Source organism: Terrabacter sp. NPDC000476 (assembly GCF_040300125.1).
Taxonomy (GTDB): Bacteria; Actinomycetota; Actinomycetes; order Actinomycetales; family Dermatophilaceae; genus Terrabacter.
Map to the genome: position 1 here is coordinate 1,456,531 of NZ_JBEPDF010000001.1, position 114,348 is coordinate 1,570,878.

A 114,348-nucleotide genomic window follows, 5' to 3' on the forward strand; every position below is an offset into this window, starting at 1 on the left:
CGACCACGCGCGTCGCGCCGCCTCGATCTGCGCCTCGCGGTCGCCGCCCGCCGAGCGCGCCTGCTCGAGCAGCCGCTCCAGCGTGTCGGCCCACGCCGGGTTCGTGACGAGCGACCCCGGCACCGGGGGCCGGCCGTCACGGAGCCAGAGGTCGGCGGACGTCGTCCAGTCGTCGGTGAACAGGTCCTGCACCAGGCCGATCGTGGTGCAGACGCGCTCGAGCACGGGGTGCCCGTGCCGGGCGTAGCCGATCGCCGGCTCGAGCACCTCCGCGAGCGTCCGGGTGCCGTGGTCGCGCAGCATGAGCAGCCACGCGTCGACCGCGCCCGGCACGGCGGCCGCGAGGGGGCCCGACCCCGGCACGAGCTCGAACCCCTCCGACCGGTAGTGCTCGATCGTCGCGCCCGCCGGCGCCGGCCCCTGCCCGCAGAGCACGCGGGGCGTGGGGTCGTCCGCCGTGGCGATGACGGCCGGCATGTCGCCGCCCGGCCCGTTGAGGTGCGGTTCGACGACGTGCAGCACGAAGCCGGCGGCGACCGCGGCGTCGAAGGCGTTCCCCCCGAGCTCGAGCACCCGCATCGCCGACTGCGAGGCGATCCAGTGCGTCGTCGACACCATCCCGAAGGTCCCCTCGAGGGTGGGTCGGGTCGTGAACGTCATTCGCTGCTCCTCGGGTCGGGCGCGTCGGTGGTCGTCGCGTCGGTGGTCCGGGCGTCGGTGGTCGCGTCGGTGCGCACGTCGGGACCGGTGCCGTCGTCGGCGACGAGGTGGCAGGCCACCTCGCCGGCGCCCACGCTACGCAGCGCCGGCACCTCCGACGAGCAGCGGGCCACCGCCACCGGGCACCGGGTGTGGAACCGGCACCCGGACGGCGGGTCGATGGCCGAGGGCAGGTCGTCGCCGAGCAGCACCCGGGTGCGTGAGCGCTGCACCACGGGGTCGGCGACGGGCGCGGCGGCGAGGAGAGCCTGCGTGTAGGGGTGCTTGGGGTTCGCGAAGACCTCTGCGCGGGAACCGTGCTCGACGATCTGACCGAGGTACATGACGGCGATGTCGTCCGCGAGGTACTCGACCGCCGCGAGGTCGTGGGTGATGAAGAGGCAGGCGAAGCCGATGTCGCGCTGGAGGTCGGCGAGCAGGTTGAGCACCGACGCCTGCACCGAGACGTCGAGCGCGCTCGTGGGCTCGTCGGCGACGAGCAGGGCCGGCTGCGACATGAGGGCGCGCGCGATGCTGACCCGCTGTCGCTGGCCGCCCGACAGCTCGTGCGGGTAGCGGCGGGCGACCTCGGGGCGCAGGCCGACCCGCTCGAGACCCTCCGCGACCCGGGCCTCGCGTTCCTGCCGCCGCAACCGGCCGGCCGAGAGCCGGAGCGGCTCGGCGACGACGTCACCGACGAGCATCCGCGGGTCGAGCGAACCCGCCGGGTCCTGGAAGACGATCGACACGGTGCGCCGGTGCTCGCGGAGGCGACGGCGCGACAGGCTCGTCACGTCGACCCCGGCGAGCCGCACGGTGCCCGAGGTCGGTTCGAGCAACCGCACCACGCAGCGACCGACGGTCGACTTGCCCGACCCGCTCTCCCCCACGAGCGCCGTGACGGCCCCCGCACGGATCGCGAGCGACACCCCGTCGACGGCCCGCACCGGCCCGAAGTGCATGACGAGGTCGTCGAGCCGGAGCACCGGCTCGCCCGACGGGTCCGCCACCGGGCGGTCCCCCGCCGTGCCCGTCGCGCCGGCCGTCCCAGCCGTCCCGGTCGTCGGTGTCGTGGTCATGCGATCTCCTCCTGGGCGGGCCGCCCCTGCTCACCCCGGGGGTGCCAGCACGCGACCGCGTGCGAGGCGGGGCGACCGGGAGCGGTGGCGAGGGGCGGCGCCGACGTCCGGCACCGCTCGTCGGCGGCCGGGCAGCGGTCTGCGAACGTGCAGGCGTCCGGCTGCTCGCGCAGCACCGGCACGAGACCCGGAATCTCCTTGAGGCGGTGGGTCCCTGCGTGCCGACCGGCCGTCGGTGTGGCGGTGAGCAGGCCTGCGGTGTAGTGGTGCTGCGGACGCTCGAAGAGCTCGCCGACGCCGGCGCGCTCGACGACGCGGCCGGCATACATGACGACGACGCGGTCGGCGACGTCGGCGATGACGCCGAGGTCGTGCGTGATGATGAGGATGCTCGTGCCGAGCCGGTCGCGCAGGCCCCGGAGCACGTCGAGGATGCCGGCCTGCACGGTGACGTCGAGCGCCGTCGTCGGCTCGTCGGCGACGAGCACCTTCGGCTCGCACGCGACGGCCATGGCGATCATGACGCGCTGGCGCATGCCACCCGAGAGCTGGTGCGGGTAGGCACCGACGCGCTCGCGCGGGGACGGGATGCCGACGAGGGCGAGCAGCTCGACCGCACGCTCCCGGGCCTCGCGGCGGCTCAGCCGCTCGTGCACCTGCAGCACCTCGCCGATCTGCCGCCCGACCGTCAGCACCGGGTTCAGCGACGTCATCGGCTCCTGGAAGATGTAGGCGATCTCCTGACCCCGGGCAGCGCGCAGGCGCCGCGCATCGGCACCGACGAGCTCCTGGCCCTCGAGACGCACGGACCCCGTCACGGTGGCGCTCCGGGGCAGCAGACCCGCGAGGCTCATCGCCGTCACGCTCTTGCCACAGCCGGACTCGCCGACGATGCCGACGATCTCGCCGCGGCCGAGGCTGAGGTCGACGCCGTCGACGGCGCTGACGTCGCCGCCCTCGCCGCGGAACCGGACCGAGAGGTCGGCCACCTCGAGCACGGGCGCGGCCTGTTCGTGGCCGAGCACCGGCTCGGCTCTCGTCGCCGTCATGATCGGCTCCCCTTCGGGTCGAGGGCATCGCGCAGGCTGTCGCCGAACACGTTGAAGGCCAGGGCGAGCAGCATGATGGCGACGCCGGGCAGGACGGCCGCCCACGGCGCGCGGGCCGCGAACTGCTGCGCGTTGGCGAGCATGGTGCCGAGGCTCGGGTCGGGCGGCTGGATGCCGAGGCCGAGGAACGAGAGCACCGCCTCGCCGAGGATCGCGGCCGGGATCGCGACCGTGGCCTGCACGAGCACGACGGAGGTCGCGTTCGGCAGCACGTGGCGCCAGAGCACCCACAGGTCACCCGCGCCGTCGACGACGGAGGCGGCGACGAAGTCGAGCGAGGAGATGCGCAGGGCGTCGGAGCGCACGACGCGGATGACGCCGGGGATCTGCGCGATGCCGATGGCGATCGCCGCGTTGCCGAGGCTCGCTCCGCGGATCGCCGCCAGGCCGACGGCGAGGATGAGGAACGGGAAGGCCAGCATGAGGTCGGTGAGGCGCGAGATGACGCCGTCGACCGCGCGGAAGTAGCCCGACGCGAGCCCGAGCGGTACGCCGACCACGAGCGCCGTCGCCACGGCGAGCAGCGCCACGACGAGCGAGGCGCGCACGCCGAGCATGATCCGCGAGAGCACGTCGCGGCCGAGGTCGTCGGTGCCGAGGAGGTGGCCGGCCGTGCCCGGGGGCGCCAGGGTGTTGGCGAAGTCGGTCTGCTCGGGGGCATACGGCGCGATGACGGGGGCGAGCGCGGCCACGACGACGGCCACGAGGAGCACGACGGCGCTCGTGACGGCCAGCGGGTTGTGCACGAGGCGGCGCAGCACCCGCGCGCGGGGGGCGTCCGAGCGGCCCCGCGTCGTGGCTGGTGCGTCGGCGAGGGCGTCGACACTCATGAGGCCTCCCCGGCCACGCGGACGCGTGGGTCGATGACGGAGTAGAGCAGGTCCACCGCGAAGTTGATCGCGATGTAGGCCGTCGCCGTCACGAGCACGACCGCCTGGATGACGGGGTAGTCGCGCTGGAACACGGCGTCGATCGTCATCTTGCCGAAGCCCGGCAGCCCGAAGATCTGCTCGGTGACGACGGCCCCCGAGATGAGGCCGCCCAGCTGGAGCCCGACGATGGTGACGACGACGATGAGGCTGTTGCGCAGGGCGTGCCGCGTGACGATGGTCCGCGGCCGCAGGCCCTTGGCCCGCGCCGTCCGCACGAAGTCGGTCGAGAGCGCGTCGAGCATCGACGACCGCGTCTGGCGCATGATGACCGCCGCGAGCCCGGTCCCGAGGATGAGCGAGGGCAGGATGACGTGGTGGAGGTTGTCGAGCACGTCCTCCGAGAGCGGCACGAAGCCGGATGCCGGGAAGAGCCCGGTCGCGACCGAGAGGTAGAGGATCGCGACGAGCCCGAGCCAGAAGTGCGGCACCGAGAGCCCGAGGAGCGCGAAGACGTTGGCCACCCACTCCTCCGGGCGGCCGCGGCGCACGGCGGCGACGACGCCGGCACCGACGCCGAGCAGCGTCGCGACGACGATGGCGATGAGCGAGAGCTCGACGGTGACGGGCAGCGCCGTGGCGAGCATCTCGCTGACCGGCTGCCCGGTGCGGATCGAGGTGCCGAGGTCGCCGCGGACCGCGCTCGAGACGTACTTGCCGAACTGGACGAGCCACGACTCGTCGAGGCCGTACTTCTCACGGATGGCGGCGAGCGCCGCCGGGCTGCGGTCCTCACCCGCAAGGGCGAGGGCCGGGTCGCCCGGCAGGGCCCGGACGCCGACGAACACCACCACGGTCGCGAGGACCAGGGTGAGCGCCGACTGCCAGGCCCTGCTGAGGAGGTAGCGACGCATGGGTCAGGACGCCAGCCCGGCGAAGGCGACGCGGATGACCCCGTCCGGGAAGACCTGCACGCCCTTGACCGTGTTCGAGACACCCGTGAGGTTGCGCTGCCGGTAGAGGTAGATGATCGGCTCGTCCTTCTGGATCTGCGCCACGGCCTTGCCGTAGAGCTCGCGCCGCTGGGCCGGGTCCTGCTCCTCGCGGGCCTGGTCGAGCAGGTCGTCGAGCGCGGTGCTGCTGTAGCCGGAGACGTTCTGGCTGCCGCCCGTCCGCAGGAAGTTCGTGATGTTGGCGTCCGGGTCGATGCGCCCCGACCACCCGAGCTGGAGCACGGAGAAGTCACCGCGGTCCTGCTGGTCGAGCAGGGTGGCGTACTCCACCGGCTTGATCTGCAGGTCGAAGCCGCCCTCCTTCACCATGGCCTGCAGGGCCTGGGCGAGGCGCAGGCTGTCGGGGTTGTTCGACGTGATCATCTCGATCTTGACGGGGGTGCTGACGCCGGCGTCCTGCAGCATCTGCTTGGCCTTGGCCGGGTCGTGCGGGGCGCACGTCTGGGCGGCCTCGGACGTGAACTCGGTCGTGGGCGAGATGGGCGAGCAGGCGACGGTGTTGAGGTCGTTGAAGATCACCTTGACGAGGCCCGGGCGGTCGATCGACAGCTCGAGGGCCTGGCGCACCATGGCGTTCTTGGCCTCGGGGCGGTCGATCGGCTTCGGAGGAGTGCCCACCCCGTCGACGTTGCCGAGGTTGATCGTCAGGCCCTGGTAGCCGAGCGACTGCGACTGGAGCACCGTCAGCGCGTCCTCGCCCTGCAGTGCCGGCACGTCCTGGGCGGACAGCGAGTCGGCCACCTGGACGTCACCGGAGCGGAGGTTGGCCGACCGGATGCTGGAGTCGGTGATGATCCGGTAGGTGATCTTGTCGAGGTGCACCTTGGCGGCGTCGTAGTAGTTCGGGTCCTTGACGACCTCGATGGAGTTCTGCGGCACGCGCTTGGAGAACTTGAACGGCCCGACGCAGACCGGGGCGCTCGCGAAGTCGTCACCGAGCTTCTTCGCCTGGGTGGGGCTCACGATCATGCCGGCCCGGTCGGTGAGCGCCGCGGTGAGGGGCGCGAAGGGCTTGGACAGCGTGATGACGACCGTCTTCGCGTCGGGGGCCTCCACCTTGTCGATCGGGCCGAGCTCGCTCTTGCGGGCGCTGGCCTCGAGCGTCAGCTCGCGCTCGAGGCTCGCCTTGACGGCGGCCGCGTCGAAGGCGGTGCCGTCGGCGAACTTCGCCCCCTCACGCACCGGCACCGTGACGGTCAGCCCGTCGTCGCTCGTCGTCGGCAGGGCCGTCGCGAGCTGCGGCACGATCTGCGCCTTCTCGTCGACGTCGTAGAGCTTCTGGCACATGGTGTGGAAGACGTAGCGCGAGTAGAGGCTGCGCGACAGCGCGGGGTCGAGCTGGTCGGGCTCGGCCGACAGCGCCATGACGAGGTCGCCACCCTGCTTGACCTGGCCGTCCTGCGCGGGCTCGCCGAAGGTGTCGGCGGCCTGCGCGGCGCCACCGCCGGCCGCGCCCGTGCCGCCGGCCGTGCTGCCGGAGCCCGACGTCGCCGGGGTGACGGCCGAGCAGCCGGCGAGGGCGAGGGCCACCGCGGGCACGGCGAGCGCCGCCAGGGGCCGCACGCCGCGGCGCCGGGAGCGCACCGGGCTCGGGTCGAGCGCGTCGAGCCGGTCGCGCTCGTCGGTGCCGTGGAGACGGTCCGGCACGGGGGCTGAGGGGGTGCTGCGGTCGGTCGACATGGTTCTCCTCCGGGGAAAGGGGGCCGATCTGCAGGACCGTATCCTGTATACAGTCGACAATGTGGCTTAGGACCGCCCCAATCCACGGCACCGGCTCGACCGTGCTCGTAGGGTGTCGGGCATGACGACGCCCCTGTTCACCCACATCGACCACGTCGGCATCGCCGTGCCCGACCTCGACGCGGCCATCGCCTTCTACGCGCAGGCGTACGGCATGACGCTGCTCCACGAGGAGACGAACGAGGAGCAGGGCGTGCGCGAGGCGATGATGGCCGTCGGCGACTCCGGCTCCTGCATCCAGCTGCTCGCACCCCTCTCCCCTGAGTCGACGATCGCGAAGTTCCTGGACCGCAGCGGCCCCGGCATCCAGCAGCTCGCCTACCGCGTCGCCGACATCGATGCCGTGTGCGCGACCCTGCGCGAGCGCGGCCTGCGCCTGCTCTACGACACACCGAAGCGCGGCACGAGCGACAGCCGGGTCAACTTCATCCACCCCAAGGACGCCGGCGGCGTCCTCGTCGAGCTCGTCGAGCCTTCACCCCCATTGGTGCTGTAGACGGGACGGGCGGCCAAGGCTAAGAACGCGGAACTTTCATATATTCTGCAATTTTGGACTCCAGATCCTTGCGGAATTGCATGAACCCCCATGCTCTGGATTCTCGCGCATCTCGATTCCAGTAGTTGAAAAGACTGTCCACCCTTCGCGCCAAGGAACCGGACTGCGGGCTCAATTTTTGAGCCCGTGTCAAATAGGTGAAAGCAGTGACGTACGGATGCTCAGTGACCCTATCAATCGAGGCAGCACGCGCCGCATCGACCGTTTGCATTCCTTCGAAAAACAGGGCTTCATCCAAGACCTCGCCTGCGCACGACTGCCGCAACAAAACCGTCGCCAGCGTATTTAAGCTAAAAGCATCCGCATGCTTATGAACTGCCAGCCTAGCCCATGATTCGGCACTACCAAAGCGTGGCGGCCACGCAGCGAGTTCAGTCAATGCGCGCTGTTCCCAGTAACGAGCATTCCACTCATAATGGTCGTGCAGTTCATCGTAAAATCCAACGGCGCGATCCACACCTAACGAGTCAACAACTCGAGCGGAGTCCATTAACCGGCCACACAGTCGGGCTTCCTCCGTGCGAGCCGCGATGGCTGTCGGGTGAATGTACGGCGACAACGCGGTAGCCAACGAGAGTGCCGACTGGAACCGATCTTCAGGCTGAAGCATTCGCCGTGATACTCGAGACGCCAGTCCGCGATGACGTGCGGAGAACTTGTCACCAGCGCTCGTAAGCACGCGCGTCAGCGATTCACCCGCAACAATTCTCTTGACGTCGTTGACGGGCATTCCAAGAGCCCGAGCGCAGATAGCGAACTTCAAGGAGTGGCCAAGTTCGGCTGCCAGAAGAGCCAAGTCCAGGACCTGCTTCTCCTCTGCAGCCACACTCCGAAGGGACGACTCATACCGATATTCGAAGGCGGCACCCCTGGAAATGGCCGAAAGCGCGTCCAACATGTCACCCCGGTGTTCCTTCGCCACGAAGTCGTATCGGCCCTTGGCGTTACGATCTACCAGTGTATTGAGTCGAGCATGCACCTCCAACGTTTTAAGCATCCCTTTAATTTCTTCAGGATCCAGCCTGTCCTTAATATGCGTGGTCACCAAGTCACACTCGGGCCAGGACACGCCAGGGACTCGGGCAGTACGCATAGCAGTTGAAATGACTATCGGCGTGCCCGACGACTTGGCTACTTCGGCTAGAGTTTTAAGGGCACCGGGATACTCCTCGAGGTACGGAATTCTCAAGATTTTGCGCATTCCACCGAGCGCCACAGCTTGGATCGCAGCAGGAGAAAATGCCGAATCGGAGACATACTCGAGAACCTCATATCCCGAATCTATGCATTTCTGCAGGAAGCGCAGTTCGGCAGTGGTGGTTCCGGATAGATCTCCATGGAATAGGTAGACCCGAACGCCTTTGAAAGAGAAAAGCTCTCCATCCGAAGTTGGAGCGGCTGTGCGCGGAAAATCCAGATTCTCTCGAATGTCCCCCCACGCTGGCTCGTCACCAGAAAAGAAGTCATGCTCCTTATCGACACGATAAGAGGGTGTTATAAATGTCTTCAGAAACAAGAGATCGTTCGGACTAATGCCTTTGGAAACCTCCACCGCGTCACTAGGAATGGCGTGCAGGGCATCCTCCCATCGCTCTTGCACCTCTTCGAAGAACGACTCAGCAGACATCGCTACAGGAATCAGTCCAGCCTTCTCAAATCTAAACTTCTCTACATCATTAAAGCTTGGTTTTACCACGAGGCTTGGCGCGCCAGTAGAAGAGGGCCTCCGCGACATTAGAGGCAGTGCGATGTCAAATTCGTCGACAAGGCCAGCCCCTACGACTATGAACGGCTTACCGTCGGCCCACTCGTCCATGAAAACATGGTGAGAAGCTCCTGCATCCCTAACTGCATTGAGGTATTCCAGAGTACCAAAAACCAAATCACCCTTCGCTGCTCGTCCATGCAAGTGCACCATTTGGACGTGCTCAAAGGGTTGCCGATGCACAGTCCAAGCATCTCGCCACGAGGAGACGTGCAGATCTTGAGCCGCGAGACCGTCGAACGTCTTCTGATAAGCATTCACGACGACATCGTCGATGTTCAAGTTCCAAATAGTGCGCCAAGGGACTCGCACCAGGTCGGCGTACCAGTGAGGGACGGAGCAGTCTTGATAAAGGGACTGTACTAGATTCTGAGGATTGTCAGACGCACTGTTGTCCTCATACGCTCTTTGAGCGTAGTCGTACATCTCGCGAAGGCTGGAAATCTCCTCAGGAAGACCGTAGACCTTTGCCAGCTTCAGCCTTAGGCCGTCACCGGACAGCAGACGTTCACCGGCAGCGTTGGTTGAACCCATACTTGCCCCGGCGCCGAGCAACAACGAGTACGATCCCAGCACCAGCGACTCAAGCACGTCATCCCATGGCACGCTGCTCACAAACATCACTCCAAGTCGCCGTCGGTCTTCGCACGACAGAGACTACTGAACAAGCAGACGTTCAGAGGCACAAGGACCCATAGAAACTCGAATCGCGCCTGGTCAATAGATCTTGACTTGCCTTTCTGCATCGCGCTCTCAAACCTCTGATGATTCGCCGGCTTGCCCGGCTGCGATGAGGTCCTGCACCGGCACCCCGCGGAGGCCGTCCCGGCGCAGCTGCTCGAGCAGCCGCGGCAGCGCCTCGACCGTGCGCGACCGGTCGATCTCCTGCGGGTTCGGGCCGGCGATGCGGCCACCGTCGTGGGCGAGCACGACGTCACCGGGGCGGAGCCGGGCCGCCACCTCCTCACCGGCCCTGGTGGGCCCGTCGGCCAGGGCCGACTCGAGGCAGGCGCTCCAGAAGACCGACCGCAGGCCGAGGTCGCGGGTGCGCGCGGCGACGACCCGGCTCGTCCACCCCCGCGGCGGCCGCACGAGCCGGGCGCCGTCCGGGTCGTGCGCGGCCACGGCCGCGCCGCCGCGCCGCAGCTGGTCGGTCACCGTCGCGCCGTCGACGCGGTCGAGCCACAGGTGGTCGTGGGTGTGGTTCGCGAGCCGGTGCCCCTCGGCGACGACCCGTGCCGCGAGGTCAGGATGCGCCTCGACGTTGCTGCCGACTGCGAAGAAGGTTGCGCGGCAACCGAACTCGCGCAGGATGTCGAGCACGGCAGGCGTGTAGCACGGGTCTGGCCCGTCGTCGAAGGTCAGGGCCACCCACCGCTCCGCCGTGCGGACCCTCGTCACGCCGGCCGGGTCGGCGTCGTGCCGCAGGGCCGGGCTGTCCGTCTCGCGCCCGGGGCCGCCGGGGTGCAACGCCTCGTCGACCCGGGGCCACGCGACGAGCGCGCACAGGCCGAGGCCGCCTGTCACGACCGACCGTCGCGACACGGCCGCGAAGACGTCCCCTGGCTGCACGGCGTCAGTGTGGCGCAGCAGCTCCCCGCGCGTGGCCGTTTCGGCCGTGACCGACCCGAAGCAGCCCCACCGCGACGACGGCCAGCCACGGGTAGGCCGGCCACAGGGCCAGGCGCTCCAGACCTCCGACCCACGTCGCGCCACCGAGGCGCAGGCCGAACCCGGCCGCCGCGGCCAGCGTCACCGAGCCCACGACCCAGCCCGCCACGACGACCCCGCGAGCCACCGCGCCCGAGCGGCGCAGCGCCTCGGCGGTCACGAGGACGGCGAGCGGCTGCAGCACGAAGACGGGCAGCGCCGCCACGACGTGCAGGCCCGGTTGCTGGTCGACCGGAACGAGACCGACCGCCGCCGCCGCGAGCGCCGAGACGACCCACAGGCCGACCGCCACCGTCGCCCGCCGCCCCGCACCGAGCGCCGGCCGCAGCAGCACGGCCCCGGCCGCCCGGAGCACGCCGAAGACGACGAAGGCCGCGTTCATGCCGACGTGCCACGGCGAGCACACCTCGATTGGGCTGCCGCCGTGGCCCGGTGCGCACGAGAGCATCCCGAGCGCGCTGATCGTGTCGTCGCGCAGGGAGTAGGTCACCGACGCCGCGGCCGCGACGAGGAGCTCGACGAGCAGGTATGCCGGCTGCACGAGCCAGCACCCGAGCCCCGCCTGTCTGCCGCGCACCCCCAGAACCTACCCGCCCCCTCCCCGCCGGTCCCTCCACCCGCACCGACGGACCGCCACGAGCACGCCGGGGCGGCGCGGTCCACGTGTCGCGGCCACACGGCATACGGCGTCGTGGCGGTCGGTCGGCACACCGAGCACCCCGCGCACCGGCTCGTGACCCAGGTCACCTGTGGTGGCCGTCATACAACCGGCTACCCGTCGGTCACGTCTCGCTACGTTCGGTGGCAACACGCACTGCCTCGACCGACCAATGACGCTGCGACGTAAGGACCTTCAATGCAGGCCATCCGCGACGCCATCCTCTCCGGCGACCGCACCCCGGAGACCTACGCGACCATCGAGATCCCCGCGACGTATCGCGGCGCGACCGTCCACAAGGACGAGGTCGGCATGTTCGAGGGCCTGCCGACGCGGGAGAAGGACCCGCGCCGCTCGCTGCACATCGACGAGGTGCCGGTGCCCGAGCTCGCCCCGGGCGAGGCCCTCGTGGCGGTCATGGCGAGCGCCATCAACTACAACACGGTCTGGACCTCGATCTTCGAGCCCGTCTCGACGTTCGGCTTCCTCGAGCGCTACGGCCGCACCTCCGAGTTCGCCAGGCGCCACGACCTGCCCTACCACGTGGTCGGCTCCGACCTCGCCGGCGTCATCCTGCGCACCGGACCCGGCGTCACCAAGTGGAAGCCGGGCACCGAGGTCGTCGCGCACTGCCTCTCGGTCGAGCTCGAGGACGCCGAGGGCCACAACGACACGATGCTCGACCCGCAGCAGCGCATCTGGGGCTTCGAGACGAACTTCGGCGGCCTCGCCGAGCTCGCCGTCGTCAAGGCGAACCAGCTGATGCCCAAGCCCCGGCACCTGACCTGGGAGGAGGCCGCGTCGCCCGGTCTCGTCAACAGCACCGCCTACCGCCAGCTCGTCTCCAAGAACGGCGCCGCGATGAAGCTCGGCGACCGGGTGCTCATCTGGGGCGCCTCGGGCGGCCTCGGCTCCTACGCGACGCAGATGGCCCTCGCGGGCGGGGCGACGCCGATCTGCGTCGTCTCCTCCCCGGAGAAGGCCGAGATCTGCCGCGCCATGGGCGCCGAGCTCATCATCGACCGCAACGCCGAGGGCTACCGCTTCTGGAACGACGAGGGCACCGCGCAGGACCCCAAGGAGTGGCAGCGCCTCGGCAAGAGGATCCGCGAGCTGACCGGCGGCTACGACGTCGACATCGTCTTCGAGCACCCGGGCCGCGAGACCTTCGGGGCGAGCGTCTACGTCGCGCGCAAGGGCGGCACCATCGTCACCTGCGCCTCGACCTCGGGCTACCTGCACGAGTACGACAACCGCTACCTCTGGATGAACCTCAAGCGCATCGTCAGCTCGCACTTCGCCAACTACCGCGAGGCGTGGGAGGCCAACGAGCTGATCAACCGCGGGCTCATCCAGCCCACCCTGAGCAAAACCTACCCGCTCGACGAGGTCGGCCAGGCCGCGCTCGACGTCCACCGCAACGCCCACCAGGGCAAGGTCGGCGTGCTCACGCTCGCGCCCGAGGCGGGTCTCGGCGTCACCGACCCCGACAAGCGGGCCGCCCTGGAGGGCGCGATCAACCGGTTCCGCAACCAGTAGCCGGCGTGCCCCCGCCGCCGGTGGGCGACGGGGGCACGCGGGCACGCGGGCACGCGGCGTGCGGGCGCAGCGGCGCCGCCGGGCCCAGGTCAGCGGGACTCGAGGGCGCGGGTCAGCTGCTCCTCCGTGTCGGACGCGAGCTTCTCGAAGACCAGCTTCATCGCCGGCGCCGCCAGCTTGGCCGCGCCGTGCATCTCGAGGTCGGCGACGTAGGTGATCTCGCTGCCGGTGCCCGAGGGCACCACGGTGATCGTGTCGGTCGAGGTGGCGCTGTCGTTGCGCCCGACGAGCACCACCTTCGAGTCGGTCAGCTCGACGAGCTCGTACTCCAGCTCGGTCGTCACGCCGGCGATCTTCGAGACGTTGTGCCACTTCGCGCCCACGGCGACGGGCCCGTCGCCGATGCGCGTGCAGGACTCCGTGCCCGGGTCCCACTCCTCGGCGTTGGCGAAGTCCTTGAGGTAGTCGACGACGGCGGCCGGGGCCGGTCGGACGGTGAAGGTGCGCGAGACGCTGGGCATGGTGCTCTCCTCGGTGGTCGGGCGCCCACGGGCGACGCGGGCGTCGTGCTGCCGCTTGTCGTACCCGTCTGCCACCCCGCCGTATGCCGGAGGTGCCGAGCGACCGAAACGTGACCGTCCTCGTCGCCCACCGTCCGCCCACCCGTCCGCCCACCCGTCGCCGACACGCGGCCACCGCGCCCCGCCCGCCCGGGCGGCTGCCGTAGGCTCCCCGGGGTGAGCATCTGGGGACGGTGGACGCGCTACCGCCGCACCCAGCGCGCGCGGATCGCGGCGCTGCGGGCGCGCGACCTCGGCTTCGACGAGGAGGCCCTGCACGCGGCCTACGGGCGAGCACCACGCCGCGGCGAGGCACCGCCCACCAGCTCGACCGGGCCGACCGGTCCGACCGGGGACGACGCGTCCCCCACGACGCCGGCGGCGCCCGCGCCGGCCGGTCCCCCGGCCGAGGCCGCGGAGCCGCACCCGTTGGCCACCGCGCTGCCGCTCGAGCCCGCCCTGACGGCGGGCACCGACGACACCGGCACCGACGACACCGGCACCGACGACGTCCGCACCGACGACATCGGCACCGGCGACGAGACCGGGTCCGACGACCCCGAGCGGGGCGGCGGCAAGGCCGCCCGGCGCGACTTCGGGCAGAGCGGCACACCGTTCAACCGCCAGTCACCCTTCTACATCGGCTTCGTCGGCGCCATCGGCGTGCTGACGGCCTACGCCGTCGTGCAGGCGATCGGCCAGCTGAGCACCGTCATCACCCTGCTCGTGATCTCGCTCTTCCTCACCCTGGCGCTCAACCCGCTCGTCGAGGCCCTCACCCGGCGCAACGTCCGCCGTGGGTGGGCCGTCACCATCGTCTTCATCGGCCTGCTCGGGGTCTTCACGCTCGTCGGGTGGGTCGTCATCCCGCCCGTCGCCCAGCAGGCCGGCGAGCTCACGTCCAACGCCCCACGCATGCTCGACGACCTCCTGCGCAACCAGTGGGTGCAGGACGTCGACCACCGCTACCAGCTCGTCCAGCGGATCTCCGAGGAGGTCAACAAGCGGGTCGCCGACGGCAACCTCTGGGCGGGGGTCTTCGGCGGGGTGCTCGACGCGGGCAAGCTCATCGCCTCCGGGGTCTTCAGCGTGCTGACGGTGCTCGTGCTCACCCTCTACTTCGTCAGCTCGCTGCCGGCCGTCAAGCAGGCCGCCTACGCGCTGGTGCCCGCGAGCCGCCGGCCCCGCACGCGCTCGCTCGCCGAGGAGGTCATGCGGCGGGTCGGCTCCTACGCGATCGGCCAGGTGGCCGTCGCGGCCATCAACGCGTGCTTCGCGTGGATCATGATGAGCCTCATCGGCCTGAAGTTCGCCGCCGTGCTCGCCGTCGCCGTCGGCTTCCTCGGCCTCGTGCCGATGGTCGGAGCGACGCTCGGGGCCACCGTCGTGGCCGTCGTGGCCTTCTTCGACGAGCCCAAGAAGGCGCTCATCGTCATCATCTACTTCGTCGTCTACCAGCAGCTCGAGAACTACGCCGTGATGCCCCGCGTCATGCAGCGCACCGTGGCGGTGCCGGGCGCCGTCACCGTCGTGGCCGCGCTCGCCGGCGGCACCCTCCTCGGCATGCTCGGTGCGCTCCTCGCCATCCCGTTCGCGGCGGGCGCGCTGCTGCTCTACGAGGAGGTCCTCGTCCCCCGCCAGCGTCGGCACTAGCGACCCGTCACCGAGCAGGTACGCCGTCCGCGCGTCGCGCGCGCACGCACCCCTCGTGGGTGGCAGGCTCTGCGTCCATGACGCAGCCACCCAGCGCCGAGGACGTCGTCTCGGCCCCGGCCCACCTCCAGGTCGAGGCCTTCATCGACGAGCACCGCGCGGCCCTGCGCGAGGCGCTCGAGGGCCTGTCCGAGGATGAGGCGCGACGCTCGCTCGTGCCCTCGGCCACGACCCTGCTCGGCCTCGTCAAGCACGCGACGTTCGTCGAGAAGGTGTGGTTCGACGAGGCGGTCACCGGTCGCTCCCGCGCCGAGATCGGCATCCCCGCGACGCCCGACGAGTCGTTCGTCCTCGACGCGGACGACACCATCGCGTCGATCTCTCGCGCGCACGAGCAGGCCTGCGCGGCCTCGCGGTCGGCGACGGACCGCCTGGGTCCCGACGACGTCCTGACGGGAAACCGGCGCGGACCGCTGCCGCTGCGTTGGGTGCGCCTGCACGTGCTGCGCGAGCTCGCCCAGCACTGCGGGCACGCCGAGATCCTGCGCGAGCAGGTGCTCGCCGCGCGCGGGCCGGCTCAGCGGTAGGCGTTGCCCGGGGGCCGGGCGTCGCGGCGCTGCCAGCAGCCGGTGTGCCAGTGCCGGCGGTCACCGAGCCCGCCGACGCCCTCGGCCGGCCACACGACGACGTGGGGAACGCCCGGCGGCACGTCTTGGGAGCACCCCGGGCACAGATACGCCCGGGTGGCCGACGCCCCGCTCACCGAGCGCACGGTCCAGCGGCTGCCGGCATACGTCTCCTCTTGGGTGCTGCCGCCCTGGATGCGCGTCACGTCGAGCGGCACGTGCTCGCGCGCGTGCTTGCTGGGCTTGCGGCGCGAGGGCATGCACCCAGCGTAGGCGTCAGGCGTAGGTGCGGAACCCGCGGCCCGTCTTGCGCCCGAGGTAGCCGGCGGTGACGAGGTGCTCGAGGAGCGGCGCCGGGGCGTAGCCGCGCTCGCGGAACTCGAGGTAGAGCTCGCGCTCGATGGCGAGCGAGACGTCGAGGCCGACGACGTCGAGCAGCTCGAAGGGACCCATCGGCAGGCCGCAGCCGGTCTTCATCGCGGTGTCGATGTCGTCGGCCGTCGAGTAGTTGGCCTCGAGCATCTTGACGGCGTCGTTGAGGTAGGGGAAGAGCAGCGCGTTGACGATGAAGCCGGAGCGGTCGCCGCACGTCACGGCGTGCTTGCCCACCGCCGCGCACAGCTGCTGCACGGTGGCGACGACGTCGTCGGCCGTCGAGACCGTGTGCACGACCTCGACGAGGCGCATGACCTGGGCAGGGTTGAAGAAGTGCATGCCGATGACGTCCTGCGGCCGCTTCGTCGCGGCCGCGCACTCGACGACGGGCAGCGAGCTCGTCGTCGTGGCGAGGATGGCGCCCGGGCGGCAGATCTCGTCGAGGTTCTCGAAGAGGGCCCGCTTGACGGCGAGGTCCTCGACGACGGCCTCGACGACGAGGTCGACGTCGGCGAGGTCCTCGAGCCGGGTCGTGCCCCGGACGCGGCCGAGCGCGGCGTCGCGGTCGGCCTCCTCGATCTTGCCGCGCTGCACGCCCTTCTCGAGGCTCGTCGCCAGCGCGCTGTTCACGGCCGCCACCTTGGCGTCACCGCGCGCTACGAAGACGACGTCGAGCCCGGCCTTGGCGAAGACCTCGACCATGCCGGTCGCCATGGTGCCGGAGCCGACGACCCCGACGGTGCGCACCGCGCGCACGGCGACGTGGGCGCCGTCCTGGTCGCGTGGCGTCAGCGCGTCGTCGACGACCTGCGAGCTGCCCGGGGCGGCATACGTGTAGAAGCCGCGGCCGCTCTTGCGGCCCTTGAGCCCCGCGCTCACCATCTGCTTGATGACCGGGCTCGGCGCGTGCAGGCGGTCACGACCCTGCTTGTACATCGTGTCGAGGATCTCGTAGGCGGTGTCGAGGCCGATGAGGTCCATCAGGGCGAGCGGTCCCATGGGGTAGCCGCAGCCGAGCTTCATGGCGGCGTCGATGTCCTCGCGCGTGGCGTACTTGCTCTCGTACATCGCGACGGCGTGGTTGAGGTAGCCGAAGAGCAGGGCGTTGGCGATGAAGCCGGCCTTGTCGCCGACGACGACGGGCTTCTTGCCGAGCCGCTCGGCGAGCGCCTTGACGTCCTCGAAGGTCTCGTCGCTCGTGATGACGGTCTTGATGACCTCGACGAACTGGAGCACGGGCGCCGGGTTGAAGAAGTGCATGCCGACGACGCGCTTGGGGTTGATCGTCGCGACGGCGATCTCGGTGACGGGCAGCGAGCTCGTGTTCGTCGCGAGGATCGCGTCGTCGCCGACGATGGCGTCGAGCCGCCCGAAGATCTCCTTCTTGAGGTCGAGGTGCTCGGGCACGGCCTCGATGACGAGCTGGCACTCCTTGAGGTCGGCCATGTCGCTCGTGAACTGCACGCGGGCGTGGAGCGCCGCCTGGTCCTCGGGCGCCAGCTTGCCGCGGGAGACCGCACGGTCGGTCGAGTGCGCGAGCACGCCGCGGCCCTTCTCGACCGCCTCGTCGGTGACCTCCACCGCGACGACGTCGATGCCGTTGCGGGCGAAGACCTCCACGATGCCGGCACCCATGGTGCCGAGTCCGATGACGCCGACCTTGGTGAACTCACGAGCCATGGGGGTGAGTCTCGCAGAGCGCACCCGCCCCCCACACCCGCCCGCGGCGTGACGCTGCCCACGCGACCTCCCTTAGGGTGGTGCGGTGCGTCTCGTCATTGCCCGCTGCAGCGTCGACTACGACGGTCGGCTCACCGCCCACCTCCCCCTCGCGACCCGGCTGCTCGTCGTCAAGGCCGACGGCTCCGTGCTCGTGCACAGCGACGGCGGCTCCTACAAGCCGCTCAACTGGATGTCGCCGCCGTGCACCATGGCCGAGGTCGAGCCCGACGAGACCCAGTCCGGCGACGGCGTGGTCGCCGTGTGGCGCGTGCAGCACGCCAAGAGCGAGGACCGCCTCACGGTGCTCATCCACGAGGTGCTACACGACTCCGCCCACGAGCTCGGCGTCGACCCGGGCCTCGTCAAGGACGGTGTCGAGGCGCACCTGCAGCGGCTGCTCGCCGAGCACATCCACACCCTCGGCCACGGCTGGTCGCTCGTGCGGCGCGAGTACATGACGGCCATCGGGCCGGTCGACATCCTCGCCAAGGACGCCGGCGGCACGAGCGTGGCCGTCGAGATCAAGCGCCGCGGCGAGATCGACGGCGTCGAGCAGCTGACCCGCTACCTCGAGCTGATGAACCGCGACCCGCACCTCGCGCCGGTCACCGGCGTCTTCGCCGCGCAGCAGATCAAGCCGCAGGCGCGCACCCTCGCCGAGGACCGCGGCATCCGCTGCGTCGTGCTCGACTACGACGCCCTCAAGGGCATCGACGACGCGGAGTCACGCCTCTTCTGAGCCGCGTCGGGTCGACCACTCGGCCGACGGGCCGGCCTCGAGGGGCTCGACGCGCGCGCCCTCCGAGTCGACGAGCAGCAGCACCGGCTCGGCCGCGTCACCGGCGCGGACGACGACGACGGTCTCGCCCCGGTGCAGGTCGACGACGGCGCCGAGGTCGGCCGAGCCGTCGCCGAGGTCGCCGTGGGCGAGGTGCGAGGGCACCCCGAGGTCGTCGGCCAGCGCCTCGACCGGGCCGGTGTCGGGCACGTCGTCGGCCGCGTAGACGGCCTGCACGCGCTCGAGGTGCACCTCGGCCGCGAGCCAGGCGACGTCGGCGAGCGCCGGCGGGTTGACGACGACGACCCGAGCGGGGCACTGGAGGTCGCTCATGGCACCGACGCTACGCCTTCAGGCGGGTGCGAGGGTCAGTGGTGGCAGACCTCGCGCGGCCCGCACCACGCCGACCATCTCGGCCATGATCTCGTTGAGCCCGAAGTCCTTCGGGGTGAAGACCATCGCCACCCCGGCCGCACGGAGGGCCGCTGCGTCGGACTCGGGGATGATGCCGCCGACGATGACGGGCACGTCGCCGGCGCCCGCCTCCTGCAGCCCGCGGATCACCTCGGGCACGAGCTCCATGTGCGAGCCGCTGAGGATGGAGAGCCCGACGAGGTGCACGTCCTCGGCGACGGCGGCCGCGACGATCTGCTCGGGGGTCAGCCGGATGCCCTGGTAGACGACCTCGAACCCGGCGTCGCGGGCTCGCACCGCCACCTGCTCCGCCCCGTTGCTGTGCCCGTCGAGCCCGGGCTTGCCGACGAGCACCCGGAGCTTCTCGCCGAGCTCCTCACCGGTGCGGGCGACGAGGCCGCGCACCCGGGCGAGCGCGTCACCCGGCTCGCTCGCGCCGACGCCCACCGAGCCGGAGACACCGGTGGGGGCGCGGTACTCGCCGAACTGCTCGCGCAGGACGGCCGCCCACTCCCCCGTCGTCAGCCCGGCCCGGGCCGCCTCGATCGAGGCGCCCATCAGGTTGTTCCCGTCGCGCGCGTCCGACGACAGGCGCTCGCGCGCGGCCTCGGCCCGGGCCCTGCGCCCGGGGTCGGCGTCTCGTGACTCGCGCCAGGCCCGCACGGCGGCCGCCGCCCGGCGCTCGACGTCGGCGTCGACGGTCTGGATCGCGGCGTCGAGGTCGGCCGTGAGCGGGTTGGGCTCGGTCGTCTCGAAGCGGTTGAGGCCGACGACGACCGACTCCCCCGCCTCGATGCGCCGGCGCCGCTCGGAGTGCGAGGCCACGAGGGCCGACTTCATGTAACCGGACTCGACGGCCGCCACCGCGCCACCGAGCTGCTCGACGCGGGCCATCTCGGCCCGGGCCCCGGCGACGAGCTCGGCCACCTTCGCCTCGACGACGACGGAGCCGGTGAAGAGGTCGTCGTACTCGAGCAGGTCGGACTCGTAGGCGAGCACCTGCTGCATGCGCAGGCTCCACTGCTGGTCCCACGGCCGGGGCAGGCCGAGCGCCTCGTTCCAGGCGGGCAGCTGGATCGCGCGGGCCCGGGCGTCGCGCGACAGGGTGACGGCGAGCATCTCGAGGACGATGCGCTGGACGTTGTTCTCCGGCTGGGCCTCGGTCAGGCCCAGGCTGTTGACCTGCACCCCGTAGCGGAAGCGGCGGGCCTTGGCGTCCGTGACCCCGTAGCGCTCGCGGGTCAGCTCGTCCCAGAGCTCGACGAAGGCGCGCATCTTGCACATCTCCTCGACGAAGCGCACCCCGGCGTTGACGAAGAAGGAGATCCGCGCGACGACGGCGTCGAACTCCTCCGGCGGCACCTGCCCCGAGTCCCGCACCGCGTCGAGCACGGCCACCGCCGTCGAGAGGGCGTAGGCGATCTCCTGCACCGGCGTCGCGCCGGCCTCCTGCAGGTGGTAGCTGCAGATGTTGATGGGGTTCCACCGCGGCATCTCGCGCACCGTGTAGGCCACCATGTCGGTGATGAGCCGGAGCGAGGGCCCGGGCGGGAACACGTAGGTCCCGCGCGAGAGGTACTCCTTGATGATGTCGTTCTGCGTGGTGCCCGCGAGCTCGCGCACCCACGCGGCCGGGTCGTCGCCCGCGTCCTTCGCCTGCTGCTCGGCCACGACCTGGTAGAGCGCGAGCAGCCACATCGCCGTCGCGTTGATCGTCATCGACGTGTTCATCCCGCGCAGCGGGATGCCGTCGAAGAGCGCGGCCATGTCGCCGACGTGGCTGACCGGCACGCCGACCTTGCCGACCTCGCCGCGCGCGAGGGCGTGGTCGGGGTCGTAGCCGGTCTGGGTGGGCAGGTCGAAGGCGACCGACAGGCCCGTCTGGCCCTTGGCGAGGTTGCGGCGGTAGAGCGCGTTGCTCGCAGCGGCACTCGAGTGGCCGGCATACGTCCGCATCACCCACGGACGGTCGGGAGTCACCCGGGCAGCGGGCGGCGGTGCGCTCTCCGTCGAAGACATGGCTCGACGGTAGCGGCGCCCCGAGAGACTGGGGAGGCGCTCAGGCGGTGAGAGGCGCCACAGTGACCGCGGCGTGGCGGGGGGCGAGGATGCGGTCGAGGCGGCAGCCCCGCAGCAGCCGCGTCGTGCGGTCGCTCGCGTCGACGAGGAGCAGCCGCCGCTCGGCACGCGTGGCCCTCCGGTGCAGGTGGACGATCACGCCGAGCCCCGTGGCGTCGCCGATCTCCGCCGCGCCGAGGTGCAGCCGCAGCTCGCCGGGGCCGAGGTCGATGACCTCGTGGATCGCGTCCCGGATGTCGGGGACGGTGTGGACGTCGAGCCGCCCCTCGATGATGACGTCGTGGCCGTCAGGTGCGTCGAGCACCTGGATCGGACCCCTTCGCTGGGTGTGCAGCGTCATCCAGGACCCCTCTCAACGCTGTGCCGTCACCATGATGACGCGTCAGCCGACGAATACGTTGCCCCTCGGAGTCAAGAAAGGGTCAAGAAATACGTTCGTCACGAAAACCGACCGTTTGCCCCCACGGGCGCACCGGGGCGGAGCGGCCCGCCCGGAACGGCGACCGACGTGCTGCCGGGCCCGTCAGATCTGCTCGAAGGGCGCGTCGTCGGGCTCGCGCGTGACGTCGGCGCCGAGGGCCCGCATGGCCTCCTCGAAGCGCGGGTAGCCGCGGTCGATGTGGTGCACGCCGCTGACGAGCGTGTCACCCTCCGCCACGAGCCCGGCGATGACGAGCGCCGCGCCGGAGCGGATGTCGCTGCTCTCGACCGGGGCCCCGGAGAGCAGCGGCACCCCGTGCGTCATGACGTGGTGGCCGTCGATCTGCGCGTCCGCACCGAGCCGCGCGAGCTCCTGCACGGTGCGGAACCGGGCCTCGAAGAGGTTCTCGGTCACCATCGCGGAGCCCTCCGCGACGGCGTTGTAGGTCAGGGCGAAGGGCTGCAGGTCGGTCGGGAAGCCCGGGTAGGGCAGCGTCGCGACGTCGAAGGCCCGCGGCCGCCGGTCGGTCGCCGAGACGCGGAACCCGCGCGCCGTGACCTCGACCCGGCAGCCGGCGTCCTCGAGGGCCGCGAGCGGCGCGCGCAGGTGCTCGGCCACGCCGCCGACGACCTCGATGTCGCCCCGGGTCGCGGCGGCCGCGAAGGCCCACGTGCCGGCCGCGATGCGGTCGGAGACGACGGCGTGCTCGGTCGGGGTCAGCGCGTCGACGCCGTGCACGGTGATCCGCGACGTGCCCGCCCCCTCGATGCGGGCCCCCATGGAGACGAGCATGTCGGCGATGTCGACGATCTCCGGCTCCTTGGCGACGTTGTCGATCGTCGTCGTGCCACGGGCGAGCACGGATGCCGTCAGCACGTTCTCGGTGGCCCCGACGCTCGGGAAGTCGAGCCGGATGTCGGCGCCGCGCAGCCCGGAGGGGGCCGTCGCGACGAGGTAGCCGTGGGTCACGTGCACCTGGGCGCCGAGCGCCTCGAGCCCGGCTGCGTGCAGGTCGAGGCCACGCGACCCGATGGCGTCACCGCCGGGCACCGCGACGTCGGCCTCGCCGACCCGCGCCACGAGCGGCCCGAGCACCGAGATCGAGGCCCGCAGGGCCCGCACGAGCTCGTAGTCGGCGCGGTGCCCGATGCGCTCGGGCACGTCGAGCACGACGGTGCCGAGCCGGGCGTCGTAGACGACGTCGACCCCGAGGCGGCGCAGCAGCTCGGCCATGATCGTGACGTCGGCGATGGCCGGCACGTTCGTCAGGGTCGTGCGGCCGACCGCGAGCAGCGCGACCGCCATGAGCTTGAGCGCACTGTTCTTGGCGCCCACGACGGCGGCCTCGCCCCGCAGGTGCGCGCCGCCGACGACCCGGAATCGCTCTCTCACCCAAGGCACCCTATCGGGGGCCGCGCCGGAGTCGTGACCGCGCCGACGGGCCGGCATCCACCGGGTGAGAGAGTGGCCCCATGGTCAACCTGACGCGGATCTACACCCGCACCGGAGACGACGGCACGACGAGCCTCGGGGACTTCTCCCGGGTCGGCAAGAACGACGCGCGGCTGCATGCGTACGCCGACTCCAACGAGGCGAACGCGGCGATCGGCATCGCCGTCGCCTGCGGCGACCTGCCGGACGAGGTGCGGGCCACGCTCCAGCGCGTGCAGAACGAGCTCTTCGACGTCGGCGCCGACCTCTCCACGCCGCTGCGCACGAGCTACGACTACCCGCCGCTCCGCGTCGAGCAGCCGTGGATCGACGACCTCGAGCGCGACTGCGACCACTACCTCGAGCAGGTCGAGAAGCTGCGCTCCTTCATCCTCCCCGGCGGCACCCCGGGCTCGGCGCACCTGCACCTCGCGACGACGATCGTGCGCCGCGCCGAGCGATCCGCCTGGGCGGCCGTCGAGCACCACGGCACCGAGCCGGCGCCGGACGGCGACAGCCGTGGGGCGGGCGGCGTCAACGTCCTCACCGCGAAGTACCTCAACCGGCTCTCGGACCTGCTCTTCATCCTCGCGCGGATCGCGAACAAGCCGATCGGCGGGGACGTGCTGTGGCAGCCGGGCGGCGGTCGGGTCGAGAAGCCCGAGCGAGCCAGGAAGCACTGACGCAGCCCCGGCCCGTGGCAAGCGCCCGCACCCGCCCCCACACCCGGCACGAAAGCGCGCCGTGGCGCACTTCCAGCCGCGATCCGGGCCCCGAGCGGCACCAAAGCGCGCCGTGGCGCAGTTGCAGCCGACTTCCGGCCCGGATCCCGGCGGCAAAGTGCGCCGTGGCGCAGTTGCAGCCACGAACCAGTCGGGATCCGGCGCCCAAGTGCGCCGCGGCGCAGTTGCAGCCGTATGCCGCTCGCTCGAGCCCCGGGCGAAAGTGCGCCGTGGCGCACTTCCAGCCGGTGCGGTTGCGGTTGCGGTTGCGCTCAGGCGACGTTGACGTTGTAGCCGGGCGGGGCGGCTTCCTGCCACGAGCGCAGCGCGGTGTACGCCGGCCCCTGCAGGGCGAGCTCGAAGCGGGTCTCGCCGTCGCTGCACGGCACGCGGCTCGCGTCGGGCAGCAGTGGGATGGAGTCGCTCCCCTCGAGCCGCTCCGGAGCCTCGAGGAGCAGCCGCTGGCGCAGCCACCGGTGCCGCGGGCGCACGGAGACGCCCCCGAGCGTGTACCACTCGAGGGCGTTGTCGCCGAACCGGATGAGCCCGAGGCGCCAGCGGTCGGTGCCGGCCGCGCGCAGACCGCAGAGGGTCAGCGGCAGGCCCTTGGCGATGTAGCGCCGGCGCAGGTAGGTCGTGGCGAGCACGACCACCGCGACGACGAGCAGCGTGCCGATCACGATCTCGGTGGAGACGAGGACCGGCGGCACGCGGTGGCCTCAGTTGCTCTGCAGCGAGGACGCGTCGACGTGCTCGGCGACGATCGTCACCACGTCGGAGTCGACGGAGAGGAAGCCGCCGTCGACCGTCACGGTGCGGCGCTCACCCTCGAGCGACTCGATGGCGACCTCGCCCTCGACGAGGACACCGAGCAACGGGGTGTGGCCGGGCAGGATGCCCAGCTCGCCCGAGATGGACCGGGCGCGTACGAACTTGGCCTCGCCCTCCCAGACCTTTCGGTCGGCGGCAACCATCTCAACCTTGAGCGAACTCACGTTTCCTCCGGATCGTGGGGGTGTGCTGGCAAGTTTAGTGCCTCTGCGAGGATGCTCCGTACGCGAGGGGCCCGGCCCGCGCCAGCCACCTCGCGACCGCTCGTCGACCATCCCACCGAGCACCCCACCGAACACCCCACCGAACACCAGGAGTCCTGCCCATGAGCACCGCCGTGTCCGACGCCCTCCTCGCGCCCGCCCGCCGTCCCGTCGCGGTGACGACGCTGACCGACGTCATCGACGCCGAGGTCGCGGCCAAGTCGGGCTTCGGTGGGGCTGCGGTCAAGGCCGGCTACGCCGCGGTGCGCAAGCTGGGGGGCAACCTCGTGGCCAACGCGACCGACCGCCTGCTCCCCCAGTTCGCCGCTGCCCTCGACCCGTTCTGGGCCGGCAAGGGCGAGCAGCCGTTCGGGGCGCACCTGCTCGCGCACCAGGACGCTGCGGCCGACGCGCTGCTCGCCGTGACGGACGCCAAGGCCGCGAGCACGCGGCACGCGTCGGCGGCCAAGGTCTACGGCTCGCTGCGCGGCAAGGCGAAGTCGCACGTCGTCGCCGCGCTCCCCCGCCTCGGCGCGGCCGTGGAGTCGCTCGTGCCCTGACCGGCTCGTGCCCTGACCGGCTCGCGCCGGCCGTCACGCCCTCACTCGTGGTCGGGGCGCCCGTCGGCCACCGGCGGCAGCTCCGGGCTGAACTGCGGCCCGAGGTCGCTGATCGCCTGGCGGGCGAAGACCTGCTGCTCGGTGACGACGCGCTCCGCACGCCCACGGCCGAGGAAGCTGACCGTCCAGTGCAGCAGCGTCGTGATGCGGTGCTTGAAGCCGATGATGTAGACGAGGTGCACGGCCAGCCAGAGCACCCACGCGAAGAAGCCGCTGAACTGGGCCTTGCCCACCGACGCGACCGCCGAGAAGCGGGAGATCGTGGCCATGCTGCCCTTGTCGAAGTACTCGAACGGGCCCTTCGGCTCGCGGCCGGCGAGCCGGCGCTGGATCTGGTCGGCGGCGTAGCGCCCGCCCTGGATCGCGACCTGCGCGACACCGGGCAGCCCCTTGAGGGCCATCATGTCGCCGACGACGAAGACCTCCGGGTGGCCCGGCAGCGTCAGGTCGTCGTTCACCTCGATGCGCCCGGCCCGGTCGAGGCCGGCCCCGGACTGCTCGGCGAGCTGCCGCCCCAGCGGTGAGGCGCTGACGCCCGCGGCCCAGACCTTGCAGACCGACTCGATGCGCTCCCGGCGGCCGTCACCGTGCTCGACCTCGATGCCGGTCGAGTCGACGTCGACGACCTTGGCTCCGAGGCGCACCTCGACGCCCATCTCGGTGAGCCGCTTCACGGCGCGGTCGCCCAGCTTCTCGCCGAACGAGCCGAGCACCGCGGGCGCGGCGTCGAGCAGGATGACCCGCGCCGTGGTGGGGTCGATGTGCCGGAAGTCGCGCTTGAGCGTGCGGCGGGCGAGCTCGGAGATCTGGCCCGCCATCTCGACGCCGGTGGGCCCGGCGCCCACGACGACGAACGTCATGAGCCGCTCGGCCTCGGCCGGGGTGGACGCGAGCTCGGCGAGCTCGAACGAGCCGAAGATGCGACCGCGCAGCTCGAGGGCGTCGTCGATCGACTTCATGCCCGGCGCGTGGCGGGCGAACTCGTCGTTGCCGAAGTAGGACTGGCCCGCCCCCGCCGCGACGATGAGCGAGTCGTAGGGCGTCACGGTCTGGTGCCCGAGCGTGCTGTGGGTGACCGTGCGCGCCTCGAGGTCGATGTCGGACACGTCGCCGAGCAGGACCCGGGCGTTGCGCTGGCGCTTCAGCACCTCGCGCGTCGAGGGGGCGATCTCGCCCTCGGACAGGATGCCCGTCGCGACCTGGTAGAGCAGCGGCTGGAAGAGGTGGTGCGTCGTGCGCGCGACGAGGGTGACGTCGACGTCGGCGTGCTTCAGCTCCTGCGTGCTGAACAACCCACCGAACCCCGAACCGATCACGACGACCTGGTGTCGCGCTGGGGTGGTCTGGCTCATGGGGTGGCTCCTTGCTGGTCGGCGAACACGTCATCTCCTACAACGACACAGCGCCGGCATCCCTTTCGGGACACCGGCGCTGGCGCGTGTCTGCTCGGTCACACGTGGAGGCCACGGCTGCGCCCGAGCGGTGCGGATCTCAGAGGTTCTTCTGGATGTCCGCCCACTGGCGCTCGACGTCGTCGAGGCCACCGCACATGAAGAACGCCTGCTCGGCGACGTGGTCGTACTCGCCGTCCGCGATCTTCGTGAACGCCTCGATGGTGTCCTTGAGCGGGACCGTCGAACCCTCGATGCCGGTGAACTGCTTGGCGACGTAGGTGTTCTGCGACAGGAACCGCTGGATGCGACGGGCCCGGTTGACGAGGATCTTGTCCTCTTCGGAGAGCTCGTCGATGCCGAGGATCGCGATGATGTCCTGCAGCTCCTTGTTGCGCTGCAGGATCGAGCGGATCCGGACGGCCGTGCTGTAGTGGTCCTGGGCCACGTAGCGCGGGTCGAGGATGCGCGAGGTCGACGTCAGCGGGTCGACGGCCGGGTAGATGCCCATCGACGCGATGTCGCGCGAGAGCTCGGTCGTCGCGTCGAGGTGCGCGAACGTCGTGGCCGGGGCCGGGTCGGTGTAGTCGTCGGCCGGCACGTAGATCGCCTGCATCGAGGTGATCGAGTGACCACGCGTCGAGGTGATGCGCTCCTGGAGCGTGCCCATCTCGTCGGCGAGGGTGGGCTGGTAGCCCACGGCGGACGGCATGCGGCCGAGGAGGGTGGAGACCTCGGAACCGGCCTGCGTGAAGCGGAAGATGTTGTCGATGAAGAGGAGCACGTCCTGCTTCTGGACGTCGCGGAAGTACTCCGCCATCGTCAGCGCCGACAGGGCGACGCGCAGGCGCGTGCCCGGCGGCTCGTCCATCTGGCCGAAGACGAGCGAGGTCTGGCCGAGGACGCCGGCCTCCTCCATCTCGACCATGAGGTCGTTGCCCTCACGGGTGCGCTCGCCGACACCGGCGAACACCGACACACCACCGTGGTCGCGGGCCACACGGGCGATCATCTCCTGGATGAGCACCGTCTTGCCGACGCCGGCACCACCGAAGAGGCCGATCTTTCCACCCTGGACGTACGGGGTGAGCAGGTCGATGACCTTGATGCCGGTCTCGAACATCGTCGTCTTGGACTCGAGCTGGTCGAAGGCCGGGGCCTTGCGGTGGATGCCCCACCGCTCCTTGACCTCGAGGGTCTGGCCCTCCTCGAGGTTGAGGCACTCGCCGGTCGCGTTGAAGACCTTGCCGAGGGTGACGTCGCCCACCGGCACGGTGATCGGGCCGCCGGTGTCCTGCACGGCCGAGCCGCGCACGAGGCCGTCGGTCGGCTGGAGCGAGATGGCGCGGACCATGTTGTCGCCGATGTGCTGGGCGACCTCGAGGTTGAGGTTCTTCGTCTCGCCGGACAGCGTCACCTCGGCCGTGAGCAGGTTGTACTGCTCGGGCATCGCGTCCGAGGGGAACTCGACGTCGACGACGGGGCCGATGATGCGCGAGATGCGTCCGATGCCGCCCGCGGCCGGAGCCGTCCAGGCGGTGTCGCTGACAGTTGCAGTCATGGTGGTCTGCTTCCTTACCTGTGGGCGTTACTTGGCGTCGGCGAGGGCGTCTGCGCCGCCCACGATTTCGCTGATCTCTTGGGTGATGCCGGCCTGGCGGGCCTGGTTGGCGAGACGCTCGTACTTCCTGATGAGCTCGCCGGCGTTGTCGGTGGCCGACTTCATCGCGCGCTGGCGGGCTGCCAGCTCGGAGGCCGCCGAGCTGAGCAGCGCGGTGTAGATGCGGTTGCGCACGTACTTCGGCAGCAGCAGGTCGAGGACCTCCGACGCGCTGGGCTCGAAGGAGTACTCGGGCGGGATCTGCCCGTCCTCGTAGCGGTTGACGCTGAGGTCGACGCTGTCGTCCTCACCGCCCTCGTCGGCCTCGACGACCTCGAGGGGCAGCAGGCGCAGCACGTGCGGGTCCTGGCGGACCATCGAGCGGAAGCGGGTGAAGACGACGTGGATCTCGTCGTGCCCGCCCTCCTCGGTGGGCTTGAGGAAGTCGGCCGTGATGCGGTCGGCGATCTCCTTGGCGTTCTCGAACGTCGGCGCGTCGGAGAAGCCGGTCCACTCGGCGGCGTAGTCGCGCTTGCGGAACTTGTAGTAGCTCACGGCCTTGCGGCCGACGAGGTAGGGCACGACCTCCTTGCCCTCGGCGGTCAGCTTGGAGATCAGCTCCGCGCTCTCCTTGATCGCCGCGACGGAGTAGGCACCGGCAAGTCCGCGGTCCGCCGTGATGATGACGACACCGGCCCGCTTCGCGGTCTCCTTGGCCGTCGTCAACGGGTGGTCCTCGTTGGTGTTCGTCGCCACCGCCGACACGGCACGCGTCAGCGCGGTCGTGTACGGCATCGCCTCGGTCGCCCGCTGGCGGGCCTTGACGACGCGTGCGGCCGCGATCAGCTCCATCGCGTTGGTGATCTTCTTGATGGAGTTGACGGACTTGATGCGCTGGCGGTAGATCCGCATCTGCGCTCCCATGTGCTCCGCCTCTCTTGGTGTCGAAAAGTCTGTGGTTGCCTGCGGGGTGGGCTCACGCCCGGTCCCGTATGCCGCCCGGCGGGCCGGGCGGCATACGGGACGTGGTCACTTCTGCTTGACGATCTTCGCCTGGGTGATCTGGTCGTCGGCGATCTCGTCGAACTGCTCGCTGCCGGCCTCGAGGCCGTCCTTGCCTGAACCCCGGAAGCTGAGCTTGACGTCGTCGACGACCTTGGTCAGGGCTGCCTCGGTGTCGTCGTCGAGCTTGAGCGTCTCGCGGATCGTCTGGAGGATCTTGCCCTCGCGGCGCAGCGTCTCGAGCAGCTCCTGCTCGAAGCCGCGCACGTCCTCGACGGCGACGTCGTCGAGCTTGCCGGTCGTGCCGGTCCAGATCGAGACGACCTGCTCCTCGACGGGGTACGGCGAGCTCTGCGGCTGCTTGAGCAGCTCGACGAGGCGCGCACCACGGGCGAGCTGGGCCCGCGAGGCCGGGTCGAGGTCGGAGGCGAACATCGCGAACGCCTCCATGGCGCGGAACTGCGCGAGGTCGAGCTTGAGTCGACCGGCGACCGACTTCATCGCCTTGATCTGCGCGGCGCCACCGACTCGCGACACCGACACACCCACGTCGATGGCCGGGCGGACGTTGGCGTTGAACAGGTCGGCCTGCAGGTAGATCTGGCCGTCCGTGATCGAGATGACGTTGGTCGGGATGTACGCCGAGACGTCACCGGCCTTCGTCTCGATGATCGGCAGACCCGTCATCGAGCCGTGGCCGAGGTCGTCGGAGAGCTTCGCGCAACGCTCGAGGAGCCGCGAGTGCAGGTAGAAGACGTCACCCGGGTAGGCCTCGCGGCCCGGCGGACGGCGCAGCAGCAGCGACACGGCGCGGTAGGCCTCGGCCTGCTTGGACAGGTCGTCGAAGACGATGAGGACGTGCTTGCCCTGGTACATCCAGTGCTGGCCGATGGCCGAGCCGGTGTAGGGGGCGAGGTACTTGAAGCCCGCCGAGTCGGACGCCGGGGCGGCGACGATCGTCGTGTACTCGAGGGCGCCGGCCTCCTCGAGCGTGCCGCGGACCGACGCGATGGTCGAGCCCTTCTGGCCGATGGCGACGTAGATGCAGCGGACCTGCGCGTCGGGGTCGCCCGACTCCCAGTTGCGCTTCTGGTTGATGATCGTGTCGATCGCGACCGTCGTCTTGCCGGTCTGGCGGTCGCCGATGATGAGCTGGCGCTGGCCACGGCCGACCGGCGTCATGGCGTCGATCGACTTGATGCCGGTCTGGAGCGGCTCGTGCACCGACTTGCGCTGGACGACCGTCGGCGCCTGCAGCTCGAGCGCACGGCGCTCCTCGGAGGCGATGTCGCCGAGGCCGTCGATCGGGTTGCCGAGCGGGTCGACGACGCGACCGAGGAAGGCGTCGCCCACCGGGACCGAGAGGACCTCGCCCGTGCGCTTGACGGCCTGGCCCTCCTCGATGCCGGCGAAGTCACCGAGGACGACGACACCGATCTCGTGCACGTCGAGGTTCAGGGCGAGGCCGAGCGTGCCGTCCTCGAACTGGAGCAGCTCGTTGGTCATGGCCGAGGGCAGACCCTCGACGTGAGCGATGCCGTCACCGGCGTCGGTGACGCGGCCGACCTCTTCGCGGGAGGCCGCGCCGGGCTCGTAGGACTGGACGAACGAGTCCAGTGCGTCCCGGATCTCCTCCGGACGGATCGAAAGCTCCGTCATGTCAGATCTTCTCCTCGGTTTCGACCCGCGGGGCGGGCCGGTGGTTGATCACAGCTGGTGGCAGGTGCCTCAGGCACCCATGGCGCGGCGCGCCGCGTCGAGCTTGCGGATGACGGTCCCGTCGATGAGCTCGTCACCGATCTCGACCTTGACCCCGCCCATGACCCGGGGGTCGACGACGGTGTTGATGTGGACCGTGCCGCCGTAGACGGTGGCGAGCCCGGCGGCGAGCCGGGCACGGTCCTCGTCGGTGAGCGGGACGGCCGACGTGACGGTGGCCGTCTGCTGCTCGCGGCGACGCGCGGCGATGTCGAGGTAGCGCTCGATGGTCCGGTCGAACCGGCGGCCCCGGGGGGCGCGGACGGCCTGTCGGACGAGCCCGAGGGCCTCGGGCGCGACCTTGTCGCCGAGCAGCGACTCGACGAGCGCGAGCCGGCGCTCGCCCGACGCCTGGGCGTCGGTGAGCGCGGTGCGCAGGCCACCGTCGGAGGCGACGATCCGCTCGAAGCGGAAGAGCTCGTCCTCGACGCGGTCGGCACGACCCTCGCCCTCGGCCTGGGCGATGACGGACTCGACGGCATACGCCTCGAGCGTGTCCGTGAGGTCACGCTCGTCGGTCCAGCGCTGGCCGAAGACGCCGCGCAGCACGGCGAGCGTCTCGTCGCCCACCTTGCCGGCGAAGAGGCGGTCGGCGAGCGCCACCTTGTCCGAGCCCTCGCGCGAGGTGTCGGCGACGGCACGGCGCAGGCTCGTGCTGCCGTCGAGCAGCCCGACGACCGCGAAGAGCTCCTCGGCCAGCCGCGAGCGGTCGGCGCCGCCCGCGAGCGCACCGGTGAGCGCGTCGCGGCTCGCCGCCGCTGCTGCGCGTGAGGATCCCTGCATCAGCGGTCCCCGACCTTCTCACGGACGACGTCGCCCGACTCGAGCTCGGCGAGGAAGCGCTCGACGATGCCCTTCTGACGGGTCTCCTCGTGCAGCGACTCGCCGACGATGCGGCTGGCGAGGTCGGTCGAGATGCGGCCCACGTCGTTGCGGAGCGAGACGACCGCCTGCTGGCGCTCGGCCTCGATCTGCTTGTGCGCCGTCTCGGTGATCCGCGCCGCCTCGGAGGCCGCGTGCTCACGCATCTCGGCGATGATCTGCGCACCCTGGGCCTTCGCGTCCTCACGGATGCGAGCGGCCTCGGAACGCGCCTCGACGAGCTGGGCCTGGTACTGCTCGAGCGCGGCCTGGGCCTGGGCCTGGGCCTCCTCGGCCTTGTTCATGCCGCCCTCGATCGCCGCGGTGCGCTCGGCGTAGATCTGCTCGAGGCGCGGGACGACCTTGTTCTTCACGACGAAATACAGGATCGCGAAGGTGGCAAGGCCGAAGAAGAACTCCAGCGGGTGCGGGATGATCGGTGCCGCGGTGGCCCAGAAGCCCTCTTCGCCGCCTTCGGCGAACACGAACGATGCTTGCATGCAGGTCTCCTAGAGAGAACGGGTGCGTCGGGTCGGCCCGGTGGGGCCGTCAGCCCTTGAAGACGAACGCGAGCGCGATACCGAAGATGGCGAGCGCCTCGGTGATGGCCATGCCCAGGAAGGCGATCGGCTGCAGCATGCCGCGGGCCTCGGGCTGACGCGCGACGCCGTTGATGTAGGCGGCGAAGATCAGACCGACACCGATACCGGGGCCGATGGCGGAGAGGCCGTAACCGAGGATGGCGATGTTGCCAGTCATGTGTTTTCCATTCCTTCTTGTCTTGTCCGACTGGCGGTTTGCCAGACGGGCGGGGGCGAAGCTGGTGTGGTGCTCGTGCGGTGGTGCAGTTCGTGGTGCGCCGGGGCGGCGCGGGGTGGTGCGCTCAGTGCTCGTCGGCGACGGCGCCGGCGATGTAGAGCGCGGCCAGCAGCGTGAAGACGTAGGCCTGCAGGAACTCGACCAGCAGCTCGAAGAGCGTCATCACGAGGGCGAAGACCCAGGTGACGCCACCGGCGACCACGAGGACGCCGCCGGAGGTCAGCATGTACCAGCCACCGGTGATGAACAGGACGAGCAGGATGTGGCCGGCGAACATGTTGCCGAAGAGTCGCAGGGCGAGGGTGACCGGGCGCGTGAAGAGGTCGGTGATCAGCTCGAGGAAGAAGATCGGCAGGATCATGCCCTTGGGCAGCCCCGAGGGGACGAGCGACTTCCAGTAGCCGATGAAGCCGTGCTTCTTCATGCCGACGACGTGGAAGACGACCCAGACGATGAGGGCCAGCGCGATCGGGAAGCCGATGCGGCTCATCGTCGGGTAGCTGAACGGCGGGACGACGCCGAAGAAGTTGTTGACGAGGATCAGCACGAACATCGAGAACAGCAGCGGCACGAACCGCATGAAGTCCTTGCTGCCGATGAGGTCCTTGGCCACGCCGTTGCGGACCAGGCCGTAGACGGCCTCGGTGCCCATCTGGCCCTTGCTCGGCACGATGGCCTTCTTGCGGGTCGTGGCGAGCAGCCACCACACGATGAGGCCGACGGAGACGGCCATGAGGAACATCGGGCGCGTGATGGCCCAGGCCCCGTCACCGATGAGGGGCTGCCAGAACTCCTCGACACCGGGGGCGGTGTAGTCCGTCGGGGCGGCGGCCACGATGCTCACGGGTTGCTCCTTCGTACGTTCTGGGCGTTGGCGCTGACGCCGTGCGTCAGCAGTGCGGGGTCGGTGGGGGGTGGCGCGTGGTGGGGCGCTCCCCCGTCGGGACCCGATGTCGGTGGGCCGGCGAGCGACACGTGGTCAGGCTGCGCGGGGGCTGCGAGGCTCGCTGGGCTCAATGGGTACCGTATCGGAACCAGATCAGGTAGAGCGACATGGCCATCCCACCCACGATCCCGGCCCCGACGAGCCACGACGTGCCCAGCCAGTGGTCCACGAGCGCCCCGAGGCCGCCGTAGATCAGCGGGCCGGTCAGCAGGTAGGCCACGGCCCGCCAGGCCGAGTCCTGCTCGCGGACGTTGAACGAGCGCAGCTGCTCGGCCTCGTCCTCCGCGCTCGGCGAGGACGGCAGCGGGGGCTGCGTCGGCTCGACCGGCTCGGGGTTCGGTGGTGTGGTCATGTCGACCTCCGCGGTCACGGCTCATCACGCGGCTCCCGGTCGGTGGGAGCGGCGTCGGTGTGCGGGGCGGGCGCCTCGAGCGAGGCGGCGCCGTCGGGGTCGTAGGCGAAGATCCGCAGCCGCTTGTAGGCGCGCATCTCGAAGAACAGCCAGACGACGGCGCACACGGTGATCGACACGCCGATGGCGTAGCCGGACGCCCAGGAGACGTCGCGCAGCGCGAACATCGCGACCCCCAGCACCAGCACCTTGACGGTGTAGGTGGCCATGACGACCATCATCGTCGTCGTGGGCGCGAGGTCGGCCGTCCGCTTCATGACGAGCAGCGTCAGGCTGAAGAAGAACAGCACGATGGCGGCACCGAGCGCGGCGGACCACGCGGCCTTGGGGCTCGAGAAGAGACCGACGACGACGCACCCCAGACCCACGACGGCCGTCGGCAGGAGCGAGCCCCGGAGGAGCTGCGCGAACGCATCGGACTGTGATGCGTTCGGGGCCGGTGTGGCGCTCAAGGAAGACCTGCCTGGCTGCGTCTGGGTGGCTCGTGGAGGCGGTGCTGCGGTGCGGGGCGTCGGACCGGTTCGGTCGCGATCCCCTGCACCGGGAAGGCCTTTCGGCGCCGTGGAGGCATCCTCTCAGACTCCCCTCAGGTGCTTGTGAATGCTATCACAAGCGCTTCGCCGGCCTCCACCGCGGCAGCCACACGGTGAGCACGACACCGACCGCGGCGGCGGCCCCCACGACGGCCAGCGGACGGAGTCCGTCCCAGATGACGAAGGACACGGAGCCGAGCGCCACGATGGCGGCCCAGAGGTAGAGGATGAGCACGGCGCGGCGGTGGCCGTGCCCGATGCCGAGCATCCGGTGGTGCAGGTGCATCGCGTCCGGCTGCCAGGGCCGCTGCCCCGCCCGGGTGCGGCGCACGACGGCGAGCAGCATGTCGAGGAAGGGCAGCAGCAGCACGGCGAGCGGCACGAGGATGGGCAGGAACGCCGCCGAGACGGCGTTGCCGCTCACCTGCCCCGGGTCGACGTTGCCGGTCAGCGTGATCGTCGCCGCCGAGAGCAGCAGGCCGAGCGTCAGGGCCCCGGAGTCGCCCATGAAGAGGCGGGCCGGGTGGAAGTTGTGCGGCAGGAAGCCCGCGCAGCACCCCACCAGGGCCGCGGAGATGAGCGTCGCGGTCGAGAAGACGTTGGCCGGCTGGAACGAGCGCGACACGAGGTAGCTGTAGATGAAGAACGCGAGCGCCGCGATGCCGACGACGCCGGCGGCGAGGCCGTCGAGCCCGTCGATGAAGTTCACCGCGTTCGTCGAGGCGATGACGACGACGATGGTGAACAGCACGAGCACCGGCGTCGGCAGGATCGTCGTGCCGAAGATCGGCAGCGAGAGCAGCTGCACGCCGGTGTAGGCCATCAGGCCGGCCGCGAGCATCTGCCCGGCGAGCTTGGTGACCCAGTCGAGCTCACGGATGTCGTCGAAGGCGCCGACGAGGCAGACGATGCCGCCCGCGACGAGCACGCCCCAGAGCTGCCGGGTCGCGAAGAGCCCGCCGAGGTAGGGCAGCGCCCGCGCGACGAGCACCGCCGCGACGAACCCGAGGTAGATGCCCACTCCCCCGAGCCGCGGGATCGGCGTCGTGTGCACGTCGCGCTCGCGCACCGCCGTGAACGCCCCGGTCGCCACGGCGATGCTGCGGATGAACGGCGTCGCGAGGTACGTGACCGCGGCGGCCACGACGAGGACGAGGACGTACTCGTGCACCTACCGACCTCCGCTCGCTCCGGGACGTCCGGTGGGTGCCGGACTCAGCGAGGGTATGCCGGGAAGCGCGTCACGAGGTCGGTGACCCCCGCGCGCACCTCCTTGCTGACGGCGTGGTCGGGGTCGGCGTCGCCACGCGTGACGGCCTGGTGGATGAGCGCGGCGATCTGCTCCATCTCGGGCAGGCCCATGCCCTGCGTCGTCACCGACGGGGTGCCGACGCGGATGCCGGAGGCGATGTTCGGCTTCTGCGGGTCGAAGGGGATCGCGTTCTTGTTGAGCACGATGCCGGCCGCGTCGGCGCGCTCCTCGGCCTCCTTCCCGGTGACCCCGACGCCCTGCAGGTCGAGGAGCGACAGGTGGGTGTCGGTGCCGCCCGTCGTGGGCCGGATGCCGAGCTCGAGCAGGCTCGCCGCGAGCTGCTGGCTGTTGGCGATGACGTCCTTCGCGTACTGCGCGTACTCCGGGCTCGCGGCCTCCTTGAAGTTGACCGCCTTGGCCGCGATGGTGTGCATCTGCGGGCCACCCTGCATCATCGGGAAGATCGCCTTGTCGAGGGCGGCCGCGTGCTCGGCCGTGCAGACGAGGGCGCCGGAGCGCGGACCGCGCAGCACCTTGTGCGTCGTGAACGTCACGACGTCGGCATACGGCACCGGCGACGGGATGGCCTTGCCGGCCACGAGACCGATGAAGTGGGCAGCGTCGACCCAGAGGATCGCGCCGACCTCGTCGGCGATGGCGCGGAACCGGGCGAAGTCGATGAGGCGCGGGATGGCCGAGCCGCCGGCGCAGATGACCTTGGGACGGTGCTCCTTGGCGAGCGCCTCGACCTGGTCGTAGTCGATGTCCTCGGTCGTCGCGTCGACGCCGTAGTGCACGGCGTTGAACCACTTGCCGGAGAAGGAGACCTTCGTGCCGTGCGTCAGGTGCCCGCCCATCGGCAGGGCCATCGCGAGGATCGTGTCGCCGGGCGACATGAACGCGCCGTAGACGGCCTGGTTGGCGCTGGCGCCCGAGTGGGCCTGCACGTTGGCGTGGTCGGCCCCGAAGAGGGCCTTGGCGCGCTCGATGGCGATCGACTCGGCCTTGTCGACCTCCGCGCAGCCGCCGTAGTAGCGGCGGCCGGGGTAGCCCTCGGCGTACTTGTTCGACAGCGTCGACCCGAGCGCCGTGAGCACGGCCGGGGAGCTGATGTTCTCGCTCGCGATGAGCTGCAGACCGCCACGGATGCGGTCGAGCTCCGACAGGAGCACCCCCGCGATGTCGGGGTCGAAGGACTGCAGGGCACCGAAGTCGGAGCCGTAGAACGTCGTGTCGTCAGCCATGGGTGGTCTCCGGGTGGGTCGGGAGTGGGGCGCGAGCGCGAGCCAACTCTATTGCGTGGGGCCCGAGGCGTCGGCGGGGCGCTCCGTGGTGGACAGCTCGTGCGGCTCCTGAGGCGCCTCGTCCTCGGTCGGGGCGTCCGTCGCGTCGGTCGCGTCGTCCGCGTCGTCGGCGTCGTCCGCGTCGTCGGCGTCGTGCGCGTCGTCGGCGGGCTCGGGGGCGGCGCCCGGCTCCGGGGCCTCGAGGACGGGCTCCGGCTCGAGGGCGGCGTCGAGCTCGTCCTGGCCGAGGGCGCCGAGGCGCAGCGTGACCGGGGTCTCGCCCGTGCAGTCGACGATCGTCGAGGGGTCGCCCTCGCCGGCGGGACCGCCGTCGAGGTAGACGGCGACGGCCGCGCCGAGCATGGCCTCCGCCTCGTCGGCCGTGCGCGCGGCCGGGTCGCCCGTCGTGTTGGCGCTCGTGACGGCCATCGGGCCGATGTCGCCGAGCAGCTCGAGGGCCACCTCGTTCGCGGGCACGCGCAGGGCCACGGTGCCGTTCGTCTCGCCGAGGTCCCAGTGCAGCGACGTCTGGGCCTTGAGCACGAGCGTCAGCGGACCGGGCCAGAAGCGCTCCATGAGCCGCTGGGCGTAGTCGGGCACCTGCGTGGCGAGGCCCTGGGCGGTGCGCGCCGTCGGGATGAGCACCGGGGGCGGCATGTCGCGCCCGCGGCCCTTGGCCGCCAGCACCGACGCGACCGCGGTGGCGTCGAAGGCGTCGGCGCCGATGCCGTAGACGGTGTCGGTCGGCAGCACGACGATGTCGCCCCGGCGCACGGCCGCCGCTGCGGCCGAGATGCCCTCGGCGCGGCCGTCGGGATCGGTGCAGTCGTAGCGCTCGCTCACGCGCCCGAGCCTACTGGCCCGCGCCGGGCCGGCCGCCGGGCCCCCTGTCAGCGGGCGCGGCGGGCGGCCGTGACGCGCGGGCGTCCGGAGAGGTCCGGGTGGTCGGTCACGTCGGTCCACTCCCCCGTGCGTCCCAGCCGGCCCGGCAGGCTCTCGCCCTGGGAGTCGGCGTGCTCGAGCAGCACCAGACCGCCGGGGCGCAGCAGTCCGGCCGCGACCCGCGCCGTGGCGAGCGGGATGGCGAGCCCGTCCTCGCTGCCGCCGTAGAGCGCCAGCTCGGGGTCGTGGTCGCGCACCTCGGGGTCGAGCGGCACGGCGCCCGTCGGGATGTAGGGCGGGTTGACGGTCACCACGTCGACCGTGCCGGACCAGTCGGGGAAGCAGGGCCGGGTGGCGTCGCCGGCCACGAGCTCGACGTCGAGGCCGAGCCGGTCGCGGTTCGCGACGGCCCAGGCGAGGGCATCGGTCGACAGCTCGATCCCCCGCACGACGGCCTCGGGCCGCTCGTGCCGGATCGCGAGCGGGATCGCCCCGGAGCCCGAGCACAGGTCGACGACCCGCACGGGCGCGTCGGGGCGCGCGGCCGCCACGCGGTCGACCTCGGCGAGCGCGAGGTCGACGAGCACCTCGGTCTCGGGGCGCGGCACGAAGACGCCCGGGCCCACCGACAGCGTGAGGTGGCGGAAGTGTGCCCGGCCGGTGAGGTGCTGGAGCGGCACGCGACGCGCGCGCTCGTCGACGAGCCCGGCATACCGGCTCGGGAGCGTGCGGCCGCCGAGCACGAGCAGCCGGCGCACCTCGCCCACCTCGACGCCGAGCACGAACGCGGCGAGCTCCACCGCGTCGACGTCGGCGGAGGCGACCCCGGCCTCGCGCAGGCGCGCCGTCGCCGCCCAGATGCCGTCACGCAGGTCGGTCGCGGACGGTTCGCTCACGCGGGGGACCCGCCGGCGAGCGCCGCGAGCTTGGCCGCCTCGTCCGCGTCGAGCGCCGACCGGACCACGGGGTCGAGGTCGCCGTCGAGCACGGCGTCGAGGTTGTAGGACTTGTAGCCCGTGCGGTGGTCGGAGATCCGGTTCTCCGGGAAGTTGTAGGTGCGGATGCGCTCGGAGCGGTCGACCGTGCGCACCTGCGAGCGGCGTGCCGCGCTGGCCTCGGCGTCGGCCTCGTCCTGGGCCATCTGGTGCAGCCGCGCGCGCAGCACGCGCATCGCCGCCTCCTTGTTCTGCAGCTGCGACTTCTCGTTCTGGCACGACACGACGAGCCCCGTCGGCACGTGCGTGATGCGCACGGCCGAGTCGGTCGTGTTGACGCTCTGGCCACCCGGCCCGCTCGAGCGGTAGACGTCGATGCGCAGGTCGTTGGGGTCGATCGTCACCTCGACCTCCTCGGCCTCGGGCATGACGAGCACGCCGGCGGCCGAGGTGTGGATGCGGCCCTGGCTCTCCGTGACGGGCACCCGCTGCACGCGGTGCACGCCACCCTCGTACTTGAGGCGCGCCCACGGGGCCTCGCCGAGGCCGGGGGTGCCCTTGGCCCTGATCGAGACGCGCACGTCCTTGTAGCCGCCGAGGTCGCTCTCGGTGGCGTCCTCGATCGCGGTGCGCCACCCGCGCTGCTCGGCGTAGCGCAGGTACATCCGCAGCAGGTCGCCGGCGAAGAGGGCCGACTCGTCGCCGCCCTCGCCCGCCTTCACCTCGAGGATGACGTCGCGGTCGTCCTCCGGGTCGCGGGGCACGAGCATCCGGCGCAGGTGCTCCTCGGCCTGCGCGAGGCGGGCCTCGAGCGCCGGCACCTCCTCGGCGAACGCCGCGTCCTCGAGGGCCAGCTCGCGCGCGGCCGCGAGGTCGTCGCCGGCCGCCGTCCACTCGCGCGCGGCGGCGACGGTGGGCGCGAGCGCGGCATACCTCTTGTTGAGGGTGCGCACGAGGTCCTGGTCGCCGTGGACGGCGGGGTCGGCCAGCCGGGTCTCGAGGTCGGCGTACTCGTCGAGGATGGACTGCACGGATTCGAGCACGGGTGGCCCTTCGCTGGTGGGGCGGTACGCGGGAGCGTCGCGATACGACGAACGCCGGCCCCCTCGACCGAAGTCGTGGGGGCCGGCGTGCGGGAGACCTACTTGGCGGCCTTCTTGCCGTACCGGGCCTCGAACCGGGCCACGCGGCCACCGGTGTCGAGGATCTTCTGCTTGCCGGTGTAGAACGGGTGGCACTGCGAGCACACGTCGGCAGAGATCTTGCCGGACGTCTCGGTGCTGCGAGTGGTGAACGTCGAGCCACAGGTGCAGGTGACCGTGGTCTCGACGTAGGCGGGGTGAAGGTCCTTCTTCAACGTCGTCTCCTTGAGGTGGTGTGGCCGGGTCGGAGTCGTCGCTGCTCGTGCGTGCGAGCTGCTCAGCCGTGAACCGGTCCGAAGGAAGAGTGTGCCAGAGAGGCGCACCTCCTCCCAAACGCACGCCGGGGGCCCCGCATTCCCCGCGGCCGGGGCGCCGCCGCCGGATGCCGTCCGGTGGCCGTGGGTGCCGTCAGGCCGACACCATGGCGGGCTGCGCGACGGGGAGCACCACCTGCATCGTCGTGCCCTCCCCCTCGACCGAGGTGATGACGAGCTCGCCGCCGTGGCCCTCGACGATGGCGCGCACGATGGCGAGGCCGAGGCCCGTGCCGGGGATCGCGGCCGCCGTCGCGTTGCCGGCGCGGAAGAACCGCTCGGAGAGGCGGGCGAGGTCGGCGGCCGGGATGCCGATGCCGGTGTCCTGCACCGAGATGATCGTCGAGTCGCCCGAGCGCTCGGCCGAGAGCACGACGTCGCCGCCCTTGCGGGTGAACTTCACGGCGTTGGAGCCCAGGTTGATCAGGGCGCGCTCGACCTGCCCGCGGTCGACCTTCACGACGAGGTCGTCCGGCACGTCGGTGCAGAGCAGGTGCACGCCCCCGCTCGCCGCCACGGGCTCCATCGTCTCGGTGACGGTGCGGAGCAGGTCGCGCACGGCCACCTCCTCGGCCATCGCCTGCAGGCCGCTGATCTCAATCTTGTTGAGCACGAGGAGGTCCTCGATGAGGCCGCGCAGGCGGGTCGTGTTGCGCCCGATGATGTCGAGCGCGACGTGCTGGCTCTTGCTGACGTCGCCGAAGTCGCCGTCGACGAGCAGCTCGAGGTAGCCGCTGATCGAGGTGAGCGGGGTGCGCAGCTCGTGGCTCACCGTCGCCATGAAGTCGGTCTTCTGGCGGTCGAGCTCGGTGAGGCGGCGCACCTGCTCGTCCTGCATCTGCGAGAGCCGCAGCGCGACGATGGACTGCGCCGCGATGGCCGCGCACTGCTGGGCGGCCTGGATCTCGTGGCGGTGCCAGCGGCGGGGCGCGTTGACCATCATGACGCAGAGGATGCCGAGGCCGCGGCCACCCGTGCCGAGCGGCAGCATGAGCAGCGACCGGGCCCCGGTGGCCCGGTGGAAGGCCCGCGCGCGCTCGTCGTCGAACGCCTCGTGCGAGAGCAGGTCACCGACCCCGAGGAAGCCGATGTCGCGGCGCAGCTCCTCGTTGAGCACGCCGACCTGCTGGGCGAGGGAGCGCGGCAGGGGCGGCAGGTCGGGCAGGTCGTCGGTGTGCCACTGCAGGCGCTCGCCCGTCGCGTGGCCGTCCTCGCTCAGCGTGTAGAGCAGGGCGCGGTCCGCGCCGAGGCCGGCGCCGAGCCGCGCGCACACGCGCTGCAGCGCCTCGTCCACGTCGCCCGCCGAGCGGGCGCCCCGGCCCACGTCGAGCACGAGCTCCTGCATCTCGAGCACCGCGGCCTGCTGGTCGACGAGCCGTGCGTTGGCGCGGGTCAGGTCGTTGAAGTCGCGGGCGAGCATGCGCACCTCGAGCGCGCCCTCCTCCTGGTTCGCCATCAGCATGACGTCCTCCTCCGCCTGGCGCCGCACGACCTCGCGCAGCCGGGCCAGGGGACGTCCGACCGAGCGGTCCATGCCGAAGCCGGCCGCGACGAGGACGAGCACGATGAGGGCCCCGAGGCCGACGAGCACGACCGAGGTGCTGCCGCTCGCCTCGCGGGAGGCGGCCCGCGCGGCGTCGCGCTGCTCACGCACCCGGTCGCCGAGCGCGCTGTTGCTCGCGAGGAAGCGGTTGTACGCCAGCCGGGCGGACGCCCGGTAGGGCTCGCCGGCGCTGCCACTGCTGTCGTTCGTCGCGGGCGCCCCGAGCGAGGCGGCCGCCGCTCCGAACCACGCGTCGACCGTGGCCTGCTCCTGCTGGAGGTACGTGAGCAGGCGGGCCCGGTCGTCGTCACCGAGCTCGTCGCTCGACAGCGCCGCCTCGGCGCGGTCGAGCTGGGCCCGGACGTCCGGTTCGAGGGTCGCGGGGTCCACCGCGCCGGGCCCGCCTCCGCTCGCCTGGCGCCACGCGGCCTCCGCGCGCGTCATCGACAGGAGCACGGCGTTGTTCGCCTCCACGGCCGGCCCGTAGGCGAGGGTGAGGGCCCGCACGGCCGCCCCCTGCGAGTGGATCGTCGCGATCGAGATGCCGACCCCGACCGGCACGAGCACGATGAGGATGCCGATGAGCACCCGGATCTGGCTGCCGACCGAGCGTTTCGAGAGGGCGGGCAGCCCCGCGGTCACGCGGCGTCCTCGTCGAAACCGGTGCGCGTCATGACGCCCCACACGTGCTTCTTGCCCCGCAGGCTGGCCCACCAGCCCTCGAGGCGCCACACGACCGTCGCCTGGCGGTAGCCGACGTTCTCCAGCACCGAGGCCGCGATGGTCTGCCAGATGGCCCGCCAGCGGTCGTGCTTGTGGAAGGCCCACTCGTCGACGACCATCGCCGCGAGGGTGACGAGCACGGCGTAGCCGTACGCGAGCACGAGGAAGAGCACGGCGAAGGGGATGTTGATGACGCCGAGCAGCAGGGCGAGCGGCACGACGATGATGCCGAAGAGCTCGAGCAGCGGCGCGAGCAGCTCGAAGAGCCAGTAGTACGGCAGGGCGACCCAGCCGACGCGACCGTAGCGCGGGTGGAAGAGCATCGAGCGGTACGCCCAGAGCGTCTCCCACAGCCCGCGGTGCCAGCGCTTGCGCTGCCGGCGCAGGATCCGCGCGCTGACCGGCACCTCCGTCCACGACACCGGCTCCGGCACGAACTCGATGGCGTAGTCGCGCCCCTCGTCGCGCAGCTTCTTGTGGATGCGCATGACGAGCTCGAAGTCCTCGCCGATGGTGTCGGGCTCGAGGCCACCGACCTCGACGACGACGTCACGCCGGAAGAGCCCGAAGGCGCCACTGATGAGGATCAGGCCCCCGAGCCGCGACCAGCCGGTGCGACCGAGCAGGAACGCCCGGAGGTACTCGACGAGCTGGATGCGGGCCAGCCAGTTGCGCGGCATCTCGACGTCGACGATGCGCCCGGAGACGACGCGGCTGCCGTTGACGGGCCGGATCGCACCGCCCGTCGCGACCATCCGCGTCGGGTCGTCGGCGAAGGGACGCGTCACGTGGAGCAGGCCGTCGGGCTCGAGGATCGAGTCGCCGTCGAGCATCGCGACGAGGGGCTCACTGGCGGCGTTGATGCCGAGGTTGAGCGCCTCGGTCTTGCCCGAGTTCTCCTTGCGCACGACGACGAGCCGGGTGCGCCCGTCCCGCGGCACGTAGACGCCGAGGGTCCGGGCCCGCACGGGGATCTCCTGCGGCAGCTCGCGCGGCACCGCGACGAGGTCGAACGCCTCCTCGATCCGGGCGAACGTCGCGTCGGTGCTGCCGTCGTCGATGACGACGACCTCGTGCCGCGGGTAGCGCAGGGTGAGGAAGGACTTGACCGCCGTGACGATGCCCGCCTCCTCGTTGTAGGCGGGCACGAGGAGCGAGACGCCCGGGGCCATGCCGGCCCCCTGCCAGGTCAGCGCGGTGGCACGGCGGCGCTGCTGCGACCGGAACTCGACGTAGGCGAGCACGACGAGCACCAGCAGCGAGGTGTTGATGAGCACGAAGTAGACGATGATCGGCACGCTCGTGACGTCCATGACCCACACGACGGCGGCCCGCAGCCCGTCGACGAAGCCGTCCCAGCTCATGCGGACGCCCGCTGGAGGTCGGCCAGGAGCCGCGCCGTGCGCACGGCCGGCGAGTCCTCGCGGTAGGCGAGGGCCACGCGGCCCAGCGGGCCCAGGGCGATGAGGGCGCCGGCGGCCACCTCGGCGAGACGCGGGTCCGGGTCGTCGAGCAGCTGGGCGAGCGTCGGCACCGACTCCGCGACCCCGAGGTCGGCGAGGGCGGCGGCGCAGGCGCGGCGCAGCGGCAGCGGCTCGGCCGCCGTCGTGTGCCGGCCCAGCACCTCGGCGTCCTCGGTGCGGCCGAGGCGGCCGATCGCCGTGGCGCTCGTCTCGCGCACCGTGAGGTCGGGGTCGTGCGCGAGCATGACGCGCAGCTCCGGCAGCCCGCGGGTGAAGCTGCGCTCGGCGCTCAGGTGCGCCGCCACCATGCGGGTGCGGGCGTGCGGGTCGCGCAGTCCGTCGTGGAGGGCGTCGGCGACCCCGACGCCCATCGACTGGAGCGCCTCCGCCGCCGTGGCCGCGGGCAGACCCCGGTCGGGGATGCCGATCGCGGCGAGCACCGCTCCGGCCGCACTCGGGTCACCGATGAGGCCGAGCGCGTAGGCCGCGCTGTTGCGCACCTCGACCGACTCGTCGCGCAGCAGCTCGACGAGCTGCGGCAGCGACGAGCCGACCCTGGCCAGTCCGAGCAGCTGGGCCGCGCGGGCCCGCCGCACCGGCGAGCGGTTCGTCAGGTCGGCACGGGCCACCTCGACGGCCCCGTGCCCCTCGAGCACCCGGACGAGGTCCTCCGCCGGCACGCCGCGGATCTTCGTCAGGAGCTCGACGATCGTGGCGTCGAGCACGTCGCGCGAGGTGCCGGTCGTCCAGGAGAGCGTCTGGGCGGCCGACCCGTCGTCGTCCTCCCCCGCGGCGACGGTGATGAGCGGGACGCGCAACGGGGCAAGGATCATCTCGTCACGCTGGCGGCGGCTGTGCCGCCTCGCGCGCACGATGACGACGGCGACCACGAGCAGCAGGCAGGCCCCGAAGACCACCACGGTCGCGCCGATGAGCAGCGCCGAGCCGACCATCAGCAGGTCCCGGTCCTCACCGGGCCCGCGCGAGCATGCCGTTGACCCGGTGGAGCAGCTCGCGGGGGCTGAACGGCTTGATGACGTAGTCGTCGGCGCCCACGGCGAAGCCGGTGTCGACGTCGGAGTCGCGCGACTTGGCGCTCAGCAGGAGCACCGGCACGCCGGCGTGGTCGCTCTCGCGGATCTTGCGCAGCACGTCGATGCCCGACAGGCCGGGCATCATCACGTCGAGCACGGCCAGCTGCGGCGGGTCCGCGCAGAAGGCCTCCCAGGCGCTGAGGCCGTCGGGCACTGCCTGCACGGCGAAGCCGGCCTGCGTGAGCTTGAACTCGACGAGGTCGCGGATGTCGGCGTCGTCGTCGGCGACGAGGACGCGGACTGAGCTGGGGTCGCCGGCAGGCACGGACATGGCTCTCCATCGGAACGCAGGGTGTGAGTACGCAGTTTAGGAACAAACCACCCATCTCCGCTATTTCGCCACGGTATGGACGTGCCGAAGGGGGCGGAGCCGGCTGGCTCCGCCCCTTCGGGTGTGATCCGGCGGCCCGGGTCAGGACTCGTCGTCGAGCCTCGCGCTGCTCGTCTGCTGGATCTGCGTGAGGAACTCGTAGTTCGTCTTCGTCTTCTTCAGGCGGTCCATGAGCAGCTCGATCGCCTGCTGCGTGTCGAGGCCGCCGAGGACCCGCCGCAGCTTCCACATGATCTTCAGCTCCTCGCTCGCGAGGAGGATCTCCTCGCGGCGCGTGCCCGAGCTGTTGATGTCGACGGCCGGGAAGATGCGGCGGTTGGCGAGCTCGCGGTTGAGGCGCAGCTCCATGTTGCCGGTGCCCTTGAACTCCTCGAAGATCACCTCGTCCATCTTCGAGCCGGTCTCGACGAGCGCCGTGGCGAGGATGGTCAGCGAGCCGCCGTTCTCGATGTTGCGCGCCGCCCCGAAGAACTTCTTCGGCGGGTACAGCGCGGCCGAGTCGACGCCGCCGGAGAGGATCCGGCCGCTCGGGGGGGCCGACAGGTTGTAGGCCCGGCCCAGCTTGGTGATCGAGTCGAGCAGCACGACGACGTCGTGGCCGAGCTCGACGAGGCGCTTGGCGCGCTCGATGGCGAGCTCCGCGACCGTCGTGTGGTCCTCGGCCGGGCGGTCGAAGGTCGAGGCGATGACCTCACCCTTGACCGCTCGCTGCATGTCGGTCACCTCCTCGGGCCGCTCGTCGACGAGGACGACCATGAGGTGGCACTCGGGGTTGTTCGTCGTGATGGCGTTGGCGAGGGTCTGCATGATCATCGTCTTGCCGGCCTTGGCCGGGGCGACGATAAGGCCGCGCTGGCCCTTGCCGATCGGGGCGACGAGGTCGATGATGCGCGTGGTCAGCACGTTCGGCTCGGTCTCGAGGCGCAGCCGCTGCTGCGGGTAGAGCGGCGTCAGCTTGCCGAACTCGACGCGCTTGGCCGCCTCCTCGGGCGTCGTGCCGTTGACCGTGTCGAGCCGCACGAGTGCGTTGAACTTCTGCCGGCCGACGTTGCCCGACGGCTGCTCGCCGTCGCGGAGCGCCCGCACGGCGCCGGTGACGGCGTCACCCTTGCGCAGGCCGTTCTTCTTGACCATGCCGAGCGGGACGTAGACGTCGTTCGGCCCGGCGAGGTAGCCGGAGGTGCGCACGAAGGCGTAGTTGTCGAGCACGTCGAGGATGCCGCCGACGGGCACGAGCACGTCGTCGTCACCGACCTGGACCTCGGAGTCGTTCCAGTCGCGCCCGCCCTCCTCGCGCCCACGGCCGCGCTTGCGGTCACGGCTGCGCTGGCGGTTGCGGCTGCGCCGGCTGCCGCGCTCGTCGTCGTCGAAGCGCGAGGCGCCCGAGCGGTTCGCGTCGTCCTGGCGGTCGTGCGCCTCGTGCTGCTGGCGCTCGTCCTGACCCCGGTCGTTGGAGCGGTCGTTCGAGCGGTCGTTCGAGCGGTCGTTCTGCTGCCGGTCGCCCTGCTGGCGCTCCTGCTGCCGGTCGCCCTGCTGGCGCTCCTGCTGCCGGTCGCCCTGCTGGCGCTCCTGCTGCCGGTCGCCCTGCTGGCGCTCCTGCTGGCGCTCGCCCTGCGGGCGGTCGGCGCGACGCTCACCCTGCTGGCGCTCGCTCTGCTGGCGGTCCTGCTGGCGGTCCTGCTGGCGCTCGCTCTGCTGGCGGTCCTGCTGGTGGTCGCCGCCGCGCTCCTCGCGACCGTCGTCGCGGCGCTCGGAGCGGCTCGCAGCGCTCTCGGACTCTCCCGCGGGCTCAGCCGCGGGAGCAGCCTCGGCCGGCGCGGCGGTCGCCGCTCCGGCAGCCCGTCCGGCGCGTCGCCGTCCACGGGTGGGAGCACCCTCACGCTCGGGCGCCGGCGCACCGGCCTCCGTGGTCGGGGCGGCAGCCTCGGTGGTCGCCGCGGCGGCCGGGGCGACCTCCGTCCTGGCGGCCGACGGGGCAGACGAGCCGCCCGACTGGCGGGCCTTGATGGCCTCGACGAGATCGCTCTTGCGCATCTTCGCCGTGCCCGTGATGCCCATGGACGTGGCGACGCCCTTGAGCTCGTCCAGCTTCATGGCCGACAGGCCTGAGAGCGGACGCGTGGTGGTTTCTGACACGAAGGATCCTTCCCCCTCGTTTGCGGCCCGGAACGGATCGTCGGGCCGGACTTGGACCAGCGCTGCTGGCCGTCTGGGACCCACGCCGGCGACGAACGCGCCAGAGGCAGGTGTCGACGGCCTCAGCGTGGGGGTGGTGCACCGGCCTGCGATGACGCGGCCTGTGGTGCGCCCTCAAGATACCACCCGGGGGCCACGCGACGTGTGAAGCGGGGCACGGTTTCGGCAGGTCAGGCGACGTGCGCGGTCGCGCCGACGCGAGGTACTCCCGGCGTCAGCCGCTCCCAGCGGTCGGCGAGCGGGCCGGCCACGACGTCGGCCGCCCTCGCCGCCGTCGTGAGCACGAGCACGCTCGGCCCCGCCCCGGAGACGACGGCGGCGTGACCCTGGGCCCGCAGCCGGTCGACGAGCTCCATCGTGTGCGGGTAGGAGGGACGCCGCGCCTCCTGGTGCAGCCAGTCGCGCGTGGCCGCGTGCAGGTGCGAGGGGTCGGCGGTCAGGGCGTGCACGAGCAGGGCGGCCCGGCCCGCGCCTGCCGCGGCCGCCGCGAGCGGGACGGTCGCCGGCAGCACGGCGCGCGCCGTCCGCGTGGCGAGCTGGGTCTCGGGGACGAAGACGACGACCTCCACCTCGGGGTGGGGGTCGATGCGCGCGGTGACGGTGCGCTCGTCGTGGTCGAGGCCGCTCGCGTCGGGCATCCAGCTGACGGTCAGGCCGCCGAACACGCTGGCGGACGCGTTGTCGGGGTGTCCTTCGAGGGTGCTCGCCACGTGGGAGGCCAGGCCGAGGTCCAGCTCGAGGGGACGACCCGGAGCCGGCCACCCGGCATCCCTCCGGTCGTCGAACGACGACGAAAGAGCCTGCGCGGCAATGACGCCCGCGACGATCGCCGTGGCGGAGGAGCCCAGGCCACGACTGTGCGGCACGCCGTTCGAGGCCTCGATGCGCAGACCGGCCGGCGGCTCGACCCCGAGGACGCGCCAGGTGTGCCGCATCGTCGCGTGCACGAGGTGCCGCTCGTCGGTCGGCACCTCCGCGGCGCCCTCACCGGCGACCTCGATGACGAGCCCGGCGGTGGCCGACGTCGTGACGACGTAGTCGTCCCAGAGCCCGAGGGCCAGGCCGATCGAGTCGAAGCCCGGCCCGAGGTTCGCGCTGCTCGCCGGCACCCGCACGTGCACCGACCGGCCCGCGGGGACCACGGGGACCTGGGTCACGGCGTCAGCCCTCGAGACCGAGCGCCTGCGCGGCCGAGAACGCGTCGACGGAGACGCGGGTCGGCACGACCTCTCCCCCGTCGGCGGTGCGCAGGGCCCACTGCGGGTCCTTGAGCCCGTGGCCCGTCACGGTGCACACGATGCGGGCGCCCGACGGGACGAGGCCGGCCGCGTGGCTCGCCAGCAGGCCGGCGACCGAGGCGGCCGAGCCGGGCTCGACGAAGACGCCCTCCTGCGACGAGAGGTAGCGGTGGGCGTCGAGGATCTGCTCGTCGGTGACCGCGTCGATGCGACCGCCCGACTCGTCGCGCGCGGCGAGCGCCTGCTGCCACGACGCCGGGTTGCCGATGCGGATCGCCGTCGCGACGGTCTCGGGGTGGTCGACGGGGTGCCCGAGCACGATCGGCGCGGCGCCGGCGGCCTGGAAGCCCCACATCCGCGGCAGGTGCGTCGCGGGCCCCGCGGGGGCGTCGGTGACCGGCTCGGCGAGGTACTCGCGGTAGCCGCGCCAGTACGCCGTGATGTTGCCGGCGTTGCCGACCGGCAGGCAGTGGATGTCGGGGGCGTCGCCGAGCGCGTCGACGACCTCGAAGCTCGCGGTCTTCTGACCCTCGATGCGCGCCGGGTTGACCGAGTTGACCAACTCGACGGGATAGGCCTCGGCCAGCTTCCGCGCCAGGGTGAGGCAGTCGTCGAAGTTGCCGTCGACCTGCAGCAGCGTCGCCCCGTGCGCGATGGCCTGGCTGAGCTTGCCCATGGCGATCTTGCCGTCCGGCACGAGCACGCCGCACGTCATGCCGGCCTTCGTCGCGTAGGCGGCCGCCGACGCGCTCGTGTTGCCGGTGCTCGCGCAGATGACCGCCTTGGCGCCCTTGCGGGCGGCGACGCTGATGGCCGTGGTCATGCCGCGGTCCTTGAACGAGCCGGTGGGGTTGAGACCCTCGAACTTGAGGTGCACCTCGGCGCCGACCCGCTCGGAGAGCTTCTCGGCGTGGATGAGCGGCGTTCCGCCCTCGTGCAGCGTGACGACCGGCGCCCCCTCGAGCATCGGCAGGCGGTCGGCGTACTCGCGGATGACTCCGCGCCACTGGTGGGCCATCAGGAACCTTCCACGCGCATGACGGAGTTGACGCCACGGACGACGTCGAGCGTGCGCAGTCGCTCGACCGTGGAGGAGAGGGCCGCGTCGCTCGCGGTGTGGGTGACGACGATGAGGTTGGCCCGGGCGGACTCGCCCGCGTCGGCGGGCACGAGCTGCTGGCGCACCGTCTCGATCGACACGTCGTGGTCGGCGAAGGCGGCCGCCACCTGGGCGAGCACGCCCGAGCGGTCCTCCACGTCGAGGCTGATGTGGTACCTCGTCTGCGCGTCGCCCATGGTGAGCACGGGCAGGTCGGCATAGCTCGACTCCCCCGGGCCCAGGCCACCACCGACGCGGTGCCGGGCGACCGCCACGAGGTCGCCGAGCACCGCCGACGCGGTCGGGTCCCCGCCCGCGCCCTTGCCGTAGAACATCAGCTCCCCGGCGGCGTCCGCCTCGACGAAGACGGCGTTGAAGGCCTCGCGGACGCCGGCGAGGGGGTGCGAGCGCGGGATCATCGCCGGGTGCACGCGCACGCTCACCCCGCGCTCGCTGTGCTCGCAGATCGCGAGGAGCTTGACGACGGCGTCCATCTCGCGCGCGGCCGCGATGTCCGAGGCGGTCACCTCGGTGATGCCCTCGCGATAGACGTCGGTGCCCGACACCCGCGTGTGGAAGGCGAGCGAGGCGAGGATGGCCGCCTTGGCGGCCGCGTCGAAGCCCTCGACGTCGGCCGTCGGGTCGGCCTCGGCGTAGCCGAGTGCCTGGGCCTGCTCGACCGCGTCGGCGAAGCCCGCGCCCGTCGTGTCCATCTTGTCGAGGACGTAGTTCGTCGTGCCGTTGACGATGCCGAGCACCCGGCGCACCTCGTCGCCCGCGAGCGACTCGCGCAGGGGGCGCAGCAGCGGGATCGCGCCGGCGACGGCCGCCTCGTAGTAGAGGTCGACGCCGTGGCGGGCGGCCGCGTCGTAGAGGGCCGGGCCGTCCTCGGCGAGCAGCGCCTTGTTCGCGGTGACGACCGAGGCGCCGTGCTCCATGGCCCGCAGGATGAGCGAGCGGGCCGGCTCGATGCCCCCGATCACCTCGACGACGACGTCGGCCCGCGTCACGAGCTCCTCGGCGTCGGTGGTGAACAGCTGCGGGTCGACGCCCAGCGCGGCGCGGTCACGCCCGGCGCGGCGCACGGCGATGCCGACGATCGACAGCGGCGCCCCGACGCGGGCGGCCATGTCGTCGGCGTGCTCGGTGAGCAGCCGCGCGACGGCTCCGCCGACGACCCCCGCCCCGAGCAGGGCGACGCGCAGGGGCTGGCGGTCATTCACGGCGCTGTCCACGTGCGAATCCTGCCGTCTGTCCGGGGAGTGGACGGCCATTGTTTCGCGATCCGGACATCCGTGGCGCAGGATCTGCAGTCGTCATCAGACGTCGAGGGCGAGCAGGTCGTCGATGGTCTCGCGCCGCACGATGACGCGGGCCACGCCGTCGCGCACCGCGACGACGGGTGGACGGGGGGTGTGGTTGTACTGGCTCGACAGCGACCGGCAGTAGGCGCCGGTGCCCGGCACGGCCACGAGGTCGCCCGGCGTCACGTCGGCGGGCAGGAACTCGTCCTTGACGACGATGTCACCGCTCTCGCAGTGCCGGCCGACGACCCGGGCGAGCACGGGGTCGGCCTCCGACGCACGGTTGGCCAGGGTGCACGAGTAGTTGGCGTCGTAGAGCGCCGTGCGCACGTTGTCGCTCATCCCGCCGTCGACCGAGACGTAGACCCGCTCGGCGCCGCCGTCGAGGGCGACCGGCTTGACGGTGCCGACCTCGTAGAGCGTGAACGTCGTGGGCCCGGCGACCGCCCGGCCGGGCTCGATGGAGATGCGCGGCACGGCCACGCCCTCGGCCCGGCACTCGCGCTCGATGATGTCGGCCATGCCGGCGGCGAGGTGCTTCGGCGGCAGGGGGTCGTGCTCGGTCGTGTAGGCGATGCCGAAGCCGCCCCCGAGGTCGAGCTCGGGCAGCTCGACGCCGAGCTCGCGCGCGATCTGCGTGTGCAGCCCGAGGATCCGCCGGGCCGAGACCTCGAAGCCCGAGGTGTCGAAGATCTGCGAGCCGATGTGGCTGTGCAGGCCGAGGAGGCGGAGCGACTCGGGCCTGGCGATGATGCGCCGGGCCGCCTCGAAGGCGTGGCCGCCCGAGAGCGAGAGGCCGAACTTCTGGTCCTCGTGCGCCGTCGCGATGAACTCGTGCGTGTGTGCCTCGACGCCGACGGTGACCCGGATGAGCAGCGGGGCGACGACGCCGAGCTCGCTCGCGACGGCCGCGACCCGCTCGATCTCGTCGAAGGAGTCGACGACGATGCGGCTCACGCCGTGCTCGAGGGCGGCGCGGATCTCGGCCACGCTCTTGTTGTTGCCGTGCAGACCGATCCGCTCCCCCGGCAGCCCGGCGCGCACGGCCACGGCCAGCTCGCCGCCCGAGCACACGTCGAGGTGCAGCCCCTCGTCGTGCACCCACCGCGCCACCTCGGTGCAGAGGAACGCCTTGCCCGCGTAGAACACGTCGGCGCCGCCGCACAGGCCGTCGAACACCTCGGCATACGTCTGCTTGAAATCCCTTGCGCGCGAACGGAAGTCGTTCTCGTCGATGACGTATGCCGGCGTGCCGAACTCGCGCGCCAGCTCGGTGACGGCGACGCCGCCGACGCTGAGCACGCCGTCGTCGCCGCGCGCCACGGACGACGCCCACAGCGAGGGCACGAGGGCGTTGACGTCGACGGGGGTCTGGAGCCACGCGGGGCCGCGATAGCCCTCCGCGTGCAGTGCTCCGGCTTCGTGTGCACGCATGCCTACATCCTCTCGGGGGCCGACGCGCCCACGCGGGCGAGTCCATTGCGCAAGACGACGCGCACCGTGTCGGCGAGGGCGAGCCGCACGGCGTGCTCCGACCGCACGGGCTCGTCCGCGGTGAGCGGTCGCACCGGGTGGTCCCAGTCGTCGGCCAGGGCCGCCAGGTCGGTCACGGCCCGCAGCTGCTGGGTGGGGTCGCCCTCGTGGGTGTGCAGCCGCTGGGGGAGGTCGGCGACCGCGACGAGCAGGTGCCGCTCGGTCACGTGGGTCAGCACCTCGAGCCGGGCCGAGCCGCGACGCTGCACCCCGGCCGCCTCGGCGGTGCGCACGAGCCGGCAGAGTCGGGCGTGCGCGAGCTGCGCGGCGCGCACGGGGTCTCCGGGCGGGCGGCTGCCGGGCGGCTCGGCGAGCTGCTCCGGCCGGGCCGAGGACTCCTCGAGCGCGTAGTCGTCCGGCCGGTCGTGCACGAGGGCGATGACCGCCGCGCGCACGGAGTCCTCGAGCGTGACGGCGAGCAGCCCGCTCGGCGCCACCTCCACGCTCGCGACGGAGCGGTCGAGCGTCAGCCCCTGCGCGAGCACGCGGGCCAGGTCGAGCGGCGCGAGCCGGAGAGCCGGCGCCCACCGCTGCGCGACAGGGGTCACCCAGTCGGCGACGACGCCGGCCGCGCGCAGGTCGGCCGGCCGGAAGAGGGGCCCGTCGGGCGGACCGGCGAGGGCGTCCTCGGGCAGGTCACCGGCCTTGACCGCGCGCTCGACGACCTCGACCAGCAGGGCCCGCAGCTGCTCCGGCGTCATGCCCGCGAGTCTAGGAGCCGGGCGCTCCCCCGCACCCCGGGGGTGATTGAGCGATCGGGCACCACTGCTGCTAATCTCACCGAGCGCACTCACGTGCGAGCCGCCCCCGTAGCTCAGGGGATAGAGCACCGCCCTCCGGAGGCGGGAGCGCAGGTTCGAATCCTGCCGGGGGCACCACGTGACGAAGGCCGGTCGTCGGGCGATGAGCCCGACGACCGGCCTTCGTCGTCGGGTCCTGTCCGTGGCACTCGACTCCCCCGCGTCTGCCACAGTGGCGAGGTGCTCATCTCGAAGCCGGTCGCCGAGGGCATCCGCGCCGGCACCGTCACGCAGGCCTTCCGCCGGTGGGACACGCCCCGCGTCACGGTCGGCGGCACCCAGCTGACCTCCGCCGGACTCGTCCGCTTCGACGCCGTGACCGCCGTGCGCGACCCGGACCGCCTCACCGAGCGCGACGCCCGCAGGGCGGGGCTGCGCGACCTCGCCGCGTTGCAGAAGGCGCTCAGCCCCTCGACCCGCGCACCGTCCGCGCGAGGCGGCCGAGGTGGCGACACCGTCTTCCGTATCCGCCTCAGCTGGGCGGGCGAGGACCCGCGGATCGCCTTGCGCGAGAAGCTCCCCGACGACGACGAGCTGACCGGCCTGCAACGCCGGCTGGACCGGCTCGACGCCCGGCCCACGGGTCCGTGGACGCGCGTGATCCTCGAGTGGATCAGGGACCACCCGCACGTCGTCTCGAAGGAGCTCGCGGCCGAGCGCGGCGTCGAGCTGCTGCCGATGAAGGTCGACATCCGCAAGCTCAAGGCGCTCGGCCTGACGATCAGCCACGACGTCGGCTACGAGCTCTCACCACGGGGCGCGGCCTACCTCGCGTGGCTCGCCGACACCGACCGCGCGTGACGCGGGGCGCCCCGCCGGCACACGCGATCAGCGCTGCGTGCTGTCGGTGACCTCGCCGACGAGCTCCTCGAGCACGTCCTCGAGGAAGACGACGCCGGTCACCTCGCCGTCGTCGTCGATGACGCGCGCGAGGTGCGAGCCGGTCAGCTGCATGGTGGCGAGCACGTCCTCGACCTCGTCGCCCGCGCGGACGGTGGCGAGGCGCCGCACCCGCTTGGGCGGGATCGGCTCGTCGTGCCGCTCGTCGTCGGCGTAGAGCACGTCCTTGAGGTGGAGGTAGCCCGCGATGTCGCCGGCCGCGTCGCGCACCGGGTAGCGGGAGAAGCCCTGCTTGGCCACGAGCCGCTCGATGTCGGAGGGGGTCGCCCCCAGCTGCACCGTCGTGAGGGCGTGCACGTCGAGCGCGACGTCGCGGGCGAGCTTGTCGGAGAACTCGAGGGTCTTGGCCACGAGCCCGTGGCGCTCCTCCTCGATGAGGCCCTCACGGCGCGACTCGCCGACGATGTGGGCCACCTCCTCGACCGTGAACGCCGAGGTGATCTCGTCCTTCGGCTCGACGCCGAAGAGGCGCACGAGGGCCTTGGCCACGGTCTCCATGGCGTGCACGATCGGGCGCAGGGCACGGGAGACGACGTAGAGCGGCGGCACGAGCACGAGGGCGGCCCGGTCGGGCCCGGCGATCGCGAGGTTCTTGGGGATCATCTCGCCGACGACCACGTGCAGGTAGGACACGATGAGCAGCGCGAGCGCGAGCGCCACGCCGCTCGCCCACGCGTCGCCGAGGCCCCACGCGTGGAAGACGGGCTCGAGCAGGTGGTGCAGGGCCGCCTCGGCCAGGGCACCGAGGCCCACCGAGCAGACGGTGATGCCGAGCTGCGCGGTCGCGAGCATCGAGCCGAGCCGTTCGAGGGCGAGCAGGCACGAGGCGGCCCGCTTGCTGCCGGCGTCGGCGAGCGGCTCGAGCGACGAGCGGCGCACGGCCATGGCCGCGAACTCGGCGCCGACGAAGAAGGCGTTGCCGAGGAGCAGCAGCACCGAGACGACGTAGACCCAGCCCCCGCTCACGACCGCTCCCCCGTCGTCACGTTCCGGCGCGCACCGTCCGCCGCCGAGTCCTTCGCCGAGTGCTTCTCCGAGTCCTGCTCCGAGTGCTGCGCCGCCGGCAGGGAGTCCGGGTCCGGCACGAAGCGCAGCCGGTCGACGCGCCGCCCCTCCATGCCGACGACGTGGATGCGCCAGCCCGGCACCTGCACGACGTCGCCGACGACCGGCACCCGGCCGAGGCTCGTCATGACGAAGCCGCCCATCGTCTCGTAGGTCGACCCGTCCGGCACGTCCGCGTCGAACGCGTCGCGCACCTCGTCGGGGCGCCACAGTCCCGGCACGGTCCACGAGCCGTCGACGAGCTCGCGCCCACCCTGGCGGCTGCGGTCGTGCTCGTCGGACACCTCGCCGACGATCTCCTCGACGACGTCCTCGAGCGTCACGATGCCGGAGGTGCCGCCGTACTCGTCGACGACGACGGCCATCTGGAAGCCGCCCTCGCGCAGCTCGCGCAGGAGCGGGTCGAGCCGGATCGTCTCGGGCACGACGAGGCGGTCGGACATCAGGGCCGACACGGGCACGTCCTTGCGGCGCTCGTGCGGCACGGCCATGGCCTTCTTGACGTGCACGACACCGTCGATGTCGTCCCAGTCGTCACCGAGCACCGGGAAGCGGGAGTGGCCGGTGCGCCGCGAGAGCCGCAGCACGTCGTCGGCCGACTCGTCGCGGTGGATGCCCGTGCAGCGCACGCGCGGCGTCATGACGTCGTCGGCGGTGCGCTCCCCGAAGCCGAGCGATCGGGTCAGCATCCGGGCCGTCGTGATGTCGAGGGTGCCGGCCTCGGCCGAGCGCTGGACGAGGCTCGCGAGCTCCTGCGGGGTGCGCGCGCCGGAGAGCTCCTCCTGCGGCTCGATGCCGAGCGTGCGCAGGAAGCCGTTGGCCGAGCCGTTGAGCACGACGATGAGCGGCTTGGCGATGACGGCGAAGACGCGCACGGGCAGCGCGACGACCTTGGCCGTCGCGAGCGGCGCCGAGATGCCGAGGAACTGCGGCAGCAGCTCGCCGAAGACCATCGAGAAGACCGTCGCCAGCACGAGGGCGAGCGCGCTCGAGACCGCCTCGACGGCGCCCGTGCCCAGCCCGAGACCCTCGAGGGGCCCGCTGAGGAGCACGCCTATGGAGGGCTGGGCGAGGTAGCCGACGACGAGGGTGGTGATCGTGATGCCCACCTGCGCGGCCGACAGCTGCGTGGAGAGCTGCTTGAGCGACTGGAGCACGACGCGGGCCCGCGAGTCGCCCTCGTCGATCGCGCGCTGGACCGTGGGCCGGTCGATGGCGACGAGCGAGAACTCGGCGGCGACGAACACGGCGGTCGCCGCCGTCAGCAGGACGGCGCCGAGGACGAGGAGCCACTCGGTCACCGGTGCGCCCGCCGTCCGGCCTCGTGGTCGTGGGAGGAGGTCATGGTGGGCCCACTATAGGGAGCGCGCCGCGGGCCCGGCCGGGTCGCCCGCCGAGGACGTGTGCCGTGTGGTTGAGTTGACGTCACGAGGCCCCTCCCGCTCGGGGAGGGACGAGCGAGGGAGCTTGGGAGATGGGCGCACGACCCGACGTCGCCGGGCACATCGAGGTGCGGGGGCTGACCAAGCGCTTCGGGTCCTTCACGGCCGTCGACGGGCTCGACTTCGACGTCGAGCCCGGCCGCATCACCGGCTTCCTCGGCCCGAACGGCAGCGGCAAGACGACGACCCTGCGCATGCTCCTCGGCCTCGTCCGCGCGAGCGGCGGCACCGCGACCATCGACGGACGCCGCTACGTCGACATCCCGAGCCCGCTCACCGTCGTCGGCTCCGCCCTCGAGGCGACGAACTTCCACCCCGGCCGCACCGGGCGCAACCACCTGCGCGTGCAGGCGGCCGTCGCCGGGGTGCCCGACTCCCGCGTCGACGAGCTGCTCGAGCTCGTCGGCATCCCCGCCGCGGCGCGCAAGCGGGCGGGCGGCTACTCGATGGGCATGCGCCAGCGCCTCGGCCTCGCCGGCGCCCTCCTCGGTGACCCGCGCGTCATCATCCTCGACGAGCCCGCCAACGGCCTCGACCCGGAGGGCATCCGCTGGCTGCGTGGCTTCCTGCGCCACCTCGCCGACGAGGGGCGCACCCTGCTCATCTCGAGCCACATGCTCTCGGAGGTCGAGCAGACGGTCGACGACGTCGTCATCATCGCCAACGGCCGACGGGTGGCCCAGGGCACCGTCGCCGACCTGCGGGGCGACGCGACGGCATACGTGCGCACCTCCGACCCCGAACGGCTCGCCGACGCCCTGCGGCAGCGGGGGCTCACGGTCGTCGCCAGCGGCGCGGGCCTGCGCGTCACGACCGAGGACCTCGCCGTCGTCGGCGACGTCGCGCACGCGAGCGACGTCGCGGTGCACGAGCTGCGGAGCGAACAGACCCACCTCGAGGAGCTCTTCTTCAACCTCACCGAGACCGAGGCGAACCGCAACCGGAACCTCGGGAACGGTGCGCCGACGGCCGGCGCCGACGGGGCCGACGGGGCGTTCGCCGCACCCGCGCCGACCGGTCCGCCCGTCGACCTCCCGCCCCCGAACCGCGAAGGGAGCCGGCCGTGAACCTGTGGACCCGCGCCGTGCGCGCCGAGCTGCGCAAGTTCTTGACCACCCGACTGTGGTGGGGCATGGCGATCGCCGTGCTGGTGAGCGGCGCCGCCTTCGCCCTCCTCTTCGCCTTCGTCTTCACGAGCGCCGCCGTCGAGGGCCCCCAGGGTGCGGGCGCGCCGACCACCGACGGCGCGCTCGCCAAGTCGGTCTTCACCGGCGGCCTGCAGATCGGCTACCTGCTCACCCTCTCGATCGGCGTGCTGACGATCGGGTCGGAGTACCGGCACCAGACGATCACCGCGACCTTCCTGGCCGTGCCGCGCCGGGTGCGCGTCATGACCGCCAAGGTCGCCGCGCTGCTCGTCATCGGCGCCTTCTACGGCGTGCTCTCCCTCGCGGGAGCGGTCGGTGCGGGCTCGATCGCGCTCTCGGCGAAGGGCCACGCCCCCTTCGCGGACGGCACCATCTGGCGCACCCTCGCCCTCTCCCTGCTCGTGCTCGGGCTCTGGGCGCTCATCGGCCTCGGCGCCGGCATCCTCATCCCGAACCAGGTGGCCGCGCTGCTCATCTCGGTCGCCGTCGCCTGGATCGTCGAGCCGGTGCTCGGCCTCGTGCTCGCCCTCACCGACTGGGGCAAGAGCGTCTCGCCCTACCTGCCGAGCCGGGCGACGACGGCGATGCTCGACACGTCGACGGGTGGCTTCGACAACCAGCCCGTCGCCCAGCTCTCCTGGTGGGCCGGCGCCCTCGTGCTGACGGCGTACGCCGTGGCCATGGCCGGTCTCGGCACGTGGCGGACCGTGCGCGCGGACGTCAGCTGACGCGTCCGCTTCGTCCTGTTCCGGGGGTTTCCCGCCGAGAGCGGGCCGGCACCGTGGGCAGGAACTCCGTCCGCGCCGCCGAACGTGACGAACGCCTCCCGACGACGCGGGTTCGACATCCGAGCCCTCGTCCGGTATCGGCACGCGGAGGGCTAGGCTTGACCCCTGTATACGCAGGAGTCGCTCCCCAGCCAACGAAAGAGGCGCATTCGCCGTGTCCGATCAGTCCACGTCCGGTGACCCGATTGCAGCATTCGGGCCGAACGAATGGCTCGTCGACGAGCTCTACCAGCAGTACCTGACCGACAAGTCGTCGGTCGACAAGGCCTGGTGGGGGTTCTTCGAGGACTACCGGCCGGGTGAGGCTGACGCGAGCGCGACCCCGCGTCGCACGGCTCCGGCGCCGACCGCCGCCCCCGCCGCCGGCACGGCCAACGGCAACGGCAGTGCGAACGGCACCGCGAACGGCACCGCGAACGGCAGCGCCGGCGCTGCCACCGCGAAGAGCGAGCCCGCCCCCGCCGCGAAGGCCGCCCCGGCTCCGGCCGCCGGGAGCGGGCCCGCCCCGGCCGCGAAGACCGAGGCGAAGACCGAGGCCAAGCCGGTCGAGACCAAGCCGGTCGAGGCGAAGCCCGCCGAGGCGGAGACGCCGAAGCCGCGTGACATCCCCGCCGTCAAGGGCACCGGCCCGGTCAACGAGGACGTGGTCTCGCCCCTGCGTGGCGCCTCCTCGCGCGTCGTCGCCAACATGGAGGTCTCCCTCACGGTCCCGACGGCCACGAGCGTGCGCGCCGTGCCGGCCAAGCTGCTCATCGACAACCGCGTCGTCATCAACAACCACCTCGCCCGCTCGCGCGGCGGCAAGGTCAGCTTCACCCACCTCATCGGCTACGCCATGGTCAAGGCCCTGGCGATCATGCCGGAGATGAACAATGGCTTCACCGAGAAGGACGGCAAGCCCGCCCTCGTGCAGCCGGCGCACGTCAACTTCGGTCTCGCCATCGACCTGCAGAAGGACGACGGCAGCCGCACGCTCGTCGTGCCCTCCATCAAGTCGGCCGAGGAGATGGACTTCGTCCACTTCTGGACCGCCTACGAGGACATCGTGCGCAAGGCCCGCGGCAACAAGCTGACGGTCGAGGACTTCCAGGGCACGACGATCTCGCTGACCAACCCCGGCGGCATCGGCACCGTGCACTCGGTCCCGCGCCTCATGAAGGGCCAGGGCGCCATCATCGGCGTCGGCGCCCTCGACTACCCGGCCGAGTGGCAGGGCGCGAGCCACGAGACGCTCAACAAGAACGCCGTGAGCAAGATCCTCACGCTCACCTCGACCTACGACCACCGGATCATCCAGGGCGCCCAGAGCGGCGACTTCCTGCGGATCATCCACCAGCTGCTCCTCGGCGACAACCGCTTCTACGACGAGATCTTCGAGTCGCTGCGCATCCCCTACGAGCCGGTCCGCTGGATCCAGGACATCGACTCCTCGCACGACGACGACATCAACAAGGTCGCCCGCGTGCAGGAGCTCATCCACGCGTACCGCGTGCGTGGCCACCTCATGGCCGACACCGACCCGCTGGAGTACAAGCAGCGACGCCACCACGACCTCGACGTCACGACGCACGGCCTGACCCTGTGGGACCTCGACCGCACGTTCGCCACCGGCGGCTTCGGCGGCTACCCGTTCCTCAAGCTGCGCAAGATCCTCGGCATCCTGCGTGACTCGTACTGCCGCACCGTCGGCATCGAGTACATGCACATCCAGGACCCCGAGCAGCGCAAGTGGATCCAGAACAAGGTCGAGCGGCCCTACGAGAAGGCCAACCGCGACGAGCAGATGCGCATCATGCGCCGCCTCAACGCCGCCGAGGCCTTCGAGACCTTCCTGCAGACGAAGTTCGTCGGGCAGAAGCGCTTCTCCCTCGAGGGCGGCGAGTCGGTCATCGCCCTGCTCGACCGCATTCTCTGCCGCTCGGCGAGCGACGACCTCGACGAGGTGTGCATCGGGATGCCGCACCGCGGACGCCTCAACGTGCTCGCGAACATCGCCGGCAAGTCGTACGGCCAGATCTTCCGCGAGTTCGAGGGCACCCAGGACCCCAAGTCGGTCCAGGGCTCCGGCGACGTCAAGTACCACCTCGGCACCGAGGGCCAGTTCGTCTCCGAGGACGGCAGCAAGACCAAGGTCTACCTCGCGGCCAACCCGAGCCACCTCGAGGCCGTCAACCCGGTGCTCGAGGGCATCGTGCGCGCCAAGCAGGACCGGCTCAACCTCGCCGGTGAGTCCTTCACCGTGCTGCCCGTGCTCATGCACGGCGACGCGGCCTTCGCCGGCCAGGGTGTCGTCGCCGAGACCCTCAACCTCTCGCAGCTGCGCGGCTACCGCACCGGCGGCACGATCCACATCGTCATCAACAACCAGGTCGGCTTCACCACCTCGCCGAGCAGCTCGCGCTCGTCGGTGTACTCCACCGACGTGGCGCGGATGATCCAGGCGCCGATCTTCCACGTCAACGGCGACGACCCCGAGGCCTGCGTGCGCGTGGCCGAGCTCGCCTACGAGTTCCGCCAGGAGTTCAACAAGGACGTCGTCATCGACATGGTGTGCTACCGCCGCCGCGGTCACAACGAGGGCGACGACCCGTCGATGACGCAGCCGCTCATGTACAACCTCATCGAGGCCAAGCGGTCGGTGCGCAAGCTCTACACGGAGTCGCTCATCGGGCGCGGCGACATCAGCGTCGAGGACGCCGAGGCCGCGCTGCGCGACTACCAGCAGCAGCTCGAGCGGGTGTTCATCGAGACCCGCGAGGCGAAGAAGGCCGCCGCTGCCGAGTCCGCCGCCGCCGACGGCGAGTCCGACGCCCCCGACAACGCCGGCCTCGAGCGGCCGACGGCGCAGGTCGAGGACGACGTGGCGCCGGCGCGCTCGGCCACCGAGACGGGTGTCCCGGCCAGCGAGATCGTCCACATCGGCGAGACCTTCGCCAACCCGCCCGAGGGCTTCACGATCCACCCGAAGCTCAAGCAGCTCATGGACAAGCGCGCCCAGATGGTCCACGACGGCGGCATCGACTGGCCGATGGCCGAGCTGCTCGCCTTCGGCACCCTGCTCAAGGAGGGCACGCCGATCCGCCTCGCCGGTCAGGACAGCCGTCGCGGCACCTTCGTCCAGCGTCACGCCGTGCTCATCGACAAGGACACGGCGGAGGAGTGGACCCCGCTGCTCTACCTCGGCGAGGGACAGGCCCGCTTCTGGGTCTACGACTCGCTGCTCTCGGAGTACGCCGCGATGGGCTTCGAGTACGGCTACTCCGTCGAGCGCCCCGACGCGCTCGTGCTCTGGGAGGCCCAGTTCGGCGACTTCGGCAACGGCGCGCAGACGATCGTCGACGAGTTCATCTCCAGCTCGGAGCAGAAGTGGGGCCAGCGCAGCTCGGTCGTGCTGCTCCTCCCCCACGGCTACGAGGGCCAGGGCCCCGACCACAGCTCGGCGCGCATCGAGCGCTACCTGCAGCTGTGCGCGGAGAACAACATGACCGTCGCCTACCCGTCGACCGCGGCGAGCTACTTCCACCTGCTGCGCCGGCAGGCCTACGCCCGTCCGCGCACGCCGCTCGTCGTCTTCACCCCGAAGTCGATGCTGCGCAGCAAGGCCGCGGCCAGCCCGGTCGACGCGTTCACGCAAGGCGGCTTCCGGCCCGTCCTGCCCGACCACGAGGGCGCGACGAAGGACGTCACCCGCGTGCTGCTCGCGAGCGGCAAGGTCGTGCACGAGCTCGACGCCGAACGGGAGAAGCGCGGCGACACCTCGACCGCGATCATCCGCGTCGAGCAGCTCTACCCGATCCCCGAGCAGGAGATCGTCGACGCCGTCGCGAAGTACCCGGGCGCCGAGCTCGTCTGGGTCCAGGACGAGCCGCGCAACCAGGGTGCCTGGCCGCTCATGGCGCAGTGGCTGCACGAGGACCTCTGCGACCTCGGCGAGAACCGGCCGTGGCGGGTCGTGGCCCGCAAGGCTTCGGCGTCGCCGGCCACGGGGTCGTCGAAGAAGCACGCGGTCGAGCAGGCCGAGCTGATGGACCGCGCCTTCGGTCGCTGACCGGCGCCTTCGGTCGCTGACCGGCGCCGACGGAGGCGTCCGTCCGGCCCGACGGGCCGCAACCGTGAGGGGCCCCGCCACGACGGCGGGGCCCCTCGCGCGTTCCCCGGGCCTGCTCCCGGGGCGCCTGCACCGGGCCCACCGGCGGGCGCGATAGCCTCGCTACGTGTACTTCACCGACAGGGGCATCGAGGAGCTGGCGGCCCGCCGCGGCGAGGAGGAGGTCACGCTCGCGTGGCTCGCCGACCAGCTGCGCACGTTCGTCGACCTCAACCCGGAGTTCGAGGTGCCGGTCGAGCGACTCGCGACGTGGCTCGCCCGGCTGGACGACGACGAGGACTGAGCACGTGACCGACCGCAACGACCGCACGAGCGGCACGAGAAGCACCGACCGCACGCCCACCGGGGAGATCCCCCGTGAACCGTACGGCGTCGGTCCGGCCTACCCGTCCTCGCACACCCAGTTCGTCGACGAGGCGCCCACGCGCGCCGGCCGGTATGCCGCCCCCGAGCCCGTCGGCACCCCCACGGGGGGCGTGCCGACCGCGTCCGGCGCCCCCCAGGCGTCCCAGACGGGCCCGACCGGAGCCACCGCGGGTGACGACCCCTACTACGCGCCGAGCGCCGAGCTGACCGTCTCGGACGGCGTGCGCGACGTCGGCATGATCTTCCTCGGCTCCTCGATGACCGCCGGCTACGGCGACCCCAAGGGGCTCGGTTGGGTGGGCCGCGTCGTGGCCCGCACGCAGCACCCCGACCTCGACCTCACGGCCTACAACCTCGGCGTGCGGGGCAACACCTCCGGCGACGTCGTGGCCCGCTGGAACGCCGAGTGCCACCCGCGCTGGGCCGGGCGCGGCGAGCGCCGCCTCGTCCTGTCGGTGGGCACGAACGACCTCGTGTCGGGGCTGACGATGGCGCGCTCGCGGCTCAACCTCGCCAACGTGCTCGACGAGGCCACGAACGCCGGCATCGGCGTCTTCGTCGTCGGCCTCACCCCGACGCTCGACGACGAGCTCAACCGGCGCATCGAGGCCCTCGCGGAGGCGCAGGCCGACGTCTGCGCGCGCCGCGGTATCACCTACGTCGACTGCTACCGGCCGCTCGCCACGCACGACCAGTGGATGGCCGACCTCGCGGCGAGCCCCGACCGCGTGCACCCCGGCCAGGCCGGCTACGGCCTCATCGCGTGGCTCGTGCTGCACAACGGCTGGAACGACTGGCTCTCACTCAGCTGACGAGGTCGGTGGACCGGCGGCCCGGCGCCGCGAGGGCTGCCACGATGCTCGCGAGGGCGACGGCGGCCACGCCGAGCGCCACGGGCGTCCGGTCGGACTCGTGGAGCGACCACGCGACGGGCAGCAGGAGGACGTTCCAGAGCACCGTCGGGGTGCGCGCCCAGTCCGAGGCGCGGGCCCAGCCGCGCGCCAGCACGATCAGGGCCACGCCGAAGACGAGGATGAGCACGCCGGAGGTCGCGGCGCGGGTCAGGTCGTCTGTGGCGCCGGTCACCATCTCGTAGACGTAGAAGCCGGCGAAGCCGAGCACCACGAGTGCCTCGAGGAGCGTGAGCAGGCTTGCGGCACGGTGCGATCCGCGCACGTCACGGGTCGGGGACGTCGGTTCTTCCACCCCACCACCCTACCGACGGGCGGCTCTCGGCCCCCCGCGGACCGTCGCCGCGCGCGCCACGGCCGCTGAGGTATGGAACTGGGAGCCGTCTGCCGATAGACTCAATCCTTGGTGTGATCGGCTCCCGCGCGTTGAACACGGACATGGATCCCGTCACACTCGATCATGGCCGACAGCGCGTACGGAACAACTTCGTGCGCGTTTCCGTTGGTCAGGGGGCATCCCCGTGGCCCACGGCCCATGATCAGGCTCCGACAACGACGCTGGCGCCCGAGAACATGCACCGCGACCGATACCCGGACGTCGGTGCCGAACCACATACATGAAGGAGCACGATCCATGGATTGGCGCGACCGCGCTGCCTGCCTGGAGGCCGATCCGGAGCTGTTCTTCCCGATCGGGAACACCGGCCCGGCCATCCTGCAGATCGAAGAGGCGAAGGCCGTGTGCCGGACCTGTCCGGTCATCGACACCTGCCTCAAGTGGGCCCTGGAGACCGGTCAGGATGCCGGCGTCTGGGGTGGCCTCTCCGAGGACGAGCGCCGAGCCCTGAAGCGCCGCAACGCGCGGGCCCGCCGCGCCGGCTGACGCTCCACCGACCTGCACCACCGTCCGCGAGCCCGGTGACCGACCACGGTCGCCGGGCTTTTGGCTGCCCGGGGGCACGGGAGCCGCGGACGCTCAGGTGAGCGGGCGCAGCACCGCGGTGAAGCGGGCCCGCGTGCCGTGCGGGCTCACCGGCTCCCAGGTGATGCGGCCCTGGAGGTCGGCGACGAGGGACTGCACGATCTGCGTGCCCAGCCCGCTGCCGGGGCGGCGGGCCGGGTCGATGCCCGCGCCGTCGTCCTCCACCGACACGGCGAGCACCGACTGGCCGCGGTCGTCGGTGTCGCGGCCGATGCGCACCCGCACCAGCCCGCCCGCGTCGCCCAGGCCGTGCTCGATGGCGTTCTGCACGAGCTCGCTCATGATCATCGCGAGCGAGGTCGCGTCCTCGGCCCGCAGCCGCCCGAACGACCCCTCCGTCACCGTGTTCACCGGCGCCCCGTTCGAGGACACCTCGACGACGGCGCCCAGGCCCCGCTGGGCGATCGGGTCGAAGTCGACGGTCTCGTCGAAGCCCTGGCTCAGCTGGTCGTGGACCATCGCGATCGTGCCGACGCGGCGCTCGGCCTCGGCCAGCGCGGCCCGGGCCTCGCCGTCGGGCAGGCGGCGGGCCTGCAGGCGCAGCAGCGCGGCCACCGACTGCAGGTTGTTCTTGACCCGGTGGTGGATCTCGCGGATCGTCGCGTCCTTCGTCAGCAGCTCGCGCTCGCGGCGGCGCAGCTCGCCCACGTCACGCAGCAGCACGATCGCTCCGAAGCGCTGGCCGGCCTCGGTCAGCGGGATGGCCCGCATCGAGACGGTGGTGCCGCCCGCCACGACCTCGGTGCGCCACGGCTGGCGGCCCGTGACGACGAGCGGCAGCCCCTCGTCGACCGGCGACGCGTCGCGCAGGTTGTCGGTGACGATCTGGGCCAGGCTGGCGCCGACCACCTCGCCGAGGTGGCCGAGCCGGTGCAGCGCCGACACGGCGTTGGGGCTCGCGTAGGTCACGACCCCGTCGACGTCGAGCCGGATGACGCCGTCGCCGACCCGTGGCGCGCCGCGCCGCAGGCCCGTCGGGGCGCTGCTGTGCGGGAACTCCCCGCCGGTCACCATGCGGCACAGCGCGTCGGCGGTCGCGAGGTAGGTCAGCTCGAGCCGGCTCGGGGTGCGGGTGGTCCAGAGGTTGGTGTGCCGGGTGAGGACGGCCACCACGTGCCCGCCCCGCACGACGGGGATGTACTCCTCCCGCACCGACTGGTCGGGCCCGTGCTCGTGGGCGACCGTGACCTGGCGCACCCGGAGGATGCGCTGCTCGGCCGCGGCCTCGTCGAGCAGGTCACGGGTGCGGCCGGGGTCGGCCGCGCGGCCCACCTGGTCCTCCACGAAGACGAGCTGGCCGGTCGTCGGCCGCACGTGGGCCACGGCCTCCCAGCGGTCGGTCACGGTGCGCACCCACAGCACGAGGTCGGCGAACGAGAGGTCCGCCACGAGCTGCCAGTCGCCGACGAGCAGCTGGAGCCACTCGACGTCGTGGTCGGGCAGGTCGGTCCGACCTCGCAGGAGCTCGCTCAGTGTCGCCACGGCACGAGCCTAATCGGGCGCTCCGGCCGGCCCGGCGTCCGGTCCCGGGGACACGGCGGCCGGCCCCCATGGACACGGGGGCCGGCCGGCCGGTCGCGCGGCGCCTGACTACCGGGAGGCGGCCTTCTTCGCGGGCGCCTGCTTCGCGGGGACCTTCTTCGCGGGGACCTTCTTCGCGGGGGCCTTGTTCGCGGAGGCCTTCTTCGCGGGCGCCTTCTTCGTCGCCGCCGCCTCGGTGGCCGACGCCGTCGAGGTTGGCGTCTTCCTGGCCGACGCCTTCTGGGCGGGCGCCTTCGTGGCCGCCTTGGCCGCCTTGGTCGCCGTCCCGTTCGCCGACGACCCGTTCGAGGGTGCCGGCACCTCCACCGGGGCCGCGACGGTCGAGGTGGCCGGCCGGGTCACCGTGCGCAGGGTGCGCAGGGCGACCGAGAGCGCGGCGATGCCGGCGTGGCTCATCCGCTCGATGCCGCCGAGCGCCGCACGAGCGCGGCCGAGGGCGTCCGCGTTGAGCTCCGACCACTCCTGCAGCCGCGCCTCGGGCGCGCGCCCGGAGCTGGTGACCTCGAGCACCGAGCGGGTCAGGCTCTCGAGGACGGCGTAGAGGTCGTCGCGCAGGGCGCCACGGGCCATCGCGTCCCAGCGGTCGTCACGCGGCAGCGCCGTGACGCGTGTCAGCATCGCGTCGATCGAGAAGGTCTCGGACGTGAGGAAGTAGAGCGCGACGACGTCGCCGAGCTGCTCCCCCGCGTCCTCCGCGATCTCGATGCAGTCGAGGAGCGAGTACGTGTCGAGCAGTGAGGCCGCGCCGAGGGCGAGCTCGTCCGGGATGCCCTTGCCCTCGAGCTCACGGGCCCGTCGCGTCAGGCGCGTGCGCTCGCTGCCCTGGAGCAGCTCGGGCAACCGGTCGGCATACGCCCGGATGCCGGGGCCGAAGCGCGCGACCTCGGCCGCGATGTCGAGGGTCGCCGGTCGCGACGTGAGGAACCACCGCACCGAACGGTCGATGAGGCGGCGGAACTCGAGGTAGAGCGCCGTCTGCGCGGCCGTGCTCACGACGTTGTCGGTGGCCTCGACGCGCCGCACGAAGCCGGCGAGGTCGAAGACCTCCCGGCACACGACGTAGGCGCGGGCGACCTGCTCGGGCGTCGCCCCCGTCTCCTCGCCGGCCCGGTAGGCGAAGGTGATGCCGCCGCGGTTGACCATCGAGTTCGCCACCGAGTTCGTGATGATCTCGCGGCGCAGCGGGTGGGCGGCGATCTGCTCGGCGTACTTGCCGCGCAACGGCTTCGGGAAGTACTCGGCGAGCGTCGTGTCGAACCACGGGTCGTCGGGCAACGCCGTCGCGATGAGCTGGTTCTTGAGGTACAGCTTCGCGTAGGCGACGAGCACCGAGAACTCCGGCGAGGTGAGCCCGAGCCCGTCCTTCTGGCGACGGGCGATCTCGGCGTCGCTCGGCAGGAACTCGAGCGAGCGGTCGAGGTCGCCGTGGGCCTCGAGGAACTGGATGAGGCGCTCGTGCACCCCGAGCATGCCGTGCTGCTGCGCGCGGGCGTTGCCGAGCAGCACGTTCTGCTCGTAGTTGTCGCGCAGCACGTGCTCGGCGACCTCGTCGGTCATCGACGCGAGCAGCGTGTTGCGCCGCTTCATCGTCAGCTCGCCCGAGCGGGTCAGCTCGGTGAGCAGGATCTTGATGTTGACCTCGTGGTCGGACGTGTCGACGCCGGCGCTGTTGTCGATCGCGTCGGTGTTGACGCGCACGCCCGCCAGCGCGGCCTCGATGCGCCCGAGCTGGCTCATCCCGAGGTTGCCGCCCTCGCCGATCACCTTGCAGCGCAGGTCGGTCCCGTTGACGCGGATCGCGTCGTTGGCGCGGTCGCCGATCTCGGTGTTCGTCTCGCCGGTCGCCTTGACGTAGGTGCCGATGCCGCCGTTCCAGAGCAGGTCGACCGGTGCGAGCAGGATGGCGCGCATGAGGTCGGCCGGCGTCATCGACTTCGTGTTGGCGCGCAGGCCCAGGGCCGCGACCATCTGCGGCGAGACCGGCACCGACTTGGCCGAGCGGGGGAAGATGCCGCCGCCCGCGCTGATGAGGCTCTCGTCGTAGTCGGCCCAGGACGAGCCCGGCAGGTCGAACATCCGGCGCCGCTCGGCGAACGACACGGCGGCGTCGGGGTCCGGGTCGACGAAGATGTGGCGGTGGTCGAAGGCCGCGAGGAGCCGGATGTGCTCCGAGAGCAGCATCCCGTTGCCGAAGACGTCGCCGCTCATGTCGCCGACGCCGACGACGGTGAACTCCTCCGACTGCGTGTCAACGCCCAGCTCACGGAAGTGGCGCTTGACCGACTCCCACGCACCGCGGGCGGTGATGCCCATGCCCTTGTGGTCGTAGCCGGCCGAGCCGCCCGAGGCGAAGGCGTCGTCGAGCCAGAAGCCGTAGTCCGACGACAGGCCGTTGGCGATGTCGCTGAACTTCGCCGTGCCCTTGTCGGCGGCGACGACGAGGTACGTGTCGTCCTCGTCGTGGCGCACGACGCGGTGCGGCGGCACGGCCTCGCCCGACACGAGGTTGTCGGTCACGTCGAGCAGGCCGGAGATGAACAGCTTGTAGGACCCGATGCCCTCGTCCATCCAGGCCGCGCGGTCGACGGCGGGGTCGGGCAGCTGCTTGGCGTAGAAGCCACCCTTGCTGCCGGTCGGCACGATGACGGCGTTCTTGACCATCTGCGCCTTGACGAGGCCGAGGATCTCGGTGCGGAAGTCCTCACGCCGGTCCGACCAGCGCAGGCCGCCGCGCGCGACCTTGCCGAAGCGCAGGTGCACGCCCTCGACCCGGGGGCTGTAGACCCAGATCTCGTACATCGGGCGCGGCGCCGGGAGGTCCGGCACCTTCTTCGGGTTGAGCTTGAGCGAGACGTACGACTTGTCGTGGCCGTTCTCGTCGGGCTGGTAGAAGTTCGTGCGCAGGCTCGCCTGGATGACGCCGAGCAGGGCACGCACGATGCGGTCGTGGTCGAGGCTGGCGACGTCGTCGAGGGCGTCCTTGACCCGGGCGACGACCGTCTTCTCGCGCGCCGCCCGCTTGTCGTGACCGGCGGGGGTGTCGGGGAACGCGTCCGGGTCGAACCGTGCCTCGAAGAGCTCGACGAGGTTGCGGGCGATGCCGGTGTTGGCGGCGAGGGCCGACTCGACGTAGTCCTGCGAGAACGTCGAACCGGTCTGGCGCAGGTACTTCGCCACGGTGCGCAGGATGACGACCTGGCGCCACGTCAGACCGGCGGCGAGCACGAGGGCGTTGAAGCCGTCGGACTCCGCGCGACCGTCCCAGACGGCGCGGAAGGCCTCCTCGAACCGTTCGCGCACGTCGGCCACCGAGGCGGCGCCGGAGCCCCACGTCGTGGCGTCGGCGCACAGGCCGAAGTCGAAGATGTGCAGCGTGCGGCCGTCGGGACCCGGCACCTCGTAGGGGCGCTCGTCGGTGACCTCGACGCCGAGGTGGGTGAAGAGCGGGAGCACCTGCGTCAGCGACAGGTCGGCGCGACGGTAGAGCTTGAACCGTCGTTCGCGCGGGTCGTCGGAGGCCGGGTCGTCGTAGAGGTGCAGGGCCGTCGTGCGGTCGCCGTCGCCGAGCGCGTCGATGCGGTCGAGGTCGTCGACCGCCGTCGTGACGTCGAAGTCCTCCTTGTACGCCTCGGGCAGGGCCTTCGCGTAGGCCGCCATCGTGCGTGCCGCGCCCTCGAGCCCGCGAGCCTGCGAGAGGGCCTCGGAGAGGTCCTCGTCCCAGGTGCGGGTCGCGTCGATGACGCGGCGCTCGAGGGCCACCTCGTCGACGTCGGGGATGTCTGTGCCGGCCGGCATCCGGACGACGAAGTGCAGGCGGGCGAGCGTCGACTCGCTGACGCGCGTCGTGTTGTCGATGTTCTCGCCGCCGAAGGCCTCGAGCAGGATCGACTCGATGCGCAGCCGCACCGTCGTGTTGTAGCGGTCACGGGGCAGGTAGACAAGGCACGACACGAAGCGGCCGAACTCGTCACGGCGCAGGAAGAGCTTGGTCTTGCGGCGCTCCTGCAGGTGCAGGACGCTCGTCGCGATCTCGGCGAGCTGGGCCGGCGTCGTCTGGAAGAGCTCGTCGCGCGGGTAGGTCTCGAGGATCTGCAGGATGTCCTTGCCCGAGTGGCTGTCGGCGCTGAGGCCGGTGAGGCGCAGCACCTCCTGGGCACGCACGTCGAGCAGCGGGATGTCGTGGATCGTGTCGTTGTAGGCGGCCGATGCGTAGAGCCCGAGGAAGCGCTGCTCCCCGACGCACTCGCCGCGGGCGTCGAAGCGCTTGATCGAGATGTAGTCGAGGTAGACGTCGCGGTGCACCGTGGCGCGCGAGTTGGCCTTGGTGATGATGAGGATGCTCGAGTCGCGAGCGGCCCGGCTGGCGGCCGGTGTCAGCACGAGTCCCTTTCCGGCAGAGGGCCGGTCGTAGCGGAGCAGGCCGAGCCCCGTGCCGGGGACCTGCCGAGAGACGTCGTTGCCGTCCTCGTGCGTGAGGGAGTACTCGCGGTAGCCGAGGAAGGTGAAGTTGTTGTGGGCGAGCCACTCGAGGAAGCGGGCGGCCTCACGGGCGTGGTGCGGGTCGGTGCCGGGGGGCGTCGCGGAGCGCAGCTCGCTCGCGATCGTCAGGGCGTGCGCGCGCATCTTCGGCCAGTCCTCGACCGAGTCGCGCACGTTCTCGAGCACGTGCCGCAGGCGGGTCTCGACCTCGGGGAGCGCATCGGCGGGCAGGCGGTCGATCTCGAGGTGCATCCACGACTCGCGCACGAGCCCGACGGACGACGACTCGACCGTCGTCGACCCGTCGGTGATGACCGAGCGCAGCTCACCGGTGATGGTGCGCGACACCGTCATCTGCGGGTGGACGATGAGGTGCACCCCGCGGTCGAAGCCACCGAGGGCGGCGACGACGGAGTCGACGAGGAAGGGCATGTCGTCGACGACGACCTGCACGACCGTGTGGCCGGTCGACCAGCCCTCGTCGTCGGCGGTCGGGTTGAAGACGTGGACGTTGAACGAGCCGACCGGTCGCTCCTGCGCGAAGGCGCGGTGCACGGTGGCGATCGTCGCGAGCTCACGGGCCGGGCGGGCCAGGAGGTCCTCCGTCGCGACGATGCGGTAGTAGGCGAAGAGGAAGTCCTCGAGCTCCCGCAGGCCGTCCGGGGTGGAGCGGCCCTTTCCCCGTCGTGGTGGCGGCGCCACGGCCGCGGCGGCGGCCTTCAGGACGTCGATACGAGACTGTTCGAGTGACGCAGTCATTGCGGTTGTCGGATTCCTCACCGTGTGGCCTGTGCGGCGACACGTCGTTGTGCCGCGCATCTCACCATGTGAGCCTAGCGCCGTCGGCCGCGCTCGCCGCACCTGCCCCGGTGGAGAACGTCGCGGGGCGTGTCGGCGTGGTCCTTAGAGTGGTGCCATGGACGAGGCAGGCCGTCGGCCGCGCGGAGGCGGTCGCGCCACGGACGCGGCCCTCGCTCGCACGCGCGCGTCGACGCTCGCCATGTCGGACGTGCTCCTGACGCACGTGCCCGACCTCGGCGACCTGCCGACCCAGCGCGCCCTCGACGCCTGGGTGGAGCAGGCGGCGGACGCGCTGCGGGCCCTGTCCGACGCCGCCGAGGAGCGCCTGCTCGGGGACGGTCCCCGGTGACCCCCTCCCCCGGCGACCCGCTCGCCACGTCGGCCCTCGGCGGCACGCTCGTGCGCCAGGCCGCCGGGCTCGCCGACCTCGTCGGCGAGCTCGAGGGGGCCGCCCGCGGGTCGGACGCCGACGCGACGCACCACGAGCGAGCGCTGCTGCTGCGGGTCGCGACCGAGCTCGACGCCGTGGGCCTCCTCCTGCAGGCGTGGACGACGACGGCGGCCGAGGCGGCTGCCCGCGTGCGCGCCCTCGACGGCGAGCTCGGCCGCCACGACCTCGTCGTCGACGGCCACCTCGTCGTCGAGCGGCCCGGACCGAGCGGCGCCGACCCCCGGGCGCGGCTGCACGAGCGCGAGCGGCTGCAGGAGCGGCTCAACCGGGTCACCGCGGTGCGCTCGCGCGAGCTCGCCCACCTGCGCCGCGAGCTCGAGTCGTCGACGGTTCGCCTCGCCACGCTCTCGGCGCGCGCCCGCACCGGGGCCTGACCCCGCCACCCGGGACCCGCACGACGCGGCCGACCGAGCCACCCGGCACACCCCATCCGCGCCGTGGCGCACTTCCAGCCACGATCAGAGCCCCGCGCCGGCTGCACCTGCGCCGTGGCGCACTTCCAGCCACGATCAGAGCCCCGCGCCGGCTGCACCTGCGCCGTGGCGCACTTCCAGCCACGATCAAAGCCCCGCGCCGGCTGCACCTGCGCCGTGGCGCACTTCCAGCCACGATCAAAGCCGGGCGCCGGCTGCACCTGCGCCGTGGCGCACTTCCAGCCGGGCCCGGTGGGCGTTTCCACGGGTGTGCCGCGGTCCCCGACACGGCGGGGCGGGCCGTCGGGGCGTGCAATAGCGTGTCGCCATGAAGATCTCCGAGACGATCACGTATGCCGCGGCACCCGACGCGGTGTACGCCATGCTCACCGACCCGGAATTCCAGGGGCGCAAGTGCGTCGAGGCCGGTGCGCTGCACCACGAGGCCGCCGTCACCCCGGTCGCCGAGGGCGCTCGGGTCGTCACCAAGCGTGACCTGCCCGCCGACGGCCTGCCCGACTTCGCCCGGTCCGTCATCGGCTCGACCCTGACGATCACCGAGACCTACGAGTGGGGCGGCCCCACCGCCGACGGCTCGCGCGACGGCACGATGACGGTCGAGGTCTCCGGTGCGCCGGTCGCCATGCGCGGCGTCATCCGCATCGTCGCCACGGGTGCCGGCACCCAGGTCGCCGTCGACGGTGACCTCAAGGCCTCGATCCCGCTCTTCGGCGGCAAGGTCGAGAAGGCGGCCACCCCGGCCGTCGTCAGCTCGATCCGCAGCGAGCGCCGCACCGGCACCGCCTGGCTCGCCGAGCGCGCCTGACGCGGGCACGGTCGCCGGTCGCGACCCGGGTCACCTCGACCCCGCATGCCGCTGGGCCCGCCTCCTGCCGGAGACGGGCCCAGCGGCATACCTGCTCGGGGCCTGTCGGGGCTCAGCCCATGTGCGGGTAGGCGTGCGTCGTCGGGGGCACGAAGGTCTCCTTGATCGAGCGGACGCTCGTCCAGCGGAGCAGGTTCTGCGCCGCCCCCGCCTTGTCGTTGGTGCCCGACGCACGGCCGCCGCCGAAGGGCTGCTGGCCGACGACGGCGCCGGTCGGCTTGTCGTTGACGTAGAAGTTGCCGGCGGCGTAGCGAAGGCGCGCGGTCGCGTCGGCGATGACGCGACGGTCCTGGGCGATGATCGAGCCGGTCAGCCCGTACGGCGCGAAGCTCTCCATCTGGTCGAGCACGGCGTCGTACTGCGCGTCCGGGAAGACGTGCACCGACAGGATGGGGCCGAAGTACTCGGTGCGGAACGACTCGTCGGCGGCGTCCTTGATCTCGAGCACGGTCGGGCGCACGAAGTAGCCGACGGAGTCGTCGTAGGTGCCACCCGCGACGACGTCGATCCCGCGGTTGGCGTGCGCGCGGTCGATGGCGTCCTTGTGCTTGGCGAAGGCGCGGTCGTCGATGACGGCACCCACGAAGTTCGACAGGTCGGTGACGTCGCCCTGCGTCAGGCCGTTCGTGATGTCGACGAGGTCGGCCTTGATCTTCTTCCAGACCGACGCCGGCACGTAGGCGCGCGAGGCGGCAGAGCACTTCTGGCCCTGGAACTCGAAGGCGCCGCGGATCATCGCGGTGCGCAGCACGGCCGGGTCGGCGCTCGGGTGGGCGAGGATGAAGTCCTTGCCGCCGGTCTCCCCCACGAGGCGGGGGTAGGTGCGGTAGCGGTCGAGGTTCGTGCCGACCTCGTGCCAGAGGTGCTTGAACGTCGGGGTGGACCCGGTGAAGTGGATGCCCGCGAGGTCGGGGTCGGCGAGGGCGGCCTTGCTGACGTTGATGCCGTCGCCCGTCACCATGTTGATGACGCCGGGCGGCATGCCGGCCTCCTCGAGCAGCTCCATCGTCAGCTGGGCGGCGAGCTGCTGCGTCGGGCTCGGCTTCCACACGACGGTGTTGCCCATGAGCGCGGGCGCCGTCGGCAGGTTGCCGGCGATGGCGGTGAAGTTGAACGGCGTGATCGCGTAGACGAAGCCCTCGAGCGAGCGGTAGTCGGAGCGGTTCCAGATGCCCTTGGCGTTGAGCGGCGGCTGCTGCTCGAGGATCTGCCGGGCGAAGTGGACGTTGATCCGCCAGAAGTCGATGAGCTCGCAGGCCGCGTCGATCTCGGCCTGGTAGGCCGTCTTGCTCTGGCCGAGCATCGTCGCCGCGTTGAGTCGGGCGCGCCACGGGCCGGAGAGAAGCTCGGCCGCCTTGAGCAGGATGGCGGCCCGGTCGTCGAAGGACAGCGCGCGCCACATCGGGGCGGCGGCCTTGGCGGCCTCGACGGCCGCGCGGCCCTCCTTGACGGTGGCGTTGCGCATCGAGCCGAGCACCTTGCGGTGCGCGTGCGGCTGCCGGACGGCGATCCTGCGCCCGGTGCCGACGACCCGCTCGCCGTTGATCGTGTGGGGCAGCTCGGTCTGGGTCGACCCCAGCTCGGCGAGCGCGACCTCGAGCGCAGCACGCTCGGTCGAGCCGGGCGCGTAGTCGAGCACCGGCTCGTTGGCCGGGGCGGGCACGTGGGTCACGGCGTCCATCAAGTTCTCCTGCGGTTGGCACGGTGTGCGCCCCCACGGGGGCGCGATGGGGTGGCCCGCCTCGTGGGCGGGCCACCCCATCGTTCCACGTCCGCCGCAGACCCCGTGAGGGCCAGACGCCGAGCGCCCGGTCAGCGCAGGACGGTGATGCCCCAGGGGTAGCGGTAGAGCTCGCCCCGGTTCGCCGCCATGGCGGCGCGGACGTGGAAGACCAGGGCCGCGACGATGGCGACGCCCCAGACGATGATCGCCACGGGGATGAGGATCACGGTGAAGAACAGGACCCAGCCGACGACGATGGCCGCCCAGACCGCGAGGTTGAAGTTGAACGAGCCCGCGGCGGCCTGCCGGACGAAGGCGCTGCGGTCCTTGTAGAGGGCCCAGATGACGAGGGGCCCGACGAAGCTCAGCCAGCCGGCGGAGATGACCGCGGCGACGATGGCGGCGAGGTGGCCGAGCACGGCCCACGTGCGCTCCTCGCTCGTGGTCGCGGGGGTGGCCGGGAGGCCCTGACCGTAGGGGGTGTGCATCGGATCTGTCATGGCACCATCCTGTCGCCGGCCGGGCCCCGGCGCTGCCCGGGTCGGCCCTGATCCGACCCTGAACCGCCCCTGACCCGCGGCGGCGAGCCGGGGTGTGCGGACGGGCGACGGGTTCGGTTCAGGCGGAGACGCCCACGGGGTCGTCGATCGAGAGCGAGCAGACCGCGCTGTCGTCGGCGGCGAGGCCGAGCGCGTCGAGCAGCGTGAGCGCCATCTCGTGGTGGCCACGGGCTCCCGGGTGGAACGTGTCGCTCAGCCAGCCGTCGGGCGCGACCTCCACGTCGTGCTCGGCCGCGGCCGCCGCCCAGGCCGCGGCGTGGTCGACGACGAGCACCCCGAGGTCGCGGGCCACCTCGCGCACCGCCTCGGCGTAGAGGGCGATGAGCTCCGGCGTGCGGGCCCCCTCCGCGAGCACGGGCGGCGGCGTCTGGAGCACCACCGTCGCGCCGACGTCGCGGGAGCGCTGGACGATCTGGTCGAGGCGGTAGCGGAAGGCGCGCACCCCGTCGGCACCGGCGACGATATCGTTGGTGCCGAACATCACCACGACGATGTCGGGCGCGAATCGTCCTGCGCGCCAGTGGAACTCGGGCAGCAGGTCTTCGGTCGTCGCTCCGGACACCCCGGAGTTGACGACGGCGTCACCCCGACGGCCGAGCTCGCCGCGCACGCGCTCGGTGACGTGCTCGACGTAGCCACGGTAGCCGTGCGTGTGCGTCACGCCCTGGGTGATGCTGTCGCCGAGGAACACCCACGTCACGGGCGGGCCGGAGAGGATCTCGCGCACCCGGTCGGCGTCGCGGCGGGCGTACTCGTCAGCGGTGAAGTCCATCCGCGCAACGTAACAAGGGACCCCGGCCCGGCAACTCCCCCGGCCCAGCACGTGGGACGGCCCCCACGCGGAGAGCCTCCGAACTCCCGTCAGGCCGGAGCGTCGAGCCAGGACCGCACGAGGGGTCCCCACACCGCGACGCTGTCGGGAACGAGGTCCTGCGGCGCCTCGTCGAGGCGGCGCACGAGCTCGGCCACAGCCACCCACTCACCCCACGAGACCTCCTCCGGCTGCCACCGGATCGGTCCGTCCCACGTGACCACGAAGCGGAACGCGCGGTAGCGCGTCACCTCGTCCGCGTAGTCCTGCACCCCGCACGGCTCCAGCGGCACCCCGTGGACGCCGAGCTCCTCGTCGACCTCGCGCACGGCCCCGTCGGCGGGGTCCTCGCCTGCGAGCACCACGCCGCCCGCCGCGAGGTCGAGCAGCCCGGGGTAGACGTCCTTCGTCGTCGTGCGCCGGTGGACGTAGACGCGACCGGCGCCGTCGCGCACCACCACCGAGGACGCGGCGTGCCGGAGGTTGTCGGCCCGCATCACCGAGCGCGGGGCGGACCCGCAGACCTCCCCGTCGGCGTCGTAGAGGGCGACCACCTCGTCGAGCGCCACGAGGGGTCAGGCCCCGGAGGAGAGGAAGAAGGCGTGGACGTCGTCGAGCTCGGTGACGTCGTACCAGAGCAGCTCGTCGGCCTCGTCGTCCTGCCCGACCGTGACCTCGTCGTCGACGTGGAACGACGCGATCCGCGAGAGCGGCACGGCGGCCGTCAGGGCCACCTTCGAGACGGGAGACCCGTCGCGCGGCACGACGGCGCCGGGGTCGACGTCCGCGGCGGCGACGACGCGGCGGTCGGCCGGTGCGGCGCGCAGCCCGGACGCCGCCTCGACCGCGTCGCAGAACGCGGCGTACTCGAGGTCCTCGACGTCGAGGCCCGGCGCGCTGGACGCGAGACCCGGCGTGACGGCATACGCGATGCGCGGTGTGCCGGGGCCGGCGGCGAGCGAGCCTGTCGCGACGAGCTTTTCGAGTGACTCGCGCCCCAGCGGCACGTAGACGCGGACGACCGGCATCAGGACTCCCTCCCGCTCGTCAGCTCGGCGAGCGAATCGACGATCGACTGGCCGAGCACGTCGACGTCGGGCATCGCGTCGCGGTCGGCGTTGAGCCCGATGTAGACGCCACCGTTGTACGACGTGATGCCGATCGAGAGCGCCTGGCCCTTGGCGAGCGGGGTCACCGGGTAGGTCGAGAGCATCTCCGCGTCGCCGGCGTAGAGGGGCGACTGCGGGCCGGGGACGTTGGTGATCATGACGTTGTAGAGCCGGCGCGACATGGCCGAGCCGAGGCGGGCACCCAGGGCGTGCAGCGTCGGCGGCGCGAAGCCCGCGAGGTTGGCGAGCGACGTCGCGCCGACCGCCTGCCCACCCTCCATCTGCTGGCGCATCGCGAACGCGATCTGGTGCAGCCGCATCGACGCGCCGGGCTCGCCGACGGGGAGGTTGACGACGCAGGCCATGACCTGGTTGGCGTACATCCCGGCGGGGTCGTCGCCGTAGATGCTGACCGGCACCATGGCACGGACCGCCGTGTGCGGGCTGACGGCCTCACCCCGGCCGAGCAGCCAGGCGCGCAGGCCACCGGCGATCGTCGCGAGGACGACGTCGTTGATCGTCACGTCCTCGGCGTACGCGCCCCGGGCGAGCCGTCGACGCACGACGCGGTAGTCGTCGAGGTCGGTCGCGACCATGACCCAGCGGCGCGCCGAGCCGACCTCGGCGTTGAGCGGCGAGTCGGGCGCGGGGCGGGCCGCGGTGCGCGCGACCGTGGAGAGCACCTGCCCCGCCGACTCGGCCGCCCGCAGGCCGACGTTGAGGGCGTCGTTGAGCCCACCGCGCACGAGGTCGACGACCTGCGTCGGCCGGCGCACGGCGTCGACGAGCGCACCCGTCACGAGCTCGACCGACGAGGGCGGGCGGCCGGGCTCCCACGGCACGACGCCCTCGTCGAGCTCCTCGCCCTTGACGGCGTCGACGATGACGTGCGCGATGTCGAGGGCGTTGACCCCGTCGATGAGGGCGTGGTGCGTCTTGGTGACGATGGCGAAGCGGCCGTCGTGGAGGCCCTCGACGAGGTAGACCTCCCAGAGCGGGCGCGTGCGGTCGAGCTTGCGGGGCTGCACGCGGGCGACGAAGTCCTGCAGCTGCTCCTCGCTGCCCGGGCGGGGCAGGCCGGCGCGGCGCACGTGGTAGCTCATGTCGAAGGCCTCGTCGTCGACCCAGACCGGGTTGGCGATGCGACCGGGCACGTCGCGCACCTTCTGGCGGAACCGCGGGATCGCGCCGATGCGGCTCTCGATGATCCGCACGAGCTGGTCGTAGTCGAAGCCCTCGCGCGGCGGTTGGAACACCATGACCGACCCGACGTGCATCGCGGTCGTCGACTCCTCGAGGTAGAGGAACGACGCATCGAGCGAGGTCAGCCGGTCGGACATGGGGACACTCTGCCAGACGGCCCCACCTAGGATCGGAGCCATGCGTGCGATCCGAGCCCTCCCGTATGCCGTGTGCGTCCTCGCCCTCGCCGGCGTCTCCGCCTGCTCGGCGTCGTCGCCGAACGGTGGGTCGGGCGGTGGGCCCGCCGGCGGTGGGGTCGCCGCGACCTCCGGCGCGGTCACCCGGCTCGAGGTGGGCATCACCGGCACGACGGTGACGCCGCCGCCGGCGCTCGTCGACCTCGCCGTGGGGTCGACGCTCGAGCTCGTCGTGACGAGCGACCACGACGACGAGCTGCACGCCCACGGCTTCGACGTGGAGGAGCAGCTCAAGGCCGGGGTGCCGACGACGCTGCGGCTCACCGCGACGCAGACCGGGAGCTTCGAGGTCGAGACCCACGAGCCGGCCCTGACGCTGCTCACCGTCGCGGTCCGCTGACCGTGGCCGGAGCCGTCCTGCCAGCCCTCCTCCCCGCCCTGACGCCACCCGCCCTCACGGCACCCGCCCTGCTGCCGGCGCACGGCGTCGGCAACCGGGGCGACCTGCCGCTGCCCTTCACGGCCCTCGTCGTCGCGGCCGTCGCGGCCCTGCTCATCTCGTTCGTCGCCATCGGGGTGCTGTGGCGCGAGCCGCGGCTGCGCGACACCGACGGGTGGCTCCTGCCCGGCCCGCTCGCCGGCCTCCTCGACGCGCGCTGGTTCCGGGGACTGGCCCGCGCCCTCGCCGGGCTGCTCACGCTCTGGACGCTCCTCGCCCTCGTCCTCGGCCCGGACTCGGCCCGCAACCCCGTCCCGCACGTCGTCTACGTCTGGCTCTGGGTGGGGCTCGCCTTCGCCTCGATGCTGCTCGGCCCGGTGTGGCGGGTCGTCAACCCGTTGCGGGCGCTCCACGCCGGGCTGCTGCGCCTGGCCCGGGTCTCGCCCGACCTCGCGGCGCTGCCCTACCGCTGGGGCCTCTGGCCGGCCGCCGTCGGGCTCGCCGCCTTCACCTGGGTCGAGCTCGTCGCCCAGGAGAACACCTCCCTCGGGTTCCTCCGGGTGCTCGTCGCGGGCTTCGTCGCGGTGTCGCTCCTCGGGGCGGCCGTGTTCGGCCGCACGTGGTTCGACCACGCCGACCCCTTCGAGGTGTGGTCCGCCCTGCTCGGGCGACTCTCCCCGCTGGGCCGGCGCGCGGACGGGCGGTGGGTGCTGCGCACGCCGCTGCACGGCATCAACGAGCTGCGCGGCCGGCGCGGGCTCGTGCCCACGGTCGCCGTCATGCTCGGGGGCACGGCCTACGACGGCTTCTCGGCGAACCTGTCCTGGGCGACCTTCGTCCAGTCGTCGGCCGTGCCGCCGTCGCTGCTCAAGACGGCCACGCTGCTCGGCTTCTTCGGGCTGGTCGCGCTGACGATCTGGCTCGCGTCCGCGCTGTCGGTGCGCCTGGCCGGGGAACCGCTGCGGCGCTCGATCCCGTTCGTCAGCGACATCGCCCCCTCCCTCGTGCCGATCGCCGGTGGCTACGTCGTGGCGCACTACTGGTCGCTCTGGGTCTACCAGGGGCAGTACGCGTGGGTGCTGCTCACCGACCCCCTCGGCACGGGCGCCGACCTGCTCGGCACCGCGGGCCTCGTGCCGGACGACACGCTGATCCGGCCGACGCTCGTCGCCACCATCCAGGCCGTCAGCATCGTCGTCGGGCACCTGCTCGGGGTGCTCGCCGCGCACGAGCGCGCCATCACCGTGCTCGAGCGACGGGCCGCGGTCATCGGCCAGCTGCCGCTCATGGTCGTCATGGTCGTCTACACCCTCGGCGGCCTCACCATCCTCTTCACGCCCTGACCCGACGCGCCGCGGCGCCCGACGGCCACGCCCAGCGCCGGCCACGACGGCCGCGATCGCCACGGTTGCCGCTCCTGCCCGACGCCGCTCCGCGACCGGACGCCGTCCACGGGAGCAGGGCGGTGGCGAGCTCGGCCACCGCGTGGCGCACGGCGGAGTCGGGCGCGTGCTCGACGACCGACCGCCCCGCCAGCAGGGCGTCGTCGACCACCCGGGCCTCGTCGGGCACGAACCGCACCCGGGTGAGCCCCGCGAAACGCAGCAGGGAGTCGGCGATGCGGGCCTCGGGCCGGGAGCCGACGGCACCGCTGCGCAAGCGGTTGACGACGGTCACCGGGGCGCCCGAGGGCACGGTGCCGAGCTCCTGCAGGCCGCGGACGAGCCGTTGGAGGGCGACGGGGTCGGCCCCGCCGACGGCCACGACGACGTCCGAGACCGACAGCGCGGTGAGGGTGGCCTCGTTGCGCCTCGGCGCGAGCGTGTCGTAGCTGAGCTCGGCGTCGTCCTCGAGGCAGAAGCCGCAGTCGACGACGACGACCTGCACGAGCAGCCGGCTGAGCTCGAGCACGCGCTCGAGGGCGGCCGCGCGAAGCTCCGGCCACCGCTCCGCCTTGGGCAGCCCGGTCAGCACGCGCAGGCCCGCCGTCACCTCGGGCGCCACCCGCGAGAGGGCGGCGAGGTCGAGGGTGCCGTGGTCGGCGGCCCGGCAGGCCGCCGCGATGCCGGGGGCCTCGTCGAGCAGGCCCAGGGTCTGGGCCACGCTGCCGCCGTAGGTGTCCGCGTCGACGAGCAGGCAGCGCACGCCCCGTGCCGCGAGCTCGGCTGCCAGGGTCGTGGCGATCGTCGTGCGCCCCGGGGCGCCCGTCGGCCCCCACACCGCGAGGACGGGGGTGCGGCGCGCTCGGTCCGCGGCGTGACCGCCACCCGGGTCACCCCCGCCGTCACCGCCCTCTCCGTCGTCTCCGTCGTCGGCGCCGGCGGGTTCCTGCTCCGGGCCCTCGTCGCGAGCACCACCCGCGCCTCCCGAACCGCCAGCGCCACCCGTGTGGCGTGGCGCGTCGGGACCGCCAGCGCCCGGGTCCGCGTCACCGCCCTCGGACGGGTCCGAGGCACGCCCGGCACCCGCCGGGCGCCACCCCGACGGCCCGGCGAGGGCATCCCTCCTGCCGGAGGACGAGGCCGCGTCACCAGCGGGGCGCTCCCGGTCCTGCGGTGCCTCTCGGCCGTGGCCGTCGCCGGCGAGCGCCTCGGCCCACCGCTGCGCGTCGGCGTCGGTCGGCACCGTCGTCGTGACGGAGAGCTGGCGCAGGCGGCGCTCGGCCGCCTCGTCGTCGCCCGGGTGGACACCCACGACCCGGAGGCGCAGGGCGCGGAGGCGGTGCACGACGTCGAGGTCGAGGCCGCGCAGGTCGGCCGACACGACCGCGACGTCGCCGAGCCCGGCCTCCGCCACGGAGAGCAGCTCGGCCACGTCGGCGCACCGCCGGGCGATCGTCACGTCGGGCACGTCCTCGAGCACCGTCGCGACGACGGACTCCCAGCGGTGGCCGAGCGCGGTGAGGACGGCGCTCACCCCGCACCGCCGGTGGCCGCGCCCACCGCGGGCACGAGGGTGAGGCGGGCCTCGCCGTCGACGGCCTCGACGAGCGCCTGCACCTTCTCGGACGGGACGTAGATCTGGACGGAGGTCAACGAGCCGGACCCGAAGCCGCCGCTGGTGGTCAGCACCGCGGCCACGCCGGCCGAGGAGAGCACCTTGGTCGTCGCCGGGGCGCTCCGCTCGGCCGTCGTCGACGCCCTGGGGGTGACGAAGACGTCGACGCGGCTGCCGCGCACGAGTCCCGTCGTCGCCATGGCGTCCGCCCGGACGGTGACGCGTTGCACGCCGACGGCGTCGGCCGCCCCCACCGCCGAGGTGGGCACCAGCTCCCCCGCCCGCACGTCACGCAGCAGGAACGAGCCCACCGGCGGCGGCGCGTCGGCCCCGAGGTAGGACGCCATGCCCTCCGCCAGGCGCACGTCCGCCCGCACGAACGACCCGGAGCCCACTGCGTCGCCGGCCACGAGGTTGTCGGCGGCGACCCAGACGGGCACGCGGTCGCCGGCGCCGGCCACGGCCCGGGCGCCGAGCACCGTCGCCACGACGACGAGGAGCAACCCGACGAGCAGGCGGCGTTCGCGCCAGGACGGGCGGCGCAGCCGCCCCGCCGTCGGGGTGACGAGCTCGGTCATGGGGCCCCCTGAGATCTGCTCCCGGCGACGCGCCGGAACGCTCCGCACCGCCGCCACCCCGACGCCGGTGGGAGGCCGCGCGGCGGCGGAACCCGGGCGCCGCGGTCACGCACGGCTCGGCAACATCTTGCAGCAGGCGGGACGCGCGCGTGCCGGACTGCGCACATCTGGGGACAACCCGCGTGGACCCGCCGCGCGGCTCCCTAGGATGGACGCGTCGCACGGCGGGCGACCGCGGCCGGTCGGCCGTGCACGCAGGCGTGCCGCAGGGTACGGAGGGGTCGAGACCGTCGCTGGGCGGCCCGGATGAGGAGTTCACGTGGCACAGCGGTTCCTGCAGCTGACCGAGGTGTCGGAGATCCTCAACATCTCCTCCGCCCAGGCCTACGCGCTCGTCCGCTCCGGTGAGCTGCCGGCCATCAAGATTGGCGGTCGGGGCCAGTGGCGCGTCGAGACGGTCGAGCTCGAGAACTACATCCAGCGCATGTATGCCGAGACGAAGTCGTTCGTCGAGGCGCACCCGTTCGGCACGGCCGGCGAGGAGTGAGCCCCGGGCGACGGTCGCTCAGAGCCGGCGCACCGACGCGATCGCGGAGAACGGCACGAGCACGGTTCCCGTGACGTTGCCCGGGCGGCGCACCTCGTCGCCGGGGTGCTCGGCCAGGTCGAGGTGGTCGGCACCCACGACGTCGACGGTGCCGGTGCGCGCCCGTCCGTCGACGTCGGTCAGCTCCACCGGCACCCGGTCGCGGCTCACGGCACGCATGGCCGCCCCCAGGGTGAACCGTCGGGCCACCACCGAGGGGAGCCGGGCACCCGGACGGGCACCGCGCACCGCGCGGACGGCCGCCAGGGCCACGAGGACCTCCCGGCCCGGGCGGGTCTCGAGCAGCGCCCAGTCGGGGCCGACGTCGAGCAGCCGGCCAGCCACTTCCTGGGGCCCGAGCACGAGCCCGAGGGCCGTCGCGCCGGGGCCCGTCTGGGCGAGCAGCCGGGCCTGGAGGTCGAGCAGGGCCCGTTCGCGGCGGGTGCGGTCGGCGACCTCGGCGTCCCGCTCGAGAGCGCCGCCGATCTCGAGCTGGGCCTCGAGGTCGTCGAAGAGCAGGTCCCACCGCATGGGGCCACTGTGCTCCGCCCCGGACGGTCGCACCAGCGGAATCCACAAGCCAGCGCACGCGTCGTTGACCAAACGAAGGCAAACGGCCTTCAATGAAGAATGCAACAGTCGAGGACGACGTCGGGCGGGCTCACGCAATCCGGGCAGGAGGCGGGGGCACCGGCCCGCCGTCGACGCCCGGGCGGCCGGTCCCGCACGGGCGAGCTGCTCGGCGGGCTGACGGGAGTCGCCGTCGCCGTGGCCGCGCTGGGCGTGCTGCTCCCCCTGACCCGGGCTCCGCGACCTGCTGGGGTCACGGCCCGGGTCGACGACGTGCTGCTCACCGCACTGTCCTGGGTCGGCGCCGGCCTCGCGTGCTGGCTGGCCGTCGGCTCGGCGCTGGCCGTCGCGTCGCTGCTGCCGGGCACGGCCGGCCGGGCCGCCGAGGCGCTGGCGGAACGGGTGACGCCCCTCGTCGTGCGCCGCGCCCTGACCCTCGTGCTGAGCGCGTCGGTCGGCTCGGTCGTCCTCCCCGCCGCACCCGTCTCGGGTCTCGGCGCCGTCGCCCCCACCACGTCCCGCGCGGCCGCGCCCGGCGCGGGCCCGGTCCCCACGCCACGGCCCGGCCCCGACCCGGGCTTCACCCCCACCACGACGCCGGCCGTCGCACCCACGCCCTCGCCGACGCTCTCGCCGACGCCCTCGCCGACGCTCTCGTCGACCCGTCCCGGCAGCGTGGTCACGGTCGCGCCACGCACGCGTGCCGCGCCCACGGTCGGCCCCGGCTTCGTGCCCACCCGGCCCCTGCGGACCCACGACGCCGACCGGTCCCGCCTGCTCGCCCCGACCCCGCGCGCCACCGTCGCCGTCCAGGAGCTCGTCACCGTGCGGCGTGGCGACACCCTGTGGTCCATCGCGGCGCACCACCTCGGAGGCGGGGCCACGCTCGCGAGCACGGCCCGCGAGTGGCCCCGCTGGTACGCCGCCAACCGCGCTGTCATCGGCGACGACCCCGACCTGCTGCTGCCCGGGCAGCAGCTGCGCCCCCCGGAGCCCGACCGTGGAGGCTGACGGCTTCGCGGTGCGCCGCATCCCGCAGACGGCGCCACGGATCATCTCCGCCGACGAGGCCTGGCACGGCGAGGCGCCGTACGCCCAGGACGCGCTCGCGCTCGACTTCCACGGGGCGCACGACGCGGACTTCGGCCCCCGGCCCACGCGCAGCGGGCTGCTGCCCGAGCCCGGTCCGTTCGTCGCCCGGCTCGCGCAGGCCGTCATCGAGGTGGTGTCGGGGCAGCGTCCGGCGCCGCAGCTCATCCGGCACGCGGCGCCGACGGTCTATGCCGTGCTCGCGCGCCAGGCCATGGTGGCGGGGCGGCGACGCACCCCCGGTCCGCAGCGAGCAGCCGTCGTGCGGCGGGTCCGCGTGTGCGAACCCGCCGACGGCGTCGTCGAGGCGTGCGCCGTCGTCGTCGCGCACGGTCGCGTGCGGGCGCTCGCCCTGCGGCTCGAGGGGCTGGACGGCCGATGGCTCGTCACGGCCCTCACCATCGGGTGAGCGGCCGGACGAGCCATCGGGCGAACGTCGGCGTCAGCGTCAGCGGCGCTTGCGCTTGACCTTCTTGCCGCGTCGGTCGGCCTTGCGCTCGACGGTCTCCTGACCACCGGTCTCGACCGCGCGGCCGTCCTCGCCCGGGGCGCTGTAGTGCAGCGTGGCCGGCCGCTGGGCGGGCTCGTCGAGGTCGACCCCCGAGACGCGGACGCCCGAGGAGCCCGAGCCGGAGCCGGCCGGCGCGGCCGCACCCGTCACGTCGTCGGCCGCGTCGCCGTCCGCGGCCGCGAGGCCGCCGACGAGCGCCCCGACGGTCATCGGCGAGGCGCCGACGGCGGGCGCGGTCTCGGGCACCTGCACCTCGACGGAGAAGAGGTGGGCCACCGACTCCTCCTTGATGGACTCCATCATCGCCTCGAAGAGCTGGAAGCCCTCGCGCTGGTACTCGATGAGCGGGTCGCGCTGCGCCATGGCGCGCAGGCCGATGCCCTCCTGGAGGTAGTCCATCTCGTAGAGGTGCTCGCGCCACTTGCGGTCGAGCACCGACAGGACGACGCGGCGCTCCACCTCGCGCATCGTCTCCGAGCCCAGCGACTCCTCGCGGCGGTCGTAGGCGTGGTGCGCGTCCGACATCAGCTGCTCGCGCAGCAGGTCGGCCGTGACGGCCTGACGGCCTCCCGCCATGTCCTCGACGTCGGCGACGGTGAGCGAGAGCGGGAAGACCTGGCGCATCGCCTCCCAAAGCTTGTCGAGGTCCCAGTCGGCGGCGAAGCCGTCGGCCGTCGCGGCGTCGACGTAGGAGCCCACGACGTCGTTGACGAAGAGGCGCAGCTGCTCGTGCAGGTCCTCGCCCTCGAGCACGGCGCGGCGCTCGTCGTAGATGACCTGGCGCTGGCGGTTCATGACGTCGTCGTACTTGAGGACGTTCTTGCGGATCTCGTAGTTCTGCGCCTCGACCGCGCCCTGGGCCTTCTGGATCGAGTTCGTGACCATCTTGCTCTCGATCGGCACGGAGTCCTCCATGCCGGCCGTCTGCATGAACCGGTCGACGAGCCCGGAGTTGAACAGCCGCATGAGGTCGTCGTTGAGCGAGAGGTAGAAGCGGGACTCCCCCGGGTCGCCCTGTCGACCCGAGCGGCCTCGCAGCTGGTTGTCGATGCGGCGCGACTCGTGGCGCTCGGTGCCGAGCACGTAGAGGCCGCCGAGGGCGGTCACCTCCTCGTGCTCCGCCGCCACCTCCTGCTCGGCCGCGGCCAGCGCCTCGTCCCAGGCGGCCTCGTACTCCTCCGGCGTCTCGTGCGGGTCGAGGCCGCGCTTCTTCAGCTCGGCGACGGCCCGGAACTCGGAGTTGCCGCCCAGCATGATGTCGGTGCCTCGACCGGCCATGTTCGTCGCCACCGTGACGGCGCCCTTGCGGCCGGCGTCCGCGACGATGGCGGCCTCTCGCTCGTGCTGCTTGGCGTTGAGCACCTCGTGCTTGATGCCGCGCTTCTTCAGCTGCTGCGAGAGGTACTCGCTCTTCTCGACCGAGACGGTGCCGACGAGCACGGGCTGGCCGACGGCGTACTTGTCGGCGATGTCGTCGACGACGGCGTCGTACTTGGCGACCTCGGTGCGGTAGACGAGGTCGGCCTGGTCCTTGCGGATCATCGGGCGGTTCGTCGGGATCGGGATGACGCCGAGCTTGTAGATCGAGTTGAGCTCGGCGGCCTCGGTCTGGGCCGTGCCCGTCATGCCCGAGAGCTTGTCGTACATGCGGAAGTAGTTCTGCAGCGTGATGGTGGCGAGCGTCTGGTTCTCGTTCTTGATCTCGACGCCCTCCTTCGCCTCGATGGCCTGGTGCATGCCCTCGTTGTAGCGACGGCCGGGGAGCATGCGGCCGGTGTGCTCGTCGACGATGAGGATCTCGCCGTTGATGACGACGTAGTCCTTGTCCTTCTTGAACAGCTCCTTGGCCTTGATGGAGTTGTTGAGGTAGCCGATGAGCGGCGTGTTCACCGTGTCGTAGAGGTTGTCGATGCCGAGGAGGTCCTCGACGCGCGCGATGCCGGACTCGAGCACGCCGACGGTGCGCTTCTTCTCGTCCACCTCGTAGTCGCCGCGGCCGTCCTCACCGCGGTTGAGGCGCGCCGCGATGCGCGCGAACTCGACGTACCACTTCGTCGCGAGGTCGGCCGGGCCCGAGATGATGAGCGGCGTGCGGGCCTCGTCGATGAGGATCGAGTCGACCTCGTCGACGATGCAGAAGTTGTGGCCGCGCTGCACGAGCTCGGCGGGGTCCCACGCCATGTTGTCGCGCAGGTAGTCGAAGCCGAACTCGTTGTTCGTGCCGTACGTGATGTCCTTGGCGTACTCGGCGCGACGCTGCTCGGGCGTCATCTGGCTGAGGATGCAGCCGGTCTCCATGCCGAGCGCGCGGTGCACGCGGCCCATCAGCTCGGACTGGTACTCGGCGAGGAAGTCGTTGACGGTGATGACGTGCACGCCCTTGCCGGAGAGGGCGTTGAGGTAGCTCGGGAGCGTCGCGACGAGCGTCTTGCCCTCACCGGTCTTCATCTCGGCGACGTTGCCCATGTGCAGCGCCGCGCCACCCATGATCTGCACGTCGAAGTGACGTTTGCCGAGGGTGCGCTTGCTCGCCTCGCGGACGGCCGCGAAGGCCTCGGGCAGGAGCATGTCGAGCGTCTCGCCGTTGTCGAGCCGCTCGCGGAAGCCCTTGGTCTCCTCGCGCAGCTCCTCGTCGGTGAGCTTCTCGAAGTCCGCCTCGAGGGCGTTGACCTGCTTGGCGATGCCCTGGAGCTTCTTCAGGGTCCGGCCTTCGCCGGCGCGAAGCAGCTTCTCGATGACGGCCATCTGGTGATCTCACTCCCGACTGAACGTGTGGACTCGCCCGGTGGGCGGGCTCCATCGCCCGCGATGGGTCACGGGACCCGCCTAGGCTAGCCGCCTTCCGGACACAACGACCAACGCACCGCCCACCGGCGCGGTTCCGCTCGCCGCCGAGCCGTATGGCGGCCGCACCCGTTCGTCGCCGCCGCTCAGCCCGGCGTCGGCAGGTCGACCCGACCCAGGCCGAGCCACGTGGCCATGGACTCGAGGTTGGCCACGAGCGCGGGGCGCGCCTCGGGTGGCGCCCCCGGCTCCCACGTCACCCGGTGGCAGCGCAGCACCCCGGCGGCGCGGTCGGCCTTGAGGTCGCAGCGCGCGACGAGCGACTCCCCGTGCAGGAACGGCAGCACGTAGTAGCCGTGCACCCGCTTCGGCGCCGGCGTGTAGATCTCGATGCGGTAGTGGAAGTCCCAGAGGGCGAGGATGCGCTCGCGCTGCCACACGAGCGAGTCGAAGGGGCTGAGCAGGGCCTCGGCGTGCACGCGCCGGGGCACCCGGGCCTCCGCGTGCAGCCAGGCCGGCTTCCAGCCGGGCACGGTGACTGGCACGAGCTCGCCGTCGGCGACGAGCCGGGCGATGGCGGGGCGCGCGTCCTCGCGCTTGATCCGGAAGTAGTCGGCGAGGCACAGCTCGGTGCCCACGCCGTGCGCCCGGGCGGCGATGCGGACGAGCTCGACGAAGCGGTCCGGGTCGGCCTCGGGGCCGGGGCGGTCGGTCCAGGCCGTCCGCAGCGGGGGCGGGGCCGTCGCCGACAGGGCCGCGTAGCGACGCTCGAACTGCGTCGTCCGACCCGCCGAGCTGATCTGCCCCGCCCAGAAGAGGTACTCGAGGGCGTTCTTGACCTCCGACCAGTTCCAGCCCCAGTGGTCGGTCCGCCGGGGCTGGTCGTGCGCCAGGGCGACCTCGACCTCCCGGGTGGTCATCGGGCCGCCCGCCTCCACCTCGGCCCGCACGAGGTCGACGTAGCCCGGCCGCTCCTCGAGGATGCGTCGCATGCCACCCCACGCCTTCTCGGCGGCCGCGCGCATGCGGAAGTCGAGCAGCGGCCACGTCTGCGGGGGCACGAGGCTCGCCTCGTGGGCCCAGTACTCGACGAGGCGGCGCGGTGCCCGGTCGCGGGCCCGGTCGAGCAGCGCCGTGTCGTAGGGGCCGAGGCGCGAGAAGAACGGGAGGTACTGGCTGCGGGCCAGCACGTTGACGCTGTCGATCTGCACGACCCCGACCCGGTCGACGACGCGCTGGAGATGACGGGTCGTGGCCGCGAAGGGAGCCGGGCGCGGGTCGAGGAAGCCCTGGGCCGCGATGGCGACCCGGCGCGCCTGACCGCGCGTCAGCGTGCGCGCCGTCGTGCTCATGCCCGTCCGCTCACTCGTCGGGGTCGATGAGTCGCTGGCGCACGGCATACATGGCCGCCTCCATCCGCGAGTGCATCTGCAGCTTGTCGAGGATGTTGCGGATGTGGTTGCGCACGGTGTTCTCGGAGATAAACAGCTCGCTCGCGATCTCGCGGTTGAGCCGGCCACGTGCGACGAGCCGCAGGATGCCGAGCTCGCGGTCGGTGAGGCGGGGCAGCTCGAGGCCGGGACCCGGCGCCGGCGCGCTCGCGCGCTGGCTCATCTGCGCGAACTCGGTCAGCAGCTTCGAGGCCATCATCGGCGAGATGAGCGACTGCCCGTGGAAGACGGCCCGGATGCCGGCCGCCACCTCCTCGGGCGGCACGTCCTTGAGCAGGTAGCCGTTGGCGCCGGCGCGCACCGCCTCGAAGAGGTTCGCTTCGTCGTCGGAGCTCGTCAGCATGAGGATGCGGGCCGAGGGCACCCGCTGCTTGATGACCCGGCAGGCGTCGATGCCGCCGCGCTTGGGCATGCCGACGTCCATGACGATGACGTCGGGCAGCTTCTCCTCGGCCTGGTCGACCGCCTCGACCCCGTCGGCCGCCTCGCCGACGATGTCGATGTCGTCCTCCGTGCCGAGCACGGTCTGCAGCCCGCGCCGGTAGAGGGCGTGGTCGTCGACGATGAGCACGCGGATGACGTCGGGGGGCGGGGTCACGGGCCCATCTTGGCAAAGACCGGCGACACCGCGCCCGCCGAGCCGTCCAGCCGGGGCGCGTCGGCCGGCCGCGCCGGTCCCCGCACGCACGACGTCGGGACGCCCTGGTGCGCGCCCCGACGTCGTCCCGGGTTGGGCGGATCCGCCGGCGGTGCCTAGCCGGTGGCGGCCACGTCGGAGTCGGTCTCGAGGTGCAGCACGCCGTAGCTCCAGCCGCGGCGGCGGTAGACGACGCTCGGCCGGTCGGTATCGGCGTCGTGGAAGAGGAAGAAGTCGTGGCCGACGAGCTCCATCTCGTTGACGGCGTCCTCGAGCGACATCGGGGCGGCGGTGTGCACCTTCTCGCGGACCTCGATGGGCGAGTTGCCGAGGGCGCCGAAGCGCTCGAGGTCGTCGACCTGGCCGTCGCCGGCCGCGGGCTCGGCCTCGCGGGTCGGCTCGTCGGAGGTGTCGATGCGGGCGGTGGCGCGCGCCACCGACTCGGGGAGCCGTCGTCCGCGGCTGACGCGCCGCTTGTCGTGCATCCGCCTCAGGCGCTCCATGAGCTTGTCCACGGCCGCGTCGAGGGCGGCGTACTTGTCGTCGAGACACGCCTCCGCCCTGATGACGGGACCCTTGGCGTGGCAGGTGAGCTCGACCTTCTCCGAGCCCCGCGCCACGCGCTCGTGCGTCACGACGACGTCGATGCGGTGCACCTTGGGGGCGAGGGCCTGGACCTTGGCCAGGCGTTCGTCGAGCTGCTCACGGAATCGGTCGGGGATCTGGACGTGGCGCCCAGTGACGACGATCTCCACGGTTCCTCCTTGTTCGCGCACGTCTTCGGCGTGCGGTGCGCTTCGGTGTGGCTCCGGGCTCTCGTCACCTAGGACGGGCCCGCCGGTCGATGCGGCACCACCCCTTCCGCTCTCGCGCCCCGGGGACTCGACCGGAGGTCGGGCCCCCTCGTGGGACGGGGTCATGCCCCGACCCTAGTCGGGCCGCCCGCCCGCGGGAAGGCGTGTCGGCCAACCCGGGCAGACCTCACAGCAGTCACACGGGACACACCGCGGCGCCGCGCATGCCGTCACGCCCGGGTGCGGTGCGCGGCCGCCATCGTGGCGCCCACGACGTCCGCCGCGCCGGCCCGGCGCAGGGCCCTGGCCGCCTCTGCGAGCGTGGCTCCCGTCGTCACCACGTCGTCGACCAGGACGCAACGTCGGTCACGGATCACGTTCTCCCAGAAGGCTTTCACCGCGAGGGCACCATCGAGGTTGCGGCGCCGCTGCGCGGTGTCGAGACCGGACTGGTCGGCGACCCGACGCGCGTGGCGCAGCGCCGGGGCCAGTCGGAGCGTGTGTGCCACCACCCCGCGCCCGGGCGTGGCGCCCGGCTCGACGGACGCCATGCAGGCGTCGAGGGCAGCCGCACAGACGTCGACCATCGGCGTGTCGCCCCGAGCCCGCACCGACCGCGGCGAGGAGGGCACCGGCACGACCAGCACGACCCCGTCGGGCCAGCCGCACCCCGCCAGCGCGCCGGCCAGCGACGCCGCGAGGAGCGGGGCGAGCACGCGCTCGAGGTCACGGCGTCCCGCGTCCTTCCAGGCCGACACGGCGACGCGCAACGGGTCGGCGTAGAGGCCCCAGGCGTGCACGGGCGGCAGGCCCGGCGGTGGCCGGTGCGGCACCACCCAGGACGGTCCCGAAGCACCGGGCGGATCCCCGAGGGCGAGGGAGGCGAGGGCCGTCGCGCAGCGTGTGCACCACCGCGTGCCGGCCCGCCGGCACCCGCCGCACTCGCGGGGCAGCACGAGGTCGAGCGCCGCCCCGGGCAGCGCACGGATCCGGTCCATGCCGGCAGCAGACCACGGGGCGACGTCGTCCGGGACCGGGCCGGCCGCGACTGTGGACGACGGCGCCCTGCGGGCGGGGGGTGTGGACGGGCGCCGGGTGTCCGGCGGTCAGCCGCCCGGGGCGAGCACGTCGCTGCCGCGGGCCGTCTGGCGCCAGGTCGAGCCCGCCCGGGCGAGCACGCGCTCGTCGCTCGTGACGATGACGAGGCCACGCGGCCCGCCCACGGTCGTGATGGTGACCGCGCCGGGCACGGGGCTCAGCCGACCGACCTCCTGCGTCGTGCCGTCGACCGCTCCCCCGAGCGTCGCGAGCCAGGGTCGCATGGGGTCTCCCGCGCGCACCTGGCCGAGCACGGCGTAGTTGACCCAGTCGAGCCAGGCGACGTCCTGGATCCGGGTCAGCGACTGCGCCTGTCGCAGCGGTGGCGACAGCGCGAGCGGCTGGCCGTTCGTGGCACGGACGATCCCGCTGAGCCCCAGCTGCACGTCGCGGCCGTCGCGGTCGGTCGTGATGACGAGCACCCGGGAGGCGTCGGCCGCCACGGCCATCGCGGTCACCCTCCGGTCGCCGAGCCACGGGGTGCGGATCGGCTCGGGCGTCGCCCGGGGGTCGCTCGAGACGGCGTCGAGGACGAAGACCTGGTCGTCACCGGCGGCGTCGGCCCCAGCGACCCAGAGGTAGCCGTCCGCGTCGTAGACGGGTCTCGTCAGCGACGTCGCGAAGGGCGCGATCGACTTCGTCGGCTCGGTGGAGCGCCAGAGCGAGAGCTCGGCGCGCGTGTCGGACACGGCGGCGACCTGCTTGCCGTCCACCGAGAGCGCGAGGCTGCGCCACGTGTCGGGGATGCGGTCGACGTCGCCGTCACGAGCCTTGAGGTCGGGGCGCTTGGCCGACTTGACGTCCGGCACGAAGCGCGGGTCGAGACGACGCAGCAGGTCGCCGCGGCGCACGAGGACGGTCTCGAGGGCGGTGCGCGGCACGACGTCGTAGCCGAGCTCCGACGACGTCGAGACCGTGGTGACGCCGCCGGGCAGCTCGAGCGGGGTCGTGTCGACCGAGAGCGAGACGGCCGTGACGGCAGGGATCTGCAGCATCGTCTTCGTCAGCTGCGCCCACATGGCCGTGCGCCTGGCCGGGTCGGCCGACAACGCCTGGCTGCTGAGATTGACCTGCGCCGTGCCGTTGACGACGGGCACGGCGTTGACGGCGAGCCGGGTGCCAGCGGGCACGCCCGTCGTCACCGCGCCCGCGAGGTGCTCGGGCACCGCGCTCAGCTGGGCCCGGGCGAGGGTCGTCGCGAGCCGGCTGCCGCTCGGGAACCAGCGCGAGTCCGGCACAAGGTCGCGCCCGTTCGGCGTCACGTAGTAGACATAGCGGTTGGTGTAGACCCGGGCGAACTGGTCGGCGTCGAGCCACAGGCCGAAGCCGTCGCGGGGCAGCTCGACGCGCCACTCGCCGCCCACCTTCGTCAGGCCGAGGCGCACCTGCGCGCGGGCACCCGGGGGCTGCTCGACGTAGCGGCCGTCGGGCGCCACGCGGGCGAGCACCGGGGCGGAGACGTCGATGCGGTCGGCCGTCCGCCGGGTCAGCGTCAGCTCGCCGCCGTAGACGACGACCTCCTGGCTCGACCAGCGCCAGCGGTCCACGCTGGCGGGCTCGAGGAAGAGCTTGCCGGTCGCGTGCGTGTCGTCGTTGTCCTCCCCGGCGCGCAGGAAGCCGCGCACGATCGACTCCTGGCTCGCACCGTCGAGGGGCCCCACCGCGATGACGCGGACCTGCTCGTTGTTGACGTCACCGAGCGCGCGGCCCTCGACGACGTCGCCCGTGCCGGGCAGCCCGCCCCAGCCGCACGCCCCGAGCAGGAGCACCACGGCCGCGAGCGCCGCGAGCCGTGCGCCGTGCCGGCCTCGTCTCACGGGGCGCGCTCCACGACGATGCGGCGCAGTCGCACCGTGTCGTCGTCGGCGACCGGACGGGACGTGCCCTCGCCGCCCGGGCCACCCCGGGTCGAGCCGTCGTCGTCGGCCGCGCGCGCCCGGGCCGCCTCCATGGCGAGCGGGCTGAGCGGCAGCGGCGAGCTCGTGATCGTGGCGTCGGCCTTGCGCGGCAGGGTGAGGCGGAAGCACGACCCCTCGCCGCGCGCTCCCCACGCCTCGAGCCGCCCGGCGTGCAGCCGGGCGTCCTCGAGCGCGATGGCGAGGCCGAGGCCGGTGCCACCGGTCGTGCGGGCCCGGGCCGGGTCGGCGCGCCAGAAGCGGGTGAAGACGAGCGCGGCCTCGCCGGGCCGCAGCCCGACGCCGTGGTCGCGCACGGTGACCGCCACGGCGGAGTCGTTCGCGCCCACCGTCACCTCGACCGGCTTGCCCTCGCCGTGCTCGATCGCGTTGGAGACGAGGTTGCGCAGGATGCGCTCGATGCGGCGCGAGTCCATGTCGGCCACGACCGGGTCGGCCGGCGCCACGACGACGAGCTGGGTGCCGCGCCGGGAGGCGAGGGTGCGGTGCGCGTCGACGGCGCGCTCGACCGAGGCGCGCAGGTCGCTCGCCTCGACCTCCAGCACGGCGGCGCCCGCGTCGAACCGCGAGATCTCGAGGAGGTCGGTGAGCAGCTCCTCGAAGCGGTCGAGCTCGCCGCGGAGCAGCTCGGCGGAGCGCGCGACCGTCGGCTCGAAGTCGCCCCGCGAGTCGTGGATGAGGTCGCCCGCCATCCGGATCGTCGTCAGCGGCGTGCGCAGCTCGTGCGAGACGTCGGAGACGAAGCGCTGCTGCACGCGCGAGAGGTTCTCCAGCTGCGCGATCTGCTGCTGGATCGAGGCCGCCATGGCGTTGAAGGAGTTGCCGAGGCGCGCGAGGTCGTCCTCCCCCTTGGCGCGCATGCGCTCGTTGAGGTTGCCCTCGGCGAAGCGCTCGGCGACGATCGCGGCCCGACGCACCGGGTCGGCCACGAGCCGGGTGACGACGAAGGCGATCGCGCCGACGAGCAGGATGAGGGCAGCGCCACCGATGAGGAAGGTCTGCCCGATGAAGCTGATGATCTCGCGCTCGCGGTGCATCGGGTAGATGAAGTAGAGCCCGTAGTCGCCCGCCACACCGGTGTCGATGCGCTGGCCGACGATGACGGCCGAGATCGTGTCGGTGCCCTCCTCGATGGTGGCCACCTGCAGGTGCTGGCGGTTGGGCTGGGCGGCCACCTGCGCGCGCAGCTCGTCGGGGATGAAGCGCACGCCGACGCTGCCGCTCTCGATGGCGTTCATGACGACGAGGCCGTCGTTGTTGTTCGCGAGGCGCGAGAGCACGACGTAGCGCGTCTCGTTGCCGGCGTCCCGTCGGTACTGCTTGACGAGCGTCGTGGCGAACTGGGTCAGCTCCTCGGCCGACCCGTTCTGGTCGGTGATGTCGAAGTTGCGCTGCGCGTCGGTGGCGTCTCGCAGGCTGTCCTCCGCCGCGATCCGCTGGCGGCCGTCGACGAGCCCCTGGGCGATGGACCCGTAGAGGTAGGTGCCCACCGCCGTGAGCACGAGCACGCCGAGCAGCATCGTGACGACGACGACGCGGAAGCCGAGCGAGGCCCGCCACAGGTGGAGCAGCCGCTGCCACCCCGCGCGCAGCACGGCGCCGGCCCGCGAGGACACGCCCGCGAGTCCGCCCGGGGCCGCGCGCCCGCCCATGGCTAGGACGGACCGGCCTTGTAGCCGACGCCGCGCACCGTGACGACGATCTCGGGGCGCTCGGGGTCGTGCTCGATCTTCGAGCGCAGTCGCTGGACGTGGACGTTGACGAGGCGGGTGTCGCCGGCGTGCCGGTAGCCCCAGACCTGCTCGAGGAGGACCTCGCGGGTGAACACCTGCCACGGCTTGCGGGCGAGGGCGACGAGCAGGTCGAACTCGAGCGGCGTCAGCGAGAGGGCCTGTCCGGCACGCTTGACCGAGTGGCCCGCGACGTCGATCTCGAGGTCCCCGATGGCGAGCTTCTCGGGAGCCGGCTCGTCGCCCCGCCGCAGGCGCGCGCGCACCCGGGCGATGAGCTCCTGCGGCTTGAAGGGCTTGACGACGTAGTCGTCGGCTCCCGACTCGAGCCCGACGACGACGTCGACGGTGTCGGTGCGGGCCGTCAGCATGACGATGGGCACGCCGCTCTCGGCACGGATGCGGCGGCAGACCTCCATGCCGTCGAGGCCGGGCAGCATGACGTCGAGCAGCACGAGGTCGGGCCGGGACTCGCGGAACGCACCGACCGCCTCGGAGCCGTCGGCCACGTGGCTGACCTCGAGACCCTCGTTGCGCAGCACGATCCCGAGCATCTCCGAGAGTGCGAGGTCGTCGTCGACGACCAGAACCCGACCCTTCACCACATGCTCCTCCCCGGGGTCCCCGCGGACCGCGGACCCCGTGCATCGATGACCACATCTTCACACACCCGTCCGTGGCCCCCGACGGCTGCGGGCCCCGCGCGGGCGGTCGCGCCGCGGGCAGGTCAGCCCTGCGTCACGTACCACTTCCCGCCGATGCGCACGGCCTTGAAGTTCTTGACCACCGTGGCCGCGATGGGCGGCACCGCGGTGGCGCGCTCGAACGTGGCCGCGTCACCGGTGACGGTCGCGCCGTCGATGGTGAGGCCGGTGAAGACGGCCCCCAGCTGCGTGATCTGCTCGAGCGTCGGGGCGATCGAGGTGCCGCACGCCTTCGCCGCACCCGGGATGCTCGGGATGGCCTTGCCCTTGGCCGCCATGAGCGCGCAGACGGTCTCGCCGTCGCCGGCGACCATGGCACCGAGCCACGAGCTCATCGCCTTCTCCGGCGTGCTCTGGTCGACGGGCGCCGCGGTGGCGCCCGCCCCCGCGGTCGCGGTCGAGCCGTCGTCGGGCACGGTCCCCGACGACATCGTGTCGCTCGGGACCGAGGCGCCGGAGGTGGCCCCCGCTCCCCCTGAGCCGGTGGCGCCGGTGGGGCCGGTGGATCCGGTGGATCCGATGGATCCGGTGGTGCCGGCCGGGTCCGCCGCCTGCGAGCACCCGGCCGCCGTGACGGTCAGGGCCAGCGCCAGCGCTGCGGTCACAAGCTTGGTCATGGGTCGTCCCTGCGTGCACGTCGGTGGAGCTCCATCGTCGCATGCCGTCACGCGCGGCCGACCGGCCGCCGGTCGGGGCAATTCACCCGAAAACCCCCAGAGTCGTCGTGCAGCGGCGAGAATTCACCGGTGACGACCACTTCGACGCGCGACGCGCGACGCGACGACGCCGCCGAGCCCGTCACCCCCGCCGGATCCGACCGCCGGTCGGCCCTGCCGCTGCTCGTGCGACAGGTCCTGCCGGGGCTCGCCGTGCTCTCGGTCGTCGTCGTCCTCGCCCGCCCCGTCAGCGACCCCGACACGTTCTGGCACCTGGCGGCGGGCGACCGTCTGCGCGAGACGTGGTCGTTCTCGGGCGCCGATCCCTGGAGCACCATGTCGACGCTCCCGTGGCGCCTGCACGAGTGGCTGCCCGAGGTCGTCATGAGCCTCGCCCAGCAGGCGTTCGGCCTGCCCGGCGTCTCGTGGCTGCTCCCCCTCGGCGGCGCCGGGATCACCCTCGCGCTCTGGCTCGCCGTGCGCCGGCACGCGCCACTGCTCGTCACCGCGGTCGTCGTGCTCGTCGCGGTCGTCGCGATGAGCTCCAGCCTGACGCTGCGCCCCCACCTCGTCTCCTTCGCGCTCGCCACGGTGACGACCGGGGCGTGGCTGCGCACGCGGGACGACGGCCGGGCCCGCTGGTGGCTCGTCCCGCTCACGTGGGTGTGGGCCTGCAGCCACGGGATGTGGTTCGTCGGCGTCGCCGTCGGCGTCGCCGCCCTCGCCGGGCTCCTCCTCGACGGCGTCGCCCGCGGCCGCGCCTGGCTGCGGCTCGCGCTCGTGCCGCTGGCCTCCCTCGTCGCTGCGGCGCTGACCCCGGTCGGGCCGGAGCTGCTCGCGGCCCCGTCGTCGGTGCGCGAGTACGCGCAGTACGTCACCGAGTGGCGCCCGCCCTCCCTGAGCGACATCGGGTTCGTGGCCTTCCTCGCGCTGGCCGGCGTCACCGTGCTCGTCTGGTCCCGCGCGCGCCTCCGGGTCCCGTGGACCGAGCTCGCCCTCGCCGCCCTCGCCATCGGGCTCGCCCTCCTCTACGTGCGCACGGTCGCCGTCGGCGCGGCCGTGCTCGCCCCGGTGGTCGCCCCGAGCCTCGCGCGCGCCGCCGGCCTGCCCCGTGAGCCGCTGCGGCGCCGCGAGGTGGCGCTCACGCTCACCCTCGCGGCGGTCGGGCTCGTCGTGTCCGGCGCCCTGGCCCCGGCGCGCGCCGCTCAGCCGCAGTGGGGCCCGAACGACCTCGACCGCCCGATCGCGGCCCTGCCGGCCGGCACGGTCGTGTGCAACGACTACGGCAGCGGCGGCTGGCTCATCTGGAAGCACCCGAACGTGCGCCCGGCCATCGACGGGCGCACCGAGATCTACTCCCTCGCGCACGTCGAGTCCTACATGGCCTTCCACCGGGCCGAGCCGGGCTGGACGGCCTACCTCTCGCGCACCGGCTGTCGCTGGGCCCTCGTGCCCGCCGACCTGCCGGTCGCCGAGGCGCTCGTCGCCCAGACGCGATGGACCGTGGCCGCCCGGGGCAGCAGCCACCTCCTGCTGCGCGCGCCGGGCTGAGTCGCGCCGGCCCCGGACGCACGTATGCCGCCCGCCCCGGTGAGGGCGGACGGCATACGTCGGCGGTGGGCTCGGCCCCCGAGGGGGCGGGGCGTCAGTACCGGTAGTGCTCGGGCTTGTACGGGCCCGCGACGTCGACGCCGAGGTACTCGGCCTGGCCCTTCGTCAGCTCGGTGAGCTGCACGCCGAGGGCGTCGAGGTGCAGGCGCGCGACCTTCTCGTCGAGGTGCTTGGGCAGCGTGTAGACCTTCTTGTCGTACTCGCCGGGCTTCGTGAAGAGCTCGATCTGCGCGATGGTCTGGTTGCTGAAGCTGTTGCTCATGACGAAGCTCGGGTGACCGGTGGCGTTGCCGAGGTTCATCAGGCGACCCTCGGACAGCACGATGATCGAGCTGCCGCTCTCGAAGGTCCACTCGTGAACCTGCGGCTTGATCTGCGTCTTCTGCACGCCGGGCACGCGGGCCAGGCCCGCCATGTCGATCTCGTTGTCGAAGTGGCCGATGTTGGCCACGATGGCCTTGTTCTTCATCTGCGTCATGTGCTCGGCCGTGATGACGTCGTAGCAGCCGGTCGTCGTGATGAAGATGTCGGCGCTGGCGACGACGTCCTCGAGGCGGGCGACCTGGAAGCCCTCCATGGCGGCCTGCAGCGCGCAGATCGGGTCGATCTCGGTGACGATGACGCGGGCGCCCTGGCCACGGAGCGACTCGGCGCAGCCCTTGCCCACGTCGCCGTAGCCGGCGACGACGGCCACCTTGCCGCCGATGAGCACGTCGGTGGCGCGGTTGAGCCCGTCGATGAGCGAGTGGCGGCAGCCGTAGGTGTTGTCGAACTTGCTCTTGGTCACCGCGTCGTTGACGTTGATGGCCGGGAAGAGCAGCTCGCCGGCCTCGGCGAGCTGGTAGAGGCGGTGGACGCCCGTCGTGGTCTCCTCGGTGACGCCCTGGATGCCGGCGGCCACGGTCGTCCACTTCTGCGGGTCGGTCGCCATCGTCTGGCGCACGAGCTCCTTGAAGACGCCGAACTCCTCGGAGTCCTCGTCGGTGGTCGGCGGCACCTGGCCGGCCTTCTCCCACTCGAGGCCCTTGTGGACGAGCATCGTGGCGTCGCCACCGTCGTCGAGGATCATGTTCGGGCCCTCGCCGCCGGGCCAGGTGAGGATCTGGTCGGTGCACCACCAGTACTCGGGGAGCGTCTCGCCCTTCCAGGCGAAGACGGGCACGCCCTGCAGGTCGTCGGCCGAGCCCTTCGGGCCGACGACGACGGCGGCAGCGGCCTCGTCCTGCGTCGAGTAGATGTTGCAGGAGGCCCAGCGGACCTCGGCGCCGAGCGCGGTGAGCGTCTCGATGAGCACGGCCGTCTGGACCGTCATGTGGAGCGAGCCGGCGATGCGCGCGCCCTTGAGCGGCTGCGCCGCGGCGTACTCCTCACGGATCGCCATCAGGCCGGGCATCTCGTGCTCGGCGAGACGGAGCTGGTGTCGGCCGGCCTCGGCGAGGCTCAGGTCGGCAACCTTGTAGTCGAAGGACATGAGTGATCGGTTCCTTTGATCGTCGGTGTGCAGACCCGGCGCGCCCCTCTGGGCTCATCTGGCGGGTCATCACCCACGCCGGCAGTCGCCCAGTCTAGCGGTGGGCTCCGCAGGACTCGAACCGACGTGTCGAGGGTCGACGGTCTCCGGGAGCGTCCACCGCCGGCGGGTCGGGGTCGGCGGGTCGGGGTCGACGTGTCGGATCCTGCTCCGGATTCCGGAGCAGGATACGAGCGGCGGCAGCGCCCTGTCTGGACTCTCCCATCGGATCCTGCTCCGCTTTCCGGAGCAGCACGCGAGCGGCGGTGGCGGCGGTGGGGGCCCCGACGGGAGCCGCCGTCAGTGGGCGGCTGCGGCCCCGTCGTGACCGCGGCGACGCGGGAGGACGTGCAGGACGGCGACGACGAGGGCGCCGACGACGAGGCCGATGAGCGCGGACGCGAGGGTGTTGACGACCCAGGCGAGGAGGCCACCGACACCGGCCACCCCTGCGACCCCCTCCTCGAGGTGGTGCACGACGTCGTAGAGGGCGTGCCAGCCCAGCTCGTCGACGCCGACGAGCAGGATGTGGCCACCGACCCAGAGCATGGCCGCGATGCCGACCGTGGAGAGCACCGACAGCAGCTTCGGCATGCCCTTGACGAGCCCCCGGCCGATGCGCTGCGAGGCGCCCGACTCGCGCTGCGCGAGGTGCAGGCCCACGTCGTCCATCTTGACGATGAGGCCGACGACGCCGTAGACGAGCGCCGTGATGAGCAGGGCCACGATGACGAGGATGATGAGGCGCGAGACGAACGGCTCGGTGTCGACCTCGTTGAGGGCGATCACCATGATCTCCGCCGAGAGGATGAAGTCGGTGCGCACGGCGCTCGAGACGACGGCCTTCTCGTCGACCTCGCCGGGCTCGGGCTCGGCCTCGCGGTGGCCCGAGACGATCTCCCACACCTTCTCGGCGCCCTCGTACGCGAGGTAGGTGCCGCCGACCATGAGGATCGGCGTCAGCAGCCACGGCACGAACTGGCTGAGCAGCATGATGATCGGCAGGATGATGAGCAGCTTGTTGCGCAGCGACCCCAGCGCGATGCGCTTGATGATCGGCAGCTCCCGGTCGGGCGAGAGCCCCTGCACGTAGCGTGGCGTCACCGCCGTGTCGTCGACGACGACGCCCGTCGCCTTGACGCTCGCCTTCGCCGCTGCCGCGCCCACGTCGTCGACGGACGCCGCCGCGAGCTTCACGAGCGCCGCGACGTCGTCGAGTAGGGCTACGAGTCCGCCTGCCATGGCGTCATCCTAGGGTGGGCTGGGAGTCCGCTGGGAACGGGCTCAGGCGGGCGCGTCGAGGGGCAGCCCGAGCAGGGCGTTCTCGACGACCTCGCTGAGAGCCGGGTGGATCCAGTACTGGCCGCGTGCGAGGTCGTGCACCGTCGTGCCGGACGACATCCCCTGGATGAGCGGCTGGATGAGGGTGGTCGCCTGCGGCCCCATGAGGTGCGCGCCGAGCAGCCGCCCCGTGGTGGGGTCCGCGACGAGCTTGCAGACGCTCGTCGTGTCCTCCATCGCCCAGCCGTAGGCGGTGTCACCGAACTTCTGGACGTACGTGACGTGCGGCAGCCCCTGCTCGACGCACTCCCCCTCGGTGAGCCCCACGGTCGCGATCTGCGGGTGGCTGAATACGCCGGACGGGATGTGGTCGTGCGGGAAGGCCCGCAGGTCGTCGGGGTGCACGAGGTTGTGCGCGACCGCGCGCGCCTCGGCGTTGGCGACGTGCTTGAGCTGCAGGGGCGCGCTGACGTCGCCGAGCGCCCAGACGCCGGGCGCGCTCGTGCGGCCGTAGGCATCGACCTCGACGCGGCCGTCCTCCCGCAGCCGGATGCCGCCCGCGGCCGGGTCGAGGCCGGCGCTGCTCGGCTCACGTCCGGTGGCGACGAGGAGCAGGTCCGCCTCGACCGTCGACGCGTCGTCGAGGCGCAGCCGCACGCCCGCGCCGCTGTCAGGAGCGATCCGCTCGACGGCCACGACCGTCGCGCCGGTGCGGACGTCCCACTGCTCGCGGGCGAGGTCGGTGAAGCGCTCGGAGATCTCTGCGTCGAGGTGGCGCAGCAGCTGGGAGCTGCGGGCGACGAGGGTCACCTGCACGCCGAACGAGGAGAAGACGTGAGCCATCTCGGCCGCGATGTAGCCGCCGCCGACGATGGCGAGGCGGCGGGGCAGCTCGTCGATGCGCATCACGGTGTCGGAGGTGTGGAACGGCACCCCCGAGGCCGTGACGACCTCGGGCACGACGGGGTGCGCCCCGGTGGCGACGACGACCTGGTCGGCCGTGATCGTCTCCTTGCCGCCGTCGCTGCGGGTGATCGTCAGCCGGCGGTCGCCGGTGAAGCGCGCGTGCCCGAGGAAGGCCGTGGTGTTGGGTCCTTCCGCGCGGTAGCGCAGGCCGCCCTCGCTGATGGGGTCGATGCGCCCGAAGATGCGGTCGCGCACGTCGGCCCAGCGGACGCCCTCGAGCGTGGCGTCGACGCCGTAGCGACCCGCCTCGCGCACCTCCCGGGCGAGGTCGGCCGCGTAGACGAACATCTTCGTGGGGATGCAGCCGACGTTGATGCACGTGCCACCGAACGTGCCGTGCTCGATGACGGCGACGCGCTTGTCGTCGAAGTCGGGCGTCACGAGCGAGTTGCCGGAGCCGCTGCCGATGATAGCGAGGTCGAAGTGCGAGGTCACGGGGGCAGCGTACGTGCCCACGGCGACCACGCTGCGCGCAGGCGGCGCCGGAGTGCTGCGCTCAGGTGCCAGGCGCCGGACTCAGGCGCCGCGCGCGCCCCGGAGCATGCCGACGTGCGGTGAGGTGGCCGGGTCGAACCCGCAGCCGAGGGCGAGGTAGCTCGCCGCGAAGTCGGTCAGCGCGACGTGGTGGGCGAGCCGCAGCAGGGGGTGGGCCGACGGGGCGTCGACGAGCGAGACGCGCACTCCGGCGTCCTCGGCGACCGAGACGACGGTGTCGGCCAGCCGGTGCGAGGCTCCGTCCGAGGAGTCGCGCAGCATGATGAGCCGCAGCGGTGGCCTCGAGGGCCCGTCGAGGAAGGGGTCGGCGAAGATGTCGTCGACCCGGCGCGAGCCCGAGCCGCCCGAGCCGCCGTCGCCGTCCGGATCGCCGGGGGCGAGCGGCCCGTCGAAGCAGGCGACGATCTGGCTCGCGGCGTCGGGCAGGCAGCCGTGCGCGACCGGGAGGCGGCCGGTGCGGCCGATCATCGCCGCGGCGCGCCGGGCCGCGACGTCACCGAACGGCCCGTCGCCCAGGACGATCGGCGTCGACTCGGCGAGCTCGACGGCGAGCACCTTGGCGGGGTTGACGAAGGACTCCGACCCGGGCCGGGCGTCGGTGGCCGCGGCGTCGAGCACGTCGGCGAGCTCCCCCAGGGTCGCCTGGCCGGTCGAGGCGATGCCCATGGCGTCGGCGGCGAGCAGGGCCGGTGTCGCCTGTGCCCACATCGACGTGCGCGACGAGGAGCCCTCGACGGCGATCGGCACGTGCACGCCGTGCGCGCGCGCGCAGACGTCGGCGAGGGGCGAGTCGGCGGCGCCCACCGTGACGAGGAAGGCGCCCCGGCGGGCCGCCTCCGCCGCCAGCGCGAGGGTGCCGGCCGCGCGGCCCGACTGCGACACGGCGAGCACGACGTCGAGGGCCCCCACCCAGCCGGGCAGCGACCCCGAGGAGCAGCTCTGGACGGGCAGGGCGGCGGCGCCGCGCGAGACGGCCTCGAAGAGGTCGGCGACGGCGACGGAGCCCCCGGCGGCCGCGACGACGACGCCGCGGGGCTCGACGTCGCGCAGCCGGTCGAGGCCCGCCTCCCCGGCCGCAGCCGCGGTGCGGCGCACCTGGGCGCCGGCACCGGCCAGCGCCCGGAGGGTCTCACCGCGGTCGAGCGCCTGCAGGGCGTCCTCGTCGTCCAGCCGGCCCTCGTCGAACACGGCGCCCACGGCGGTCAGCCGTCGGTGCGGCGGGCGAGGTCGACGAGCAGGACGGGCACGCCGCCCTCGACGGGATAGGCGAGGTGGCACACGTCGCAGCGCAGCTCGGCCGTCCCTGAGGCGGCACCGGCCTCGGCCGGCACGTCGACGAGCTCACCCTTGCACTGGGGGCAGCGCAGGATCCCGCGCAGCCACGGCTCGATGGTCTGCTGGCTCTGGCTCACGAGGCGGCTCCTGCGCTGTCGGCGGGGCGGTGGCCCGCATCGTCCCCGGCGGCGCCCGACCGGATGAGGGCGAGCATCTCGTCACGGACCTGGGTCATCGTCTCACGGTCGGCGGCCTCGACGTTGAGCCGCAGCAGCGGCTCGGTGTTCGAGGCGCGCACGTTGAACCACCACGTCGGCGCCTCGCCCTCGGGGCTGCGCACGGTGAGGCCGTCGAGCTCGTCGGTCTGCGCGCCGCGCACCTGCGCCCAGGCCCGCACCTGCTCGACGGCGCCGGCCTGGTCCTGCACGGTCGAGTTGATCTCGCCCGAGGCGACGTAGCGCTCGTACTCGGCGCAGAGACGCGAGAGCGGCTCGTCCTGCTCGCCGAGGGCCGCGAGCACGTGCATCGCGGCGAGCATGCCGGTGTCGGCGAACCAGAAGTCGCGGAAGTAGTAGTGCGCGGAGTGCTCGCCACCGAAGACGGCACCGGCGCGGGCCATCTCGGCCTTGATGAAGGAGTGGCCGACGCGGGTGCGCACCGGGGTCGCGTCCGCCTCGAGCACGATCTCGCGGACCGCAGCGCTCGAGATGACGTTGTGCACGATGGCGACGTCGGTGTCGCCACCGGCGCGGGCCCGGGCGATCTCGCGCACGGCGACGAGGCCGGTGACGGCGCTCGGCGAGACCGGCTCGCCGTCGGCGTCCACGACGAAGCAGCGGTCGGCGTCGCCGTCGAAGGCGAGCCCGATGTCGGCGCCGTGCTCGCGCACGGCGGCCTGCAGGTCGACGAGGTTGGCCGGGTCGAGCGGGTTCGCCTCGTGGTTGGGGAAGGTGCCGTCGAGCTCGAAGTAGAGCGGGACGATCGTCAGCGGCAGCTCGGGCAGCCCGGCACCCGTGCCGAGCACGGCGGGCACCGTGTGCCCACCCATGCCGTTGCCGGCGTCGACGACGACCTTGAGCGGCCGCGAGCCCGAGAGGTCGACGAGGCCGCGCAGGAAGGCGGCGTAGTCGCCGAGCAGGTCACGCGTCGTCACCGACCCGGGGCCGCCGACGGGCTCGGCGAGGCCGGTGCCGCCGTCGAGCATCCACTGGGCGAGGTCGCGGATCTCGGCGAGGCCGGAGTCCTGGCCCACCGGGCGCGCGGCCGAGCGGCACAGCTTGATGCCGTTGTACTGCGCCGGGTTGTGGCTCGCCGTGAACATCGCGCCGGGCAGGTCGAGGGCGCCGCTGGCGTAGTAGAGACCGTCGGTCGAGCACAGCCCGATGAGGGTGACGTCGACGCCGCGCGCGGTGACCCCGGCCGCGAAGGCGGCGGAGAGCTCGGGCGAGCTGGGGCGCATGTCGTGCCCGATGACGATGCCGCTCGATCCGTCGGGGATCGCGACGACCTCGGCGAACGCGGCGCCGATGGCCCGGGCGACGTCCGGGGAGAGCTGGTCGGGCACGAGTCCGCGCACGTCGTACGCCTTGACGAAGTCAGCGAGATGAGGCACGGCGAACACCCTAGCCGTCAGGAGTCGCGCAGGATGCGCAGGTGCCCCCGGCGGCCGGACTCGACGGCCCCGGAGTCGGCCTCGGCGCTCGCCTGCCCTCGGGAGGCCGTGCGACTCTCCGTGGGGCGGGACTCGGCGGGGCGGCGCGTGCGTGGCCGCCCGGCCTCGCGGACGGCGTCGGCGAGGGCGAGCAGGTCGTCGGCCGCGAGCGCGGGCTCGGGGAACTCACCGCCCACGCGGACGACGTCCCACCCGCGCGGGGCGGTCATGCGCTCGGCGTGCTCGAGGCAGAGGTCGTACGTGTGCGGCTCGGCGTACGTCGCGAGTGGCCCGACGACGACGGCGCGGTCGGCATACGCGTAGGTCAGGGTGGCGACCGCCGGGCGAGCGCATCCCGTCTTCGAGCAACCACGTGTCAGACCCACGATCGGCGACTCTAGTCGGCCACCGGTGGCACGACGAATCACCACGCCGGGCCGCCACCAGATCGTCGACGGACCCGCCGCACCGACGATCTAGAGTGGGACCGTGGACAGTCCCCCGCCCCGCACCCCGGCCCGCCGTCGGGTGCGCGACCGTCACGGCCGTGGTCGCCGCGGGCCGCTCGCCTGGCCTCCCGTGCCGGCCATGACGACGCGGCGGGACGCCTTCGACGACTACGTGCTCGACGCCGCGGCCCGCCTCGAGGCGACCTGCGGACGTGCCTTTCCCACCGTGGAGTTCGCGGTCGAGGACGTGCCGCGCGGACCGGCTCCGTGGGACCACCGCGAGGTGCCGCTCGGTCGCCTCTACCCCGCGACCGAGGGGCGACCGGCTCGCATCGTGGTCTACCGGCGGCCCGTGGAGACGCGGGTGACGGACCGTCGGGACGTCGCGGCACTCGTCGCCGACATCGTGACGGAGCAGGTCGCCGGCCTGCTCGGGGTCTCCCCCGAGGAGCTCGACCCGGGGTTCGGCGAGTAGGGGTTCGGCGAGTAGGGGTTCGGCGAGTAGGGGTTCGGCGAGTAGGGGTTCGGCGAGTAGGGGTTCGGCGAGGAGGCCGTTCCGCCCGCGCCGTCGGTCAGTTGCGCACCTGTCGCACCGGCACCGACTGCGCCCGCACCGGCGCGTCGGACAGGGCCGCCACGCCGAAGAACGGCACCCCCGCGTCCGCGCCGACGACGGAGACGGCGCCCCGCACCGTGCCGCTGCGCGGCACGACCCACACGCCGTCGGCCGAGCCGGCGTCGACGGCGCGGGTGGCGTCCGCGGGCACCGAGACCGTCGTGACGGGTGCGCCGGGGCCGGAGCCGAGGCGGACCTGGACCTGCGCACCGGCCGGTCCTGCGGTGAGCAGCACCCGCTTGCTCGTGCCGGAAAGTCCCGGGAGCAGCACGCCCGCGACACCGTGCAGCGCCGGCGTGGCCGCCGTCCAGGCGAAGTCGCCCATGCGGTCGCCGGTCGTCGCGCGCCGCTCGGTCCACGCGGCCGCCACGAGCGGCTGGTCGGACCGGACGCCGAGCCCCATCGCCGCGGCGTTGACGGGCGCGGCGACGTCGACGGTCGAGCCGGCCGGCACCCGCACGGCGCGCAGCGCGTCGGGCTGGACGGCGCCGGTGGCCGTGAGGAGGCGCACCTGGGCCAGGGCCTCGGTGTCGCCCGGGTTGGCCAGTCGCACCCAGACCGACGAGCCGCCGGTCTCGATGCCGGGCACCACGAGGTCGGTGGCGGGCGCGGCGGCACGGGTCGAGTCGTCGATGCCGCGCCCGGTGGCGCCGAGGATCCACTGCTCGTCGAGCACCGCGGTGACGACGCCCCCCGTCGCGCTCACGTGGACGACGGGACCGGCCTCGCTCGGGGCGATGGCGTCGAGCGAGACGACGGTGCGCGACAGCGGCGGGATGGAGACGGACAGGTCGTCGGCGGCGGCGATCCGGCCCGAGCGACCGAGCATCTCGAACGACACCGAGACGGCGTTCGCCCCGGGGTTGGTCACGACCACCCGTTCGGTGCGTGACGGGCCGTCACCGCCGCCGACGAGCCACACGTCCGAGGACGGCAGCTGGCAGGGGGTCACGGCGAGCCCACGGTCATCGTCGCCCGTGTGGCGCCAGACCTGGGTCGCGACGAGTCCCGGCGCGAGGGTGCCCGTCGCCCGCGCCATGACGAGGTCGGCGCCGGGCGCGGCGGCGCTCACCGCGGCACCCGGCGTGGTGCCCTGCGCCAAGCCGGTCGAGCGGGCCCCGGAGAGCAGCTGCACGGTGCCGGCACCGCTCGCGAGGCCCTCCACGACGCCTGGCGCCGGGGCTGCGGCCGCGACGGTGACGCTGCCGCGGACGTCGCGCAGGCCGACCGCGCCGAGGCGCTGCTGCCCCGGGCACACGAGGGAGGACTCCTCGACGAGCACGCTCGAAGACTCCGGCAGCCCGGCGCGCTCACCCGGCGTGGCGAGCTGCACGGACCCGCTGACGCGGGTGGCGCCGACGGCGAGGGCGGCTGCGGCGAGCGTCACCGCGCCGACCCGGACGACCCCGGTGACGGTGCTCATGCGCGCCTCCTGGAGCGACGGTTGCCGAAGGGCACGGCGAGGAAGACGACGAGGCCGAGCAGCGCCGCCTGGCCGACGCGCCACCACGGCTCGGCGGCCGCGAGGTCGATCTCGAGGTCACCCGAGGTCGAGGGAACGGCATACGTCGGCTGGTCGGTGCCGGGCACCCGCGGGAGCACCGCGCCGGCGAAGGTCACGCGTGCCGAGTCGGCCCACTCGGGCGGCTCGGCGAGCACGAGGTTGCGCGGGACGGTCGACGCCGGCAGCGTCGTGCTGACGGCTGCGTGCGGGCCGACCGTGGGCACGGCGGCGAGCAGGGCGCCGTCGGCGTCGACGAGGCGGGCCCGGGAGGGCGCCGTCGCCGCGGCCGCACCGGCCGCCGCGGGCAGCGGCTGCACCTTCCACAGCACGCCGTGCTCGCTCGTGCCGAGGCGGCTGAGCCCCTCGGCGGAGTCGAGCCGGCGGGCGAGGGGCGTGTCGGCCGAGCCGCGCACCTGGATGAAGCCGATGCCGAGGCGGGCCAGCGCGCCGGCGTCGAGGCTCTCTGCGCCGCGACCGCCGACGATGTCGGCGACGGCGCCGACGAGCGGGCTGTCGTCGACGCTCGCCCCGGCGCGGTCGAGGTCGCGCAGCAGCTCGCCCGGCTCCTGGCCGGCGAGCACGAAGTCGACGACGTCGTCCGAGGGGCGCAGCAGCAGGAGGCGGTTCGCGAGCGGGCCGCCCGCCTGCTCGAGGGCGACGGCGGGCAACGAGGCACGCCCGACGGAGAGGGAGCGGCCGGTGCCCTGCACGCCCCACAGGGCGGCACCGACGAGCACGGGTGCGGCGGCGAGGGCCGTGACGACGACGGCGGCGGCGAAGCGCCACCGGCGGTCGGTGCGGCGCAGCGCGGCGAGCACGGGACGGCTGCCGGCGAGGAGGCCGACGAGCAGTCCGGCGAGCCAGAGCTGGACCCCGATCCCGGACCAGAGGTGCGCCGGCGACGACGTGCCGACGCCGGTCTCGGCCGAGCCGAGCACGACGCGGTCGGCGAGGAGCGAGACGCCGAGGCCGACGACGGCGAGCAGGCCGCCGGCGCCGAGGCCGACGGACTCCGACCGGGTGCGTCCGCGCACCCCGAGCCCGACCAGGCCGAGGACGACGACGGGTGCACCCAGCCACATGGCCCAGCCCGGGCTGCCGGTCGTGCCGAGGACGAGCGCCACGACGTCCCACGGACCGCGCTCCCCCGTCGTGGAGACGAGTCCAGGACCGGAGAGCAGCAGCCGCCAGTCGTCGACGAAGCGCGTGGCCCACGGGCCGAGCAGGGCGAGCGGCACGACGAGCAGCACGAGCGCGCGGACCCGGCGCAGGCCCGGACCGAGGAGCAGCAGCAGCACGGCCGCCACCGTGGTCAGCACGAGCAGCGGTGGGGCGAAGGACCCCAGCACGGCGGCGGCGAGCGCCGTCGCGAAGGTGGCGGTGAAGGTGCCGTCACGGCGGGCGGCGAGGCAGAAGCCCGCCAGGACGAAGGGCAGCAGCACGTGGGCGACCGCGACGGTGACCCGGCCCTGCGCGACGGCGGTGGCGGCGACCCCTGCGGTGCCCCACGCGAGCGCCGCGAGCGCCTGCGCGACGCGCGAGGGCGTGACGACCCGGGCCGCGAGGTAGGCGGCCCAGGTGGCGAGCGCGGGGGTGAGGAAGAGCAGCCAGGCGATGGTGACGCCCGCGCTCGACCGGCTCTCGGCGACGGCCGGCACGCGCTCGGCGAGCCAGGTGAGGGCGGAGAGCACCGCCAGGTGGGGTCCGGAGTCGACACCGGTGCCGAGACCGGCGCCGTGCCAGGCGTCGCGGAAGGCGTGCCACAGCCCCGACGAGCCGGTCGTCACCGGGCGCAGCTCGCCGCCGGCGACGCCGGTGTTGGTCGGCGACAGGGCCCCGGCGCGGATCGTGTCCCGCCAGGCCGCCACGGAGGTGGCGACGACGACGGCGGTGGCGAGGACGCCGGGGTGCGTCAGCACGCGGCGCGGCAGCGAGGCGGGCAGCTGGTCGAGCGACTCCGACTCGTCGGCGACGGGCCCCGTCTCGGTCGTGGCCGCCGCCTCGCGCCGGGCCAGGCTGCGTTCCGGGGTGATGGCGTCCTGGATGTGGTCGATCGTCGTGCGCGCGGCGACGAGGGGTGCGACGAAGAGGGTGCCGAGGTGGTCGCGGCGCAGGCGCTTGGTGCGCCGTCCGCGCCAGCGGGCGCCGAGGGTGGCGACGGGGTGGAACAGGGCCGTGACGTCGGTCAGCTCGCGCCAGGCCTGCCTTGGGCGCTTGGCCACGAGCAGGGTGACGGAGGCGAGCACCGCCGACAGTGCCATCCACAGCGCGAGGAAGGGCGCCGCGAGCGGGGAGCACCGGGCGAGCGTCACCTGGCGAGCCGCCCGCCGGCCGCGGCGCTCGAGCTCGCGCGGACGCGGGGCGTCGGGGCGCTTGCCGTCGAGCCCGGCCGTGGCGTCGCTGACGACGGCGGCGGGCACGACGACGACCCGGTGGCCGGCCAGCTGCGCGCGCCAACCGAGGTCGAGGTCGGCGCCGTGGTCGACGAACGCCGGGTCGAAACCGCCGAGGTCGTCGTAGGCGGCCCGGCGCACGAGCATGCCGTTCGTGCTCACGGCGAGCACGTCGGCGCGGTGGTCGTACTGGCCCTGGTCGGCCTCGCCGCGCGCCGGCGAGGCGAGGCGACGACCGGTGCGGGTGATCTGGATGCCCATCTCGACGAGGCGACGGGGGTCGTCGGCGCTGACGATCTTCGGGCCGGCGATGCCGACCGAGCGCGAGCGCAGCCCGGCCTGCAGCAGCCGCTCGAGCGCCGTCGGGCGCGGCACGGCGTCGTCGTGGAGCACCCAGACCCAGCTCGCGGCCGCGTCGGCCGGTTCGGGCAGCGCCGCGACGCCGGCCTCGATGGCGCGACCCACCGGCACCCGGCGCTCGAGCCGCACGAGCTCGACGGACGGGACGGCCCGCCGCACGCGGGCGTGCGCCTGAGCGATGGCGGCGGAGGAGTCGGTGCTCGCGACGTCGACGACGACGAGCCGCTCGGGCGGCCGGGTCTGCGCGGCGAGGCCGTCGAGGCACGCCGCGAGCCAGTCGGCCCCGTCGTGGACGACGACCACGGCCGCGACGGTCGCGTCGCCGGCCTCGGGGCGCGACGTCCCGGCGGGCCCCGTCGAGGGAGGGGCGGAGCCGGTGGCCGTCGGGGCCGTCGGGGCCTGCGGAGACGCCGGCACCGCCGGCGTCGGCGTCCCGGGGGTCGCCGAGGACGCACGCCCCGCGCCTGCGGGGGTGCGGAGGTCCTGGGAGAGCTCGTCGGGCACGGTGGTCACCTTCACGGCTCTGCCCACCCGGGCACCTGGGCGATGCCGGGGTCGGACGACACGGTCAGACCGCGCGCTTCTTCAGCTTGCGGCGCTCACGCTCGGACAGGCCACCCCAGATGCCGAAGCGCTCGTCGTTGGACAGCGCGTACTCGAGGCACTCGGAGCGCACCTCACACCCGACGCAGACCTTCTTGGCCTCGCGCGTCGAACCGCCCTTCTCCGGGAAGAACGCCTCCGGATCGGTCTGGGCACACAGCGAACGCTCCTGCCAGGAGAGCTCACCCTCCTCCGCGCCGCTCGTGTCCGACCAGACCACCATCAACTCGTGCATGACCCCTCCTCGACCCTGACTGCACATGTGTCAGCACTTGTTGCACCCGGCGACTTCGTGACCCGGGCACTCCGGACAAACCAGTCCGGGTGCCCCAACGACGCGATCCGACGACGACAACGATGAAATTACATGCGTGTCATATGCCTCACGTCAAGCCCGCAGGTGATATTTGCCAGCACGAACCGGACAGATCACCCCCAGCACAGCGCTGCGGGTGGCCGGCTGAGAGGATCGCCGCATGCGCATCACCGCCCTCGCCGGAGGGGTCGGAGGGGCCCGGTTCCTCCGCGGCCTGCTCCACCACGCCCGCACCACCCCGTCCACCGAACCGGTCGAGCTGACCGTCATCGGCAACACCGGCGACGACATCACCCTCTTCGGCCTGCGCATCTGCCCCGACCTCGACACGCTCCTCTACACGCTCGGCGGCGGCATCCACGAGGGCCAGGGCTGGGGGCGCGCCGACGAGTCGCACCACCTGGCGCAGGAGCTCGCGGCGCTCGGCGCCGAGCCGACGTGGTTCGGCCTCGGCGACAAGGACTTCGCGACGCACGTCTTCCGCTCGCAGCTGCTCGGCCGGGGTGTGCCGCTCAGCGGGGTCGTCGAGCGCCTCTCGGCCCGCTGGGGGCTGGGCGAGCAGGGCGTGCGCCTGCTGCCGATGACCGACACCCCCGTCGAGACGCACGTCGTGGTCACGGAGGACGGTGAGCAGCGCGCCATCCACTTCCAGGAGTGGTGGGTGCGCCACCGCGCCGAGCTGCCGGCCGAGCGCTTCGTCGTGGCCGGCCTCGACCGCGCGGCACCGGCCCCCGGTGTGCTCGACGCCATCCGCGAGGCCGACGTCGTGCTGCTCCCGCCGAGCAACCCCGTCGTCTCGATCGGCATCATCCTCGGCGTGCCCGGGGTGCGCGACGCGCTCCGGGGCAGCCGGGCCCCGGTCGTCGGCGTCTCGCCCCTCGTCGGCGGCCGCCCCGTCCGCGGCCACGCCGACGTGTGCCTGCGCACCATCGGGATCGACGAGACGAGCGAGGCCGTGGCCGGGCTCTACGCCGACTTCCTCGACGGCTGGCTCGTCGACGAGGACGACCCGATGACCTCGCGCCGGGGGCTCGAGGTCGTGCACCGGCCGCTGCTCATGAGCTCGACCGACGCGGCCGCGGCGATGGCCGGTGCCGCCCTCGACCTCGGGCTGCGCCTGCGCCCCGGCTCCGGCCCGGCATGACCAACCCCGGAACGGCTCCCGACACGGATCCCGACACGGCTCTCGACACTGATCCCGACACCAGGGCCCCGGGCGTGGTGACCCTCCTGCCGCTGACCGGGATCCCGGAGGTGCACGAGGGCGACGACCTCGCCGACGTCGTGGACCTCGGGCTGGCGCACGCCCGAGTGCGCCTGCGCGACG

The 114,348-nt window shown here is 72.6% G+C and carries 103 protein-coding genes and 1 tRNA gene (2 of these 104 cut by a window edge); 27 read left to right on the plus strand and 77 right to left on the minus strand.

Annotation, left to right across the window (positions count from 1 at the left end):
• The 6 genes in view from ABT295_RS06755 to ABT295_RS06780 are tightly spaced (at most 3 nt apart) and all read right to left on the minus strand, a layout consistent with a single transcriptional unit that may run on beyond the window.
• Window positions 1-660: the 5' end (the start) of a gamma-glutamyltransferase family protein gene (locus ABT295_RS06755; protein ID WP_352393632.1), read on the minus strand. Its footprint begins 1,128 nt before the window's first position; the window shows 660 of its 1,788 coding nt (coding positions 1-660); its start codon is at window positions 658-660; its stop codon lies off the left edge, out of view.
• Window positions 657-1,778: an ABC transporter ATP-binding protein gene (locus ABT295_RS06760; RefSeq protein WP_352393633.1), complete on the minus strand. Its 1,122-nt coding sequence runs from the start codon at window positions 1,776-1,778 to the stop codon at window positions 657-659. The genes ABT295_RS06755 and ABT295_RS06760 overlap by 4 nt, the downstream gene beginning before the upstream one ends.
• A complete protein-coding gene (locus ABT295_RS06765) occupies window positions 1,775-2,827 on the minus strand; it encodes an ABC transporter ATP-binding protein (RefSeq protein WP_352393634.1) in 1,053 nt (350 codons plus the stop codon). The genes ABT295_RS06760 and ABT295_RS06765 overlap by 4 nt, the downstream gene beginning before the upstream one ends.
• Complete coding sequence (locus tag ABT295_RS06770; RefSeq protein WP_352393635.1) at window positions 2,824-3,717, minus strand: ABC transporter permease; 894 nt, start codon at window positions 3,715-3,717, stop codon at window positions 2,824-2,826. Before ABT295_RS06770 ends, ABT295_RS06765 begins: the two co-directional genes overlap by 4 nt.
• Entirely contained in the window at window positions 3,714-4,670 is a 957-nt protein-coding gene (locus tag ABT295_RS06775) for an ABC transporter permease (RefSeq protein ID WP_352393636.1), read from the minus strand. Before ABT295_RS06775 ends, ABT295_RS06770 begins: the two co-directional genes overlap by 4 nt.
• A 3-nt stretch (window positions 4,671-4,673) precedes the next feature.
• Window positions 4,674-6,449: an ABC transporter substrate-binding protein gene (locus ABT295_RS06780; RefSeq protein ID WP_352393637.1), complete on the minus strand. Its 1,776-nt coding sequence runs from the start codon at window positions 6,447-6,449 to the stop codon at window positions 4,674-4,676.
• Between the two features lie 121 nt (window positions 6,450-6,570).
• On the opposite strand from ABT295_RS06780, the gene mce reads away from it, so the two are divergent.
• Window positions 6,571-7,005, plus strand: a complete 435-nt coding sequence (mce, locus tag ABT295_RS06785) for a methylmalonyl-CoA epimerase (RefSeq protein ID WP_352393638.1) — start codon at window positions 6,571-6,573, stop codon at window positions 7,003-7,005.
• Between the two features lie 19 nt (window positions 7,006-7,024).
• Here the strand turns inward: mce and ABT295_RS06790 are convergent, their stop codons facing one another.
• The 3 genes from ABT295_RS06790 to ABT295_RS06800 all read right to left on the minus strand — a co-directional run bounded on the left by ABT295_RS06790 (window position 7,025) and on the right by ABT295_RS06800 (window position 11,078).
• Window positions 7,025-9,451, minus strand: coding sequence for a hypothetical protein (locus ABT295_RS06790; protein WP_352393639.1), 2,427 nt, complete (start codon window positions 9,449-9,451; stop codon window positions 7,025-7,027).
• 132 nt (window positions 9,452-9,583) lie between these two features.
• Window positions 9,584-10,402 carry a polysaccharide deacetylase family protein gene (locus ABT295_RS06795; protein ID WP_352393640.1) on the minus strand — a complete coding sequence of 273 codons (819 nt, stop codon included), beginning with the start codon at window positions 10,400-10,402 and terminating at the stop codon, window positions 9,584-9,586.
• A 4-nt stretch (window positions 10,403-10,406) separates the two neighbouring features.
• Window positions 10,407-11,078: a DUF998 domain-containing protein gene (locus ABT295_RS06800; protein WP_352393641.1), complete on the minus strand. Its 672-nt coding sequence runs from the start codon at window positions 11,076-11,078 to the stop codon at window positions 10,407-10,409.
• Window positions 11,079-11,357: 279 nt separating this feature from the next.
• Between ABT295_RS06800 and ccrA the strand changes: the two genes are divergently transcribed.
• On the plus strand, window positions 11,358-12,698 hold the full coding sequence (ccrA, locus tag ABT295_RS06805) for a crotonyl-CoA carboxylase/reductase (RefSeq protein WP_352393642.1): 1,341 nt from the start codon (window positions 11,358-11,360) through the stop codon (window positions 12,696-12,698).
• Between the two features lie 89 nt (window positions 12,699-12,787).
• Here ccrA and ABT295_RS06810 read toward each other — a convergent pair whose 3' ends face one another.
• Window positions 12,788-13,219, minus strand: a complete 432-nt coding sequence (locus ABT295_RS06810) for an SRPBCC family protein (RefSeq protein ID WP_352393643.1) — start codon at window positions 13,217-13,219, stop codon at window positions 12,788-12,790.
• A 216-nt stretch (window positions 13,220-13,435) separates the two neighbouring features.
• On the opposite strand from ABT295_RS06810, the gene ABT295_RS06815 reads away from it, so the two are divergent.
• The gene (locus ABT295_RS06815; protein ID WP_352393644.1) at window positions 13,436-14,911 is read left to right on the plus strand and encodes an AI-2E family transporter; all 1,476 of its coding nucleotides are present in this window, start codon (window positions 13,436-13,438) and stop codon (window positions 14,909-14,911) included.
• 77 nt (window positions 14,912-14,988) lie between these two features.
• A complete protein-coding gene (locus ABT295_RS06820; RefSeq protein ID WP_352393645.1) occupies window positions 14,989-15,498 on the plus strand; it encodes a DinB family protein in 510 nt (169 codons plus the stop codon).
• On the opposite strand, the gene ABT295_RS06825 is transcribed toward ABT295_RS06820, so the two are convergent.
• Both ABT295_RS06825 and ABT295_RS06830 read right to left on the minus strand, forming a co-directional pair.
• A complete protein-coding gene (locus tag ABT295_RS06825) occupies window positions 15,489-15,797 on the minus strand; it encodes an Rv1322 family protein (protein WP_352393646.1) in 309 nt (102 codons plus the stop codon). The two genes, ABT295_RS06820 and ABT295_RS06825, sit on opposite strands and share 10 nt — an antisense overlap.
• A gap of 16 nt (window positions 15,798-15,813) precedes the next feature.
• Entirely contained in the window at window positions 15,814-17,592 is a 1,779-nt protein-coding gene (locus tag ABT295_RS06830; RefSeq protein ID WP_352393647.1) for a 3-hydroxyacyl-CoA dehydrogenase family protein, read from the minus strand.
• A gap of 85 nt (window positions 17,593-17,677) precedes the next feature.
• Here ABT295_RS06830 and nucS point away from each other — a divergent pair, with 85 nt between their 5' ends.
• Entirely contained in the window at window positions 17,678-18,373 is a 696-nt protein-coding gene (gene nucS, locus ABT295_RS06835) for an endonuclease NucS (protein WP_345507599.1), read from the plus strand.
• Here nucS and ABT295_RS06840 read toward each other — a convergent pair.
• The 4 genes from ABT295_RS06840 to murA form a co-directional block, all read right to left on the minus strand.
• Entirely contained in the window at window positions 18,359-18,745 is a 387-nt protein-coding gene (locus ABT295_RS06840; protein ID WP_352393648.1) for a hypothetical protein, read from the minus strand. The genes nucS and ABT295_RS06840 overlap by 15 nt on opposite strands.
• Before the next feature lie 18 nt (window positions 18,746-18,763).
• Window positions 18,764-20,845: an ethylmalonyl-CoA mutase gene (locus ABT295_RS06845; protein ID WP_352393649.1), complete on the minus strand. Its 2,082-nt coding sequence runs from the start codon at window positions 20,843-20,845 to the stop codon at window positions 18,764-18,766.
• A gap of 40 nt (window positions 20,846-20,885) precedes the next feature.
• The gene (locus ABT295_RS06850; protein ID WP_352393650.1) at window positions 20,886-21,245 is read right to left on the minus strand and encodes an STAS domain-containing protein; all 360 of its coding nucleotides are present in this window, start codon (window positions 21,243-21,245) and stop codon (window positions 20,886-20,888) included.
• Between the two features lie 183 nt (window positions 21,246-21,428).
• Window positions 21,429-22,718: a UDP-N-acetylglucosamine 1-carboxyvinyltransferase gene (murA, locus tag ABT295_RS06855; RefSeq protein WP_352393651.1), complete on the minus strand. Its 1,290-nt coding sequence runs from the start codon at window positions 22,716-22,718 to the stop codon at window positions 21,429-21,431.
• Window positions 22,719-22,798: 80 nt separating this feature from the next.
• Between murA and ABT295_RS06860 the strand changes: the two genes are divergently transcribed.
• Window positions 22,799-23,440 (plus strand): cob(I)yrinic acid a,c-diamide adenosyltransferase, encoded by a 642-nt coding sequence (locus ABT295_RS06860; RefSeq protein ID WP_352393652.1) that lies wholly within the window; start codon window positions 22,799-22,801, stop codon window positions 23,438-23,440.
• A 311-nt stretch (window positions 23,441-23,751) separates the two neighbouring features.
• Here the strand turns inward: ABT295_RS06860 and ABT295_RS06865 are convergent, their stop codons facing one another.
• Window positions 23,752-24,189 (minus strand): DUF2550 domain-containing protein, encoded by a 438-nt coding sequence (locus ABT295_RS06865; RefSeq protein ID WP_352393653.1) that lies wholly within the window; start codon window positions 24,187-24,189, stop codon window positions 23,752-23,754.
• Between the two features lie 9 nt (window positions 24,190-24,198).
• Complete coding sequence (locus ABT295_RS06870) at window positions 24,199-24,474, minus strand: F0F1 ATP synthase subunit epsilon (protein ID WP_345507593.1); 276 nt, start codon at window positions 24,472-24,474, stop codon at window positions 24,199-24,201.
• Between the two features lie 161 nt (window positions 24,475-24,635).
• Here ABT295_RS06870 and ABT295_RS06875 point away from each other — a divergent pair, with 161 nt between their 5' ends.
• Window positions 24,636-25,073 carry a DUF6918 family protein gene (locus ABT295_RS06875; RefSeq protein ID WP_352393654.1) on the plus strand — a complete coding sequence of 146 codons (438 nt, stop codon included), beginning with the start codon at window positions 24,636-24,638 and terminating at the stop codon, window positions 25,071-25,073.
• Between the two features lie 41 nt (window positions 25,074-25,114).
• On the opposite strand, the gene ABT295_RS06880 is transcribed toward ABT295_RS06875, so the two are convergent.
• From ABT295_RS06880 to ABT295_RS07005, 26 genes are all read right to left on the minus strand, one after another.
• Window positions 25,115-26,485 (minus strand): NAD(P)/FAD-dependent oxidoreductase, encoded by a 1,371-nt coding sequence (locus tag ABT295_RS06880; RefSeq protein ID WP_352393655.1) that lies wholly within the window; start codon window positions 26,483-26,485, stop codon window positions 25,115-25,117.
• Between the two features lie 139 nt (window positions 26,486-26,624).
• Window positions 26,625-28,085 (minus strand): F0F1 ATP synthase subunit beta, encoded by a 1,461-nt coding sequence (atpD, locus tag ABT295_RS06885; protein ID WP_352393656.1) that lies wholly within the window; start codon window positions 28,083-28,085, stop codon window positions 26,625-26,627.
• A gap of 27 nt (window positions 28,086-28,112) precedes the next feature.
• Window positions 28,113-29,048 (minus strand): F0F1 ATP synthase subunit gamma, encoded by a 936-nt coding sequence (locus ABT295_RS06890; RefSeq protein ID WP_352393657.1) that lies wholly within the window; start codon window positions 29,046-29,048, stop codon window positions 28,113-28,115.
• A 105-nt stretch (window positions 29,049-29,153) separates the two neighbouring features.
• On the minus strand, window positions 29,154-30,785 hold the full coding sequence (gene atpA / locus ABT295_RS06895; RefSeq protein WP_352393658.1) for a F0F1 ATP synthase subunit alpha: 1,632 nt from the start codon (window positions 30,783-30,785) through the stop codon (window positions 29,154-29,156).
• 69 nt (window positions 30,786-30,854) lie between these two features.
• Entirely contained in the window at window positions 30,855-31,667 is an 813-nt protein-coding gene (locus tag ABT295_RS06900) for a F0F1 ATP synthase subunit delta (RefSeq protein WP_352393659.1), read from the minus strand.
• Window positions 31,667-32,245 carry a F0F1 ATP synthase subunit B gene (locus ABT295_RS06905; protein WP_352393660.1) on the minus strand — a complete coding sequence of 193 codons (579 nt, stop codon included), beginning with the start codon at window positions 32,243-32,245 and terminating at the stop codon, window positions 31,667-31,669. Before ABT295_RS06905 ends, ABT295_RS06900 begins: the two co-directional genes overlap by 1 nt.
• A gap of 49 nt (window positions 32,246-32,294) precedes the next feature.
• Complete coding sequence (gene atpE, locus ABT295_RS06910; protein ID WP_020142944.1) at window positions 32,295-32,504, minus strand: ATP synthase F0 subunit C; 210 nt, start codon at window positions 32,502-32,504, stop codon at window positions 32,295-32,297.
• Window positions 32,505-32,628: 124 nt separating this feature from the next.
• Complete coding sequence (atpB, locus tag ABT295_RS06915; RefSeq protein ID WP_352393661.1) at window positions 32,629-33,408, minus strand: F0F1 ATP synthase subunit A; 780 nt, start codon at window positions 33,406-33,408, stop codon at window positions 32,629-32,631.
• A 169-nt stretch (window positions 33,409-33,577) separates the two neighbouring features.
• Complete coding sequence (locus ABT295_RS06920) at window positions 33,578-33,862, minus strand: AtpZ/AtpI family protein (RefSeq protein WP_352393662.1); 285 nt, start codon at window positions 33,860-33,862, stop codon at window positions 33,578-33,580.
• A 14-nt stretch (window positions 33,863-33,876) separates the two neighbouring features.
• Entirely contained in the window at window positions 33,877-34,374 is a 498-nt protein-coding gene (locus tag ABT295_RS06925) for a Cg1360 family ATP-synthase-associated protein (protein WP_352393663.1), read from the minus strand.
• A 154-nt stretch (window positions 34,375-34,528) separates the two neighbouring features.
• Window positions 34,529-35,626 (minus strand): MraY family glycosyltransferase, encoded by a 1,098-nt coding sequence (locus ABT295_RS06930; protein WP_352393664.1) that lies wholly within the window; start codon window positions 35,624-35,626, stop codon window positions 34,529-34,531.
• Between the two features lie 44 nt (window positions 35,627-35,670).
• Window positions 35,671-36,951 carry a serine hydroxymethyltransferase gene (glyA, locus tag ABT295_RS06935; protein WP_352393665.1) on the minus strand — a complete coding sequence of 427 codons (1,281 nt, stop codon included), beginning with the start codon at window positions 36,949-36,951 and terminating at the stop codon, window positions 35,671-35,673.
• Between the two features lie 48 nt (window positions 36,952-36,999).
• A complete protein-coding gene (locus ABT295_RS06940; RefSeq protein WP_352393666.1) occupies window positions 37,000-37,833 on the minus strand; it encodes an L-threonylcarbamoyladenylate synthase in 834 nt (277 codons plus the stop codon).
• 47 nt (window positions 37,834-37,880) lie between these two features.
• Window positions 37,881-38,768 carry a peptide chain release factor N(5)-glutamine methyltransferase gene (gene prmC, locus ABT295_RS06945; protein ID WP_352393667.1) on the minus strand — a complete coding sequence of 296 codons (888 nt, stop codon included), beginning with the start codon at window positions 38,766-38,768 and terminating at the stop codon, window positions 37,881-37,883.
• Window positions 38,765-39,850, minus strand: coding sequence for a peptide chain release factor 1 (prfA, locus tag ABT295_RS06950; RefSeq protein ID WP_352393668.1), 1,086 nt, complete (start codon window positions 39,848-39,850; stop codon window positions 38,765-38,767). Before prfA ends, prmC begins: the two co-directional genes overlap by 4 nt.
• A 98-nt stretch (window positions 39,851-39,948) precedes the next feature.
• Window positions 39,949-40,164 carry a 50S ribosomal protein L31 gene (gene rpmE / locus ABT295_RS06955; protein ID WP_141818918.1) on the minus strand — a complete coding sequence of 72 codons (216 nt, stop codon included), beginning with the start codon at window positions 40,162-40,164 and terminating at the stop codon, window positions 39,949-39,951.
• 193 nt (window positions 40,165-40,357) lie between these two features.
• Window positions 40,358-42,448, minus strand: a complete 2,091-nt coding sequence (locus tag ABT295_RS06960; protein ID WP_352393669.1) for a sensor histidine kinase — start codon at window positions 42,446-42,448, stop codon at window positions 40,358-40,360.
• Window positions 42,445-43,893, minus strand: a complete 1,449-nt coding sequence (locus tag ABT295_RS06965) for a glycosyltransferase family 2 protein (RefSeq protein ID WP_352393670.1) — start codon at window positions 43,891-43,893, stop codon at window positions 42,445-42,447. The genes ABT295_RS06960 and ABT295_RS06965 overlap by 4 nt, the downstream gene beginning before the upstream one ends.
• Window positions 43,890-44,945 carry a HEAT repeat domain-containing protein gene (locus ABT295_RS06970; RefSeq protein WP_352393671.1) on the minus strand — a complete coding sequence of 352 codons (1,056 nt, stop codon included), beginning with the start codon at window positions 44,943-44,945 and terminating at the stop codon, window positions 43,890-43,892. The genes ABT295_RS06965 and ABT295_RS06970 overlap by 4 nt, the downstream gene beginning before the upstream one ends.
• 16 nt (window positions 44,946-44,961) lie before the next feature.
• The gene (locus ABT295_RS06975) at window positions 44,962-45,357 is read right to left on the minus strand and encodes a response regulator transcription factor (protein ID WP_352393672.1); all 396 of its coding nucleotides are present in this window, start codon (window positions 45,355-45,357) and stop codon (window positions 44,962-44,964) included.
• Between the two features lie 141 nt (window positions 45,358-45,498).
• Complete coding sequence (gene rho / locus ABT295_RS06980; RefSeq protein WP_502991133.1) at window positions 45,499-47,511, minus strand: transcription termination factor Rho; 2,013 nt, start codon at window positions 47,509-47,511, stop codon at window positions 45,499-45,501.
• Between the two features lie 272 nt (window positions 47,512-47,783).
• Entirely contained in the window at window positions 47,784-48,770 is a 987-nt protein-coding gene (locus ABT295_RS06985) for a homoserine kinase (RefSeq protein ID WP_352393674.1), read from the minus strand.
• A gap of 4 nt (window positions 48,771-48,774) precedes the next feature.
• A complete protein-coding gene (thrC, locus tag ABT295_RS06990) occupies window positions 48,775-49,869 on the minus strand; it encodes a threonine synthase (protein WP_352393675.1) in 1,095 nt (364 codons plus the stop codon).
• Entirely contained in the window at window positions 49,869-51,224 is a 1,356-nt protein-coding gene (locus tag ABT295_RS06995) for a homoserine dehydrogenase (protein WP_502991076.1), read from the minus strand. Before ABT295_RS06995 ends, thrC begins: the two co-directional genes overlap by 1 nt.
• 45 nt (window positions 51,225-51,269) lie before the next feature.
• Window positions 51,270-52,688 (minus strand): diaminopimelate decarboxylase, encoded by a 1,419-nt coding sequence (gene lysA / locus ABT295_RS07000; protein WP_352393677.1) that lies wholly within the window; start codon window positions 52,686-52,688, stop codon window positions 51,270-51,272.
• Window positions 52,689-52,690: 2 nt separating this feature from the next.
• Window positions 52,691-53,488, minus strand: a complete 798-nt coding sequence (locus ABT295_RS07005) for a DALR anticodon-binding domain-containing protein (RefSeq protein WP_352393678.1) — start codon at window positions 53,486-53,488, stop codon at window positions 52,691-52,693.
• Between the two features lie 102 nt (window positions 53,489-53,590).
• Here ABT295_RS07005 and ABT295_RS07010 point away from each other — a divergent pair.
• Both ABT295_RS07010 and ABT295_RS07015 read left to right on the plus strand, forming a co-directional pair.
• Window positions 53,591-53,665: transfer RNA gene (locus tag ABT295_RS07010), tRNA-Arg, on the plus strand.
• Window positions 53,666-53,767: 102 nt separating this feature from the next.
• Complete coding sequence (locus ABT295_RS07015; protein ID WP_352393679.1) at window positions 53,768-54,388, plus strand: ASCH domain-containing protein; 621 nt, start codon at window positions 53,768-53,770, stop codon at window positions 54,386-54,388.
• 27 nt (window positions 54,389-54,415) lie between these two features.
• Here ABT295_RS07015 and ABT295_RS07020 read toward each other — a convergent pair whose 3' ends face one another.
• Complete coding sequence (locus ABT295_RS07020; protein ID WP_352393680.1) at window positions 54,416-55,453, minus strand: hemolysin family protein; 1,038 nt, start codon at window positions 55,451-55,453, stop codon at window positions 54,416-54,418.
• Window positions 55,450-56,853, minus strand: coding sequence for a hemolysin family protein (locus ABT295_RS07025; protein WP_352393681.1), 1,404 nt, complete (start codon window positions 56,851-56,853; stop codon window positions 55,450-55,452). The genes ABT295_RS07020 and ABT295_RS07025 overlap by 4 nt, the downstream gene beginning before the upstream one ends.
• A 173-nt stretch (window positions 56,854-57,026) precedes the next feature.
• Between ABT295_RS07025 and ABT295_RS07030 the strand changes: the two genes are divergently transcribed.
• The 5 genes from ABT295_RS07030 to ABT295_RS07050 all read left to right on the plus strand — a co-directional run bounded on the left by ABT295_RS07030 (window position 57,027) and on the right by ABT295_RS07050 (window position 64,216).
• Window positions 57,027-58,061 carry an ABC transporter ATP-binding protein gene (locus ABT295_RS07030; RefSeq protein ID WP_352393682.1) on the plus strand — a complete coding sequence of 345 codons (1,035 nt, stop codon included), beginning with the start codon at window positions 57,027-57,029 and terminating at the stop codon, window positions 58,059-58,061.
• The gene (locus tag ABT295_RS07035) at window positions 58,058-58,870 is read left to right on the plus strand and encodes an ABC transporter permease (protein ID WP_352393683.1); all 813 of its coding nucleotides are present in this window, start codon (window positions 58,058-58,060) and stop codon (window positions 58,868-58,870) included. Before ABT295_RS07030 ends, ABT295_RS07035 begins: the two co-directional genes overlap by 4 nt.
• A 214-nt stretch (window positions 58,871-59,084) precedes the next feature.
• Complete coding sequence (locus tag ABT295_RS07040) at window positions 59,085-62,978, plus strand: multifunctional oxoglutarate decarboxylase/oxoglutarate dehydrogenase thiamine pyrophosphate-binding subunit/dihydrolipoyllysine-residue succinyltransferase subunit (RefSeq protein ID WP_352393684.1); 3,894 nt, start codon at window positions 59,085-59,087, stop codon at window positions 62,976-62,978.
• 166 nt (window positions 62,979-63,144) lie between these two features.
• Window positions 63,145-63,321 carry a DUF6104 family protein gene (locus ABT295_RS07045; RefSeq protein WP_352393685.1) on the plus strand — a complete coding sequence of 59 codons (177 nt, stop codon included), beginning with the start codon at window positions 63,145-63,147 and terminating at the stop codon, window positions 63,319-63,321.
• A 4-nt stretch (window positions 63,322-63,325) separates the two neighbouring features.
• On the plus strand, window positions 63,326-64,216 hold the full coding sequence (locus ABT295_RS07050; protein ID WP_352393686.1) for a GDSL-type esterase/lipase family protein: 891 nt from the start codon (window positions 63,326-63,328) through the stop codon (window positions 64,214-64,216).
• On the opposite strand, the gene ABT295_RS07055 is transcribed toward ABT295_RS07050, so the two are convergent.
• Entirely contained in the window at window positions 64,209-64,610 is a 402-nt protein-coding gene (locus ABT295_RS07055; protein ID WP_352393687.1) for a hypothetical protein, read from the minus strand. The genes ABT295_RS07050 and ABT295_RS07055 overlap by 8 nt on opposite strands.
• 339 nt (window positions 64,611-64,949) lie before the next feature.
• Between ABT295_RS07055 and ABT295_RS07060 the strand changes: the two genes are divergently transcribed.
• Entirely contained in the window at window positions 64,950-65,198 is a 249-nt protein-coding gene (locus ABT295_RS07060; RefSeq protein ID WP_030194844.1) for a WhiB family transcriptional regulator, read from the plus strand.
• Window positions 65,199-65,291: 93 nt separating this feature from the next.
• Here ABT295_RS07060 and ABT295_RS07065 read toward each other — a convergent pair whose 3' ends face one another.
• Both ABT295_RS07065 and ABT295_RS07070 read right to left on the minus strand, forming a co-directional pair.
• Window positions 65,292-66,779: a sensor histidine kinase gene (locus ABT295_RS07065; RefSeq protein ID WP_352393688.1), complete on the minus strand. Its 1,488-nt coding sequence runs from the start codon at window positions 66,777-66,779 to the stop codon at window positions 65,292-65,294.
• Between the two features lie 108 nt (window positions 66,780-66,887).
• Window positions 66,888-72,077: an NAD-glutamate dehydrogenase gene (locus tag ABT295_RS07070; RefSeq protein WP_352393689.1), complete on the minus strand. Its 5,190-nt coding sequence runs from the start codon at window positions 72,075-72,077 to the stop codon at window positions 66,888-66,890.
• A gap of 157 nt (window positions 72,078-72,234) precedes the next feature.
• Here ABT295_RS07070 and ABT295_RS07075 point away from each other — a divergent pair, with 157 nt between their 5' ends.
• From ABT295_RS07075 to ABT295_RS07085, 3 genes are all read left to right on the plus strand, one after another.
• Window positions 72,235-72,468: a hypothetical protein gene (locus tag ABT295_RS07075; RefSeq protein WP_352393690.1), complete on the plus strand. Its 234-nt coding sequence runs from the start codon at window positions 72,235-72,237 to the stop codon at window positions 72,466-72,468.
• A complete protein-coding gene (locus tag ABT295_RS07080; RefSeq protein WP_352393691.1) occupies window positions 72,465-72,944 on the plus strand; it encodes a hypothetical protein in 480 nt (159 codons plus the stop codon). The genes ABT295_RS07075 and ABT295_RS07080 overlap by 4 nt, the downstream gene beginning before the upstream one ends.
• Before the next feature lie 367 nt (window positions 72,945-73,311).
• A complete protein-coding gene (locus ABT295_RS07085; RefSeq protein WP_352393692.1) occupies window positions 73,312-73,809 on the plus strand; it encodes a DUF2505 domain-containing protein in 498 nt (165 codons plus the stop codon).
• A 112-nt stretch (window positions 73,810-73,921) separates the two neighbouring features.
• Here the strand turns inward: ABT295_RS07085 and pruA are convergent, their stop codons facing one another.
• From pruA to ABT295_RS07115, 6 genes are all read right to left on the minus strand, one after another.
• Complete coding sequence (gene pruA / locus ABT295_RS07090; RefSeq protein WP_352393693.1) at window positions 73,922-75,550, minus strand: L-glutamate gamma-semialdehyde dehydrogenase; 1,629 nt, start codon at window positions 75,548-75,550, stop codon at window positions 73,922-73,924.
• A 131-nt stretch (window positions 75,551-75,681) separates the two neighbouring features.
• Window positions 75,682-76,092 (minus strand): DUF4870 domain-containing protein, encoded by a 411-nt coding sequence (locus ABT295_RS07095; RefSeq protein WP_352393694.1) that lies wholly within the window; start codon window positions 76,090-76,092, stop codon window positions 75,682-75,684.
• Window positions 76,093-76,210: 118 nt separating this feature from the next.
• Window positions 76,211-76,924 (minus strand): SGNH/GDSL hydrolase family protein, encoded by a 714-nt coding sequence (locus tag ABT295_RS07100; protein WP_352393695.1) that lies wholly within the window; start codon window positions 76,922-76,924, stop codon window positions 76,211-76,213.
• Between the two features lie 89 nt (window positions 76,925-77,013).
• Entirely contained in the window at window positions 77,014-77,532 is a 519-nt protein-coding gene (locus ABT295_RS07105) for an NUDIX hydrolase (protein WP_352393696.1), read from the minus strand.
• Between the two features lie 6 nt (window positions 77,533-77,538).
• Window positions 77,539-77,991, minus strand: coding sequence for a DUF6912 family protein (locus tag ABT295_RS07110; protein WP_352393697.1), 453 nt, complete (start codon window positions 77,989-77,991; stop codon window positions 77,539-77,541).
• Window positions 77,991-79,412 carry a WS/DGAT/MGAT family O-acyltransferase gene (locus tag ABT295_RS07115; RefSeq protein WP_352393698.1) on the minus strand — a complete coding sequence of 474 codons (1,422 nt, stop codon included), beginning with the start codon at window positions 79,410-79,412 and terminating at the stop codon, window positions 77,991-77,993. Before ABT295_RS07115 ends, ABT295_RS07110 begins: the two co-directional genes overlap by 1 nt.
• Window positions 79,413-79,452: 40 nt before the next feature.
• On the opposite strand from ABT295_RS07115, the gene ABT295_RS07120 reads away from it, so the two are divergent.
• On the plus strand, window positions 79,453-79,851 hold the full coding sequence (locus ABT295_RS07120; RefSeq protein WP_352393699.1) for a hypothetical protein: 399 nt from the start codon (window positions 79,453-79,455) through the stop codon (window positions 79,849-79,851).
• A gap of 2 nt (window positions 79,852-79,853) precedes the next feature.
• Complete coding sequence (locus ABT295_RS07125) at window positions 79,854-81,233, plus strand: hypothetical protein (protein WP_352393700.1); 1,380 nt, start codon at window positions 79,854-79,856, stop codon at window positions 81,231-81,233.
• On the opposite strand, the gene ABT295_RS07130 is transcribed toward ABT295_RS07125, so the two are convergent.
• Window positions 81,223-82,806, minus strand: a complete 1,584-nt coding sequence (locus ABT295_RS07130) for a CpaE/TadZ family protein (RefSeq protein ID WP_352393701.1) — start codon at window positions 82,804-82,806, stop codon at window positions 81,223-81,225. The genes ABT295_RS07125 and ABT295_RS07130 overlap by 11 nt on opposite strands.
• The gene (locus ABT295_RS07135) at window positions 82,803-83,465 is read right to left on the minus strand and encodes a CpaB family protein (RefSeq protein WP_352393702.1); all 663 of its coding nucleotides are present in this window, start codon (window positions 83,463-83,465) and stop codon (window positions 82,803-82,805) included. The genes ABT295_RS07130 and ABT295_RS07135 overlap by 4 nt, the downstream gene beginning before the upstream one ends.
• Before the next feature lie 319 nt (window positions 83,466-83,784).
• On the opposite strand from ABT295_RS07135, the gene ABT295_RS07140 reads away from it, so the two are divergent.
• A complete protein-coding gene (locus ABT295_RS07140; protein ID WP_352393703.1) occupies window positions 83,785-84,012 on the plus strand; it encodes a helix-turn-helix domain-containing protein in 228 nt (75 codons plus the stop codon).
• A gap of 18 nt (window positions 84,013-84,030) precedes the next feature.
• Here the strand turns inward: ABT295_RS07140 and ABT295_RS07145 are convergent, their stop codons facing one another.
• Window positions 84,031-84,582, minus strand: a complete 552-nt coding sequence (locus tag ABT295_RS07145) for a hypothetical protein (RefSeq protein WP_352393704.1) — start codon at window positions 84,580-84,582, stop codon at window positions 84,031-84,033.
• A 99-nt stretch (window positions 84,583-84,681) separates the two neighbouring features.
• On the opposite strand from ABT295_RS07145, the gene ABT295_RS07150 reads away from it, so the two are divergent.
• On the plus strand, window positions 84,682-85,632 hold the full coding sequence (locus ABT295_RS07150; protein WP_352393705.1) for a LysM peptidoglycan-binding domain-containing protein: 951 nt from the start codon (window positions 84,682-84,684) through the stop codon (window positions 85,630-85,632).
• Window positions 85,622-86,119: an Rv3235 family protein gene (locus ABT295_RS07155; protein ID WP_352393706.1), complete on the plus strand. Its 498-nt coding sequence runs from the start codon at window positions 85,622-85,624 to the stop codon at window positions 86,117-86,119. The genes ABT295_RS07150 and ABT295_RS07155 overlap by 11 nt, the downstream gene beginning before the upstream one ends.
• Before the next feature lie 39 nt (window positions 86,120-86,158).
• Here the strand turns inward: ABT295_RS07155 and secA are convergent, their stop codons facing one another.
• The 9 genes from secA to ABT295_RS07200 all read right to left on the minus strand — a co-directional run bounded on the left by secA (window position 86,159) and on the right by ABT295_RS07200 (window position 97,952).
• Window positions 86,159-88,966, minus strand: coding sequence for a preprotein translocase subunit SecA (secA, locus tag ABT295_RS07160; protein ID WP_352393707.1), 2,808 nt, complete (start codon window positions 88,964-88,966; stop codon window positions 86,159-86,161).
• Window positions 88,967-89,151: 185 nt separating this feature from the next.
• The gene (locus ABT295_RS07165) at window positions 89,152-90,357 is read right to left on the minus strand and encodes a winged helix-turn-helix domain-containing protein (protein ID WP_352393708.1); all 1,206 of its coding nucleotides are present in this window, start codon (window positions 90,355-90,357) and stop codon (window positions 89,152-89,154) included.
• Window positions 90,358-90,367: 10 nt separating this feature from the next.
• Window positions 90,368-91,054 (minus strand): response regulator, encoded by a 687-nt coding sequence (locus tag ABT295_RS07170; protein WP_352393709.1) that lies wholly within the window; start codon window positions 91,052-91,054, stop codon window positions 90,368-90,370.
• A gap of 155 nt (window positions 91,055-91,209) precedes the next feature.
• Complete coding sequence (gene hpf, locus ABT295_RS07175) at window positions 91,210-91,848, minus strand: ribosome hibernation-promoting factor, HPF/YfiA family (protein ID WP_352393710.1); 639 nt, start codon at window positions 91,846-91,848, stop codon at window positions 91,210-91,212.
• Window positions 91,849-92,117: 269 nt separating this feature from the next.
• A complete protein-coding gene (locus ABT295_RS07180) occupies window positions 92,118-92,885 on the minus strand; it encodes a ComF family protein (protein WP_352393711.1) in 768 nt (255 codons plus the stop codon).
• Between the two features lie 108 nt (window positions 92,886-92,993).
• Window positions 92,994-94,802, minus strand: coding sequence for an LpqB family beta-propeller domain-containing protein (locus ABT295_RS07185; protein ID WP_352393712.1), 1,809 nt, complete (start codon window positions 94,800-94,802; stop codon window positions 92,994-92,996).
• A complete protein-coding gene (mtrB, locus tag ABT295_RS07190) occupies window positions 94,799-96,553 on the minus strand; it encodes an MtrAB system histidine kinase MtrB (RefSeq protein ID WP_352393713.1) in 1,755 nt (584 codons plus the stop codon). The genes ABT295_RS07185 and mtrB overlap by 4 nt, the downstream gene beginning before the upstream one ends.
• Window positions 96,554-96,555: 2 nt before the next feature.
• On the minus strand, window positions 96,556-97,233 hold the full coding sequence (mtrA, locus tag ABT295_RS07195; RefSeq protein ID WP_352393714.1) for an MtrAB system response regulator MtrA: 678 nt from the start codon (window positions 97,231-97,233) through the stop codon (window positions 96,556-96,558).
• A gap of 125 nt (window positions 97,234-97,358) precedes the next feature.
• The gene (locus ABT295_RS07200) at window positions 97,359-97,952 is read right to left on the minus strand and encodes a hypothetical protein (protein ID WP_352393715.1); all 594 of its coding nucleotides are present in this window, start codon (window positions 97,950-97,952) and stop codon (window positions 97,359-97,361) included.
• A 129-nt stretch (window positions 97,953-98,081) separates the two neighbouring features.
• Between ABT295_RS07200 and ABT295_RS07205 the strand changes: the two genes are divergently transcribed.
• The gene (locus tag ABT295_RS07205) at window positions 98,082-99,542 is read left to right on the plus strand and encodes a hypothetical protein (protein ID WP_352393716.1); all 1,461 of its coding nucleotides are present in this window, start codon (window positions 98,082-98,084) and stop codon (window positions 99,540-99,542) included.
• Between the two features lie 94 nt (window positions 99,543-99,636).
• Here ABT295_RS07205 and ahcY read toward each other — a convergent pair whose 3' ends face one another.
• The 7 genes from ahcY to ABT295_RS07240 all read right to left on the minus strand — a co-directional run bounded on the left by ahcY (window position 99,637) and on the right by ABT295_RS07240 (window position 107,166).
• Window positions 99,637-101,073, minus strand: a complete 1,437-nt coding sequence (gene ahcY / locus ABT295_RS07210) for an adenosylhomocysteinase (RefSeq protein ID WP_352393717.1) — start codon at window positions 101,071-101,073, stop codon at window positions 99,637-99,639.
• 339 nt (window positions 101,074-101,412) lie between these two features.
• Window positions 101,413-102,354: a DUF808 domain-containing protein gene (locus ABT295_RS07215; RefSeq protein WP_352393718.1), complete on the minus strand. Its 942-nt coding sequence runs from the start codon at window positions 102,352-102,354 to the stop codon at window positions 101,413-101,415.
• Window positions 102,355-102,396: 42 nt separating this feature from the next.
• Window positions 102,397-103,794, minus strand: coding sequence for a mycothione reductase (locus ABT295_RS07220; protein ID WP_352393719.1), 1,398 nt, complete (start codon window positions 103,792-103,794; stop codon window positions 102,397-102,399).
• An 81-nt stretch (window positions 103,795-103,875) separates the two neighbouring features.
• Entirely contained in the window at window positions 103,876-105,051 is a 1,176-nt protein-coding gene (locus ABT295_RS07225; RefSeq protein WP_352393720.1) for an SIS domain-containing protein, read from the minus strand.
• A 5-nt stretch (window positions 105,052-105,056) separates the two neighbouring features.
• Window positions 105,057-105,266 carry a Trm112 family protein gene (locus tag ABT295_RS07230; RefSeq protein ID WP_352393721.1) on the minus strand — a complete coding sequence of 70 codons (210 nt, stop codon included), beginning with the start codon at window positions 105,264-105,266 and terminating at the stop codon, window positions 105,057-105,059.
• The gene (locus ABT295_RS07235) at window positions 105,263-106,750 is read right to left on the minus strand and encodes a phosphomannomutase/phosphoglucomutase (RefSeq protein WP_352393722.1); all 1,488 of its coding nucleotides are present in this window, start codon (window positions 106,748-106,750) and stop codon (window positions 105,263-105,265) included. The genes ABT295_RS07230 and ABT295_RS07235 overlap by 4 nt, the downstream gene beginning before the upstream one ends.
• Window positions 106,751-106,758: 8 nt before the next feature.
• Window positions 106,759-107,166 carry a DUF3499 domain-containing protein gene (locus ABT295_RS07240; protein WP_352393723.1) on the minus strand — a complete coding sequence of 136 codons (408 nt, stop codon included), beginning with the start codon at window positions 107,164-107,166 and terminating at the stop codon, window positions 106,759-106,761.
• Window positions 107,167-107,269: 103 nt separating this feature from the next.
• Here ABT295_RS07240 and ABT295_RS07245 point away from each other — a divergent pair, with 103 nt between their 5' ends.
• The gene (locus ABT295_RS07245; RefSeq protein WP_352393724.1) at window positions 107,270-107,704 is read left to right on the plus strand and encodes a metallopeptidase family protein; all 435 of its coding nucleotides are present in this window, start codon (window positions 107,270-107,272) and stop codon (window positions 107,702-107,704) included.
• A gap of 97 nt (window positions 107,705-107,801) precedes the next feature.
• On the opposite strand, the gene ABT295_RS07250 is transcribed toward ABT295_RS07245, so the two are convergent.
• Genes ABT295_RS07250 through ABT295_RS07260 form a run of 3 tightly spaced genes read right to left on the minus strand, consistent with a single transcriptional unit; the run spans window position 107,802 to window position 112,940 of the window.
• Window positions 107,802-109,268 carry a DUF5719 family protein gene (locus ABT295_RS07250; RefSeq protein WP_352393725.1) on the minus strand — a complete coding sequence of 489 codons (1,467 nt, stop codon included), beginning with the start codon at window positions 109,266-109,268 and terminating at the stop codon, window positions 107,802-107,804.
• Window positions 109,265-112,621 carry a glycosyltransferase gene (locus tag ABT295_RS07255; RefSeq protein ID WP_352393726.1) on the minus strand — a complete coding sequence of 1,119 codons (3,357 nt, stop codon included), beginning with the start codon at window positions 112,619-112,621 and terminating at the stop codon, window positions 109,265-109,267. The genes ABT295_RS07250 and ABT295_RS07255 overlap by 4 nt, the downstream gene beginning before the upstream one ends.
• A gap of 49 nt (window positions 112,622-112,670) precedes the next feature.
• On the minus strand, window positions 112,671-112,940 hold the full coding sequence (locus ABT295_RS07260; protein WP_345507515.1) for a WhiB family transcriptional regulator: 270 nt from the start codon (window positions 112,938-112,940) through the stop codon (window positions 112,671-112,673).
• A gap of 241 nt (window positions 112,941-113,181) precedes the next feature.
• On the opposite strand from ABT295_RS07260, the gene cofD reads away from it, so the two are divergent.
• Window positions 113,182-114,165 (plus strand): 2-phospho-L-lactate transferase, encoded by a 984-nt coding sequence (gene cofD, locus ABT295_RS07265; RefSeq protein WP_352393727.1) that lies wholly within the window; start codon window positions 113,182-113,184, stop codon window positions 114,163-114,165.
• 74 nt (window positions 114,166-114,239) lie between these two features.
• Window positions 114,240-114,348, plus strand: the 5' portion of a protein-coding gene (gene cofE, locus ABT295_RS07270) for a coenzyme F420-0:L-glutamate ligase (RefSeq protein WP_352393728.1). It continues 935 nt past the right edge of the window; 109 of the gene's 1,044 nt are visible here — the first part of the coding sequence; its start codon is at window positions 114,240-114,242; its stop codon lies beyond the right edge, outside the window.

What these genes read in the sequence shown, in the direction of transcription:
- ABT295_RS06760 (WP_352393633.1), bottom strand. Translation starts at nt 1,778, where the DNA reads ATGACCACGACACCGACGACCGGGACGGCTGGGACGGCCGGCGCGACG.
- ABT295_RS06765 (WP_352393634.1), bottom strand. Translation starts at nt 2,827, where the DNA reads ATGACGGCGACGAGAGCCGAGCCGGTGCTCGGCCACGAACAGGCCGCG.
- ABT295_RS06770 (WP_352393635.1), bottom strand. Translation starts at nt 3,717, where the DNA reads ATGAGTGTCGACGCCCTCGCCGACGCACCAGCCACGACGCGGGGCCGC.
- ABT295_RS06775 (WP_352393636.1), bottom strand. Translation starts at nt 4,670, where the DNA reads ATGCGTCGCTACCTCCTCAGCAGGGCCTGGCAGTCGGCGCTCACCCTG.
- ABT295_RS06780 (WP_352393637.1), bottom strand. Translation starts at nt 6,449, where the DNA reads ATGTCGACCGACCGCAGCACCCCCTCAGCCCCCGTGCCGGACCGTCTC.
- mce (WP_352393638.1), top strand. Translation starts at nt 6,571, where the DNA reads ATGACGACGCCCCTGTTCACCCACATCGACCACGTCGGCATCGCCGTG.
- ABT295_RS06790 (WP_352393639.1), bottom strand. Translation starts at nt 9,451, where the DNA reads ATGTTTGTGAGCAGCGTGCCATGGGATGACGTGCTTGAGTCGCTGGTG.
- ccrA (WP_352393642.1), top strand. Translation starts at nt 11,358, where the DNA reads ATGCAGGCCATCCGCGACGCCATCCTCTCCGGCGACCGCACCCCGGAG.
- ABT295_RS06810 (WP_352393643.1), bottom strand. Translation starts at nt 13,219, where the DNA reads ATGCCCAGCGTCTCGCGCACCTTCACCGTCCGACCGGCCCCGGCCGCC.
- ABT295_RS06820 (WP_352393645.1), top strand. Translation starts at nt 14,989, where the DNA reads ATGACGCAGCCACCCAGCGCCGAGGACGTCGTCTCGGCCCCGGCCCAC.
- ABT295_RS06825 (WP_352393646.1), bottom strand. Translation starts at nt 15,797, where the DNA reads ATGCCCTCGCGCCGCAAGCCCAGCAAGCACGCGCGCGAGCACGTGCCG.
- ABT295_RS06830 (WP_352393647.1), bottom strand. Translation starts at nt 17,592, where the DNA reads ATGGCTCGTGAGTTCACCAAGGTCGGCGTCATCGGACTCGGCACCATG.
- ABT295_RS06840 (WP_352393648.1), bottom strand. Translation starts at nt 18,745, where the DNA reads ATGAGCGACCTCCAGTGCCCCGCTCGGGTCGTCGTCGTCAACCCGCCG.
- ABT295_RS06845 (WP_352393649.1), bottom strand. Translation starts at nt 20,845, where the DNA reads ATGTCTTCGACGGAGAGCGCACCGCCGCCCGCTGCCCGGGTGACTCCC.
- ABT295_RS06850 (WP_352393650.1), bottom strand. Translation starts at nt 21,245, where the DNA reads ATGACGCTGCACACCCAGCGAAGGGGTCCGATCCAGGTGCTCGACGCA.
- ABT295_RS06860 (WP_352393652.1), top strand. Translation starts at nt 22,799, where the DNA reads ATGGTCAACCTGACGCGGATCTACACCCGCACCGGAGACGACGGCACG.
- ABT295_RS06875 (WP_352393654.1), top strand. Translation starts at nt 24,636, where the DNA reads ATGAGCACCGCCGTGTCCGACGCCCTCCTCGCGCCCGCCCGCCGTCCC.
- ABT295_RS06880 (WP_352393655.1), bottom strand. Translation starts at nt 26,485, where the DNA reads ATGAGCCAGACCACCCCAGCGCGACACCAGGTCGTCGTGATCGGTTCG.
- atpD (WP_352393656.1), bottom strand. Translation starts at nt 28,085, where the DNA reads ATGACTGCAACTGTCAGCGACACCGCCTGGACGGCTCCGGCCGCGGGC.
- ABT295_RS06890 (WP_352393657.1), bottom strand. Translation starts at nt 29,048, where the DNA reads ATGGGAGCGCAGATGCGGATCTACCGCCAGCGCATCAAGTCCGTCAAC.
- atpA (WP_352393658.1), bottom strand. Translation starts at nt 30,785, where the DNA reads ATGACGGAGCTTTCGATCCGTCCGGAGGAGATCCGGGACGCACTGGAC.
- ABT295_RS06900 (WP_352393659.1), bottom strand. Translation starts at nt 31,667, where the DNA reads ATGCAGGGATCCTCACGCGCAGCAGCGGCGGCGAGCCGCGACGCGCTC.
- ABT295_RS06905 (WP_352393660.1), bottom strand. Translation starts at nt 32,245, where the DNA reads ATGCAAGCATCGTTCGTGTTCGCCGAAGGCGGCGAAGAGGGCTTCTGG.
- atpE (WP_020142944.1), bottom strand. Translation starts at nt 32,504, where the DNA reads ATGACTGGCAACATCGCCATCCTCGGTTACGGCCTCTCCGCCATCGGC.
- ABT295_RS06920 (WP_352393662.1), bottom strand. Translation starts at nt 33,862, where the DNA reads ATGACCACACCACCGAACCCCGAGCCGGTCGAGCCGACGCAGCCCCCG.
- glyA (WP_352393665.1), bottom strand. Translation starts at nt 36,951, where the DNA reads ATGGCTGACGACACGACGTTCTACGGCTCCGACTTCGGTGCCCTGCAG.
- ABT295_RS06965 (WP_352393670.1), bottom strand. Translation starts at nt 43,893, where the DNA reads ATGAGCTGGGACGGCTTCGTCGACGGGCTGCGGGCCGCCGTCGTGTGG.
- ABT295_RS06970 (WP_352393671.1), bottom strand. Translation starts at nt 44,945, where the DNA reads ATGGTCGGCTCGGCGCTGCTCATCGGCGCGACCGTGGTGGTCTTCGGG.
- ABT295_RS06975 (WP_352393672.1), bottom strand. Translation starts at nt 45,357, where the DNA reads ATGTCCGTGCCTGCCGGCGACCCCAGCTCAGTCCGCGTCCTCGTCGCC.
- rho (WP_502991133.1), bottom strand. Translation starts at nt 47,511, where the DNA reads ATGAAGCTGGACGAGCTCAAGGGCGTCGCCACGTCCATGGGCATCACG.
- thrC (WP_352393675.1), bottom strand. Translation starts at nt 49,869, where the DNA reads ATGGCCCACCAGTGGCGCGGAGTCATCCGCGAGTACGCCGACCGCCTG.
- ABT295_RS06995 (WP_502991076.1), bottom strand. Translation starts at nt 51,224, where the DNA reads ATGGCCGTCCACTCCCCGGACAGACGGCAGGATTCGCACGTGGACAGC.
- lysA (WP_352393677.1), bottom strand. Translation starts at nt 52,688, where the DNA reads ATGCGTGCACACGAAGCCGGAGCACTGCACGCGGAGGGCTATCGCGGC.
- ABT295_RS07005 (WP_352393678.1), bottom strand. Translation starts at nt 53,488, where the DNA reads ATGACGCCGGAGCAGCTGCGGGCCCTGCTGGTCGAGGTCGTCGAGCGC.
- ABT295_RS07030 (WP_352393682.1), top strand. Translation starts at nt 57,027, where the DNA reads ATGGGCGCACGACCCGACGTCGCCGGGCACATCGAGGTGCGGGGGCTG.
- ABT295_RS07060 (WP_030194844.1), top strand. Translation starts at nt 64,950, where the DNA reads ATGGATTGGCGCGACCGCGCTGCCTGCCTGGAGGCCGATCCGGAGCTG.
- ABT295_RS07070 (WP_352393689.1), bottom strand. Translation starts at nt 72,077, where the DNA reads ATGACTGCGTCACTCGAACAGTCTCGTATCGACGTCCTGAAGGCCGCC.
- ABT295_RS07075 (WP_352393690.1), top strand. Translation starts at nt 72,235, where the DNA reads ATGGACGAGGCAGGCCGTCGGCCGCGCGGAGGCGGTCGCGCCACGGAC.
- ABT295_RS07085 (WP_352393692.1), top strand. Translation starts at nt 73,312, where the DNA reads ATGAAGATCTCCGAGACGATCACGTATGCCGCGGCACCCGACGCGGTG.
- pruA (WP_352393693.1), bottom strand. Translation starts at nt 75,550, where the DNA reads ATGGACGCCGTGACCCACGTGCCCGCCCCGGCCAACGAGCCGGTGCTC.
- ABT295_RS07095 (WP_352393694.1), bottom strand. Translation starts at nt 76,092, where the DNA reads ATGACAGATCCGATGCACACCCCCTACGGTCAGGGCCTCCCGGCCACC.
- ABT295_RS07100 (WP_352393695.1), bottom strand. Translation starts at nt 76,924, where the DNA reads ATGGACTTCACCGCTGACGAGTACGCCCGCCGCGACGCCGACCGGGTG.
- ABT295_RS07110 (WP_352393697.1), bottom strand. Translation starts at nt 77,991, where the DNA reads ATGCCGGTCGTCCGCGTCTACGTGCCGCTGGGGCGCGAGTCACTCGAA.
- ABT295_RS07115 (WP_352393698.1), bottom strand. Translation starts at nt 79,412, where the DNA reads ATGTCCGACCGGCTGACCTCGCTCGATGCGTCGTTCCTCTACCTCGAG.
- ABT295_RS07120 (WP_352393699.1), top strand. Translation starts at nt 79,453, where the DNA reads ATGCGTGCGATCCGAGCCCTCCCGTATGCCGTGTGCGTCCTCGCCCTC.
- ABT295_RS07135 (WP_352393702.1), bottom strand. Translation starts at nt 83,465, where the DNA reads ATGACCGAGCTCGTCACCCCGACGGCGGGGCGGCTGCGCCGCCCGTCC.
- ABT295_RS07145 (WP_352393704.1), bottom strand. Translation starts at nt 84,582, where the DNA reads ATGCGGTGGGACCTGCTCTTCGACGACCTCGAGGCCCAGCTCGAGATC.
- ABT295_RS07150 (WP_352393705.1), top strand. Translation starts at nt 84,682, where the DNA reads ATGCAACAGTCGAGGACGACGTCGGGCGGGCTCACGCAATCCGGGCAG.
- secA (WP_352393707.1), bottom strand. Translation starts at nt 88,966, where the DNA reads ATGGCCGTCATCGAGAAGCTGCTTCGCGCCGGCGAAGGCCGGACCCTG.
- ABT295_RS07165 (WP_352393708.1), bottom strand. Translation starts at nt 90,357, where the DNA reads ATGAGCACGACGGCGCGCACGCTGACGCGCGGTCAGGCGCGCCGGGTC.
- ABT295_RS07180 (WP_352393711.1), bottom strand. Translation starts at nt 92,885, where the DNA reads ATGGACCGGATCCGTGCGCTGCCCGGGGCGGCGCTCGACCTCGTGCTG.
- mtrB (WP_352393713.1), bottom strand. Translation starts at nt 96,553, where the DNA reads ATGGGCGGGCGCGCGGCCCCGGGCGGACTCGCGGGCGTGTCCTCGCGG.
- ABT295_RS07200 (WP_352393715.1), bottom strand. Translation starts at nt 97,952, where the DNA reads ATGACCAAGCTTGTGACCGCAGCGCTGGCGCTGGCCCTGACCGTCACG.
- ahcY (WP_352393717.1), bottom strand. Translation starts at nt 101,073, where the DNA reads ATGTCCTTCGACTACAAGGTTGCCGACCTGAGCCTCGCCGAGGCCGGC.
- ABT295_RS07215 (WP_352393718.1), bottom strand. Translation starts at nt 102,354, where the DNA reads ATGGCAGGCGGACTCGTAGCCCTACTCGACGACGTCGCGGCGCTCGTG.
- ABT295_RS07250 (WP_352393725.1), bottom strand. Translation starts at nt 109,268, where the DNA reads ATGAGCACCGTCACCGGGGTCGTCCGGGTCGGCGCGGTGACGCTCGCC.
- ABT295_RS07260 (WP_345507515.1), bottom strand. Translation starts at nt 112,940, where the DNA reads ATGCACGAGTTGATGGTGGTCTGGTCGGACACGAGCGGCGCGGAGGAG.
- cofD (WP_352393727.1), top strand. Translation starts at nt 113,182, where the DNA reads ATGCGCATCACCGCCCTCGCCGGAGGGGTCGGAGGGGCCCGGTTCCTC.